The organism is Acinetobacter sp. YH12076, assembly GCF_013419525.1.
Lineage (GTDB): Bacteria > Pseudomonadota > Gammaproteobacteria > Pseudomonadales > Moraxellaceae > Acinetobacter > Acinetobacter amyesii.
Genome location: NZ_VOZY01000004.1, coordinates 173,015 through 266,663 on the forward strand (window position 1 = coordinate 173,015; position 93,649 = coordinate 266,663).

At 40.8% G+C, this 93,649-nt stretch carries 88 protein-coding genes and 2 pseudogenes (1 of these 90 only partly in view); 60 read left to right on the forward strand and 30 right to left on the reverse strand.

What is annotated here, in order from left to right:
- The 5 genes and pseudogenes from FTU22_RS05295 to FTU22_RS05315 all read left to right on the forward strand — a co-directional run.
- Positions 1-1,380: the final stretch of a type VI secretion system Vgr family protein gene (locus FTU22_RS05295; RefSeq protein ID WP_180093344.1), read on the forward strand. The gene continues 1,743 nt to the left of window position 1, outside the view; only the last 1,380 of its 3,123 coding nucleotides appear in the window; its start codon lies off the left edge, out of view; it ends in the stop codon at positions 1,378-1,380.
- Between the two features lie 2 nt (positions 1,381-1,382).
- Positions 1,383-2,486 (forward strand): hypothetical protein, encoded by a 1,104-nt coding sequence (locus tag FTU22_RS05300; RefSeq protein WP_180093346.1) that lies wholly within the window; start codon positions 1,383-1,385, stop codon positions 2,484-2,486.
- Between the two features lie 12 nt (positions 2,487-2,498).
- Positions 2,499-3,281, forward strand: a complete 783-nt coding sequence (locus FTU22_RS05305) for a tetratricopeptide repeat protein (protein WP_180093348.1) — start codon at positions 2,499-2,501, stop codon at positions 3,279-3,281.
- A gap of 75 nt (positions 3,282-3,356) precedes the next feature.
- Positions 3,357-3,625, forward strand: a pseudogene (locus tag FTU22_RS05310) (transposase); the annotation flags it as partial.
- A 199-nt stretch (positions 3,626-3,824) separates the two neighbouring features.
- Positions 3,825-4,244: a hypothetical protein gene (locus FTU22_RS05315; RefSeq protein ID WP_180093350.1), complete on the forward strand. Its 420-nt coding sequence runs from the start codon at positions 3,825-3,827 to the stop codon at positions 4,242-4,244.
- Positions 4,245-4,501: 257 nt separating this feature from the next.
- On the opposite strand, the gene FTU22_RS05320 is transcribed toward FTU22_RS05315, so the two are convergent.
- The 7 genes from FTU22_RS05320 to FTU22_RS05350 form a co-directional block, all read right to left on the reverse strand.
- Positions 4,502-5,905: an efflux transporter outer membrane subunit gene (locus FTU22_RS05320; protein ID WP_180093440.1), complete on the reverse strand. Its 1,404-nt coding sequence runs from the start codon at positions 5,903-5,905 to the stop codon at positions 4,502-4,504.
- A gap of 10 nt (positions 5,906-5,915) precedes the next feature.
- A complete protein-coding gene (locus tag FTU22_RS05325) occupies positions 5,916-7,895 on the reverse strand; it encodes a MacB family efflux pump subunit (protein WP_180093352.1) in 1,980 nt (659 codons plus the stop codon).
- A 2-nt stretch (positions 7,896-7,897) separates the two neighbouring features.
- A complete protein-coding gene (locus FTU22_RS05330) occupies positions 7,898-9,250 on the reverse strand; it encodes a MacA family efflux pump subunit (RefSeq protein WP_180093354.1) in 1,353 nt (450 codons plus the stop codon).
- Positions 9,251-9,386: 136 nt separating this feature from the next.
- Positions 9,387-10,370 carry a DNA polymerase III subunit delta gene (holA, locus tag FTU22_RS05335; RefSeq protein WP_180021025.1) on the reverse strand — a complete coding sequence of 328 codons (984 nt, stop codon included), beginning with the start codon at positions 10,368-10,370 and terminating at the stop codon, positions 9,387-9,389.
- Between the two features lie 9 nt (positions 10,371-10,379).
- Positions 10,380-10,913, reverse strand: coding sequence for an LPS assembly lipoprotein LptE (lptE, locus tag FTU22_RS05340; RefSeq protein WP_078192675.1), 534 nt, complete (start codon positions 10,911-10,913; stop codon positions 10,380-10,382).
- Positions 10,914-11,114: 201 nt separating this feature from the next.
- A complete protein-coding gene (gene leuS / locus FTU22_RS05345) occupies positions 11,115-13,736 on the reverse strand; it encodes a leucine--tRNA ligase (RefSeq protein WP_180093356.1) in 2,622 nt (873 codons plus the stop codon).
- 127 nt (positions 13,737-13,863) lie between these two features.
- Positions 13,864-14,160 (reverse strand): DUF4124 domain-containing protein, encoded by a 297-nt coding sequence (locus tag FTU22_RS05350; protein ID WP_373886242.1) that lies wholly within the window; start codon positions 14,158-14,160, stop codon positions 13,864-13,866.
- A 744-nt stretch (positions 14,161-14,904) separates the two neighbouring features.
- On the opposite strand from FTU22_RS05350, the gene FTU22_RS05355 reads away from it, so the two are divergent.
- From FTU22_RS05355 to der, 23 genes are all read left to right on the forward strand, one after another.
- Positions 14,905-16,632, forward strand: coding sequence for an acetolactate synthase 3 large subunit (locus FTU22_RS05355; RefSeq protein ID WP_078192673.1), 1,728 nt, complete (start codon positions 14,905-14,907; stop codon positions 16,630-16,632).
- Complete coding sequence (ilvN, locus tag FTU22_RS05360) at positions 16,629-17,120, forward strand: acetolactate synthase small subunit (RefSeq protein ID WP_078189625.1); 492 nt, start codon at positions 16,629-16,631, stop codon at positions 17,118-17,120. Before FTU22_RS05355 ends, ilvN begins: the two co-directional genes overlap by 4 nt.
- Positions 17,121-17,229: 109 nt before the next feature.
- Positions 17,230-18,246 (forward strand): ketol-acid reductoisomerase, encoded by a 1,017-nt coding sequence (ilvC, locus tag FTU22_RS05365; protein WP_078192867.1) that lies wholly within the window; start codon positions 17,230-17,232, stop codon positions 18,244-18,246.
- A 281-nt stretch (positions 18,247-18,527) separates the two neighbouring features.
- On the forward strand, positions 18,528-18,716 hold the full coding sequence (locus tag FTU22_RS05370) for a hypothetical protein (RefSeq protein ID WP_257225891.1): 189 nt from the start codon (positions 18,528-18,530) through the stop codon (positions 18,714-18,716).
- Between the two features lie 182 nt (positions 18,717-18,898).
- On the forward strand, positions 18,899-19,150 hold the full coding sequence (locus FTU22_RS05375) for a hypothetical protein (RefSeq protein WP_180093358.1): 252 nt from the start codon (positions 18,899-18,901) through the stop codon (positions 19,148-19,150).
- Between the two features lie 321 nt (positions 19,151-19,471).
- Positions 19,472-20,296, forward strand: coding sequence for a hypothetical protein (locus FTU22_RS05380; protein ID WP_257225892.1), 825 nt, complete (start codon positions 19,472-19,474; stop codon positions 20,294-20,296).
- Positions 20,297-21,134: 838 nt separating this feature from the next.
- Positions 21,135-21,635 carry a hypothetical protein gene (locus tag FTU22_RS05385; RefSeq protein ID WP_078192670.1) on the forward strand — a complete coding sequence of 167 codons (501 nt, stop codon included), beginning with the start codon at positions 21,135-21,137 and terminating at the stop codon, positions 21,633-21,635.
- A gap of 91 nt (positions 21,636-21,726) precedes the next feature.
- Complete coding sequence (locus FTU22_RS05390; protein ID WP_180093362.1) at positions 21,727-22,455, forward strand: molecular chaperone; 729 nt, start codon at positions 21,727-21,729, stop codon at positions 22,453-22,455.
- Between the two features lie 5 nt (positions 22,456-22,460).
- Complete coding sequence (locus FTU22_RS05395; protein WP_180093364.1) at positions 22,461-24,770, forward strand: fimbria/pilus outer membrane usher protein; 2,310 nt, start codon at positions 22,461-22,463, stop codon at positions 24,768-24,770.
- A gap of 13 nt (positions 24,771-24,783) precedes the next feature.
- Positions 24,784-25,194, forward strand: a complete 411-nt coding sequence (locus FTU22_RS05400) for a hypothetical protein (RefSeq protein WP_078189619.1) — start codon at positions 24,784-24,786, stop codon at positions 25,192-25,194.
- A gap of 273 nt (positions 25,195-25,467) precedes the next feature.
- A complete protein-coding gene (locus FTU22_RS05405; RefSeq protein ID WP_180093366.1) occupies positions 25,468-25,767 on the forward strand; it encodes a sensor histidine kinase in 300 nt (99 codons plus the stop codon).
- Between the two features lie 119 nt (positions 25,768-25,886).
- The gene (locus FTU22_RS05410; RefSeq protein WP_373886243.1) at positions 25,887-27,164 is read left to right on the forward strand and encodes a glycosyltransferase family 4 protein; all 1,278 of its coding nucleotides are present in this window, start codon (positions 25,887-25,889) and stop codon (positions 27,162-27,164) included.
- A gap of 193 nt (positions 27,165-27,357) precedes the next feature.
- The gene (locus tag FTU22_RS05415) at positions 27,358-27,909 is read left to right on the forward strand and encodes a phosphatase PAP2 family protein (RefSeq protein WP_180093369.1); all 552 of its coding nucleotides are present in this window, start codon (positions 27,358-27,360) and stop codon (positions 27,907-27,909) included.
- A 121-nt stretch (positions 27,910-28,030) separates the two neighbouring features.
- Entirely contained in the window at positions 28,031-28,231 is a 201-nt protein-coding gene (iscX, locus tag FTU22_RS05420) for a Fe-S cluster assembly protein IscX (RefSeq protein WP_078189615.1), read from the forward strand.
- Positions 28,232-28,340: 109 nt separating this feature from the next.
- Positions 28,341-28,772: a nucleoside-diphosphate kinase gene (gene ndk / locus FTU22_RS05425; RefSeq protein WP_078189614.1), complete on the forward strand. Its 432-nt coding sequence runs from the start codon at positions 28,341-28,343 to the stop codon at positions 28,770-28,772.
- A 123-nt stretch (positions 28,773-28,895) separates the two neighbouring features.
- Positions 28,896-30,131, forward strand: a complete 1,236-nt coding sequence (rlmN, locus tag FTU22_RS05430; RefSeq protein WP_180093370.1) for a 23S rRNA (adenine(2503)-C(2))-methyltransferase RlmN — start codon at positions 28,896-28,898, stop codon at positions 30,129-30,131.
- A 15-nt stretch (positions 30,132-30,146) separates the two neighbouring features.
- Positions 30,147-30,950, forward strand: a complete 804-nt coding sequence (pilW, locus tag FTU22_RS05435; RefSeq protein WP_180093371.1) for a type IV pilus biogenesis/stability protein PilW — start codon at positions 30,147-30,149, stop codon at positions 30,948-30,950.
- Positions 30,941-31,735 (forward strand): RodZ domain-containing protein, encoded by a 795-nt coding sequence (locus tag FTU22_RS05440; RefSeq protein ID WP_180093372.1) that lies wholly within the window; start codon positions 30,941-30,943, stop codon positions 31,733-31,735. Before pilW ends, FTU22_RS05440 begins: the two co-directional genes overlap by 10 nt.
- Positions 31,736-31,758: 23 nt before the next feature.
- On the forward strand, positions 31,759-32,880 hold the full coding sequence (gene ispG / locus FTU22_RS05445; RefSeq protein WP_180011668.1) for a flavodoxin-dependent (E)-4-hydroxy-3-methylbut-2-enyl-diphosphate synthase: 1,122 nt from the start codon (positions 31,759-31,761) through the stop codon (positions 32,878-32,880).
- A gap of 3 nt (positions 32,881-32,883) precedes the next feature.
- A complete protein-coding gene (gene hisS, locus FTU22_RS05450; protein WP_180055934.1) occupies positions 32,884-34,179 on the forward strand; it encodes a histidine--tRNA ligase in 1,296 nt (431 codons plus the stop codon).
- Positions 34,180-34,209: 30 nt separating this feature from the next.
- Positions 34,210-34,908, forward strand: a complete 699-nt coding sequence (locus FTU22_RS05455) for a tetratricopeptide repeat protein (protein ID WP_180093374.1) — start codon at positions 34,210-34,212, stop codon at positions 34,906-34,908.
- A complete protein-coding gene (gene bamB, locus FTU22_RS05460) occupies positions 34,905-36,050 on the forward strand; it encodes an outer membrane protein assembly factor BamB (protein ID WP_078189607.1) in 1,146 nt (381 codons plus the stop codon). Before FTU22_RS05455 ends, bamB begins: the two co-directional genes overlap by 4 nt.
- A gap of 173 nt (positions 36,051-36,223) precedes the next feature.
- Positions 36,224-37,633, forward strand: a complete 1,410-nt coding sequence (gene der / locus FTU22_RS05465) for a ribosome biogenesis GTPase Der (protein ID WP_078192658.1) — start codon at positions 36,224-36,226, stop codon at positions 37,631-37,633.
- 76 nt (positions 37,634-37,709) lie between these two features.
- Here der and FTU22_RS05470 read toward each other — a convergent pair whose 3' ends face one another.
- Positions 37,710-38,279 carry a hypothetical protein gene (locus FTU22_RS05470; protein ID WP_180093376.1) on the reverse strand — a complete coding sequence of 190 codons (570 nt, stop codon included), beginning with the start codon at positions 38,277-38,279 and terminating at the stop codon, positions 37,710-37,712.
- Between the two features lie 277 nt (positions 38,280-38,556).
- On the opposite strand from FTU22_RS05470, the gene FTU22_RS05475 reads away from it, so the two are divergent.
- The gene (locus FTU22_RS05475) at positions 38,557-39,198 is read left to right on the forward strand and encodes a 4'-phosphopantetheinyl transferase superfamily protein (RefSeq protein ID WP_180093378.1); all 642 of its coding nucleotides are present in this window, start codon (positions 38,557-38,559) and stop codon (positions 39,196-39,198) included.
- A gap of 86 nt (positions 39,199-39,284) precedes the next feature.
- On the opposite strand, the gene FTU22_RS05480 is transcribed toward FTU22_RS05475, so the two are convergent.
- Together FTU22_RS05480 and FTU22_RS05485 are read right to left on the reverse strand one after the other, a co-directional pair.
- On the reverse strand, positions 39,285-39,704 hold the full coding sequence (locus FTU22_RS05480; RefSeq protein ID WP_180007221.1) for a hypothetical protein: 420 nt from the start codon (positions 39,702-39,704) through the stop codon (positions 39,285-39,287).
- 165 nt (positions 39,705-39,869) lie between these two features.
- The gene (locus tag FTU22_RS05485; RefSeq protein ID WP_180093380.1) at positions 39,870-40,646 is read right to left on the reverse strand and encodes an SDR family oxidoreductase; all 777 of its coding nucleotides are present in this window, start codon (positions 40,644-40,646) and stop codon (positions 39,870-39,872) included.
- Between the two features lie 104 nt (positions 40,647-40,750).
- Here FTU22_RS05485 and mazG point away from each other — a divergent pair, with 104 nt between their 5' ends.
- The 9 genes from mazG to yjgA all read left to right on the forward strand — a co-directional run bounded on the left by mazG (position 40,751) and on the right by yjgA (position 47,424).
- A complete protein-coding gene (mazG, locus tag FTU22_RS05490; RefSeq protein ID WP_180093382.1) occupies positions 40,751-41,545 on the forward strand; it encodes a nucleoside triphosphate pyrophosphohydrolase in 795 nt (264 codons plus the stop codon).
- Positions 41,523-41,954: a ComEA family DNA-binding protein gene (locus FTU22_RS05495; protein WP_111884737.1), complete on the forward strand. Its 432-nt coding sequence runs from the start codon at positions 41,523-41,525 to the stop codon at positions 41,952-41,954. The genes mazG and FTU22_RS05495 overlap by 23 nt, the downstream gene beginning before the upstream one ends.
- 134 nt (positions 41,955-42,088) lie before the next feature.
- Positions 42,089-43,558: a polynucleotide adenylyltransferase PcnB gene (gene pcnB, locus FTU22_RS05500; RefSeq protein ID WP_180093384.1), complete on the forward strand. Its 1,470-nt coding sequence runs from the start codon at positions 42,089-42,091 to the stop codon at positions 43,556-43,558.
- Positions 43,555-44,040 (forward strand): 2-amino-4-hydroxy-6-hydroxymethyldihydropteridine diphosphokinase, encoded by a 486-nt coding sequence (gene folK, locus FTU22_RS05505; protein WP_180050157.1) that lies wholly within the window; start codon positions 43,555-43,557, stop codon positions 44,038-44,040. The genes pcnB and folK overlap by 4 nt, the downstream gene beginning before the upstream one ends.
- Positions 44,041-44,086: 46 nt before the next feature.
- Positions 44,087-44,896, forward strand: coding sequence for a 3-methyl-2-oxobutanoate hydroxymethyltransferase (gene panB / locus FTU22_RS05510; RefSeq protein ID WP_180093387.1), 810 nt, complete (start codon positions 44,087-44,089; stop codon positions 44,894-44,896).
- Between the two features lie 3 nt (positions 44,897-44,899).
- Positions 44,900-45,748, forward strand: a complete 849-nt coding sequence (gene panC / locus FTU22_RS05515) for a pantoate--beta-alanine ligase (protein WP_180093389.1) — start codon at positions 44,900-44,902, stop codon at positions 45,746-45,748.
- 22 nt (positions 45,749-45,770) lie between these two features.
- Complete coding sequence (gene rapZ, locus FTU22_RS05520) at positions 45,771-46,622, forward strand: RNase adapter RapZ (protein WP_078189595.1); 852 nt, start codon at positions 45,771-45,773, stop codon at positions 46,620-46,622.
- Positions 46,619-46,888 (forward strand): HPr family phosphocarrier protein, encoded by a 270-nt coding sequence (locus FTU22_RS05525; RefSeq protein WP_067763492.1) that lies wholly within the window; start codon positions 46,619-46,621, stop codon positions 46,886-46,888. The genes rapZ and FTU22_RS05525 overlap by 4 nt, the downstream gene beginning before the upstream one ends.
- Positions 46,889-46,890: 2 nt before the next feature.
- Entirely contained in the window at positions 46,891-47,424 is a 534-nt protein-coding gene (gene yjgA / locus FTU22_RS05530; RefSeq protein WP_078189593.1) for a ribosome biogenesis factor YjgA, read from the forward strand.
- Positions 47,425-47,599: 175 nt separating this feature from the next.
- Here yjgA and FTU22_RS05535 read toward each other — a convergent pair whose 3' ends face one another.
- Complete coding sequence (locus FTU22_RS05535; protein ID WP_111884733.1) at positions 47,600-49,240, reverse strand: acyl-CoA synthetase; 1,641 nt, start codon at positions 49,238-49,240, stop codon at positions 47,600-47,602.
- Positions 49,241-49,775: 535 nt separating this feature from the next.
- On the opposite strand from FTU22_RS05535, the gene FTU22_RS05540 reads away from it, so the two are divergent.
- Together FTU22_RS05540 and FTU22_RS05545 are read left to right on the forward strand one after the other, a co-directional pair.
- Positions 49,776-51,056 carry a D-arabinono-1,4-lactone oxidase gene (locus tag FTU22_RS05540; RefSeq protein ID WP_180093444.1) on the forward strand — a complete coding sequence of 427 codons (1,281 nt, stop codon included), beginning with the start codon at positions 49,776-49,778 and terminating at the stop codon, positions 51,054-51,056.
- A gap of 57 nt (positions 51,057-51,113) precedes the next feature.
- Positions 51,114-52,265 carry an alanine racemase gene (locus tag FTU22_RS05545; RefSeq protein ID WP_180093391.1) on the forward strand — a complete coding sequence of 384 codons (1,152 nt, stop codon included), beginning with the start codon at positions 51,114-51,116 and terminating at the stop codon, positions 52,263-52,265.
- Positions 52,266-52,328: 63 nt separating this feature from the next.
- Here FTU22_RS05545 and FTU22_RS05550 read toward each other — a convergent pair whose 3' ends face one another.
- A complete protein-coding gene (locus FTU22_RS05550) occupies positions 52,329-53,948 on the reverse strand; it encodes a glutamate synthase-related protein (RefSeq protein ID WP_180093393.1) in 1,620 nt (539 codons plus the stop codon).
- Positions 53,949-54,267: 319 nt separating this feature from the next.
- Here FTU22_RS05550 and thrS point away from each other — a divergent pair, with 319 nt between their 5' ends.
- Together thrS and infC are read left to right on the forward strand one after the other, a co-directional pair.
- Positions 54,268-56,190, forward strand: coding sequence for a threonine--tRNA ligase (thrS, locus tag FTU22_RS05555; protein WP_078189589.1), 1,923 nt, complete (start codon positions 54,268-54,270; stop codon positions 56,188-56,190).
- 5 nt (positions 56,191-56,195) lie between these two features.
- Positions 56,196-56,744, forward strand: coding sequence for a translation initiation factor IF-3 (infC, locus tag FTU22_RS05560; RefSeq protein ID WP_180026032.1), 549 nt, complete (start codon positions 56,196-56,198; stop codon positions 56,742-56,744).
- Between the two features lie 711 nt (positions 56,745-57,455).
- Here the strand turns inward: infC and FTU22_RS05565 are convergent.
- The gene (locus FTU22_RS05565) at positions 57,456-57,917 is read right to left on the reverse strand and encodes an Hsp20 family protein (RefSeq protein WP_078192642.1); all 462 of its coding nucleotides are present in this window, start codon (positions 57,915-57,917) and stop codon (positions 57,456-57,458) included.
- 315 nt (positions 57,918-58,232) lie between these two features.
- Here FTU22_RS05565 and FTU22_RS05570 point away from each other — a divergent pair, with 315 nt between their 5' ends.
- Entirely contained in the window at positions 58,233-58,850 is a 618-nt protein-coding gene (locus FTU22_RS05570) for a glutathione S-transferase N-terminal domain-containing protein (RefSeq protein WP_180093395.1), read from the forward strand.
- Positions 58,851-58,880: 30 nt separating this feature from the next.
- On the opposite strand, the gene FTU22_RS05575 is transcribed toward FTU22_RS05570, so the two are convergent.
- Positions 58,881-59,294, reverse strand: a complete 414-nt coding sequence (locus FTU22_RS05575; RefSeq protein ID WP_180093397.1) for an energy transducer TonB — start codon at positions 59,292-59,294, stop codon at positions 58,881-58,883.
- Positions 59,295-59,475: 181 nt separating this feature from the next.
- On the opposite strand from FTU22_RS05575, the gene FTU22_RS05580 reads away from it, so the two are divergent.
- On the forward strand, positions 59,476-59,760 hold the full coding sequence (locus tag FTU22_RS05580; protein WP_078192639.1) for a hypothetical protein: 285 nt from the start codon (positions 59,476-59,478) through the stop codon (positions 59,758-59,760).
- 12 nt (positions 59,761-59,772) lie between these two features.
- Entirely contained in the window at positions 59,773-60,201 is a 429-nt protein-coding gene (locus tag FTU22_RS05585) for a YqaA family protein (protein WP_180093399.1), read from the forward strand.
- A 55-nt stretch (positions 60,202-60,256) separates the two neighbouring features.
- Here the strand turns inward: FTU22_RS05585 and FTU22_RS05590 are convergent, their stop codons facing one another.
- Positions 60,257-60,991 carry an energy transducer TonB gene (locus tag FTU22_RS05590; protein WP_180093401.1) on the reverse strand — a complete coding sequence of 245 codons (735 nt, stop codon included), beginning with the start codon at positions 60,989-60,991 and terminating at the stop codon, positions 60,257-60,259.
- 104 nt (positions 60,992-61,095) lie between these two features.
- Positions 61,096-62,349 (reverse strand): MFS transporter, encoded by a 1,254-nt coding sequence (locus FTU22_RS05595; protein ID WP_180024462.1) that lies wholly within the window; start codon positions 62,347-62,349, stop codon positions 61,096-61,098.
- Positions 62,350-62,572: 223 nt separating this feature from the next.
- Between FTU22_RS05595 and rpmI the strand changes: the two genes are divergently transcribed.
- Both rpmI and rplT read left to right on the forward strand, forming a co-directional pair.
- Positions 62,573-62,767, forward strand: a complete 195-nt coding sequence (rpmI, locus tag FTU22_RS05600) for a 50S ribosomal protein L35 (RefSeq protein ID WP_065994397.1) — start codon at positions 62,573-62,575, stop codon at positions 62,765-62,767.
- Positions 62,768-62,778: 11 nt separating this feature from the next.
- Positions 62,779-63,138 (forward strand): 50S ribosomal protein L20, encoded by a 360-nt coding sequence (gene rplT / locus FTU22_RS05605; RefSeq protein ID WP_004647525.1) that lies wholly within the window; start codon positions 62,779-62,781, stop codon positions 63,136-63,138.
- 67 nt (positions 63,139-63,205) lie between these two features.
- On the opposite strand, the gene FTU22_RS05610 is transcribed toward rplT, so the two are convergent.
- On the reverse strand, positions 63,206-64,171 hold the full coding sequence (locus tag FTU22_RS05610; RefSeq protein WP_180093403.1) for a hypothetical protein: 966 nt from the start codon (positions 64,169-64,171) through the stop codon (positions 63,206-63,208).
- Positions 64,172-64,428: 257 nt separating this feature from the next.
- Between FTU22_RS05610 and FTU22_RS05615 the strand changes: the two are divergent.
- The 3 genes and pseudogenes from FTU22_RS05615 to FTU22_RS05625 all read left to right on the forward strand — a co-directional run bounded on the left by FTU22_RS05615 (position 64,429) and on the right by FTU22_RS05625 (position 65,754).
- Positions 64,429-64,809: pseudogene (locus FTU22_RS05615) on the forward strand (hypothetical protein).
- A gap of 70 nt (positions 64,810-64,879) precedes the next feature.
- Positions 64,880-65,431, forward strand: a complete 552-nt coding sequence (locus tag FTU22_RS05620; RefSeq protein ID WP_180093405.1) for an adenylate kinase — start codon at positions 64,880-64,882, stop codon at positions 65,429-65,431.
- Positions 65,432-65,541: 110 nt separating this feature from the next.
- Positions 65,542-65,754 (forward strand): hypothetical protein, encoded by a 213-nt coding sequence (locus FTU22_RS05625; RefSeq protein WP_180093407.1) that lies wholly within the window; start codon positions 65,542-65,544, stop codon positions 65,752-65,754.
- Between the two features lie 84 nt (positions 65,755-65,838).
- Here the strand turns inward: FTU22_RS05625 and FTU22_RS05630 are convergent, their stop codons facing one another.
- The gene (locus FTU22_RS05630; RefSeq protein WP_180093409.1) at positions 65,839-66,867 is read right to left on the reverse strand and encodes a hypothetical protein; all 1,029 of its coding nucleotides are present in this window, start codon (positions 66,865-66,867) and stop codon (positions 65,839-65,841) included.
- A gap of 159 nt (positions 66,868-67,026) precedes the next feature.
- On the opposite strand from FTU22_RS05630, the gene pheS reads away from it, so the two are divergent.
- The 3 genes from pheS to FTU22_RS05645 all read left to right on the forward strand — a co-directional run bounded on the left by pheS (position 67,027) and on the right by FTU22_RS05645 (position 70,812).
- Positions 67,027-68,007, forward strand: a complete 981-nt coding sequence (pheS, locus tag FTU22_RS05635; RefSeq protein WP_180024390.1) for a phenylalanine--tRNA ligase subunit alpha — start codon at positions 67,027-67,029, stop codon at positions 68,005-68,007.
- 130 nt (positions 68,008-68,137) lie between these two features.
- Positions 68,138-70,519, forward strand: a complete 2,382-nt coding sequence (gene pheT, locus FTU22_RS05640) for a phenylalanine--tRNA ligase subunit beta (protein ID WP_180093411.1) — start codon at positions 68,138-68,140, stop codon at positions 70,517-70,519.
- The gene (locus tag FTU22_RS05645; protein WP_004783565.1) at positions 70,516-70,812 is read left to right on the forward strand and encodes an integration host factor subunit alpha; all 297 of its coding nucleotides are present in this window, start codon (positions 70,516-70,518) and stop codon (positions 70,810-70,812) included. Before pheT ends, FTU22_RS05645 begins: the two co-directional genes overlap by 4 nt.
- Before the next feature lie 326 nt (positions 70,813-71,138).
- On the opposite strand, the gene FTU22_RS05650 is transcribed toward FTU22_RS05645, so the two are convergent.
- From FTU22_RS05650 to trxA, 3 genes are all read right to left on the reverse strand, one after another.
- Positions 71,139-71,399, reverse strand: coding sequence for a hypothetical protein (locus FTU22_RS05650; protein WP_180024388.1), 261 nt, complete (start codon positions 71,397-71,399; stop codon positions 71,139-71,141).
- Between the two features lie 413 nt (positions 71,400-71,812).
- On the reverse strand, positions 71,813-73,081 hold the full coding sequence (gene rho, locus FTU22_RS05655) for a transcription termination factor Rho (protein ID WP_067731074.1): 1,269 nt from the start codon (positions 73,079-73,081) through the stop codon (positions 71,813-71,815).
- Between the two features lie 323 nt (positions 73,082-73,404).
- Positions 73,405-73,731, reverse strand: a complete 327-nt coding sequence (gene trxA, locus FTU22_RS05660; RefSeq protein ID WP_078192629.1) for a thioredoxin — start codon at positions 73,729-73,731, stop codon at positions 73,405-73,407.
- Positions 73,732-73,997: 266 nt separating this feature from the next.
- Here trxA and ppx point away from each other — a divergent pair, with 266 nt between their 5' ends.
- From ppx to FTU22_RS05685, 5 genes are read left to right on the forward strand one after another with little or no spacing between them, the layout of a single operon-like run.
- Positions 73,998-75,518 (forward strand): exopolyphosphatase, encoded by a 1,521-nt coding sequence (gene ppx, locus FTU22_RS05665; protein ID WP_180090282.1) that lies wholly within the window; start codon positions 73,998-74,000, stop codon positions 75,516-75,518.
- A 33-nt stretch (positions 75,519-75,551) separates the two neighbouring features.
- The gene (locus FTU22_RS05670; protein ID WP_111884716.1) at positions 75,552-76,376 is read left to right on the forward strand and encodes an acetyl-CoA carboxylase carboxyltransferase subunit alpha; all 825 of its coding nucleotides are present in this window, start codon (positions 75,552-75,554) and stop codon (positions 76,374-76,376) included.
- Positions 76,313-77,689 (forward strand): tRNA lysidine(34) synthetase TilS, encoded by a 1,377-nt coding sequence (tilS, locus tag FTU22_RS05675; protein WP_180093412.1) that lies wholly within the window; start codon positions 76,313-76,315, stop codon positions 77,687-77,689. Before FTU22_RS05670 ends, tilS begins: the two co-directional genes overlap by 64 nt.
- Entirely contained in the window at positions 77,686-78,516 is an 831-nt protein-coding gene (proC, locus tag FTU22_RS05680; RefSeq protein ID WP_180050196.1) for a pyrroline-5-carboxylate reductase, read from the forward strand. The genes tilS and proC overlap by 4 nt, the downstream gene beginning before the upstream one ends.
- Positions 78,517-78,543: 27 nt before the next feature.
- On the forward strand, positions 78,544-79,107 hold the full coding sequence (locus FTU22_RS05685; RefSeq protein ID WP_078189567.1) for a YggT family protein: 564 nt from the start codon (positions 78,544-78,546) through the stop codon (positions 79,105-79,107).
- 161 nt (positions 79,108-79,268) lie between these two features.
- Here the strand turns inward: FTU22_RS05685 and polA are convergent, their stop codons facing one another.
- Positions 79,269-82,034, reverse strand: a complete 2,766-nt coding sequence (polA, locus tag FTU22_RS05690) for a DNA polymerase I (protein ID WP_180093414.1) — start codon at positions 82,032-82,034, stop codon at positions 79,269-79,271.
- Between the two features lie 163 nt (positions 82,035-82,197).
- Between polA and FTU22_RS05695 the strand changes: the two genes are divergently transcribed.
- A complete protein-coding gene (locus tag FTU22_RS05695; protein ID WP_180093446.1) occupies positions 82,198-84,984 on the forward strand; it encodes a DUF2339 domain-containing protein in 2,787 nt (928 codons plus the stop codon).
- A 121-nt stretch (positions 84,985-85,105) separates the two neighbouring features.
- On the opposite strand, the gene FTU22_RS05700 is transcribed toward FTU22_RS05695, so the two are convergent.
- Together FTU22_RS05700 and FTU22_RS05705 are read right to left on the reverse strand one after the other, a co-directional pair.
- Entirely contained in the window at positions 85,106-86,029 is a 924-nt protein-coding gene (locus FTU22_RS05700) for a mechanosensitive ion channel family protein (RefSeq protein WP_180007243.1), read from the reverse strand.
- A gap of 9 nt (positions 86,030-86,038) precedes the next feature.
- The gene (locus FTU22_RS05705; RefSeq protein ID WP_111884712.1) at positions 86,039-86,860 is read right to left on the reverse strand and encodes a hypothetical protein; all 822 of its coding nucleotides are present in this window, start codon (positions 86,858-86,860) and stop codon (positions 86,039-86,041) included.
- Between the two features lie 100 nt (positions 86,861-86,960).
- On the opposite strand from FTU22_RS05705, the gene gspE reads away from it, so the two are divergent.
- The gene (gspE, locus tag FTU22_RS05710) at positions 86,961-88,448 is read left to right on the forward strand and encodes a type II secretion system ATPase GspE (protein WP_180093448.1); all 1,488 of its coding nucleotides are present in this window, start codon (positions 86,961-86,963) and stop codon (positions 88,446-88,448) included.
- Positions 88,449-88,657: 209 nt separating this feature from the next.
- Here the strand turns inward: gspE and FTU22_RS05715 are convergent, their stop codons facing one another.
- The 6 genes from FTU22_RS05715 to FTU22_RS05740 all read right to left on the reverse strand — a co-directional run bounded on the left by FTU22_RS05715 (position 88,658) and on the right by FTU22_RS05740 (position 93,358).
- A complete protein-coding gene (locus tag FTU22_RS05715) occupies positions 88,658-89,161 on the reverse strand; it encodes an Imm26 family immunity protein (RefSeq protein WP_180093416.1) in 504 nt (167 codons plus the stop codon).
- Between the two features lie 164 nt (positions 89,162-89,325).
- The gene (locus FTU22_RS05720) at positions 89,326-89,751 is read right to left on the reverse strand and encodes an organic hydroperoxide resistance protein (RefSeq protein ID WP_180093418.1); all 426 of its coding nucleotides are present in this window, start codon (positions 89,749-89,751) and stop codon (positions 89,326-89,328) included.
- A gap of 95 nt (positions 89,752-89,846) precedes the next feature.
- A complete protein-coding gene (locus FTU22_RS05725; protein ID WP_180093420.1) occupies positions 89,847-90,671 on the reverse strand; it encodes a carbon-nitrogen hydrolase family protein in 825 nt (274 codons plus the stop codon).
- A 32-nt stretch (positions 90,672-90,703) separates the two neighbouring features.
- Positions 90,704-91,222: an anti-anti-sigma factor GigB gene (gigB, locus tag FTU22_RS05730; protein ID WP_078189558.1), complete on the reverse strand. Its 519-nt coding sequence runs from the start codon at positions 91,220-91,222 to the stop codon at positions 90,704-90,706.
- Positions 91,223-91,334: 112 nt separating this feature from the next.
- Positions 91,335-92,303 carry an RsbU family protein phosphatase GigA gene (gene gigA / locus FTU22_RS05735; RefSeq protein ID WP_078192616.1) on the reverse strand — a complete coding sequence of 323 codons (969 nt, stop codon included), beginning with the start codon at positions 92,301-92,303 and terminating at the stop codon, positions 91,335-91,337.
- A 98-nt stretch (positions 92,304-92,401) separates the two neighbouring features.
- Positions 92,402-93,358: a VacJ family lipoprotein gene (locus FTU22_RS05740; protein ID WP_180093422.1), complete on the reverse strand. Its 957-nt coding sequence runs from the start codon at positions 93,356-93,358 to the stop codon at positions 92,402-92,404.
- Positions 93,359-93,649 lie beyond the last annotated feature (291 nt).

The window sequence follows — 93,649 nt, forward strand, 5'->3', positions numbered from 1 at the left end:
ACCCAGCTACAAAGTAGTCATGGTGCGAGCCAACTGAACCTCGGTAAGCTCAGTCATCCAAAAGATAAAGCAGAAAGTGAAGATCGAGGCGAAGGCTTCGAACTTAGAACCGACCAATGGGGTGCAGTACGAGCAGGACAAGGTTTATTGGTTTCGACTTATAAACAAGATGGGGCCAAAGGTGAGCATTTAGATGCAAATGAAGCCAAGAGCCAAATTGAAAGTTCCTTAAAGAACTCTAAGGCTTTAAGTGAAGTTGCTAAGAATCAGCAGACAGACCCACTGGACGTTTTGGAAGGGCTTCAAGCATTTATCGAAATTTTAAGTCAAAAAGATGAGAAAAAGGCAGCAGAATTTAAGTCTGCTGTCATGGTGTTGGCTTCACCCAATTCGATTGCTTTAAGCAGTAATGAATATATCCATGTATCTGCAAATGGCCGGATCAGCCAAACTGCAGGCGAGAGTATGAACATTTCCACGCAAAAATCCTTAATTGGCCATGCCGGTAAAAAAATCAGTTTATTTGCAGCACAAGAAGGATTGAGAGCATTTGCAGGGAAGGGAAAGGTTGAGATTCAGGCGCAAGGTGATGGGGCAGACCTCATTGCACGTAAAGGCATTCAGATTATTTCAACCGAAGATACGGTATATATCACCAGCCCTAAAGAGATTAATTTAACGGCGGGTGGTTCACAGATCAAAATAAATGCTTCAGGTGTGTTTCCAACTACAGGTGGAAAATTTGAGGCGAAAGCGGGGCAGCATAAGTTTATACTTGGAAGTAAAGTGAATTATTTTTTACCTAATTTACCATTTGCAGAGACAACGTATAGTAATAAAGTCGATATAGTAAGTATATTTCCTAAACAAGATTTTGAAGCTTTAAAATTCTCAGCAGTTTATGATGATGGAAAGTTAGTAAAAGGTAATTTAGATGAATATGGACGTACTAGTCGATTAAAATCAAATAAAGCTGAGAAGGTAAAAGTTCTTATTGGAGGCGAAGAGTGGTTTTATTATGCTTCTAGATTAGGCGGAACTAAAGAAGATGAAACCTATGTGAAATTTGTAGATTTTAATGGTGATCCAATTTCAAATTTGATGTTTAGATTACTAGATGATAATTCTAATGTCTTAGCTTCTCTTAAAAGTGATGCGAATGGAGAAGCAAAATTTATCTCAAATAAAGTAAAACAACCTTGTATTGCGATTAAACGATTTAATAACTCTGAATATAAACCAATGTTTAAGATTGAAAGCAATTTTATTAGAGAGTTGGTTTTAATAAGTCCTAAAATATTAGTAGATATAGATTTATTGCCGGAAGGTGGTGATAAAGGGGATTATTTACGAAGTTATTATCAGGATCAGGAGATATAACTATGAATTATAAGGCAAGGCTAAAAATTATTTGTAGTGATAGAAATTTAGCAAAAAGTTTAACTTATTCTTTTGTAAACGAAACAACAAAAAAATCCACTCCAAATGATTCCAAATTAGATGCAAACTTTTGTACAAAAGTTTTTGAGTGTGGAAAGAATGATTTAGTCAAATTTTATTTATATAAAGATAAAAAATTAAAGTTTAAAGTAAAAGTTCAACCTACACTGAATGGTACCTATAGTGATTCGGTGTTTAGGTATCCTACATCCGTTGATACAACTAAGACACCTGGTAATAATAGAAATAGTAAAGGGAATGCTGTTTTTATCCCTTATAAGAGTCAGCAACTTTACGAAGAAGCAAAGAAAAATCAGGAAAAATCAGAGAAAAATAAAAAAGTTGTAAAAGAAAAAGTTGAGAAATCAATAGATGATACTGTTGAAGCTAGTGGTTATGTTGGTGTAATGCTTACAGGTGCTAAGGTTCTTGAAAACAAAACTTTTCATTGGGGCTTAATTCATACGAAGGGTCCACAGTTGACTATGCAACGAATGAAAGAACTTACTAATATTAAAATTTATAATAATAATTCTGAAGTTGATAAGGAAATTCAAGCTAAACAAAATTTAAAAGCGCAAAAATTTGCTCCTCTAATTGATAAAATAGATCAACACAATAGTAAAGTAGGTGTAGTTGGAGATGGTAAAGATGCTTTAGAAGTGTATGGTTTTGTTAAAGATAAAGATGCAAAAGGATTATCAAAAAAAGTTGGTGAGGTAGCCGGGGGTAAGGTCGGAGAAGCAGTGGGAGTATCGCTTGCAGGTGTTTGTCTTAGAGCTGCAATTAAAGAGATACCAAATCCAAGAAATGCTTTAGTTATAGGTGGGGCTTGTGGAATAGCATACCATTATTCAGGTAGTGAGTTAGGTGGTATGGCGGGTGAGGCTGTGGGTGAAACTGATACCATGCTACAAGTTTCTACTGGCGTAATTGAAGCTGTAGTAATAATTAATAAGCTTGAAACTGCTGCAGCAAAAAAAGAACATGATAGAGTTATTAAAGAAGATCCGGGAAGGGCAAATCATCCCTATTTAGCAGATTAAATGGTTAATTTTATGATGAAAAAATTATGTTCACTATTATTGTGTCTTGTGTTTGGTATTATATTTATTGGATGCGATAAACATTACAATACTGAGAGTAATAAGGATCAGAAAAATATCAGTCTCGTAGACTTGTATAAGGAAGGAGAGGATTACTATTTAGGGACAAATGGGAAAGAAAAAGACTATAAACATGCATTTGAAATTTTTAAAAAAGTTGCTGAGCAAGGTCACACTAAAGCTCAAGTTGATTTAGCACAAATGTATTATGATGGTGTTGGTACTAGCACGAACTATGAACAAGCATTTTTTTGGTTGGAAAAAGCAGCAAAATCCGAGGAGCCAGCGGCATTCTATAATTTAGGAGTAATGTATAAAGAAGGAAAATATGTAAAGCAGAACAATGTGCAAGCATTAAAATATTTTGAGCAATCCGCAAAAAAAGGATTTTCGGAAGCTCAATTTACTTTAGGAACGATGTATTATCAGGGTGATGGGGTAGAAGAGGATGAAAAAAAAGGGATTCAACTCTATAGGGATGCAGCTAAACAAGGTCATCAGCGTGCCAAATTTAATTTAGGTAATTATTACTTGAAACAAGAAGATATTTCTCAAGCAAAAAAAATATATGAAGAGTTAGCTAATGAGAATTATGGTATGGCTCAATATAATCTAGGATACATTTATTTAATTCATTTCAATGATGAAGAAAAAGCGAAACAATGGTTCAAACTTGCAAATTTCAATGGCGTGAAAGAAGCTAAAGTGGCACTTGACGAGTTGGCTAAAAGTTGAATTTAGTTTTAGGAATTAAAAGGCTTTGTTGCACAAAGCTATTCTTGAGGGCTTCTTCAGCAATATAATTTCCGAATGAAGAAGCCTATACCTAAAATCTACCGTACAACGAATTGGTCCATATAATATAACTGAACTCTCATTAATCGTGGGAATATTGCTATTTGGTTCGATCCCGAAATACAATGGTGTGCACAACCACAAGGTCGAAGTCAAACCTACTCCGATACAGCCATTCAATATTGGCTAATGATTAAATTCCCGTTTAGACAGCCTTGCGTATGGTTACTTCTTTTATCCTTACAGCTTTAGTGGGTGTCACAGCTCCATTCGTAGCTGTGTTAGTCGTTGGATTAATAGTTGGTTTTGTAATAGGATTTCTTATTGACGTTCTCGATAGTTATTATCTAAATTTCACTGGTGGAATAAAATATCTTTTAAATGAGATACAAGATTGTTTTGCTGTAAATATTAAAAAACTTATTGAATCAATAAGTAAGATTTCAGGTTGGATTATACTGTGGCTTTGCAATTGAGATTCTAATGAAAAAATTTGAATTAATTAATAAATCTCTTTTAGCAACCGTAGTATTCCTTCTGTTGCCATTTTGGTCTTATCTTTATTATGGTTATTTTTGGGTTCTTCTGCTAGGGAGTTTAACTATTTATGTTTTTGGGTTTTTTGGCCGTTTAAATTACAATAATAAATATTTTATTTTCCTGTATTTAATTATTTTTGTAATTTCATTATTAATGCTTGGTGCAGTATATTTAACTTTAAATAATGATTGGGTAACTATTTTAAAATATATGTTCTTATTTTTTATATTGGATACAGTATTAAGTTTAAGTAAGATTAAAAATATGCAGAAAAAATATAAAGATGATAATTTTGTTGTGGATGGTAATTTAGATGGTTATTCTGCTGATTTTGAAGAAAAAATGGAAAAGTTTGGGGGGTAGTCTTTTTTCACAAATGGCTATAGTCTCATATATGCTTTTTATTGGACCGTATTTTATAGTCATTAATTCACCATTTGAATTTTATGCTGGTGAAATGATGTCTGGCATTAAGTCAAATCTTTCGGTATATGCCATAATCTTGATGGTATTAATATTCTGGGAATTTACATTGAAAAGATTTTATTTTTTTAGTGGTCTTAATTACAAATTTGATAAAGAATGAAATAAAAAGCCCTTTCGGGCTTTTTTTATATTAATCAAGGCAACTGCTGAATCGGACTGCCACCCAACGCCTGCATCAAAGTCACATAAGCATTGTATTGACTTTGCTTGGTTTGAACCAAAGACAGTCGAGCATTACGTGTGGTCTCCTGTGCATCAAGCAAGTTTTTCAACGCAATTGCACCATTTCGATAACGTACTTCAGTCAAACGCTCAGTCTTTTCTGCAAGCTGTAAATTACGTTCTTGTAATGCAACTTGTTGGCTTAACTCAGTACGATTGGATAGTGCATTTTCCACATCGGCAAAAGCCTGATACAAGGTCTGACGATATTGAATAATGGCTTTTTCATAGTCTAAGTCACTAATCGCAAGGTCTTTCTTCATATCATTATATTGCAAGAACGGTAAACTCAAACTTGCACCCAATGCCAAAGCAGGATTTTGCAATAAATTACTCAAAGACGTACTGCTTGAACCTAGACTACCTGTCAGGCTAATCGAAGGATAGTAACTCGCTTTCGTTGCATCTTTATTTGCCAAAGCTTTACGTAATCTTAACTCGCTTGCTTGTAAATCTGGACGGCGAGACAACAACTCGGCTGGTAAACCCGCTGCAATCGTCGGTAATGCAATTCGAGGTAGGCGCTGCGGCTCTGAAATATTCAGTTGTTGCACAGGTTGATGTAATAACACAGCCAATGCAGTACGTGTTTCCACTTTTTGTTGGGTAATTTGGCTTAAGGTTGCTTTTTGACTTTGTACAGATTGTTCCGCTTGCGTTAGATCTAAACCTGACACAGCACCGGCTTTATATTGCACCTTGACCAAGTCATAGGTTTTTTGCGTACTGGCCAAATTTTGCTGCGCAATACTGTAGCGCTCATTTAAATAGCCAAGTTGCCAATATAGGTTTGCTGTTGTTGCAATCAAGCTTTGGGCCGTGGCTTGCAGGTCTTGTTCAGTCGCTAAAGCTTCCCACTTTGCTGCCTCAGTTTGGCTGGCCAAGCGACCAAATAAATCTACTTCATAACTAACGCCACCGCTGAGTGATACACCTTTTGATGAGTCATCACCTGAGTTAAGGTCAAAGTTATGTCCAGTTGAAACACTTGAACTCACGCGTGGCCCTTGTTTATTTTCAGCTAAACCTGCTTGTAGTCGAGCTTGCTGTAAATTAATACCTGCAACAGCGAGGTCTGTATTCGCAGCTAAAACTTGATTCACTAACTGGTTTAATTGAGCATCATTAAACAATGTCCACCATTGGTCAGCATACGTATCTGCATGAACTTGCTGACTCATGGCTTTCGCATTTTGAAATTGCGTCGGGATTTGTGTTGCAGGAGCTTCATACGGCGTCTTAACCACAGCGGCACAGCCGACTAAGCTACTTCCAAGAATGAAGGCACTTGCAAGTTTAGTTAAGGTCATTTGCATCATTATTTCCTTATTCGCGAGAAAGCGCATCGACAGGGTTAAGCTGTGCGGCATTACGTGCAGGAATAAAGCCAAACACAATACCAATCATACTTGAGCAGACAAATGCAGCAACGATAGACGTCGTTGAATAGGCCATTTGGAATGTTCCACCGGCAAAATGACTAATCAATTGTCCAATACCTAAAGATAATAAAACCCCAAGCACACCGCCTAAGATACACACCAACACCGCCTCAATCAGGAACTGCTGTAAAATATCACTTTGACGGGCACCCACGGCCATACGTACACCAATTTCTTGAGTACGCTCAGTCACAGAAACCAACATAATGTTCATGACCCCAATACCACCGACGATCAATGAAATCACCGCAATCGCAGACACCAATAAGGTCATTGTTGCAGTGGTTTGTTGAATGGTTTCACGGATACTATCGGAGTTTTGTGTAAAGACATCTTGCGCGCCATGACGTTGCACCAACAAGTTCAATATGGCGTTCTCAGCCGCAGCACTTGGGTATTCATCTTTTACTCGAACAATGATGCTACGTACGTTCGACTGCCCCAGCATACGACTCATGACCGTTGAATAAGGCAAATACACATTCAGGCTATCTGAGTTACCCATCATGCTTTTTTGTTCTTCGATCACGCTAATGATACGGCTCGGCACACTGCCTAATAAAATCACTTGACCCACAGGGTTGGTGCCATCTGCAAAGAAGGTATTTTTAGTATTACTATCAATCACCACATCTTGCGCTTGCTCAGTCACGCTTTCTTTATCAAAAGGTTGACCCGAAGCGAAGTTCATTCCTTTGACATAGAAGAAATCTTCACTCACGCCATTCACTGTGGTCGACGCTTCTGTATCTTTAAAACGTGCTGTGACAGATGAATTAACCGAAGGACTAACGCCATCGACATAAGGTTGCTCAGCAAGGGCTGTCGCATCGGCTGGAACCAATGTTTTTACTTGGGAGGATCTGGAATTATCACCAAAGCCTCGACCTTGATACACCGTGATGGTATTGGTACCTAAACTGCTGATATTTTCTAAAATTTGCTTTTGTGAACCATTCCCAAGAGCCACAACAGAAACCACAGAAGCGATACCAATAATGATCCCGAGCATGGTTAAAAATGTTCGCATACGGTGAGCATTCATGGCTAAAATCGCCATACGGAAGGCTTCACCTAAACGGTCAACGGCTGAGCGCCAGCTCGAGGTTTTTTTCTGTGTGTTTGGAACGAGTTGTTGTTTTTCTAAAGGTTCATCATCTGTTTCAGGTACATTGGGCTGATCTGAAATGATGTTACCATCTGAAATTTCAATAATTCTAGTCGCATTTTTTGCAACATTATGGTCGTGCGTGACCAAAATAATGGTATGACCTTTGGCATTGAGTTCGCGCAAAATCCGCATCACTTCAATACCACTATTCTTATCTAGTGCACCGGTGGGTTCATCGGCAAGAATAACATCGCCACCATTCATGAGGGCACGCGCAATCGATACACGTTGTTGCTGACCACCCGAGAGTTGGCTCGGACGGTTTTGGGTTTTTTCACCCAGTCCAAGATCGGTTAGTAGTTGCTTGGCACGTGCATTGCGTTCGGTTGCATCTGCACCCGCATAGATTGCGGGAACTTCAACGTTACCTGCAGCATTCAAATCACCGAGTAAGTGATAGCGCTGGAAAATAAAGCCAAAATATTCACGGCGTAACTGTGCCAGTTCATCTGGTTCAAGTTCACGAGTTTCACGCCCTTTGACTTTGTAGCTGCCATTGGTTGGCTTATCTAAACACCCCAAAATGTTCATGAGGGTAGATTTACCAGAACCGGACTGACCTACAATAGCCACCAGTTCACCTGGGTAAATCTCAAGATTCACCCCTTTTAGAATTTGGACTGTGCTTTCACCGGCAGGGAATTCACGCGTCAGATTCTTGACCTCGAGTAGAGGTGTTTGATGTTGACTCATGATTACATTCTCATTGGGCCGCCAGCACCACCACGGTTGCTGCGTTTCGCTGAATCATTTGAAGTATCTGAACCGTCGGCTATCACGACTTTGTCACCTTGTTTTAAGCCACGGATCACTTGTGCGGTCACACGGTTATTTAAACCGAGTAATACCTGTTGTGGTTGAGCTGAACCATCGGCTTGTAGTACACGAACCATCGCAACGCTGGCTTTACCTTGTTTGACCAATGCTTTTTCAGCTTCAGTCAGTTCTAAACGTTTAGGACGGTTTGGATTGTCTTTGTTCGATCTAGCTTCTGCGCTGGCTTTTTTATCAGCAGATTCACCATTTGCAGATGCATTATTACGGCTACGTTGTGGACGGTTCGAGGTTTGAACGGCTGCAGCAGGTACAGTCAAGACATTCTTGGCTTCATCTAAAATGATATACACCTGAGCAGTCATATCAATACGCAATTTACCGTCTTCATTTGGGACATCAAATAACGCATTGTAGTAAACCGCAGTACTTGAAGACGAAGAGGTGTTGTTGTTACTTTCGGTGTTAATTGAGTTTGGCGCAGGCTCAACTTGGCGCAGGGTAGCATAGTGTTTTGTTTCACTGTCGCCCAAGGTTGTAAAATAAACGTTTTGACCTTCTTGGACTTTCATCACATCGGCTTCAGAAATTTCAGCTTTAATGGTCATGGTGTCGAGTTTTGCCAATTTCACAATGGTTGGCGCACTTTGGTTGGCATTTACGGTTTGGCCTTCTTCAGTCACAATCGCCACAATGGTTCCATCCATAGGTGCAACAATTTGTGTATAGCCTAAGTCTTCTTTTGCAGTCGCTAAAGTTAAACGTGATTGTTCGATTTGTGCATTAATGGCTGCAATATCAGCTTGCGCAGTTTTATAACTTGCTAGCGCAGATTCAAGTTCTGCACGACTAGTCGCGTCTTGAGCGTACATTGCTTGTTGACGATTATATTCAGCTTGGACTTTTGCAAGATTTGCTTGTTTAACTGCCAATTGCGCTTGTTGGTTTTTGATGCTGGCTTCTGCAGTTTTTAAATCATTTTCCTGACGTACCGAGTCAATACGGGCAATCAGCTGACCTTGTTTCACTTCATCACCGAGTTGCACATACATCTTTTTCACCTGACCAGAAACCTGCGCTCCAACACTCACCATTTTGGTTGCTTCAAGTACACCTGTTGCAAGTACAGAGTTTTCAATGTCACCACGACTCACTTCAGCAGTAATATATTGCGGCTGAGTTTCTTTAGGTTTTAGGAAATGCCATGCAGTGACAACGATTGCCAAAGCAACGATGATGGCTACGATCAATTTTGCTGGTTTTATTTTTGGCATGATTGGCAGTTAAAAGTTTATAAAGATGATTGAATTATAAGATTTAAATACGGATAAATTGTGAACTTTTTGAACAAACAGTAATGATAATTATTCTTTTATACTGGAATGCAAGTTATTACAGCCTTTTATTAGACTAGAAGAGTCTGCGCCCACACAAGCTGGCAATAGCTTGTTGTACCAAGTGCTCAGGATTTTCATGACCTAAACCTTTTATTGACGCGTCTAAACGAAGTAATAGGGCAGGCCAAGTCAAAAAATCGTTCGCATTTAAACGGCGTAACGCTTGTTGATACAGCCCGACTTTGGTTTTCCAAATACCGATTTGCAAGGCATTTTGTGGCTGCTCAAACAGTTGCATCAGCAAACGCATTTCCTTACTGATACTCCATAAAATCAGCGACATCGGCTCGCCTGAAGCGATTAAGTATTGAAAGATTTTTATCGACTGTGCCAAATTGCCTTGCAGCATTGCATCATTTAAATCGTAAGTGGTGTAGCGTGACTGATCTTGTAAGCAAGAGTACAGATGATCAATCTGAATCATCTCTGCTTCAGGAAAAGTATCTGCGACACGCATTAAACTATTTTTTGCAGCCAGTAAGTTGTGCTCATGATGCTGTTCTAGCCATTGCCAAGCATCATTGGCGAGTTTAATGCCGAGCTTTTGTGCTTCAACGGCCAAAATTTGCTGACGATCTTTAGGGTAGTTTGCAGTCAGTGCAACATTGACTCCATTGGCATCAATGGTTTGGAAAAAACTGGTCTTTAAACTCGCACTGTCTTGCTTCGGCATGACCACGAGCAGCAAGTTACTTTCATTTTGCTGCAAATAGCTTTTTAACAATTTTAGTCCATTGGCATCGGGTTTAATGCTGCCATGTGCCTCAATTGCCAGTTGACTGGAAAATAATGACAAGCTATTTAAAGCATTAAAGACATGTTTCCAATCAGCAGCAGAGCTAATATCATACCGTTGACGCTCGACTTCTCGAGTGTTCCAACTCTTACGAAATGCATCCAGGAGATTTTGTTCAAGTAAAGGCTCTTGACCATGCAGCACCCAGGCACCTTGCGCTTCATCTACACGTTTTAATGCCTGAAGATAGTCAAGTTTCATAAATCAAAATTACTCAGCTTTGGTCGGTGCAGTTAGTGGGTTTGCTTTTGGTAAGCGGTTTGATGAAATTTGGCGCACGATCTGTTGTGCAATGTCATCAATAATCACTTGTTTTAAATATTTTTCTTCTTGGTCATCAGTGTTCACGGTTGCTACGTCGTATTGGTAGCTACGTGTTGCCATCAATGTACGGGGTTCTGTCACAGGGTTACCTTGAGCATCTTCAATTTGGAACGTCACATTCAAGCGCAGTAAAGTTTCAACCAATTTACCATTGAGTTCTAAACGTCGTGGAGTGTAATCCAACACATGTAAGACATAGGCATTTTGATTATTGCTCAATTGCACGCCTGCAGAACCTAAATAAATCGCTAACTTTTCATGTAAGTCATCCGTATCTTCAGGAAGTGCCAATCGCATATTGGAATAGGCTACAGGTACAGCAGCAGGGTTGGTGCCTTTTAAATGAAAACCACAACCGACCATGCCTGCGCTCAGGCCCATAGTTAATACAATTGCAGCAACACGTTGAACCAAGTGCATAAAGTGTCCTCTGTTTCCCGAAGGGATAATGTTGAAATCCTGTGTGGATTGTAAAGTCAAAGCCCGTTGACTCGCAACGGGCTTTGTTTGGGAATTGTTTTTTAATCCCTCCCGACCTCCCTTTAAAAAAGGGAGGAGATCCGATTTTTTGTTGGGAGCGGGAAGTCCCCCTTTTATAAAGGGGGATTTAGGGGGATTAAATTAAACCACCAAGTTCACTAATTTATTCGGCACCACAATTTCTTTCTTGGTTGGACCAGTCAAGAATTGCTGAACTTCAGGTAATGCTTTTGCTTGTGCCAAAATGTCATCTTTAGAGGCATCGACAGACACTTCTAATTTGCCACGAAGTTTACCGTTCACTTGCACTACAATCGTTTGTGTATTGCGAGTCAGCGCAGATTCATCTACCGCAGGGAAGCGTGCTGATGTTAATTCGATACCAAACTCAGCCAATAAGGTTTGGCTTAAATGTGGTGCAAACGGAGCAAGTAAAGTTAGAAGGGTAATGATTGATTCACGTGCAACAGCGGCATCGTTATCATCTTTTACTTCAAACTTATTGTTTGCGTTTAGAAGTTCCATCATCGCTGCAATAGCAGTGTTGAAGGCATGACGACGTGCAATGTCATCACCCACTTTTTGAATGGTTTCGTGTGTTTTACGACGTAAGTCTTGTGCAGCGGTAGAAAGTGTCGCTTTGTCGATGTTTACAGCAGAGTTGCCTTGTTCAAGGAAACCTGTTGCTAGGCGCCATACACGTTTTAAGAAACGGTTTGCACCTTCAACACCAGCGTCAGACCATTCTAGTGATTGATCTGGTGGTGCAGCGAACATCATGAATACACGTGCAGTATCTGCACCGTATTGGTCAATAATGGCTTGCGGGTCGATACCGTTATTTTTCGATTTCGACATTTTTTCTTGACCGCCAACCACGACGTCTTGACCATCACCTTGATATTTCGCAGAAATGATACGACCTTTTTCATCACGTTCTAAATCGATGTCAGCAGGGTTAAACCAAGTTTTCTTACCTGACTCTGATTCACGGTAGTAAGTATCCGCAAGCACCATACCTTGAGTTAAAAGGTTAGTGAATGGTTCGTTACCTTGTACCACACCTTCATCACGCATCAATTTGTGGAAGAAGCGTGCATAAAGTAAATGTAGAATCGCGTGTTCAACACCACCGATGTATTGGTTCACAGGAAGCCAAGTTTGACCCGCTTCAGGTTTCACCATACCGTCAGTGAAATCTGGAGATGCATAGCGTGCATAGTACCAAGAAGATTCTACGAAAGTATCTAAAGTGTCTGTTTCACGACGAGCATCGCCACCACAGCATGGGCAAGTGGTTTCATAGAACTCAGGCATTTTGTTGAGTGGATTGCCTGAACCGTCTGGAACCACGTCCGTTGGCAATACAACTGGAAGTTGTTCTTCAGGTACTGGAACCTGACCACATTTTTCACAGTTGATCATAGGAATTGGACAACCCCAATAACGCTGACGAGAAACACCCCAGTCACGTAAACGGAATTGAACTTTTACATTTGCAAGCTTTTGAGGCTCAAGTTTTGCAAGGAATGCATCGAATGCGCCTTGGAAATCTAAACCGTCAAATTCGCCTGAATTCACCAGTTTGCCTTCTTTAGAACCGTACCATTCTTGCCAAGTGGTTGCGTCAAAGTCTGCATCGTCTGCACCTTTGGCATCAATCACTTGCTTGATGGTTAAGCCATATTTGTTGGCAAATTCGAAGTCACGTTCATCGTGTGAAGGCACTGCCATCACCGCACCTGAACCGTAAGACATCAAGACGTAGTTTGCGATCCAAACCGGAACTTCTTCACCTGTAACTGGGTGCTTCACAGAAAGACCAGTTGCCATGCCTTTCTTTTCAGCAGTCGCAAGATCAGCTTCTGCAACAGAACCCATACGGCACTCTTCGATAAATGCAGCAAGCTCAGGATTGCTTTCCGCAGCTTTAAGTGCCATCGGATGTTCTGCTGCAACCGCAACATAAGTCACACCCATGAGTGTGTCAGCACGAGTGGTAAATACAGTTAAACCATCTGCATAAACGTCTGGATTCGCTGAAGGGAAGGTAATTTCCATACCCTGTGAGCGACCAATCCAGTTACGTTGCATGGTTAAAACTTGCTGTGGCCAGCCGTCTTTTAATGTTTCTAAATCGTCAAGTAATTCTTGCGCATAGTCAGTGATGCGGAAGTAGTACATTGGAATATCACGTTTTTCGACCAATGCACCAGAACGCCAGCCACGACCATTTTCAACTTGTTCGTTTGCTAAAACAGTTTGGTCTACTGGGTCCCAGTTCACTGTTGAAAGCTTACGGTAAATTAAACCTTTTTTATAAAGCTGTACGAATAACCATTGTTCCCAGCGGTAGTATTCAGGTGTGCAAGTTGCAAATTCACGATCCCAATCTACAGAAAGACCTAACTTTTTAAGCTGATTACGCATGTAATCAATGTTTTCAAAAGTCCATTTTGCAGGAGCGACTTGATGTGCAATTGCCGCGTTTTCAGCAGGCAAACCGAAAGCATCCCAACCCATGGGTTGTAGCACAGTTTCACCTTGTAAACGGTGGAAACGGCTGATCACATCACCAATGGTGTAGTTACGCACATGACCCATATGCAGTTTGCCACTTGGATAAGGGAACATAGAGAGGATATAACGACGTGGTCCTTCTACTTGGTCGGCAACTTTAAAGGCTTTGCGATTTTCCCAGTCTTGTTGGACTGTAGGTTCAATCGCACTGGCTTGATATTCAGGGTCAATGTGAGTAGTCATAAACGTAAATAGAAATAACGGTTAAAAAGTTTGTGCTACAGCATAGCGCAAAATACGCCTAGAGTGAATTTTGCGATGCTGTGTAGATGTAAATAATTTAAGTCAAAATTGAAGGCTTTGGCGTAAATTATTGTGGTGCGGAGGCTACGGCTTGACCTTGGCGGAGCGCTGCATTGGCTTCGCGTTGTTGTTCCGCTAGTTGCTCATTTTGTTCATTCGGCTGTTCGGCTTCACGTGAAACCTCTTCTTGGTTTTTTGCTGGAGTTGATTGCGTAGTCGTTGTTGCACCATAGGTATTCACTTTACCTTTACGCTGCGCATTTTTTGGCGGTGGCGTGGTGGTGTAATGCGTTGAACCTTTTGCATCCACCCACTTGTAATATTCTTTCGCTGAAAGGTCCAAACTGGTCAGGCAAAATGCCATGCTAGATAAAATACAGGCAGTGCGAGCAATCGTCGTCTTCATCATAAATTCAGTCCCATAGTTAGAGTGATCATGCAAAATTATGCTGAAAATTTTGCGCTTTTTTGACAGTAGAATCTATGCATTTTTTAGCACAAAGGATAAAAGGGACATCGTGTGGGATGAATAACTTTGTGAATGATGAATTGGGGGATTTATAAGCAATAAAAATATTGAATTCTTATCATTTAACCTATGCAGCAACTTCAATGTAAGGCAATTGAATTAAAAACATACATCCATTCATTTAATTTATTTATTAGATTTATAAAAGTATTTTATTAAATACATGCTAACTGGTTATAAATAAACAAACTACAAAGAATACGAAGAAAGAGAGGGTGCTTAAAAAACACACGGTCTGTAAGTAATCAGAAAAAAGCCGATTTTTAAACTTGACTTTAATGGTTGAAACTACAAAAATGCTGTCTTTAGTTTTATATGCCTTAGATCGATCACCCTTCGAATGAGTGCATTTTAGCAATGGACTTCTTCTCTAGCCGAGACGTTGAACAAAGCCAACAAAATATGTTTATCCCAACATGTTTTAGACCCCATATTGCTCAAACAGCAAGCAGGTCAGATTTTTTTCTTATTGCTATGAAAACTATGAAATTTGTGTGCTATAACAGAGCACACAGTTAATGAATTAACCACGACAAATGCCCTCCATTTGTGCGTGAAAAAAGATTAGGGTGAATCACGTTGGAACTTTTATCTGGTGGTGAAATGCTTGTTCGCGCTTTAGCGGACGAAGGCGTTGAACATGTTTTTGGATACCCAGGCGGCGCAGTACTGCATATTTATGATGCGCTATTTCAACAAGAAAAAATCAATCATTACCTAGTGCGCCACGAGCAAGCTGCTGGTCATATGGCTGATGCTTACTCACGTGTCACAGGTAAAACAGGTGTCGTATTGGTGACATCTGGTCCTGGTGCAACAAATACCGTAACTCCAATTGCAACTGCCTATATGGACTCAATCCCAATGGTGATTTTGTCAGGTCAGGTTGCAAGCCATCTTATCGGTGAGGATGCGTTCCAAGAAACGGATATGGTCGGTATTTCGCGCCCAATCGTAAAACACAGCTTCCAAGTACGTCATGCAAGCGAAATCCCTTCGATTATTAAGAAGGCATTTTATATCGCTTCAAGTGGCCGTCCGGGTCCTGTTGTTGTTGATATTCCAAAGGATGCGACGAATCCTGCAGAGAAATTTGCTTACGAATATCCTGAAAAAGTGAAAATGCGTTCGTATCAACCGCCGCATCGTGGTCACTCAGGTCAAATTCGTAAAGCAATTGATGAATTGATTCATGCTAAACGCCCAATTATTTATTCAGGCGGTGGTGTGGTTCAAGGCAACGCTTCTGCACAGTTGACAGAACTTGCACATTTATTGGGTTATCCAGTAACCAGTACCTTAATGGGTCTTGGTGCGTATCCAGGCAATGATGAACAGTTCATCGGTATGTTGGGTATGCATGGTACTTACGAAGCCAATATGACCATGCACAATGCAGATGTGATTCTGTGTGTAGGCGCGCGCTTCGATGACCGTGTAACCAATAATCCAGCGAAATTCTGTCCAAATGCAAAAGTCATTCATATTGATATTGACCCAGCAACGATTTCAAAAACAATTATGGCGCACATCCCAATTGTGGGTGCAGTAGAGCCTGTATTGACTGAAATGTTGGCGCAATTAAAACAATTGAATGTGTCTAAACCAAATCCTGAAGATATCGGGGCTTGGTGGAAACAAATCAATGAATGGCGCCAAGTTCATGGTTTGAACTATGACAAACCAACTGATGGTTCGATGAAGCCACAGCAAGTTGTTGAAGCGTTGGATAAAATTACCAATAGTCAAGCCATCATTACTTCAGACGTTGGTCAACACCAAATGTTTGGTGCGCTTTACTACAAATACACACGTCCACGTCAATGGATCAACTCAGGTGGTCTAGGAACCATGGGTGTAGGTTTGCCATATGCTATGGCAGCTAAACTTGCCTTCCCAGATCAACAAGTAGTGTGTATTACTGGCGAAGCATCGATTCAGATGTGTATCCAAGAACTATCTACATGTAAGCAATATGGCTTGAATGTAAAAATTCTATGCTTGAATAACCGTGCATTAGGTATGGTTAAGCAATGGCAAGACATGAACTACGAAGGTCGTCACTCAAGCTCGTATGTTGAGTCACTTCCAGACTTCCCTAAATTAATGGAGGCGTATGGTCATGTAGGTATTCAAATTGACCATGCAGATGAACTCGAGTCGAAGCTTGCTGAAGCGATGGCGATCAATGACAAGTGCGTGTTTATTAACGTGATGGTTGACCGTTCAGAGCATGTATATCCAATGTTGGTTGCTGGCCAGTCAATGAAAGATATGTGGTTAGGCAAAGGAGAGCGCACACAATGAGACATATTATCTCTGTACTTGTAGAAAACGAAGCAGGTGCGCTTTCACGTTTGGTAGGTTTATTCTCTCAGCGTGGTTATAACATTGAGACATTAAACGTAGCGCCAACAGAAGATCCGACGCTTTCGCGTTTGACTTTAACCACGTATGGCGATGAGCATAAAATTGAACAAATCACCAAACAACTCAACAAGCTTGTCGAAGTTGTTAAAGTTGTTGATTTGTCTGAAGGTGCTCATATTGAACGTGAATTGATGTTAATTAAAGTCAAAGCACTTGGTTCAGCGCGCGCAGAAATTAAACGTACTGCGGATATTTTCCGTGGACAAATCGTAGACGTAACACCAACGACATATACCATTCAAATCGCAGGTACAACTGAAAAGATAGATGGTTTTATTGATGCCTTAGCTGAAAATACAATTCTAGAAGTTGTACGTTCAGGTGTTTCAGGTATCGCACGTGGCGAAAAAGTTTTAACTATCTAATTTTATATTTTCACCTCACTCCTATGGGTGAGGTACTTGAAATGTGAATAATCAAACAGAATCACGTTATCAAGTTAAAGGAAACAAAAGCATTTTAGCGGAGACAGCAATGCAAATTTTTTACGATAAAGACACAGACTTATCTATCATCCAAGGCAAAAAAGTAGCAATCATTGGTTATGGTTCACAAGGCCATGCTCATGCGCTTAACCTTAAGGATTCAGGCGTTGATGTAACTGTAGGTCTACGTGCTGGTTCTACTTCTTGGAAAAAAGCTGAAAATGCTGGTCTTAAAGTTTCAGAAGTTCCTGCTGCTGTAGCTCAAGCTGACTTAGTTATGATTTTGACTCCAGATGAGTTCCAATCACAACTTTACCGTGACGTAATTGAGCCAAACATCAAGCAAGGTGCAACGCTAGCATTTGCTCATGGTTTCTCTGTTCTTTATAACCAAGTTGTTCCACGTGCTGACCTTGACGTAATCATGGTTGCTCCAAAAGCGCCAGGTCATACTGTACGTTCAGAATTCCAACGTGGTTCAGGTGTACCTGATCTTATCGCTGTTCACCAAGATGCTTCTGGTAATGCACGTAACGTTGCGCTTTCTTACGCTTCAGGTGTTGGTGGCGGCCGTACTGGTATTATCGAAACTTCATTCCGTGAAGAAACTGAAACTGACCTTTTCGGTGAGCAAGCAGTTCTTTGTGGTGGTGCTGTTGAATTGGTTAAAATGGGCTTCGAAACTCTTGTTGAAGCTGGTTATGCACCAGAAATGGCTTACTTCGAATGTCTACACGAACTTAAATTGATCGTTGACTTGATGTTCGAAGGCGGTATCGCGGACATGAACTACTCAGTATCAAACAATGCTGAATATGGCGAATACGTAACTGGTGTTGAAGTAATCAACGAACAGTCTCGTGAAGCTATGCGTAATGCGCTTAAACGTATTCAATCTGGTGAATACGCGAAGATGTTCATCCAAGAAGGTGCGTTGAACTACCCATCTATGACTGCTCGTCGTCGTCAAAACGCGGCGCATGGTATCGAAGTAACTGGTAACAAGTTACGTGCGATGATGCCTTGGATCCAAGCGAACAAAATCGTTGATAAAGAGAAAAACTAATTTCTTGAATCAATTGATTTGAATACGAAGACCCACTCATTTTGAGTGGGTTTTTTAATATCTAAAGTTGCGTGCCTTAAAAATAGAAAAGTAGTACTTTCATTCCTTACGCGTCACTCAGAACAGTGTGCTGCCTCGTTGTACTTCGTACAAAACAATGTTTTGTACTCGTTCATACTTTGGATCCAAGCGAACAAAATCGTAAGCAAAGAAAAGAATTTATTTAATTATCTTTTGAGTTTTATGATACAAGGAACCCAATATTAGCGTGGGTTAGAATAATGATTTTATATAAATATGTGAGTTTTGAAGCTGCTACAACGATTTTAAAAACAAAATCTCTAGGTTTTTCACATTTAGAAGATTTTAATGACCCATTTGAATGCACTGGTTTTGGTTTTTATGATTTGGATGTGCCGACATCGGTAGCAGTAGGGCATTCCGAAATCAGTTTTCTAGAAAGTATGTGATTTAAAGTTTGACTAGAACTGCTTTAAATCTACTCATCTGGTCACATTATGGGGATAGTTTAAAAAGGTGTTGTGATCGGAATAGACACATGCAAAGCAGGCCTTGAAGATGGTGATCAATTTATTATTCCTTCAACAAAAGGGGAGTTGAGATATTTAAAAACAGCGCGAAGCAGGCCAATGTGGAAAGTGTTGAAAAATTAATGTCGGTAGGAAATTCAAATATTTTAAATTGGGATAATGAAGAAGTTTTAATAAAGCATGGTTTGCTTTATAAAATGCCGGAATGGGCATACGAAGAGGAAGTACGTATTGTAAAAAATATTAGTGATGCTCAATTCGGGTATTATTTTTCTACAAAAACACATGCATATATCAATGACCAACTTTGGCAAAGAGTCCTATTGCAAACACGTCCAATATTTATACATTAAAATTGCCTGAAGAAGCCTTTGTTGAAGTATATGTTGGGAAAAATGCATATATTGATCTTAGAAGAAAGCAAGAGCTTGTGAAACCAGTAATTGATCATAAGAGATCAGTTTGAATTGCTGAAAGATCTATGTGTTGAATCTAATATTAGTTTGAAATGCATTTTATTAGATTTGGAAACATGGGCTTTAAAAGTGACTCCAATTTAATCTGATGATTTGAGTTGTAGATGGTTTCAAAACTCCTATATTTGTGTCAGCTGAGTTGAATTTAGGTTGTGATAGAGTAGGCATTATTCATGCTGCATGGAGTGTGTAATTGCAATGAAAATATCAAAACTCTCTCTTTTACTCGCTCTTTGTCTACCAGTGGTTAGCTTTGGACAAGATGCAGATATAACACAGCCTGAGTTAAAGCCTTTACCTGATGTTCGAATATCGATGCAGCGGATGCTTCGCTCAACTGAAGGACGCTATTTCTTAGATCTATATGCTGGTATATGGAATCCGCACGGGACTTTGACTGATCTGCAAGAGCCCAAACAAATTAACTTTAAAGGGGCTCAAAAAGCTGATTTTATAGATCTGAATTCAGTCCATGTTGGAACTGAACAAAGTGCGGCAACTGCTTATCGATTGGCAGGAACCTTGAATGCCAATACAGGCTCGTTTAAAGCTGAACTGATGGAAAAAACGGCATCACCATCTACAAGTTATCTACAGTTTGAACCTGCATTTAAAGCAGTAGATAAACCTATCCTGTTGTTTAAGTTCTATGGAGTGCAATCCGCAGATCAGCCCTATGGCAAGTCTCTAAAGCGCGTAGATGTAATTAATAAGTCAAATGGCGAGGTACTACAGTCATTACAAGGCTTTAATGCCTTTGGGAATAGTATGGGATTCTTAGATGTAAACTTTGATGGATACTATGATGTTGTACTTTCGGATACCTCTGATGGTCGAAAAATAGAAGATAAGCGATTTATTTATTGGATGTACAATCCTAAAACGAAGAATTTTCAACGTTCACCGCAATTGGAGAAAATTGCTGGATTCCCAAAATTAAAAGGAGAGTTGCAGCAGATCGACTTTGGATCAGGTCAAATCTTTCGAGTCGATCAAGGATTGCTTTATCCAGTCAGTGAGTAAATTAAATTTTTTAAAAAGCCCCCATAACTTGGGGCTTTTTTTATTTATAGAATTTTCTAAAGAAGAATCCAGGCAGTTTTAAAAGAGGTAGTCCGTATTTTGAATAAAAAAGCAAAGTAAAATGAGTGTTGAAAGAGAGGGGGGTGAATTTCTATATATGTGATAATTCACGTAATAAATGAGATTCTAAAAATTATGAAAAACAAAAAATGAAATTTAAAGAAAGAAAATATGATTTACAAAACCTTAACATTGGCAACTAAGATGTATTTCAAAACCTGCAATTTAATACTTAGGTTCATTATTTGGTGACGTTATTCTTGTATTTTGTTTCAAAAGGCATACCTGAAATTGGTGATTATACATTTAAGATTCTATTTAAAATTTGAATTTAATCGTTCTTTACTATCAATATAGTTGAATATTCACATAGTATTGGTTTGTTTGAAAATTATTTTGAACTATTTCACAAATATTTGGTGAAATATGTAACAGCCTATTTTATTTTTTTTGTTATAAAGTTTAATAAAAATAATGAGATAGATTGTACCAAAAAATAGGGATATAAAAAAAATCCCCAAAATTTGGGATAAAGAGAAAAATTAAATAAAAATATAAAAATTAAAAATATTTAATATATTACAAACACATAATTTAAATATTTGTAAAAAATAATATTACATGAATATTCGTGTGAAATTTCCATATTAGGTTCTTTTTTTCTCAACATGATTAAGAATGAATCAGCACCTAGGGAAAGTAAGATTAATTAGTTTTTCTTAATAAATATCCTTTGATGCACATACTAATAAATCTCATATGAGAATGGAGAAGTGAAATGTCTACATCTAAAATTTTAACCGCAGTACTATCTGCAACATTGTTCGTAGCACTTCCAGCAACATCTGCAATCGCTGGTGGTAAAAAAGAATCTAAACAATGTGGCGGTGCGCCGTGTGAAGGCGAAATCGACATCGAGTTACAGATTCTGAAAGCATGTGAGCTTTTGGTAGGTAAAGACATCAAACTCGTTGAAGACAGTTATACAGGTGCTAGTAGCTTTCAAGTTACAACAAACACTCCATATACACTGAATTTATCTACAATGAATGCAGGCACAAGTGCAGATACTTTTGTAAAACATGAAACGACTACTGATAAAGTAGCTACAAAAATCACGACTACAAAAGGTGGTGTGAATTATCCAATCGGCTCTACACCTGTAGCTGGTATGAGTGTTGATAACTTCACAGTATCTGTTGCTCCAAAAACTGCAATTTCAGCGACTCAACGTGCTGGTACATACAAAGATACTTTATATATCAAAGTAGCTTACTAATCCAAATTTAGGGAGTTGATTCTACACAGTTAGGGTCAACTTCTTTTTATTTTGAATTGATAATAATATTTAAATGTACTGGGGTGAGTATATGAAAAGTTTATTCAAAGTCGTTTCATTAAGTTTAATGACTTGCTTATTGAGTGCTCAAATATTTGCAGGTATTTCAATTAGCCCTGTGCAATTATATTTAACCGATAAATCTAAACAACGCAGTGCGACATTTACTTTGGAATCGAAAGGGGATGATGAGACACCACGTATTTTTGAAGCTAAAGCATTTAAATGGACTCAAAATGCTGCAGGTGAAGATATTCTTTCACCTGAATCCAATATTATTATCAATCCGAAAAATTTCATTCTAAAACCAAACTCAAAACAAATGGTTCGTGTGGGTTTTACTCAATCTGTAGAGAGTATGAATCTACAACAAGAAGAAGCATGGCGTATTATTTATACTGAGCTACCTCAAGTGACGAACTCTGAATCGAAAATTGCACTGTTATTAAGTATTAATGTGCCATTTTTTGTCGGCAAACAAGAACCAGCTTATTTAAAATTTATTGCCAAAAAAATGAATGGTCGCACCATTATTCAGGTTGAAAATTTAGCAAAATCACACATTCAAATCCAAAAACTTTATGTCATCGATAAAAGCAAGAAAACAGTCGCTGAATCTTCCGATATGAAATATTTATTGGCATTAGGTAAAAACCAATACGACATCGGGAATGTTTCTTTACAAGGCGCTAGTAATTATAAAGTCGTTGTGGAAACAGATAAAGGTGACACTCCTTTGGAGTTTAATTTAGTTGAGTAGTGGCTATGAACAGAATTACATTGCTTCTATATTGTATTTTATGTGCTAATTCTGCTCATGCAGAAGCCGTTGATATGCCTGATGATTTATTTCCAACCAGTATTTGGGTAAACGAAGTAGACCGCAAGAGCGAAGTATTATTACTGACTGAAAATAACAAGTTTTATATAGAGTGCGCAGATCTTGATAAGCTGCAAATCAAAGTAGAAATTCTGAAACGACATGCAACTAAAAATTCATTTTGTTTGGTAACGGATCAAGATATTCAGTCTGGATTTGATCCTCAATTGCAAGCCGTCAAAATTAATCTTCCATCAAAATATTTCTTTGGGCTAGAAACTGATACCTTAATCAGCCAGCCGATGCCTGCAAATTTTGGTGCATTTCTTAATTATGAAATGCATTTTGAAAATAATACTCAACATAATAATTTTGGTGTGCTACCTGAACTGGGCGTGTTTAAAGACAATTGGATTTTAAGAAATAATGCCTTTTATCGAAATAATAAAGGTGATGATTATCGTGAAGAAAAATTCGTCAGGTTAAATAGTAGTCTTGAGTTTGATTTTTCTAAAAGTGCGACCAAACTGGTTATTGGTGATACGACCTCTGCATATAGTGCATTAATTCATGGTGTGCGATTTGGTGGTTTGAGTTTTGGTACAGACTATACATCACGTCCAGATTTCGTGTATTGGAATATTCCAAGTCTAAAAGGCAGTGCGGTTTTACCTTCGACTGTTGATTTATATATTGATGGCGTAAATATTTATCAGAAAAAGATTTCACCTGGAGATTATAACTTACAAACAGGTGCCAATATTGAAAGTGCCGGTACAGCGCAAATGGTTGTACAAGATGTATTGGGGAATACCACTGTTCGAAGCTTCCCGGTATTAATTAGTAGTAAATTGCTTAAAGAAGATTTAAATGATTACAACATATCATTAGGGAAACTACGCTTCAGTTATGACGAAGAAAATAGCGATTATCGCGATTTTTTTAGTTCAGCCTATTGGCGTAGAGGTGTCACCAGTCGTACAACTTTAGGTGCAAGTGCTACCTATAGTGACAAAGTAAAAAATGCAGGACTGCTATGGACGCAAGCGGTCAATCGATGGTTTGTTTTAGACAGTATTTTTTTAGGCAGTAAAACCGATGACGACGATGGCTATTCTGCAGGTTTGGCTATCAGTCGTAATTTCGGGAAACTCAATTTTGGTGTGAGTTCACGCTATGCTACAAATGATTATCGGGCATTGGGTTATGAAGATAATCATATTTTTCCAAAATTTGAAAATATGGCGTATTTAAGTTTTGCTAATTTTCCATTTTTTCAAAATTTAAACCTGAATTATATCGAACAAACCCAGTATGAATCTAATGATCCTTTATTTGAATTAGAGGATCGCAAAATGCTCACAGTGGGTGTGAGTCGCGAAATTACACAGAATTTAATGTGTACCGCCAATTATTTTAAAGAATTTGGTGATAGCGATGACTCAGGTGCTTTTATTACATTTTCTTATAATTTTGGTGGTGGTAAACGTATTCAGGCTGATGCAGGTACCAATAAATCTGGCGGTGTACGTTTCATCCAAAATGCATTTGGTGAATATGGTGCAAATTATGCGCTCGGTGTGGATTATCGTAATGATGAAACGGTATTAAATGCCTATGGTGGTTTGTCCACTGATGTAGGTGATTTAACCTTGAGTCATCTCTATAGTGAAAATGATTCAACAACCCAGGTTGGCTACCGTGGTGCTATGGTGTGGTTGGGCGGTCAATACGCATTGACCAGTTTTGTAGATAATGCCTTTGCTTTAGTGAATGTTGGTGGTCGTGAAGATATTGATGTCATGCGATCAATGTCTCCGGTCGCAAAAACCAATAAAAAAGGCTATGCCTTTGTACACGATATCGTTCCTTATATTAATTACGATATTTCATTCGATGAAAACCAATTGCCGATCGAAAGCAAAGTTCCGAATGCTGCACATCGTTTAGTTGCGTTAAGACAGCGTGGTTATAACATTAATTTTTCAGTATTTGATACACAACAAATATTGGTCAAAATATTGGATGAACAAGGTCATCAATTTGTGGCAGGAAGTGAAGTTGCAATTGATACCCCAGAAGCGGATGTTTATCCAGTGGGTTCAGATGGCACGGTAATGTTATATGGTTTGGTTGAAGGCTACTACAAGTTGACGGTGAGGACCAGTGGTGGTCGATCTTGCCAAACAGCGTTAACAGTGCCGAAAAAGGTAGAAAACCAAACTCCTGAATTAATTACATTGCAGTGTAAATAAAGGAGTATTTCCAATGAAAAGTATTTTACTCATCTCAGCAGCGTTATTTAGTTCAATAACATTTGCAGCACCGAGTCGCTGTGAAATGGGACGAATCAGTGAAACCAATATGCGCTTGGCAAATTACTATAATAGTCAAGCGGCGAGTTCATTTAGTGTCGATTGTTCAGGTAAATACCGCATACGCTTTAATAGCCGAAATTTGCAGGATACTTCGGGCAGTAGTTTTGTGACGAATGGCCCGATTAAGCTCAAAACACGGATGACTGTTTCAGGTGCGATGGAAAATTTGTGGAATGTTTCTACCGAGCAAGGCGCTGGCAAAAATAACTATGTGATTGCAGTGCGTTTGGTGGAGCGAGTGAATGCAACGACACCTGCAGGAATCTACCGCGATACAGTCTTTGTAAATATGGTGTTTTGAGTTGCTTAGCGATCGATTTTTTTTCATGGCTAAGGTGATTATATGTTAAATGCTGAATTTATACCGTTAGATTGAAGCTTGAGGATAGATATTTAGGTGAATCTTGGGCTTCAATCTAAGTAGCTTAATTTTCTGCTATGCGTATAAAGTCAGAAATGAAGGAAATTTGATTTCAGCATATGCCTCCCCGATAACAACTTTAGGCACCGTTTTAATCAGTTATTTGATGAGCTCGATATACACGCTAAATGGTCAGTTCCTGCGAAATGGGAAGTGGATGTTACTCCATTGGAATGTCTAAGCTTACAGCGTGTAGCCGAAGAAGCATTAACCAATATTGTGAAGCATAGTCATGCGACCGTGGTGCAGATCCGAATTTATTATGAAAACTCGGCGTTGATAATGGAAGTTGAAGACAATGGCGTGGGGGGTGATGTGGATCTGGTTAATCAAGCTGGTTTAAGTGTGGGGCTTCGTAGTATGAGTGGGTGTTTAGAACGGATGAACGCAGATATGCAAATCACTTCTAATGCGGGTCAGACGATTTTAAAACTGATTAAAAATTACGGATAAATCATGATTTTGTAGATGAAATAAGATAATTTTTTTCAACAAACTGTCATCAAATAATCATCAAAATGCAAAAAACTGCTGCTTAAACTGTGGATATACATTTATAAGAAGCATGTAAGATCATGACAGAATCGGCTATCAATTTAGGGCGTATGCAGGATGAACCTGCACGCTTTCAATTCCAATTTAAGCATATGCAATCACGAATAGATGTGCAAACGGTCTCAACTTTAATCCGTCCAGGTCTAAAAATCGCCTTTGTTACAGATACGTGGGCGCCAGAAATTAATGGTGTTGCACATTCTTTATTGCAGTTGTGTAAAGGCTTGCAGCAACAAGGCAACTCAATTTTTTTAATACGTCCTGAACAGTCCGAAAGTTGTCATGATTTCAGACCTGATCAAGAGTGTCTGGTTCGAGCGCAGTCGATTCCTAAATATTCAGGTTTACAATTTGGCTGGCCGCAACTAATTAAGCTGAGTAAAGCTTTAAAAAAAGCCCAAGTCGACATTGTGCATATAGTCACTGAAGGGCCTTTGGGTTTTGCCATACTTCAATTGGCGCGTTCTTTACACATCCCTGTGTCTAGTGGTTTTCACTCGGCCTTTCATGACTTTAGTCGTTTCTTTGATTTAGCGTTTTTAATGAAGCCTGTACAACATTATTTACGATGGTTTCATAACAATACTCAACTCACCTGTGTCCCGAGCCAAGATACTGCGGATGCCTTGCATCGATTAGGTTTTAGTTGTCCATTGGTGGTGGTGGGGCGAGGTGTGGACCATAGTCGATTTTCTCCCTCACATTATCGAGCAGAACTGAGACAACAGTGGCAAGCAGATGAACATACTCGCGTGATGCTCTATGTCGGTCGGCTATCTCCTGAAAAAGAGGTAAATGTTTTAATTTCTGCCTACCGTTCGATGTTGACCATGGATGCACGAACGAAATTGGTCATTGTGGGGGATGGGCCAGATCGTGAGCGATTAATGCAACTGGCAAAATCCCTAGATGTTATTTTTATGGGAAGTTTAAGTGGTCAGGCTTTATCGGAAGCCTATGCCAGTGCGGATGTTTTTGTTTTCGCAAGTCAGGTTGAGACTTTTGGTAATGTGGTTTTGGAGGCAATGGCCAGTGGATTGCCGGTGATTGCATATAATGCCGCATGTGCCCAATTGCACGTGAGAAATCAGCAAACGGGATGGTTATGTCATTTATCTCGAACCGATGAATTTATTCGTCTTATGCAACAATTGCCGCAACGCGCCAAATTAAAAACGATGGGCATCGAAGCGGCAAAAGACGCAGCTAAAATTGGTTGGCAATATCCCGTACAACAATTTGAGCAAGCGCTATATCGCGTGGTGGATCAAGCCATGATGAGCCAATGGAGCTAGCGCTATTGGTTGTATAGAAAAGTTGAGCATCTTCAAAAATTAATATTCATCGAACTGTCATCAAAGCATCATTACATTGTCAAAAAGAGAACCTAAGCTGAGTCAAACAAAGATCTAAACTTGTAAAAATAACAACACAAATCTAGCTCAACCCCAACACAGTCAAGCTTTGACTGTAGATAGGAGATTAGCGATGAATTTAAAAAATGCAAAAACAAGAATGCTGCACCTCGATTTAAAAGGCTGTATTTATCTCAATCATTTTTCACATCAACAAGTTGTTGCTGACATATTTAAAATGGTGAGTCGACTTGGTGATGGTGTGTTTTGGTATGTCATGTTGGCGACGGTTTGGATCGTGCAGGGCATGTCTTACAGTGTACAAATCCTCTATGTGTTGCTGGGTGGTTCCGTCGGCACCACGATCTATAAACTCCTCAAAAAGAAAACTGTGCGCCCAAGACCGTACCAAGTGCATCAAGTGATTCGCTTAGGTGAACGCCCTCTAGATCATTTTAGTTTCCCATCGGGACATACTCTACATGCAGTCATGGCAACAACTGTGCTAGGCTATATTCAACCCATGCTGTTGGTCCTAATGTTGCCCTTTAGCTTATTGGTGGCATTATCTCGCATGATCTTAGGTTTGCATTACCCAAGTGATGTCGCTGTCGGTGCTGCTATAGGCGCTGGAGTGGGTGCCGCAATGATTCTCTGTGCACCTCTTTTCGGTTTGGTTTTATAGTTTGATGTGGACATCACAATTGCAAAATCTGGTAATAAAAAAATTAAAAGGGTTTATCACGTCCAATTGCTGAAATTTGTTAAAGTAAGCCATCATTCTATAGACGATGTTAGGAAGACCCATGGGTTTACGCTGGACAGATACCATTGATATCGCAATTGAGCTGTATGAAGCTCACCCTGATGTTGATCCGCAATGGATTCGCTTTACTGACCTACATGCATGGGTATGTGCATTGCCAAATTTCACTGATGACCCTGAAAAGTCGACTGAAGGTCTGCTTGAGGGAATTCAGATGGCCTGGATTGATGAGGCAAGTTAATCCCTACATCGAAAAAAGCAATTTTTTTGTATAGCAAAAGCAGAAAATAGCGCATTATTCGGTATAATGCGGCAAATTTTTCACGTCAAATTGACTTAAGGAGCCTCTCATGGCTATTGAACGTACTTTATCTATCGTTAAACCAGACGCAGTTGCTAAAAACCACATCGGCGACATCTTTGCTCGTTTCGAAAAAGCTGGTCTTCAAATCGTTGCAACTAAAATGAAACACTTGACTCAAGCTGAAGCTGAAGGCTTCTACGCTGAGCACAAAGAACGTGGTTTCTTTGGTGACCTAGTTGCATTCATGACTTCTGGTCCAGTTGTAGTTTCAGTTCTTGAAGGCGAAAACGCAGTTCTTGCTCACCGTGAAATCCTTGGCGCAACTAACCCTAAAGAAGCTGCTCCTGGTACTATCCGTGCAGACTTCGCTGTAAGCATCGACGAAAATGCTGCTCACGGTTCTGACTCTGTAGCATCTGCTGATCGTGAAGTTAACTACTTCTTCGCTCAAACTGAGATCGCTCCACGTACTCGTTAATTCGAAGTATTCAAACCAGATAAGTGGTATACTGCTTGTCTGGTTTTTTTATTCTCTGAATAATTCTTTGCTCAAATACTGAGCATCTCCTTTGATCTTTAGACATGGTTTAGGTAAATACACATGAGTACTGAAGTAGTCGCTACATCAGCTGTTTCTGATGCACAGCAACAATCTCCATCCGCTCCGACGCAGCAAAACACTGTGGAGAAAGTGAATTTACTGGGCATGTCACGTCCGCAAATGGAAAAATTCTTCGAAGATATGGGGGAGAAAAAGTTCCGTGCTGGGCAGGTGATGAAATGGATTCATCAGTTCTTCGTGACTGATTTTGCTGAAATGACCAATATTTCTGGAAAATTGCGTGAAAAACTAGAAAAGATTTGTGAAATTAAAGCGCCTGAAGTGGTGCATAAAAATTACTCAAAAGACGGTACTCGTAAATGGGTATTCCGTGTGGGTGATGGTGCAGGTTCATTGGTTGAAACTGTGCTCATTCCTGCAGAAGATAAAACCGGCGCACGTAAGACCTTGTGTATTTCATCACAAGTGGGCTGTGCTCTGGACTGTTCATTCTGTTCAACTGGTAAACAAGGCTTCCAACGTGACTTGAGTCAAGCTGAAATTATTGGACAGCTTTGGATGGCGAACTTCTCTTATATGGAAGATGTGTCAGTTGCTGATCGTGAACGTTCAGTGACCAACGTGGTGATGATGGGTATGGGGGAGCCACTGTTGAACTATGATGCCGTATTGAATTCAATGCGTATCATGCTGGATGACTTTGCGTATGGCATGTCGAAGCGCCGTGTGACTTTATCAACCTCAGGTGTGGTGCCTAAAATTGACCAATTGGCACAAGACATTGATGTAGCCTTGGCAATTTCACTCCACGCACCAAATGATGAATTACGCAACGAACTTGTTCCGATCAATAAAAAATATCCGTTGGAACAGTTGATTGCAGCGTGTCAGCGTTATATCGCCAAAGATGGTAATGAAAGTTCGCGTAAACACGTGACTATCGAATACGTGATGTTAGATGGTGTAAATGACCATCCTGAACATGCACAGCAAATGTTAAAGCTGTTGAAAAACCTCCCAAGCAAAATTAATTTAATTCCGTTTAACCCGTTCCCGCATGCGCCATACGGTCGTTCAAGCCGTAACCGTATTATTTCTTTCCAAAAAACTTTGTCTGATGCCGGTTTTGTGTGTACGATTCGTCAGACACGTGGTGATGATATCGACGCTGCGTGTGGACAACTCGTGGGGCAAGTTGCTGACCGTACTCGTCGTGCGGAGCAATGGAAAAAGAAAGTTGCGCAGCAAAATGAGATACTGCGCTCACAAGGATAATAAAGAGGCAGCCAATTGAAAAAGTTAACGTATAAGTTCACTTTCGTTTCAGCTTTATGTGCATCGGTTTTGGCATTAACAGCATGTCAAACGCCTGAGATTGGGAAAAAAGACCCCGAGAAAGCCGTAAAAATCAGAACGCAATTGGCTGTTGAACACCTGAAAGCAGGGGATTTGGACTCTGCTAAACGTGCATTAGATCAGGCTTTAGAGGTGGATTCTCGCGATTCCCAAGCCAATATGATGATGGGTGTCTTACTACAACGAGAAGGCAGTCCAGCCAACTTAGAAAAAGCAGATAGTTATTTTAAGCGTGCAATTTCATCAGACTCAAAAAATTCTCAAGCACGTAACAACTACGGTACGTATTTATATCAAGTTGAGCGCTATAATGATGCGATTGAACAGTTCAGCATCGCAGGTTCAACTTTAGGTTATGATCAACGTTTCAAAGCATTGGAAAATTTAGGTCGTATTTACCTGAAAGTGGGTGATGTGGCGAATGCTGAAAAATCATTCAAACAAGCTTTGCAGGCTAATCGTGATTCCTATGTTTCAATGTTAGAGTTGTCTGAAATCTTTTATTTGAATCAGCAGTTCCCTGCTGCCACACAAATGTATGAACAATTTGTACGTGCAGTAGGACAAAAAAATCAGGGTGCGCGTGCACTCTGGATTGGCATTCGAACAGCGCGTGCCAATGGCGACAATTTGGGTATGCAAGTACTGGTCAATCAGTTACGTGCTTTGTTCCCAGAAAGTCCTGAATACCAACGCTATTTGCAATTACAGTACAGTACTGAGGCCGTATGGAAGTAAATCCTAATTCACCGCAATCGAATGGTTCGAGCGTAGCTCCAAATGCATTAGGAAATGTACAACGCCCAGGTGAGTATTTACGTCAAGTACGTATTACGCAAAAACTGGAACTTGAAGCTGTCGCATCAGAACTCAATATTCCATTAAAAACACTGACTGCACTCGAGCAAGATGATTATAAGTCATTGCCTGAAGCGACCTTTATTAAAGGTTACTACCGCACTTATGCCAAATATTTAAAAGTTGATGCCACCAATATCATTCAACGTTTTGATGATATTTATGCCAACGATACGGGATTGTTGCCAAATCACGCGTTAAATAATTCACCGATTAAAATTATGGGTAAATTACCCGGGTCTAACCGTGACCGTAATCGTAAATGGATCAAACGTGGTCTGATTGCATTGGCGGTGTTGTTGGTCATTGGTGCGATCGTGGCGGCGATTCAGGGCATGACCTCGGGCAGCGATAATGAAGACGCTGTGACCAATGATGTCGCTTCAGAAGTTCAAGTCCTCGACATGAATGGCGGAAATGCAGCGGTCAGTGGCGATCAATTGACATTGACCTTTAGTAGCCCCACTTCAGTACATATTGTTGATTCGACGGGTAAGGTGTTGGCGACGGGTCGTCAAGCATCGACGCTCAACTTAAACGGTGAAACACCATTCCAAATTCGTTTGGATGATGCAACAGTAGTGTCATTAAGCTTAAATAATGAAAATATTTCATTGTCACCATATACCGTAAACGGCAAAGCAGATTTCCGTTTATCACGTTAAGGGACAACAGAGCAGACTGAACAATGATTGAAAATCCAATTAAGCGCCGTCCAACGCGTAAAATTAAAGTAGGTTCGGTGTATGTCGGTGGTGATGCGCCGATCAGTATCCAAAGTATGACCAATACTGAAACCTGTGATGTCGAAGCGACCGTGGCACAGATTCAGCGCTGTGTTGATGTAGGCGCAGACATCATGCGTGTGTCTGTACCAAGTATGGAAGCTGCTGAAGCTTTTGGTGAAATTCGTAAACGTGTGCAAGTGCCATTGGTTGCCGATATTCACTTTGATTATAAAATTGCTTTACGTGTTGCAGACCTTGGTGCAGATTGTTTGCGTATTAACCCGGGTAATATTGGCTCAGAAGCTAAAATTCGTGAAGTGGTAGCTGCTGCACAACATAATGACATCTCTATGCGTATTGGTGTCAATGCAGGCTCACTGGAAAAAGATATTCAAAAGAAATATGGTGAGCCTACAGGTCAGGCCTTGCTTGAATCTGCAATGCGCCATATTGATATTTTAGATCGCTTAAATTTCCATGAATTTAAAGTGTCAGTTAAAGCATCCAATGTCTTTCTGACGATGGATGCGTACCGTTTGCTTTCTGCACAAATTGATAACCCATTACACTTGGGTGTGACTGAAGCAGGTGTCTACCGCACGGGTTCAGTCAAATCTGCTATCGCTTTAGGCGGTTTGTTGATGGAAGGCATTGGTGACACCATGCGTATTTCATTGGCAGCAGAGCCTGAAGAAGAAATTAAAATTGGCTTTGATATTTTAAAATCATTGGGCTTACGTTCAAACGGCATTAACTTTATTGCATGCCCAAGTTGTTCGCGCCAAGAATTTAATGTCATCAAAGTCATGCAAACATTGGAAGAGCGTTTAGAAGATATTCGTACCCCAATGGATGTATCGGTGATTGGTTGTAAAGTAAATGGTCCGGGCGAAGCCAAAGAAGCCGATATTGGTGTAGTAGGTGCAAGTCCGCGTTCACTGGTGTATCGTAATGGCGAAAAGAGCCATTTAATTGACACAAATCAGTTGGTTGACGAAATCGAAGCGATGGTTCGTCAACGTGTTAGCGATCTTGAAGACGCTAAAGCTAAAGAGATTATTCGCACAAGTTTTTCTGAGTAGATCATGAGTTCAATCGTCGCAATCAAAGGTTTTAATGACATTCTCCCTACGCAAAGTCCTGCATGGAGACGTCTAGAACAGCATCTATCTAGCCTGATGGATGCTTATGGTTATCAGCAAATTCGCTTGCCGATTGTGGAGCAGACTCATCTGTTCAAACGTTCTATTGGTGATGCAACGGATATCGTTGAAAAAGAAATGTACACATTCTTAGACAAAGGTAATCCGCCTGAGTCTTTGACTTTGCGTCCAGAAGGAACAGCAGGGTGTGTGCGTGCAATGCTTGAACATAACTTACTTCGTGGTGCTACACCGCGTGTATGGTATGTTGGCCCAATGTTCCGCTATGAAAAACCACAAAAAGGTCGCTACCGTCAGTTCCATCAATTTGGCGTAGAAACTTTTGGTGTTGCAACACCAGATCAAGATGCAGAATTGATTTTAATGACTGCACGTTTGTGGAAACGCATGGGCGTTGCAGATAAAGTTCAATTAGAACTCAATACTTTAGGTGAGTCTGATGAACGTGCAGCTTATCGTGCAGCATTGGTTGAATTTTTAGAGTCACATAAAAATGACTTAGATGAAGATTCACAGCGTCGTCTAACTACGAATCCACTGCGTATTTTGGATTCTAAAGATGCAAAAACACAAAGCATTTTGGAAAATGCGCCAAAACTTCACGACTTTATGGGTGAAGAAACGTTGGCTCACTTTGCTCAATTGCAGCAGTATTTGACTGATGCTGGTGTTGGTTTTGTGATCAATCAAAAATTGGTTCGTGGTCTCGACTATTACAACAAAACGGTCTTTGAATGGACAACTACACACTTAGGTTCTCAAGGAACGGTATGTGCTGGTGGTCGTTATGACGGTTTAGTCGGTCAGCTTAAAGGTAAAGTAGACCAGTCGGTGCCTGCTGTTGGTTTTGCAATGGGTATGGAGCGTTTGCTTCTTCTACTTGAACAAGTGGAAGACAATACTCCTGTACGTGACTGTGAGCTATTCTTAGTTTCAGATCCTGCAACTCAAGGTAAGGCATTGGTCCTTGCTGAACAAATTCGTGATCAACTTGAAGCGGCGGGTAGCAACATTCGCTTAAAAGTTGGTTCACAAGGTTCAATGAAATCGCAAATGAAAAAAGCCGACCAATCGGGCGCTTTATTTGCTGTGATTTACGGTGAACGTGAGCAAGCAGCTGGGCAAGTGCTGGTAAAAGAGCTAGCCATTGCAGAACAACACGAAGTGAATGTGGCAGACTTTGTTGCCTTCATTATCGAAAAAATTTCTTCAAAATAATCCCTATAACATAAGGAAAAAGGTAATTTCATGAGCGCATTGAGTGAAGAAGAACAACTTGATAATTTAAAATCGTTTGCTAAAAAATATGGCTCTGCCATTGTTAGCGGCATTTTAATTGCGTTGATTGCCTTTTTCGGATGGGAATACTGGCAGAAGAAAACTTTGGCTGAATCACAAATGCAAACAGCCAAAGTCCAGCAGTTAATGGATGATGCTCAGTCGGCGACGGGTGACGCTTTTACACAACTTTCTGCGACTGCAGATAAAATTGTAAAAGAAGCACCAGATTCGCCACAAGCCATTCAAACTCAGTTGCTTATGGCAAAATTGGCGTATGATAAAGCGGATTATGCCAACGCTGAAAAAGCTTTGAAAAAAGTTGAAAATTCAAAAGTTGACGATGCGGGCTTAGTTCAATTGGTGAAATTACGTTTAGCGTATGCACAATTGGCACAAAAGAAATTTGATGAAGCATTAAAAACTTTAGAAGCGGTTAAAGAACCTGCTTTTCAAGCGACTGCAGATGAAGCCCGTGGCGATGTCTATGTTGCAAAAAATGATATCGAAAATGCAAAGAAAGTTTATCAAAGTGCATGGGATGCTTTGATTGAGCGACAAGAAGAACGTCAAATTTTACAAATTAAACTCGAAAGTGTAGGCGTTTTAGTTGATGATCCTGAAATTGAACGTCCGATTATAGATACACAAGTGGAAGCAACTGAATGAATAGAAAATACAAAATTACCTGTGCGCTGACAGTTTTAACACTTGCTTTGGCTGGTTGTGCAAATAAAGGAAAAGTAGAAAAAGTAAAACCAAATCCTTTACCAAAATTGGAACAGGCAAAAACTTTAGCACCTGTATTTTCAAACAGTGTGGCTTCAACTGAAGAAGCAGATCCACTGCGTTTACGTATGGATGCAGATAACGGCGTTGTTTTTAGCGTAAATCCTAACGGTGAAGTTCAAGCCTACAAAGGCAAAGAGCGTTTATGGCAGAAGAAAATCTCTAAACAAGGTTTGACTGCAGGTGTAGAAGCTGCTGACGGTATTGTGGTTGTCGGTAATGCAAAAGGTCAATTATTTGCATTAGATCAGGCAACAGGTGAACAAAAGTGGACTGCGCAATTAACCGGCGCGTTACTTTCACCGTCGTTGATTCAAGCAGGTCGCGTTATTTCAGTTACCAATGATGGTACGGTATACGCAAACGATGTGGCAACGGGCCAACAAACTTGGACCTATAACTTGCCAAATGTGCAGTTTAGTTTACGTGGTATGGCAGCACCGGTATCACTCGATGCGCGTCATGTTCTCATCGCTTCTTCAAATGCCTATATCTATGTGATTGATGCATTGAGCGGTATTCCGAAAATGCAGCGTCGTGTTGCAGTGTCAGACGGTCGTTCAGATGTACAACGTCTCATTGATATTGACGGTGAACCGACTGTAGCAGGTCAATTTTTAATTACCACCAGTTACCAAGGCCAAGTGACAGCGCTTGATCTTGCCTCACAACAAGTGATCTGGAGCAATGATGCGAGCAGCATTCAGCGTCCTGAAGTTGCGGGCAATGGTGTCTTTGTGACACAAACTGATGGTAAAATTGTGGCTTATGAAATTACCACTGGTCAAACATTGTGGGAAAATGACCAATTGCTTAATCGTAATTTGAGTAACCCAGTGATGTTAGGTCAAGACCTTGTGGTTGGTGATCTGGATGGTGTACTTCACTTAATCAACCCAGCGACAGGTGAGTTGGTTGGTCGTTCTAAAACCAGTGGTGAAGTACGTTCACTACGTGTAATTGACAATCAATTATATGTGTCGACACGTAAGGGTGCATTAAGCATTTGGCAGAACCGTTAATTTTTCTGCGGCTTATGTTAAAATAAGCCAAACCGTATTTTTAACGCGGGGGATTGAATCATCAATGCCCCGTGTTTTTATTTATTTTAGGCATTTATCCTATTTCCATTCTTCCTAAGCTTTCTGATGTTCAGACCAGACCAAACTGGCTGATCTGGAATAAAGGTTAATCTATGAAACCCGTAATTGCGCTCATTGGTCGTCCGAACGTCGGAAAATCAACGTTGTTTAACCAGATAACCAAGAGCCGTGATGCTCTCGTTGCTGACTTTGCCGGTCTGACTCGTGACCGTAAGTATGGTGACGCGACTTATCAAAATAAATCCTTCATCGTCGTTGATACTGGGGGTATTGGCGAAACTGAAGGTGGTATCGACTCGTACATGGCAGAACAGTCAAAAACTGCCATTAATGAAGCAGATATTATTGTCTTCGTGGTCGATGCGCGCGCAGGCCTATTGGCATCTGATGAGCAAATTGCACGTGACTTACGTACGCTAGGTAAAAAAGTTTATCTTGTTGCCAACAAAGTTGATGGTGTTCATGCCGAAGCAGCTTTAGTTGAATTCTTCAAATTGGGTATGGGTGAACCACTTCAAGTGGCTGCCAGCCATGGTCGTGGTGTTCAGCAAATGCTTGAAGAAGTGTTAGCTGAAGTGCCTGAAGATGAAAGTGAAGAACAACACGATAAAGACACAGGCTTACGTTTAGCGATTATTGGTCGTCCAAACGTGGGTAAATCGACTTTAGTGAACCGTTTGTTGGGTGAAGACCGTGTGGTTGCATTTGACCAGCCGGGTACTACACGTGACTCAATTTATATTCCATTTGAACGTGACGGTCGTAAATACACATTAATCGATACTGCGGGTGTACGTCGTAAAGGTAAAGTGGACGAAATGATCGAGAAATTCTCGATTGTGAAAACTTTACAAGCGATGAAAGATGCGCATGTTGTGGTTATTGTTGTCGATGCACGTGAAGGGATCGTTGAGCAAGACTTGCATTTGATCGGTTATGCGCTTGAAGCAGGCCGTGCGATGGTGATTGCCATCAACAAATGGGACAACATGTCTGACTATGACCGTAAACAGTGTAAATTAGATGTTGAACGTCGTTTTGACTTTATTCCATGGGCAAAAATTCACTTAATTTCTGCACTTCACGGTACAGGTGTTGGTGATCTTTATCCATCGATCCACCGTGCTTATGATTCTTCGCATTTGAAAGTATCACCTGCGAAAATCACTCAGATCTTGAATGATGCAACTGATGCGCACCAACCACCAATGGTTCAAGGTCGTCGTATCAAAATGCGTTATGCGCATATTGGCGGACAAAATCCACCGACGATTGTGATTCATGGTAACAAAGTCGATAAAACGCCAAATGACTATCGTCGTTACCTAGAAAACGTGTTCCGTAAAGTTTATAAACTTGAAGGTACGCCAGTCAAAATTGAATTTAAAACCTCTGATAACCCATTTGAAGGTCGTAAGTCGCAAATCGATGAGCGTACGGCGGCACGTAAACGTCGTTATGTTCAGAAGTTCAAAAAGGCGGAAAAGAAATTCAAACGCTAAGTTTAGATGAACAAAAAAAGCCTGCAGATATGCAGGCTTTTTTATTTCACTTTATTTATCTAAAAAGATGTAGAAATTAGTTTTTACACTTTTTAGCTTGGCGGTAAATATCAATATTATCCAGATTAGCTTGAGCAATTTCCATGGCTTGCTGTGCGCTGCTGCTATCCTGTTGTGTATTTTTATTGCCAGAAAAAGCTGTCGCAAATTGTCCCATACGCGCGGCTGTTTCAGATTGACCTGAAAATGCGGATAGCGCGTTGCCAGCAAGACCAGCCCATTTTGACACTTGATTATTTTGCTGTGCAGACGCTTGGCTTAATGCCAGTTGCGATGCTTCCAATGTACGTTCGAAAGTCTTACGCTCAACGCTTAGATCGGTGCAATCCAAGCTTTTTAAATAACTGGTGCTATAAACACTATTGTTGGTTTGGTTAGCTTGATTGAAATTTGAGGCATAGCCACGGTCTGCTTGAGCTACAGCATTGGCAGCTTCTTGACGGCTTTGATTCATACGCGCTTCAGCTTGGTCCATAATCGCGCCATTTTTGGCACCCATTACTGCAACGGCTGCATCCAATAATCCTGCTTGAGCGAAACATGGTAGGACGCAAAGTGAACTGATTAAGGTGATTTTTCTTAGCATCTGGTTTACCCCGAGTTTTAAATTAAAGTTATAAGAATCTAGAGTATTTTATCTAATTAAAGATGTATTTGAAATATTTATTATACTTAAGTATTTGAATATATTTACAATATTAAGTATTTCTTAAGTGGTTTGAAATATTTTTAAACTGAGTTTTAAAATCTCGACGAGTCAAAGGACCGATGCGCTCATCTGTATTGTGGTGTATTTTGTGTCGGAGAGTCGCATAAAATATAGCGTCATGGACGTAGTGTAAAAGATATTGGATCAATAACTTATGGCGAAAATTCAGCTTGAATATAGTGCAATTACTGACTTCTTTGTGGAGCCGCATGGCTTGAGTCGTCAAGAGGTAATTGCCGTGCGTAAACAAGCCATTTACCAATATCGAAATCAATTACTCGGGCAGCGGCTAAATAGGTCAGTTGAAAATTCAGATTTTTCAAAGTCTGCGTTTGGTAAGCCTTTTCTTCCGGATTTGCCACATTTTCATTTTAATCATAGTCATAGCCAGCAGCATTATGTATTGGCCAGCAGTGAAAAAATCGCCAATATTGGTGTGGATATTGAGGATTTAAATCGAAAAGTTCGTTTTGATGCGATGGCTCAACATAGCTTTCATCCCGAAGAATTGCTCAATTGGGAGAACTTTGAGCATGATCCTGATTTTTGGTTTAAAGTTTGGACCACCAAAGAGGCGGTACTTAAAGCATCAGGTTTAGGGATTCGAGTGAACCTGAATGAACTGAATACACAGTGTCATCCTGAGCAGAATGGTGGGATGTGTAGTCATCCCGCAATTGGCACTTTTGCTTATCAGAATATTCAACTGCCGCATGTCATGTTGACGGTGGCATGGCAAAGTGAACAATCTTGCCGAGGCTTTCATTTGCCGAAAATTGAGTTGAATGTCTTATAAATCGGTATGACATATAAATCACCATGAAAAAAGCCCTGTTCTGGCTGAACAGGGCTTTTTTTAAATCAATCTAAACTGGCTTTAGATTAGATTTTGCATTTTTTAGAACCTTGGTAGATACCAATGTTGTCGATGTTTGCTTGAGCAGCAGATTTGTTTGCTTGTTGAAGTTCAAGGTTGCCTGCTTCTGAAGTATCTTGCTCACCAGCCAAGCTGTTTGCAATGTTGCCTGCACGAGCGGCTTTTTCAGAATTACCACCGAAAGCAGCAAGAGCGCCACCCGCTAAACCAGCAAATTTGCTCAATGATTTGCCTGGCGCTTGAGCAGATGCTTGGATGTTTGCAATGTTTTTGTCAGCAGCTTCTAAAGAGCGCTTAGCATTCGCTTTTTCAACAGCAAGAGTTGCACAATCCATCGCTTTTAATTCTGAAGATGCGAATTGAGTTGTAGCAAAAGCAGAAATTGAAATAGAAGTAACAGTTGCAAGAACAAGTAATTTTTTCATGAAATAATTCACTTTTATTGTTAGAAAATAAACGCCCGAAAGTAATGGGCGGGTGAATATTATTCAAAAAAAAGAATTTTGTCCTGTTAAAATGTGACAATTGTGTAACTTTGTGTAATTTGCGTACAAATATGATTGCATAATTAAATGATTAGTAACACGTTGCTATTTGGGTTTTTGTGCAATCCAAATATTACTTAAGCGGTTGACAAATTGCGGGCTAAACTTCGATAAATTAAATAAAAATTTAGCTTTCACCCCCACAGGTGTATGTGTGGCCATTAAGACCGTATCCTTTTTTTGTACCAAGGTATAAATTTGCTGAGCGACATCGCTCGGTTGTAGATTGATGCCCATTTTCTTAATACTTTGTGCATCCATATCTTGCACCATCGCGGTTTGAACAAATAAAGGCATCACATCTAAAACACGAATATTGTATTTTTGCCATTCAATATCCAAACTTTCAGTGAACCCACGTACAGCAAATTTAGATGTGGCATAGCTGGCTAAATCCGCTTGTCCATAAATTGCTGAAGCCGACGAGAGGTTAATCACACGAGCAAAATGACTTTGTTTTAAATAGGGAAATGCCGCATAGCAACCGTTTATCACCCCTTTGACATTGATATCAATCGTTCGGTGGTGTGCAGACAGTTCCGTATGTTCAAAGCTGCCTGAATACAGAATTCCGGCATTATTGACTAAGATATTCAGCTGACCTGCCCAAGCAACAAATTCAGCTAAAGCGCTTTGCCATTGCTCTGGTTGTGTCACATCTAAAAGCCCAGCTTTGGCATGGCTACCGAGTTCAGCAGCTAATGAGGTGACTTGAGGTTGGTTAATGTCGTAGAGCCCAACTTTATAGCCTTGTTGTATGAACAGTCGTGCAATTGCTGCGCCAATCCCTTGTCCTGCACCGCTAATAAAAATACTTTGCATGTTATGCTTCCCTGAATTGAGTTGCTCATTCCCTGAGTGAATTTTGAGCATATCAAATTCTGTAATCGAAACAATGTACTGATGAGTAAATAGCTGGAGTTCACATGGAACAATTATTAGCAGTGATGAAAGAATTACGTGAAAAATGTCCATGGGATCAAAAGCAAACCCCAGAAAGTCTGACTCGTTATGCCATCGAAGAGGCCTATGAAGTAGAGGCGGCAGTTCGTTCAGGTCAGAGTGATGATGTACGAGATGAACTGGGAGATTTATTACTACAAGTGGTTTTTCAGTCGCAGATGTATAGCGAACAAGGCGCGTTTAATTTTCAAGATGTGGTGCAAGCCATTACAGATAAATTAATTCGCCGTCATCCCCATGTGTTTCAGGCAGAGCAGTTTTCTGCACTCAATGCGGATGATGTGGCAATACTATGGAAACAGATTAAACAACAAGAAAAAGCAGGGAAATCAGCATCTAGATTAGATGAGGTTAAACATGCATCTGCATTAAACCAAGCAGATGAAATCCAAAAAAATGTGGCGAAAATTGGCTTTGATTTTCCAGATATTGAAGGGGCTTATGGCAAACTTGAGGAAGAGCTAGGGGAGTTAAAAGAGGCCTTGGCAGGCAAAAAATCCGACGAAATATTTGATGAATTTGGTGATTGCTTATTTTCTCTGGTGAATGTTGGACGTAAGATTGGCATCTCAAGTGAGATGGCACTTTTAAGTACCATTCATAAATTTAGAAGCCGCTTTGCTTATATTGAAGCACAGGCCACATTACAACAAAAACATGTAGAAGACTTGTCCTTAACTGAGATGGATCAGTTGTGGGAACAGGCAAAACAACAATTAAAACAACAGGCTGAATATGTACCACATCCTAAAGAATAAATACTCTACACAATTACTTGTCTTGGTCTTGGGTTTAATGGCAGATTTAACTTTTGCTCAAAGCCCTTCGGGCTACGCGGAATGGAAAGCCATGCAGCAAGCTCAAGATCAGCAATTAAAAAAGCAATCTGAGGCCTCGAAGTCTAAAGCGACAACTGCACCGAGCAATACCAACTATTATTTGTCACGACCCAGCACTCAGCAAAATAGCCGATCAGATCAAGTACGCTTAAATACAGCCTCAGTTGATGAACTGCAAACATTACATGGGATTGGTCAGAAAAAAGCAGAAGCCATTGTGCAATATCGTAAAAGTAATGGCTTATTTAAAAGCATTGATGATATTCAACAGGTTAAGGGAATCGGTCCTGCGCTGTTTGCTAAAAATAAAGCAAAATTGGCACTTTAAGTGAAGTGTACAAAAAAGAATTAGGTTAAGCTCAGCTTGAGCATCGAGATAATCAAATTGCCCTTTGATTGTGTTAGAGATATCATTAGCGACATCTTAAGAATTTTACGTTCAGACGTAGGAGACAGCGTCTTTTGCAAACTTTGCGCGCGTCCAAATGTGGTTTATCAACCGCACAATTACCTTCTTCCATTTTAGATGTGATTGATGCCTTAACTAAGGCAGGCTATGAAGCTTATATCGTGGGTGGCAGCGTCCGCGACCTAATGTTGGGTCATGCACCTAAAGATTTTGATGCCGTAACTAATGCGACACCAGCTCAGGTGAAAGAAGTCTTCGGGCGACGTTGCCGAATTATTGGTCGTCGTTTTGAGCTGGCGCATGTCTACTCAGGACGTGAACTGATCGAAGTTGCGACCTTCCGTGCGCCGCCTAAAAAAGCCGTGACTTCTGCTGCGGGCATGATTTTACGTGATAATAATTGGGGTACGATTGAGCAAGACTTTGCACGTCGTGACTTCTCGATCAATGCAATGTATTACCAACCACGCAAAGGCGAAGTGCTAGATTTTTGTCATGCAGTAGATGACATAAAACATAAAATGTTGCGTTTATTGGGTGATCCACAACTACGTTTTGAAGAAGATCCTGTGCGGATGCTTCGGACTTTACGTTTTGCAGCCAAATTAAACTTTAATATTGATCAAAAAATTCTGGATGTCTTTACTCCAGAACTTACTCAATTGCTGCGTGATGTGTCTCCACATCGTTTATACGATGAGTCACAAAAGCTTTTTACCATGGGGCATCTCAATCGCGTCTTACCGATGCTGATCGATTTTGGTATTTGGTATCAATTATTTGCAGATATCAAACCAGTCGTAACGCCATTTATTGAGTTGGCTGCAAAAAATACCGATCAACGTATTTCGATTGGGAAAACCATTAACCCTGCATTTTTCTATGCCGTGTTATTGTGGATTCCGTTCCAAGAACGTTGTACGTTCTATTTAAATAAAGGTGTTGTTCCTGCTGAAGCGCGTGCTCAAGCGGGCTTGGATGTATTGAAGCGTCAGGCTACACGAACCATTATTCCACGCTTTGCCGAAACATTTATTCGTGAAGTTTGGGAAATGCAAACCCGTTTACTAAGTCCAAAGCCACAGCAAATTGAAGCACTTTCAGGTCATGCACGTTTCCGTGCAGGCTTTGACTTTCTGCTGCTGCGTGAAAAATCGGGCGATACAACCACGCAAGGCATGGGGCAGTGGTGGGATGCTTATCAGCAGATGAGCACTGACGAAAAAGAACGAGCAATTAGCCAATACAATCGTCAACGTGCCAAGAGTCATCGTAAAGCGGCGCATGAAGATGTGGAAGCCAAAACTTCTACTCATCAGCAAGTTGAAATTGAACCGCTGGTGAATGAACCAGAAAGCAGAAGTCGCCGTCAACGTAAGCCTAAATCACATGCCAATAGTCTAGAGACAGTGTCAATCGTTGCAGCGTCAGCCAGTGGTGAAATTGGTGCAGATCATCCGATTTTAAAACGTAAACGTGTGAAACGAGATTTGACTCAGGTTATTTTTGGGCCAACACAATGACGCTGACATATATTGGTTTAGGCAGTAATTTAGGTGATTCTCTACAGATCCTTAGTGAAGCGGTGCATAAACTTGCAACACTCGGTACAGTGAAAGTCTCAAAACTGTATCAAAGCCCGCCAATGGGGCCACAAGATCAGCCGAATTATTTAAATGCAGCGGTTGCATTAGAAACGGATCTAGCACCTTTGGCCTTGTTGGATGAATTGCAACGCTTTGAACAAGAGTCGGGGCGTGTACGCCTACGTCATTGGGGGGAGCGTACACTGGATTTAGATTTACTGATTTATGGTGAACAGCACATTCAAAATGAACGTTTGACGGTGCCTCATGTTGGTGTTTTAGAACGTGATTTTGTGTTGAAACCTTTGTTGGATTTAGATGAGAATCTACAGATTAAAGGACAGCCATTAAAAGATTTACCTATTTTGAATAATCCAAATTTAACTGTATTGGATGCAGGAAACTGGGCCCATCTTTAATTTTTGTATGACCACTTGAGAAAGCCGTCATCTGAGGAATATTGAAATGATTAGTCTAAGTGACTTGAAAAAATTTAAAGCGGAAGGTCGCAAATTCTCCTGCCTGACTTGCTATGATGCGAGCATGGCAAAAGCAATGGAAGTTGCTGAAGTCGATAGCATTTTGATTGGGGATTCATTGGGGATGACCATTCAAGGGAATGACTCGACTTTACCTGTCACTGTTGAAGATATGGTATATCACACTGCAGCAGTGCGTCGTGGCAATAAACATGCGTTTATTTTGACTGATTTGCCATTTATGACCTATGCCACTTTGAATGACGCTTTAGTGAATTCAAAGATCGTGATGCAAGCAGGCGCACAGATGGTCAAATTGGAAGGTGGCGCATGGTTGTCAGAAACAGTTGAAGTATTGACCCGTAATGGTATTCCAGTGTGTGTGCATTTAGGGTTAACTCCGCAATCGGTTCATGTGTTTGGCGGTTATAAAGTGCAAGCACGTACACGCGAAACCGCGGATCAACTCATTTCAGATTGTAAAGCTGTGGTTGATGCAGGTGCAGCAATTTTACTTTTGGAATGTGTTCCTGCCCAAGTGGGTAAAGAAATTAGTGAATTATTCCCAAATACACCTGTGATTGGGATCGGTGCCGGTGCAGAAACGGATGCTCAAGTCTTGGTTCAACAAGATATGTTGGGACTGACGTTTAGTCACGTGGCGAAATTTGTTCGCAACTTTATGAAAGAGCAAGCAGGGGAAACAGCAATTGTGGATGCGTTTAAGGCGTATCATGCTGCCGTACTTGATGGTAGTTTCCCTGCCAAAGAACATACATTCCAAATTGAGCTGTAAGACATGAAAACTGAAACAACGATTCAAGGTTTAAGTGCATCGCTAAATCCAGCACGTGCTGCGCGCAAAATCATTGGTTTTGTACCAACGATGGGGAACTTGCATGAAGGTCACCTCAATTTAGTTCGTGAAGCACGTAAACTGTGTGATGTCGTGGTGGTGAGTATTTTCGTTAACCCAATTCAGTTTGGTCCAAATGAAGACTTTGACAACTATCCACGTACTTTGGAACAAGATCAGCACTTATTGGCTGAAGTGGGTTGTGACATCGTGTTTGCACCGACTGTTGAACAAATGTATGGCAACAAACCGCGCTTAACCAATATTAGCGTGGGCGGCATTACCAATGATTTGTGTGGCGAACAGCGTCCGGGTCATTTTGACGGTGTTGCTGTTGTTGTGACAAAACTCTTTAATATTGTTCAACCGAATTTTGCATTCTTTGGGCAAAAAGATTACCAGCAACTTGCAGTGATTCGTCAGTTTGTACGTGACTTAAATATTCCACTAGAAGTGATTGGTGTGCCGATTACGCGTGCTGAAGATGGTTTGGCATTGAGCTCACGCAATGGTTATTTAAGTGCGGAAAATCGTGCGATTGCACCAACGATTTACCAAAGCTTGAAAACGGCTGAGGCAGAATTACATGCTGGAACTCGACTGGCAGATGTGTTAGCGAATATTAAAGCAACATTGACAGCAGCGGGTTTTGTTGTGGACTATGTTGAAGCACGTACACCTGAATTACAGAAAATTGAAGAATTTGATCAAGACGTGGTGTTGTTTATTGCGGCTAAATTAGGCGCAACACGTCTTATTGATAATATGCAGGTTAAATATACTGCAGTTTAAAACGGCTATGGGGTAGCAAGCGATGAAGCGCATTTTAATTGTTACAGGACAATCTGGATCTGGAAAGTCATCTGCATTACAGATACTTGAGGATTTGGGCTATTACTGTATCGATAATTTGCCATTGGCCTTACTCCCCGAAATTGTTGAAAAACTCGATTCAGAAAATAATCTTGAACAATTGGCACTGGGTGTGGATGTCCGCAGTACACGTGCAGATTTACAAGAGTTCGATTTGGTTTTTCAACAGCTACAACGCCATGGCTCAGTCGATATTATTTATTTGACCACGCGTGATCAGGAATTGATTGCGCGATTCAGTTCATCTCGACGTCCCCATCCGTTGGCAAGTCGTTTCAAAAGTTTAAATGAGTGCATACAGGAAGAAAAATCTTTACTGTTGCCGATTCAATTACGCTCGACAGTACATATTGATACTACAGATAAGAGTGTACATGATTTAAAACATACCTTGCTGTCTAAACTTGGACAGGCAGATAATTTAATTTTGATCTTACAGTCTTTTGGCTATAAGCATGGTATTCCACTCGATGCAGATTATGTTTTTGACGTCCGTCATTTGCCCAATCCGCACTGGGATATGGAATTACGTAAGTATTCAGGATTAGATGAGCCAGTTCGTCAATTTTTACAGCAAAGTGAACAAACCAATGAAATGTTCCAAGATATTTATAATTTCTTGGATAAATGGCTGCCGGCATTTGCCGAAGGGCATCGTCATTACATGACGGTGTCGATCGGTTGTACAGGTGGGCAACACCGTTCGGTATATATCGTAGATAGACTAAAAAAAGCACTTGAGGCAAAATGGTCTATTCAGGTTCTACATAGAGAAATGAAGCACTGGTCATGATCGACACAACTGTTGACGTAATTAATAAACTGGGTTTACATGCGCGTGCATCTGGCAAGCTAATCGAAGTCACGACCAAATTTCGCTCGTCGATTCAAATTGGTAAGGGTGGAAAATTAGTAGATGCCAAAAATATTATGTCTTTGCTGATGCTTGGCGCAGGCAAGGGCACAACTTTACGCTTAGTGATTGAAGGTGCAGATGAAGAAAAAGCTTTATCTGAAATTCAAGCACTGTTTGCGGCAAAATTTTACGAGGCAGATTAAACGTGGCACGTCGACCGAACCGCTATACCGAAGAAGACTTTGAATCCTTAGAAGGACGTGCAAGTAAAACTGAGCAAAAGAAAGCTGTACAACGTATGGCTGCTTTGGGCGAGGAACTTGCAAAACTGAATCCTAAACAGATTAAAAATCTTCCTGTTGAAGAGCGTCTGATCGAAGCACTACTAGATGCACAAACAATTACTTCACATGAAGCACGACGCCGTCAGTTTCAACGTGTAGGTAAATTACTGCGTAATGAAGATGAAACCATGATTTTATCTTACTTAACCCCGCAGCAAGGTGCGAAAAAAACAGCGCAGCTTCAACGCTGGACTGAACGTATGATTGCCCAAGGTGATCCCGTCATTAAAGAGTTTATGAAAGCACATAATGCTGCTGAACATCATCCTATTCGTCAGCATATTTTGCGTATTCAACGTGATATAGCCAAAAATGTAAGCGAAGAAGAACTGACTGCGTCAAAGTTGAAATTGTTTAACTACATTCAACAAGTGGCTTTATTATCTGATAACTAATGCATGATTAGATAGCCAAGTACTTAGATAGCTCAATGATCAGAGAATTCAACATGATCTGATCATTGAAGCAAAACGTGAAGTTATAGACTTCACATCAAAAAAGCGACCTGATTAGGTCGCTTTTTTTGCTTAAATGATTGAAAAAATCATGCTTGGCTTTTGAGTTTTAACATTAACCAAATTCACCAACAGCGCGCTCTTTAGCCCATTCACGGAGAACGAACTTCTGAAGTTTACCTGTCGAGGTTTTTGGAATTTCGGTAATCACTACATCTTTAGGTACTTTGAAACGTGCAAGGTGCTGCTTACAGAATTCGATCAGTTCTTCAGGCGTTGCTTCTTTACCTGCTTTTAATTCAATAAAGGCACAAGGCACTTCTTGCCAACGAGGGTCAGGTTTTGCAACCACTGCAGCTGTCAGTACAGCAGGGTGTTGATATAGAATTTCTTCTACTTCGAGCGATGAAATGTTTTCACCCCCTGAAATGATCACATCTTTAGAGCGGTCAGTAATTTTGGCATAACCGTCAGGTTGGCAGACTGCTAAGTCGCCGGTATGGAACCAGCCACCGGCAAAGGCTTCAGCCGTTGCTTCTGGGTTTTTCAAATAACCTTTCATTACGATGTTGCCACGGAACATGATTTCACCCATGGTCTGGCCATCATGCGGAACAGGTAACATGGTCTCAGGATCAATGACTTTCATGCCATCTTGAAGCGGGTATGGCACACCTTGGCGAGAATGCAACTGTGCTTGTTCTTGAATGGAAAGATCAGACCAACCAGCTTGCGATGCGCAAAGTGCCGATGGACCATATGTTTCAGTCAAACCATAAACATGTGTGACATTGATGCCAATATTACGCATCCCTTCAATAATCGCTGCAGGTGGTGCTGCACCAGCAACCATCACTTCAACGCGATGGTCAAATTGCGCTTTTTTCTCTTCAGGCGTATTGATCATCATTGAAAGTACGATTGGCGCACCGCAGAAATAATCTACTTTGTGCTCTGCGATCAGTTTGAAAATCAGTTCAGGGTCGATTTTACGTAGACAAATATTGGTTCCGCCATTGGCTGCCATCGTCCAAGCAAAGCACCAGCCATTACAGTGGAATAGAGGAAGCGTCCACAGATACGTTGCACGTGGCGTCATGCCGCAAGCAATGATGTTACTCGCTGCATTGATATATGCGCCGCGGTGATGATACACCACGCCTTTGGGATTCCCTGTGGTACCCGAGGTATAGCTTAAACTAATCGCATCCCATTCATCTTGAGGTAAGTGCCACTCAAAGTTGGCATCGCCTTGCGCCAACCAGTCTTCAAATTCAATTTGTCCAATCGGTTGTGCTGTGCCTTCAAATTCAGCATCTGCAACATCAATGACATAAATGTCTTGATCGATCAAAGCCAAAGCTTCGGTGGCAACTTGAGCAAATTCAGGGTCAACCAACAGGACTTTGGTTTCTGCATGTTCCAGCATGAAGGCAATGGTTTTCGCATCAAGGCGTGTATTTAGCGTATTTAGTACAGCACCCGCCATCGGTACGGCAAAGTGTGCTTCAACCATAGCCGGAACGTTCGGTAATAACACAGACACGGTGTCATTTTTGCCAATGCCTAATTGTTGCAACTGATGTGCAAATTGACGACAGCGGTTATACGTTTGGCGCCATGAAATATGACGATTGCCATGGATAATGGCATCCTGATCAGGATAAATATAAGCTGCACGCTCTAAATAACGTAGAGGCGAAAGTGCCACAAAATTTGCCGGGGTCCGTGGCAATTCATCGTATGCGCTAACCATCGTGGTACTCCAAGTCCATGTCTATTTGTTTTAAATCTGACTTAACAATAATTCAGTCCGTAGCTTCTCTGCATTTATGCTTTAGTCGAGTATTTACACTAAATTTTTAAGTGATTGAAATTTAAAATAATAAAAACAATAAGGTGACGAAAATGAACCCTGTGGTTCTCAAAATTGATTTTTTAGCATAAATAATTTAGTTGAAAAATATACAGGGTTTGTTGGTTTTTTATACTAATTTGGCAGATATTTCCGTGTGTGATCTTTTTTATTGATTCGGTTTGAATGATGCTTAACGAATAATGTAGAGCGCCTTGAATAGTCTTTGTGGGGATATAAACGAATGATATTTTCTTTAATTGATCGTGGCTTATTTGCTGTTTTTTAACAATAAACTTAAATTTGAGAAGATGCGAAACTTCGTATAATCTAAGTAAAAAATCAAGAGGGCTTGTGCATTAACATTGCAAAAGCGGAAATCAAAAATAAAACAATACAGCTAAATACAATAAAAAGTATGGCGACAAGGATGAATATGACAATTCAACACGACATTGCATGGGAAAATTGGTCAGGTGTTCAGAAGTCGATCCCGAAGTCATTTATACAACCGCAAAATCTTGAGCAATTAATGGATGTGGTGCAATCCCATCCTAAGATTCGTATGGTCGGTGCAGGGCACTCATTTAGCCCTTTGGTAAAAACCACAGATACCTTAGTAAGTTTAGATCATCTCAAAGGCATTCTAGATATCGATATAGAACGCTGCCAAAGTACCGTCCAAGCTGGTACACGATTATTTGATTTGGGGGAGAAGCTCGCGTCTTTTGATCAGGCACTGATTAATCAAGGTGATATTGATCGTCAAAGTTTGGCTGGAGCTATTTCAACAGGAACACATGGTACCGGACTCGAATTACCATGTTTATCGGCATTGGTTAAGGGTTTCGAATTATTAACCGCGCAGGGTGAATTACTACAATGCAGTGCTGAGCAGAATAGCGAAATTTTCCAAGCAGGGCGTGTTTCACTCGGGAGTTTAGGCGTGCTGACGCATGTGCAGCTGCAAAATCGGCCGATGTATAAACTCATAGAACAAACGCGATTATGTCCGCTGAAAGAAGTCATGCAGAATATGCAGCAATGGCAATATGAACATCGACATATTGAGTTCTGGGCATTTAGTCATGCCGATCAGGTTATTTTAAAAACCTTAGATGAGACGGAAGATAACCTTCAACCGCGGAAAGAACAGTGGTTAGATGACGACGTATTACTCAAATTTTGTGCAGAATTGACGCGATTCTTTCCACCACTGAATCCATGGCTACAAAAATTATTAGGTGTTTTTGTCAAACCTTCGATGAGCGTAGACTGGTCAAGTCGAATTTTTCCTTCTGCTCGAAATACCAAATTTAATGAGATGGAATACCAGATTCCGCTGCAACACGGGATGAATTGTTTAGAAGAAATTTTGCATACCCTTCGACGACATAAGGTTCCGATGTTTTTTCCGCTAGAATATCGACTTGTACGTGGGGATGATATTTGGCTCAGTCCGTTTTATCAGCAAGATTCGGCCTCAATTTCGGTGCATCAGTTCTATAAGCAAGATTATCAAGTCATCTTTAAGCTCGTGGAGCCGATTTTTTTAAAATATGGCGGGCGTCCGCATTGGGGGAAATTGCATAGCCTAAATGCGCGGCAGCTTCAAAATGTGTACCCCAAGTGGCAAGATTTTTTGAATATTCGACAAGAATTAGATCCTCAGCAAAAGTGGCTCAGTCCCGAGCTACAGCAGTTACTGATTGATTAAGCATCGTGGAAAGTTAAACATTGAAGACCAATTGAACGATATGAAAAAGGGGATGGCATGGATGCATATTTTCAACAGTTGAATACGCTGCTAAAGCAAAACGGGACGGGGATGCCGCAGTTAATCGTGGATGTTGACGCATTAAATCACAACTTGGTGATCACTCAGCAGCAGATACCACACAATCTGCATCCGCGCTTGGTAGTGAAATCCTTGGCGTGTATGGCATTGCTTCAACACTGTGCTACACAGCTCAAGACAGAGCGTTTCATGCTATTTCATTTTGTACATCTGAAAACACTTTTCGAGTCGATGCCGCAAGCCGATGTGTTGTTTGGAAAACCGATGCCGATTCAGGCCTTGCAACATGCAGACAAGGCAGTTTTGCAGACAACGCAATCGCAAGTGCAATGGCTAATTGATAGTGAACAGCGTTTAGCTCAATACCTCAAATTTGCTGAGCAGCATCAACTGTGTCTACGCATCAATATTGAAATTGATGTGGGGCTACACCGTGGAGGCCTGAAAACGATCAATGAGCTAAAGGCTGTTTTGGATGTAATCGTTCAACATCCCCAACATTTAAAATTTTCAGGATTGATGGGCTATGACGCACATGTGGCGAAGATTCCACGGCTGATCCAATCTGCTGAACAGACTTATCAACAGTCCCAGCAAAGTTATCAACAATTCAAAGCTTATGTACAACAGCGCTACCCAACCTTATGTGATGAACACACCAGTTGGAATGGTGGTGGTAGTCCTAGTTTTAGTTTTCATTGTCAGCAGAGTGTCTGTAACGAAGTCTCGTTTGGCTCGATGTTATTAAAACCTGCAGATTTTGAACTGAAAAATTTACAAGCTTTCCAAAGTGCCTTGTGGATCGCCACGCCTGTGTTAAAAGTGTTGCCACGGACTGAATTACCACAGTTAGAATGGCTCAGTCGTTGGGCAAAATATCAGGCTGTATTTATTTATGGAGGCTATTGGCGAGGGGACTATGTTTATCCTCAAGGCAGTCAGCCCCATGCGTTATATGGTCGCAGTAGTAATCAGGAGCTTGTGCAAATTCCACAGACAAGCAGCATAGATGTAGATGATTATATTTTTTTACGCCCTACCCAGAGTGAAATGATCATCCCTCAATTTGCACAGCTTTGGTTGTACCAAGCTGATCAATTCATGGCCTTTGAGACCTTCAGAGAATAAAAAAGAGCCCGTATGGACTCTTTTTAGGTTCAATTGTTTTGAAAAAAGCTCATGATTTGAAGCTTACTCAAATCCACTGTAGTGAATACCCGTGAGGTTCGACATTTCTTTTTTCCATGTGGTCAGGTCATCTTTGCAGAATTGATTCAGATGATGATGTCCGCAGGCACGAGCCATGACTTGCATCAGTTCAACGGATGCATTTAGAAAATTCGCCAGTTGTTGTGCCGATTTGTCTATTTCTAAACGACGACGTAAATGATCTTGTTGTGTGGCAATGCCGACAGAACAATCATTGGTCTGACAGGCACGCATAGCTAAACAGCCAATGGCTTGCATGGCAGAGTTTGAAATCGCGATGGCATCTGCACCTAAAGCTAGTGCCTTAATAAAGTCAGCGGGTACACGAAGTCCACCTGTGATCACTAAACTAATATCTGACCGTCCTAAACGGTCTAAATGACGACGTGCTCGTGCAAGTGCAGGAATGGTCGGTACAGAGATATTGTCACGGAATAAGGTTGGGGCTGCACCTGTTCCACCGCCACGTCCATCTAAAATAATATAGTCCACGCCAATCGCGAGGGCTGCATCAATATCACGTTCAATATGCTGTGCAGAGAGTTTATAGCCGATCGGGATGCCGCCGGTTTCTGCTCGGACATATTCTGCAAATTCACGATATTGTGAAAGATGAGTCCAATCACGGAAGGTCGCAGGAGAAATAGCTGCGGTGCCTTCTGGTAATTTGCGCACTTCTGCAATTTTTCCAACCACTTTATGGCCTGGCAGATGTCCTCCAGTACCTGTTTTTGCAGCTTGACCGCCTTTAAAATGAAAGGCTTGACACTTTTTGACTTTTTCGATGTCATAGCCAAAACGACCTGATGCGAGTTCATAAAAATAACGGGAGTTAGCCGCTTGTTCCTCTGCAAGCATTCCGCCTTCACCTGAGCAAATGCCTGTACCTGCAAGTTCAGCACCTGTTGCAAGGGCAACTTTGGCTTCTTGAGATAACGCACCAAAACTCATATCTGACACAAACAGGGGGATTTTAAGTTTTAAGGGTTTTTTAGCATTTGGGCCAATTACCACTTCGGTCGCTACGGGTGCATCATCTAATAATGGAATTTTCCACAGTTGTGCGGTGATCAGTTGAATGTCCTCCCATTTCGGGAGTTGATTGAAAGGCACGCCCATGGCAGCTGTCGGGCCATGATGTCCAAAGTTTTTCAAGCCATTTCGCGCGAGTTCTAAAATAAATTTATTGTGCGGTTCTTCAGGTGCGGGTGCCGAATCCGCATATAAACCTTGGTATTGATCGCGTTTATACTGCTGTGGATTGCGTTTTTCCCAAGCTGTAATTTCTTCTAAATCTACAAAAACCTGATCGCCTTCCACCCATGCTTTAAACTTTTGCAAATTTTTATTCAGATAACGTGGGTTGATACCAGTTTTATAAATATAGTGCGAGCCATGCAGCCCACAGACGATTTTATCCCCTTGAATATGGGTATCAGCCATGAGGGCGCCGCGATGCTGACAGCGACCATACATGACCACGACTTTTTCTACATCATCATCTTCGAGCCGTAAGACCACAAGATCGACATTGGCTGCAAGGGCATAAGCGGGTTGGAGCGGTTTTAAACTAGACCAAGATATAAGTGAATGTGCTTGCATGATACCTGCCTACATAAAGATTTCAGTGGGTATAGGTGTTCGAAATTCGGAATAATTTTATGAATTAGAACGTGATTATTATGTTGACAGCATAAAGCGTATTTCGGCTGAAATCTGCTTGAATTATCAGGAGTCTTGTAAAAGGCAGCAGAAAAATCAACTTCCATGGGATTAGAGGTTTATTAAAGTTGGCAGGGCGTGTAAAATTTAGGTCGAATTTTATTTATCCACCGTTTTTATCTTTTGAGGGTCTCCCTCGATCATAATCTCGCGGTGACATGCTCCATTGTACGGGGCATCACTCCTTAAGGATTTTTATATGCCAATTATCACTTTGCCAAATGGCGATCAAAAAGAATTTGATCATGCCGTGTCTGTGATGGAAGTTGCTCAAAGCATCGGTCCTGGTCTAGCAAAAAATACAGTTGCGGGTCGTGTAAACGATCGTTTAGTTGATGCGTCTGATTTAATTACAGAAGATGCTAGCCTACAAATTATCACGCCTAAAGATGAAGATGGTATTCACATCATTCGTCACTCTTGTGCGCACTTGGTGGGTCATGCAGTTAAGCAATTGTTCCCAGAAGCAAAGATGGTCATTGGTCCTGTCATTGAAGAAGGTTTCTACTATGACATCTGGATGCCACGTCCGTTTACTTTAGATGACATGGCAGCAATCGAAGAGCGCATGAAAAAGCTCATCGACCAAGACTATGATGTCATCAAAAAAATGACTCCACGTGATGAAGTGATCAAAGAGTTCACTGCACGCGGCGAAGAATACAAATTGCGTCTGATCGAAGACATGCCTGAAGAAACTGAAATGGGCTTGTACTACCATCAAGACTACTTGGACATGTGCCGTGGTCCGCACGTTCCAAATACTAAATTCTTAAAATCGTTCAAGTTGACTAAAATCTCTGGTGCTTACTGGCGCGGTGATGCGAAAAACGAACAGTTACAACGTATTTACGGTACAGCTTGGGCGGACAAAAAGCAGCTAGCTGCCTACATCAAACGTATTGAAGAAGCTGAAAAACGCGATCACCGTAAAATTGGTAAAGCGTTAGACTTGTTCCATATGCAAGAAGAAGCGCCGGGTATGGTGTTCTGGCATCCAAACGGCTGGACGATTTACCAAGTGCTTGAACAATACATGCGTAAAGTTCAACAAGCCAACGGTTACCAAGAAATCCGTACACCGCAAGTGGTTGATTTCACACTTTGGGAAAAATCAGGTCACGCAGCAAACTATGCTGAAAACATGTTTACGACTCACTCAGAGAACCGTAACTATGCTGTAAAACCAATGAACTGCCCATGTCACGTGCAAGTCTTCAACCAAGGTTTGAAATCTTACCGTGATCTTCCAATTCGTTTGGCTGAGTTTGGTTCATGTCACCGTAACGAACCATCGGGTTCATTACACGGCATTATGCGTGTACGTGGCTTTACACAAGATGATGCGCATATCTTCTGTACCAAAGAACAAATCGGTACTGAAGTTGCAGACTTTATTAAACTGACATTAGATGTTTATAAAGACTTCGGCTTTGAAGAAGTACAAATGAAGTTGTCGACACGTCCAGAAAAACGTGTGGGTGATGACAAACTTTGGGATATGGCAGAAAAATCTTTGGCAGACGCTTTAGATGCTGCAGGCCTAGAATGGGAACTTCAACCGGGTGAAGGCGCATTCTACGGTCCGAAAATTGAATTCTCATTGAAAGACTGCTTAGGTCGTGTATGGCAGTGCGGTACAATTCAATGTGACTTTAACTTACCAGAACGTCTTGACGCATCTTATGTGACTGAAGATAACGACCGTGATCAGCCTGTAATGTTGCACCGCGCAATACTTGGCAGTTTCGAGCGTTTTATTGGTATACTTATTGAACACTATGCTGGTTTCATGCCACCTTGGTTGTCTCCAATTCAAGCATGTGTGATGAACATTACCGATTCACAAGCTGAAGCATGTGAGTCAGTCGTCGCTAAACTTAAAGAAAGCGGTATCCGCGCGATTTCAGACTTGAGAAATGAGAAAATCGGCTTTAAGATTCGTGAACGTACTTTAGAGCGTATTCCTTACTTATTGGTTCTTGGAGACCGTGAAGTTGAGGAAGGTACTGTAAACGTCCGTACTCGCTCTGGAAAAAATTTGGGTACTATGTCAATTGATGCATTCGTTGACCTAGTAAAAGCAGCCGTAGCCGAACGCGGCCGGTACATTGTGGAGTAAAAGCGATTAAACAGCCTGACCGTAATCAACAGGGCGGAAAATCAAACCGTCCTGCCTTGAATGATGAAATTCGTGCAAAAGAAGTCCGTCTAGTAGACGAAAATGGCGAGCAAAAAGGGATTGTATCTCTTGCTGACGCTTTGCGTGCTGCAGAAGCAGTAGATCTTGACCTTGTTGAGATTGTTGCTAATGCTGAGCCACCAGTCTGCAAAATCATGGATTTCAACAAGCATTTGTTTGATCTAAAACAAAAGCAAAAAGAAGCGAAGAAAAAACAACATCAAGTACAGGTGAAAGAAATCAAGCTACGCCCTGGTACTGATGTTGGTGACTACAACGTTAAACTACGTGCCATTATCAAGTTCCTTGAAGAAGGCAATAAGGTAAAAATCACGCTTCGTTTCCGTGGTCGTGAGATGGCTCACCAACAACTTGGTTTGGCTCAATTACAAAAAATTGAAGCTGACGTAGTTGAATACGGTGTTGTTGAACAAACCCCGAAAATGGAAGGCCGTCAAATGGGTATGCTACTTGGTCCTAAAAAGAAAAAGTAAGTATCCATAAAAAAAGCACTGCATTTGCAGTGCTTTTTTTTTGTCTAGATGTCGGGTTTTAAATTCCAATGTTGCTGAAGGGCAGCAAGAATGTCTGCTGAGTGGTGATTAGAAAATAGTGCGAAATTAATCAGCGCAAATTTATGCCTTAGGGTACTAAATAGGCTCTTTTGAATAAAGACAAATTCAATTGTGCAGTAACGGTTATTAAATCGTTGTTTCGAATCTAGTGTATCGAAATGCTTTAACTTGCGCTTGATGTAGGTATAAAGTGAGCAAAGCTTTTTATTGAGCTAACTATGTGAGATCTATTTACATAAAACAGGCCGTGAAATAGGGGTTTTCAGTACCCTCCAATAGATTTTCATCTTGGTAATATTAGGTCGTATATTCCATGTCATAAAAGCAATCAGAACAAAGTACATTTCATATAAATAGATAGTAATACAGAGTAGGATTATTTTTTGCAAGATACGCCAAAATTTAAAAAGAGTAGATGAACAGCTTGTAAGCCAGACCCACCAAGGATTCATTAAAAACACCTATGGGTAAGATTAAGTTGAGAATAGATAAAAAACGAAACATATAAATTGGAATCGAGACACTATATTCTTGAGATGGCATGATTTTTTATTCTTGTTTGTCATGTTTTGAATCTAACTAATTTTCTTAATATAAAAAAGACCCCGAAGGGTCTTTTTTTATGAGGGTTTACTCAGCGATATTTTCTTGGACAGGACTTTCTATCAATGCCTTTTTGCCAATTGGAATTTGGCGTGGTAATTTTTCTTCAGGAATAATACGCTGTAAGTCCACTGTCAATAAACCATTTTCATATAGGGCTTGTTGCACTTCTATATGTTCATCTAAGCGTAAAGACAGTTTAAATGTACGACGAGCAATGCCTTTATGCAGGAATTCCACAGTTGTATCTTGCGCTTCAGTTGGTTTACCTGAAATGCTTAGCACTTGATTTTCTAAGTTTAGCGAAAGTTCATCTTCTGTAAAACCTGCGGTTGCCACCACAATGCGATAGCTATTTTCAGCCGTTTTTTCAATATTGTATGGCGGGTAATTTGGAGTGTCGCTTTGCATGGCATAATCAAATAAATCGTTGAAACGATCAAAACCAATGCTACGACGGAAAAGTGGGTTAAGATTTAAACTACTCATAATTAGAACTCTCTTTAATAAGCAAAGTTGTAACAATAAGAAATGTTCAGTGATGCTTGGCATCCACTGTTCACTAACAAGATCGTTTGATCCTTGTACATGTATCAATATCGGTCTGTGCTGATTTTTTTCAAGGGATTTTTATAAAAAAATTATATTTTTTGAATTTTTGTACCTTAAGTGATTTTAAAAGCAAAGTGATAATTCACATTTTAACGTTACTTTTCAGAAAAACTGACAAGCTTTCACTGGATTAAACATGTTATACATAAAGCAAAATGAGATTGCCTTACTGAAAATTAAAAAGGAATATAGATGATTGATCTCTACTATTGGGGTACACCCAATGGACATAAAATTACCATCGCTTTAGAAGAAATGGGTTTGGAATACCAAATTTTTCCGATTAATATCTTGGAAAATGATCAATTTCAGCCAGACTTTTTGAGAATTTCTCCGAACAATAAAATCCCTGCAATCGTGGATCAGAATGGCCCACGAGGAGAGTCGATTTCAGTTTTTGAGTCTGGTGCGATTCTGCAATATCTTGGACGTAAAACAGGTTTGTTTTATCCAGAAGATGAGTTTGAGCGCGTTGAAGTTGAACAATGGTTGATGTGGCAAATGGGTGGTTTTGGGCCCATGTTAGGACAAAATCATCATTTTAGTCGTTTTGCACCTGAACGTATTCCGTATGCAACTGAACGTTATGTAAATGAGTCTAAACGCTTATATAAAGTTTTGAACCATCAGTTGATTGGTCAAAAATTTGTGGCTGGAGAGTATTCGATTGCAGATATGGCTATTCTGCCTTGGGCACTGCGTCATGAATGGCAGCAAATTCAGCTGGAAGATTATCCATACGTGAAAGACTATATCGATCGACTGACGGCCCGTCCAGCGGTACAAAAAGCCTTAACAATACAGGTTTAAAAAAAGAGCATGGAAACATGCTCTTTTTTTTTATGAAATGAATAGAAGCTTTTTCCACCAAGGTCTTTGGTTTTCTTTCAGGGTCTTGAGTGAGAAGGGCTGTAGGGCAACAAAGGGGTAAGCTACACCATTTTCGATATAAGGTTTGAACTTGGCACGTAAAAGTGACTGTTCAACCCGCTTATCAATGTGTGTTAGTCCAGAGCTTTTGATTAATTCAGCTTTTTGAACTTCGCCAGTGGCTAAAACATATAGTTTGAAACTGAGGTCACGATTTTGATTGCCCAGATCGTCATTGTTGAAGTTAAAGATAGGTCGCTTTTGCCAAATCATTTGATCTAGTGTAATCACGTGTTGTTTGGCAACTTCAGAAGGACTTTGTGCATATAAAGCGGTCAAAATTTGTAATAACACAATAAAACTTAAGCAAAGAATTTTTTTCATAAAGTGAGTTAAAATTATTCAATATTTGCGTGGCAGATTAGAAGTCTCATGTATAAAAGTAAAGTGCGGAAAGACTCACCTTAAGATTTTAGATGGGACGGAAGAAAATTCTAAGGCTGTGTTAGAATGCGGCGCTGCCGAAAAGAACGCGTTGTTGACGGCTTAGTTGGACGATTTTGCGATGAAAGACTTTTTCTTAAATTTTACCCGTATTGTTGAAAATAACCCAAGAATCTATTGGAGTATTATTTTTGGTATTGCAGGCTGCTTAGTGCTATTTGTCGCTGAAATTGTGCATGTTCAAAATATTCTTGCAGATTTACATACCAAAGATCAAAACTTGATGCGAGCTGCGATTGAACCGATTTCTTCACAATATAAATGGTCGAGAATCGTTGTAATTGTTGCAGCAGTGCTTTGGTCAAATTTTGAATATTTGAAGTCGAAGAAAAAATTAGGTCTCTAAGCATTCGTTTCGATGTGGTCGTTTTTAGTTTTATTCTTCGCGGCATTTGGGGCTGCGACCTTACTTCCTTTACAGTCCGAAGCCGTATTGCTCGGCTTGTTGAGCTATAGTCAACATAATCCATGGCTGCTGATTGTGGTGGCCAGTATTGGTAATATTCTCGGTTCTTGTGTGAATTGGTGGCTCGGTTTAAAAGTAGAACATTATAAAAATAAAACATGGTTTCCCGTGTCAGAGCTGAAAATGCAGCAGGCACAGGGTATTTATCACAAATATGGTTATTGGTCTTTGCTACTGAGTTGGCTGCCGATTATTGGAGACCCTATTACTTTAATTGCGGGTTTAATGAAAGAAAACTTCTGGCGCTTTGTGTTCATGGTGACCGTAGCGAAAACCGGGCGTTATCTCTGTATTTATCTTATATTTTTAGGTTTCTTCTGAGATAAAACAGGGCATTGAAACATTCAATCCCTGTTTGAAATGTTGAATCTATTACTTATTTACAGCCATTTACTTGAAACTGAATTTCATCTTTAAAGTTCGACTTTTTGTAGACCCATAGGGTGCTTGCAGTACGTTTAACCGAGATCTGACTATTTCTCAATGCTTCAACGACTTTCTGATCGAGTGCATAAATGCCAGAGCCTTGCTTGATCTTGACCTTTTTTACTTGTCCGTGTTTATCCACTTTAAAGTTAAATTTGACTTTACGATCATGCTGTTTCAACTCATGACTAGTGAGATCTAATTTTGGTTGAGATACATATTGGAATGGCGTTTTCTTATCTGCACTTTGTGCATTCCAAACTTTTGAATCAAAGTTGAAATCACATTCAGGTGTATTGCCTTTAACTCTCAAATTAAACGCTTGATAGCCAATAATGGCTTTGGCTTCACCATTTTCTAAATGTGGTTTGACTTTAGCTTTTTTGACAGCAGAAATTAAGATTCGGTCGAGTTGATCGACACCTGTACTTTCTTCAACACTTGCATCGGTAATTGTACCTTTTGCATTCGCTGTGACACGAATAATGGCTGCGCGATCACGTTGCTTGAGGTCTTCATTGGCATATACTGGTTTTGGGAAAACCGACCAATTTAAACGCGTGGTTAAATGCGCAGGAGCAACTTCAATATTCTGTGCCGGAAGTTGATGGGTTTTGGTTGAAGCACTAAACGCTGTAGAAAATGGAGCGCAGGCCAAAAGGGTTAAGCACAGATATTGTTTCATAAGTCTATTCTAAGATCACAAAGTGAGTGATGAATGCGTCGATATTGCTGCGCAGTATTTCCTGTATTGGAAATACTGGCAAGGTTTAAATGGAAAATATGCCATTATTTTTTTGACTGATGGGTAATGTCGATCCCAAACAAGTCACGGGTTTTTGCCCAACTGATTGCAACTACAGCCATGGTCATACAGCCACCAAAGATTGTCGCCATGATCGTGCCCATATATTTTGCAGCCAATCCAGATTCAAATGCACCGAGTTCATTACTACTGGAGACAAACATGCCATTGACCGCGGCAACACGCCCACGCATATTTTCCGGCGGATAGAGCTGTAAAATAGTTTGGCGAACCACCACAGAGATGCTGTCACATGCACCAGTCATTGCCAGTGCAAAGAGTGATAGCCAAAGATTGCTTGAAAATGCGAATAAAATGGTAAATACACCAAAACCCGCTACAGCCAATAACATATTGCGCCATGCATGATGAGTTGGAGGGAATTTGGTCAATGCAATCATGGTGATCAGGGCGCCAATAGACGGTGCTGCCCGTAAGTAGCCTAAACCTTCAGGCCCCACTTTTAAAATATCTTCGGCAAAAATCGGTAAGAGGGCAATCACGCCACCAAAAAGCACAGAAACTAAATCGAGTGAAATCGCCCAAAGGACAATTTTGGTTTTCCAGATAAAACGAAAACCTTCACTTAAACTATCTTTTAAATTGTCAGATTCAATTTTAGGGAAACTGCGTTTACTGAGCAGATTAATGAGGACGAAGCAGACCGTTAGTAGTGCTGCAACACTGAGCAAACTGGTTTCACGGCCTAAAAATGCCAACATAAAACCGCCAAGCATTGGCCCAATAATCACCCCACTTTGCCAACCAATCGTTGTCCATGTTGCACCATTGGCATAGAGCTCCCGCGGGATTAAAAAAGGTTTAAGCGACGTTGCCGAGGGATTATAGAAACCACGGATCGTTCCAAGCCCAAAAATGACCGCATAAATACCCCAAGACAGTTGGGTGACATCAATTTGGCCGAGACCATATTGGTGAAATAACCCCCAAAGAATCAGTGGCATCGGTACAGAAAAAAACAGACAAATTTTCATAATGGTCTGTTTATTGAAACGATCTGCAAAGTATCCTCCCCACAAAGAGAGAGCAATAAAAGGAATTGCTTCGGCTAAACCAATTAAGCCTAGTGTTAGCGGGTCTTTAGTGATTTGATACAGTGAGTAAGCAACAATAATTTCTTGAATCAAAATGGCTAAGGTCAGACAAAATTGATTAAGCGTAACAATCGAGAAATCCCGATAACGTAGGGCTGCAAAAGCATCCTGTGCAGGTTTCATAATGGACATTAATAGTTGGCGTGCTGACATTATATAAGCCTTATTGGACATCGCTTATAAAATCATCGGAAAATCTATATCAGAAAATTAATTAAGTTCGATATTAGGTAGAAAGATTCGCTTTTGTTTTGAGCAAAGATGCTTTAGAATACTCGCTCCCTTACCTGCAGGGCGTCTTTGCAATGGTGCAGACGTGCCGAACAGGTGTTCAAAAGAGGTTCTTATGCCTAAGATGAAAACTCGCCGTGGTGCAGCTAAACGCTTCAAGCCAACTGCAAACGGTTTTAAACGTCACCAAGCGTTCAAACGACACATTTTGACCAAAAAATCTGCTAAGCGTATCCGTCAATTACGCGGCTGTGTAATGGTTCACGTAAGTGACGTTGCTTCAGTTCGCCGTATGTGCCCATACATCTAAGGAGATTATAAATGGCTCGTGTTAAACGTGGTGTACAGGCTCATCGCCGTCATAAAAAAATTCTTGCTCGTGCTAAAGGTTACTACGGCGCTCGTTCACGCGTATATCGCGTAGCGTTCCAAGCAGTAATCAAAGCAGGTCAATATGCTTACCGTGACCGTCGTCAAAAGAAACGTCAATTCCGTGCTCTATGGATTGCGCGTATCAATGCTGGTGCTCGTCAAAATGGTTTGTCGTACAGCCGTATGATCGCTGGCTTGAAAAAAGCTCAAGTGATTATCGACCGTCGCGTACTTGCTGACATCGCTATGCATGACGCAGTTGCGTTTGCTGCTTTAGCTTCTAAAGCTAAAGATGCATTAGCTGCATAAGTCTTTATGACTTAAAAAAAGACCGCTTTTAGCGGTCTTTTTTTATGGACGAAGTTGATTAGACATCTTATTTTTTCGACCATATGGCTAAAAACACAATGATGCCAATTGTGATTGCGGCAAATTTTATAAACTCAAACTGTTTAAAAAGTAAATAAAAGCCATAAAGTAAAGCGAATAGCATGGCAAAAATTAAAACTAAAGAAAAAAATACAACCCATGGTTTTTCAGGCTCTTTATCTGTTGAAGTGTTGGTGGCGGAAAGTGCTTGATCAGATGTTGACTTGAAATAATTAACTTTGGGGTATTTTTTCTGTAGTTTTTTGAGTAAAGCTTTCTCTTCATCATTGACTAAATTTTCGCGGTTGAAATGATTGGCTGTATAGCACGTGACATCTACATGGTGTTCTGACAGTTTGTACTCATAATCCAATAGTTGTGCATATTCTTCGGTTGTAAATAAATGGATCGGTGAGCTTTCGTTTTTTACATGTTTTAAATTTTGGATAGCAGCTTCGATTGAATTGAGCATTTCAAGCAGACTTAATCCAACTTGAGGTGAGGCTTGAGGATTCTCCAAAAGAGGGAGTGAGTCATCCAGAAGGCCATAATAATACAAATTATGGATTAGTTTAAATTGAGGCTGAATGTGGGTAGAAAACGGATGTTCAAATAAATCCAGTTGAATGCTATTTACTAAACTGCTCCAACTCGATTTTTTATCAAAGCAAAAGCATTTGTTCCGCTGTTGTTGATTGAGCTCAATTAATGTAAACAGCCCGAATGCGTCATGAAATTGTGTGGAACTTGCACCCCAAAACTCCCGAGGATCACCAATAGGGCTGATATCTAAAATTTTCGTTTCAGATTGGATTTGAACCAGTGCAAAGGCTTGATTTAAATTGTTGTGGAAAACAGCAAGAGAGTAGTTGGTTTTTACAAAGTCAAAATGAGGATGTTGATTAAGTTTTGCATGCTCAAAAAGAAGATCAAATGGATAAAGTGAGCATTTTCTAATCCGCTTTTCAGCCATATACATGATCAAATGATCAACTGAGTCATGTAGTAATGCATTGGTTTTAAAATCGCGAATCAAGAAAATGTCGCAAGCTTGGCCGCACCATGGGTGCAAAATCTCGTCATAGTAAATTTTCTGGTTAAAAAAGCGTTGAGCGTTATATTGCAAACCAAGAATAAATTGCTCGTAATGATCTATCATAATGAAGCATTTTTTTATTTTTCAATTGTAAGCTATCTTAGCTTTAATTTGACTTAAAAGGTAACTGCTTGATGCGCAAACAGTATCACTTCCGCTAAGTAGGCGATGATACGTGTGTTTGGGATGTACATCATTTATTAAAACTCAGTCAAAATTTCAAGGTTCAGCAGATTCCTGTAAGTGACATTTAAGAGTTGAACGAAGCATATTGGTTTCCAAAATCTGCACCGACCACACGGCAAATTATTGAACATCTGCAATTGGTAAATGCTACGGACTTAAGTTATCCCATTATTTTATGTGCCAGTGGTCGAGTGATGGATGGTATGCATCGAGTCGCGAAAGCATGCATTGCTAATCAGTCAGATATATTAGCCGTTCAATTTGAACAAACCCCAAAGCCTGACTTTATCAATATCGATGCAGATCTTTTGGATTATCGTGAAGAATAAAAGTTAACCTACAGATCCAATGCTGCTATCTTGAAGTAGATTCACCAGACTCAAGTAGATCATCATGACAATGAAAAGAATAAATGTAGTCGGTACATCGGCCACTGGAAAATCAACCTTTTCCAGAGCTTTGGCGGACAAATTAGGACTAAATTATATAGAACTGGATAATCTATTTTGGCTAGATGATTGGCAGGAGTGTCCTGACGAAATCTTTTTTGCACGTATCGGAGCTGAAATTGCTAAAGCGAAAAATGGTTATGTTATTGATGGCAACTATACTCGAACGATTCCGGTGAAATGGTCTGAAATAGATACGGTGATATGGTTAGACCTTCCGTTTCCAGTCAATTTATACCGCTCTGTAAGGCGCGCATTTTCTCGGGCTAAGTCCAAACAAGATCTTTGGCCAGATTCAAATAATCAGGAAACTTTGTGGCGGATGTTTGGTCGAGATTCCATTGTCTGGTGGATGATTAAGACCCATAAAAAGAATCGTGAAAAATATCTACAGATGATGAATGCACCTGAATATCAACATATTCAATGGATTCGTTTAAAGTCTGCAAATGCAGTTGATGCATTTTTAGAACAATTGGACTCTTATGTTTTTGATGTTTAAGTTTTGATGTTTTATCAATAAAAAGTGCAGTTAAGTTACAGAAATAATCTTTATACCGCGCTTTGCGCCATGCCTAATGTATGGATAGAAAAGAACAAAAGGAAAATAAAATGTTGGCTGAAATAGTTGGTATGGGTCAAGGTAGCATTACTGTAGAGCTCGAAATGATTCCCCGCAAAGGTGAGGCGGTCAAAATCATGTATGGTGCAGACGCAGAGCTTGAGGGGGAAGTAGTCTCTGTCAGTCATTATATTAATCAACATGCCGATCAGCATCGCGTTCGATTAGAAATTCGTCCATTTAATTATTTAACGACCCCATAATTTTGAAATCTTTCATACAGAAGTATGTTTATAAAAAAGCCCTTCTATGAGAAGGGCTTTTTAGTGTTGATCATATTTATACAGTTAAAGTCCGAAGTAATAAGCCAATAAGCAAATCACTACCGTAATAATAATTAAGGTAATCACTCCTCCTGCACCGGGTTTATGAGGCGAGTTAGCCGGGTGTGCATGCTGAGGATTTGATTTTCTATCCTCAGTTTTAAATCCATCCAGAGGAGAGCTTTCAACCACAGGAGTTAAACGTGCAGTTTTATAGTGATTGGCGACTTTTACGATAAATTTAGCCGTTAAATCTTCAGTTTTTTGAGCAAAATGGCGCAAATTTAACTGTTCTTCAGGTGTATAGATGCTGCCATCTGCATGATAGGGATGCTGAATTTTAGACTGAATGTGGCGGTTTAATGCATCTAAGCGATGCAAGCTGTCATGTGCAAAATCCGCTTGTGCATCTGTTGGCAAGAGTGCAAGTTTTGTAGATTCATTCGATTCGCTGCTCGGATCAGGCTGCGTACCATAATAAGGTGTGCCTAACACCTCCGGCTCAATAAAACCTTCCGCAGGTTTTTGTAAAAATAATTCTGCTTCAGTGAAGTTATGAATATCATCCCATTTTGGTAACTGCATATCTGCTTCGATGCGTTTAATGAGTTTATGGTTCAGCTCATAGCGCCAAAAGGTTTCTCGACGAATTTGCAGTTGTTGGGATGCCGGTGCTTCATAGTCATTTTCTGCGTTATACCACTCGGCAAGTTCTTTACCAAAAATCCATGCCTGCTTTTTATTTTTTTCGTGGCTTACAATAAAATGGGCAAAGGGAAGAAGTTCAACGTTAGCATTCGGATTTTGTTCATCATTCAGCAAGCTGGAGCTATGTAAACTTAAGCGTTGTACCCCGTGTTTTTTTAAGCCTTCTAGCCAAATTTGGAAATGTTGAGCCAATAAATGCTGTGATAGCAAATCACGAAAATGGAAACTGTGCTGATCAAAAATGTGGTGATTCAACCAACGTTGAAAACTCAAACCTTGGTTGAGAAATTCATTGCCATAAGTGACGAGTGTGAGCTGTTGTTTCCAGATTGGATCGAGTGCCATAAAGATTGGATCCCATTGATATTGTGTTTATCTTATACTTTTTTTAAAACTTGATGCTAATGCAATTTTAACTTGTGAATGCGCTTCATCATAACGGCTAAAAACTGTTAGAATAAGGGGTTTATATTATTTTTTTAAATTGTTGCTTTGAGAGTTACTATGTCACTGGAAGCCCTGACCACTGAAGCGCTCGCTGCGATTGCAGCAGCAGAGGACCTTGCTACACTCGACCAAGTGCGAGTGCAATTTACAGGGAAGAAAAGCCAGCTCGCGGAACAATCGAAGTCGCTCGGTAAAATGGACCCAGAAGAACGTAAAGTTTTTGGTGCTCAAATTCATGCCGTTCGTGAATCGATTACTGGCGCACTGACTGCTCGTCAAGCTGAATTACAAAAAGCTGCATTAGAACAAAAGCTTGCTAGCGAAACGATTGATATTACTTTACCCGGCCGTGGTCAAACGGTGGGTAGTATTCACCCTGTGACTCAAGTTCAAGAACGTATTTGCCAATTCTTTACCAAAGCTGGCTTTACTGTTGCGACTGGTCCAGAAGTTGAAGATGATTATCACAACTTTGAAGCATTGAACATTCCGGGTCATCATCCTGCACGTGCGATGCACGACACTTTCTATTTTGATGCGAATCATTTACTTCGTACGCATACCTCAGGCGTGCAAATTCGTACGATGGAAACTCAGCAGCCTCCAATCCGTATTGTGTGTCCTGGTCGTGTTTATCGCTGTGACTCAGATCAAACGCATTCGCCAATGTTCCATCAAATCGAAGGTTTGTATGTGGCTGAAAACACCAGCTTTGCAGAACTTAAAGGTTTGTTGGTGAACTTGTTAAATGAGTTCTTTGAAAAAGATTTGAAAGTACGTTTCCGTCCATCTTATTTCCCATTCACAGAGCCAAGTGCAGAAGTGGATATCATGGATGAACGTGGTAAATGGTTGGAAGTTTTGGGCTGCGGTATGGTGCATCCAAACGTTTTACAAGCCGCTGGCATTGACCCAGAAAAATACAAAGGCTTTGCCTTTGGTTTAGGTGTAGAACGTTTTGCAATGTTGCGTTATGGCATTAATGACCTACGTATGTTCTACCAAAATGATGTGCGTTTCTTACGCCAATTTGCTTAAACAGTTTTATACCTCTCCCTAACCTCTCCTAAAAGGAGAGGGGGTGTCCATCATGACTTAGGGTTCGTCCTCTTTCTTTAAAGGGGCGCTAGAGGGGATTAGAAATTTAGAATTAATAGGTTTTTATACAATGAAAATTAGCGAAAATTGGTTGCGTACATGGGTTAACCCAGCCATTGATAGCGATACACTTTCTGACCAACTGACCATGTTAGGTTTAGAAGTTGATGATTTATCTCCTGCTGCAAAACCATTTACTGGTGTAGTAGTCGGTGAAGTTTTAACAGTGGTTCAACATCCCGATGCTGACCGTTTACGTGTCACTACTGTAAACATCGGTTCAGGCGAGCCGTTACAAATCGTTTGTGGTGCTCCAAACGTGCGTGTAGGCATGAAAGCTCCTGTAGCAACCATTGGTGCAGTACTTCCGGGCGATTTCAAAATCAAAAAAGGCAAGCTTCGTGGTGTTGAATCGCAAGGCATGCTGTGCGGTGCGTCTGAAATTGATCTTGAAGACAAAATCGACGGTCTATTAGAGCTTCCAGCAGATGCACCTGTTGGTGTAAATGTGCGTGAATATTTAGATCTTGATGACAATGTGATTGATATCAGCATCACGCCAAACCGTGGAGACTGTTTCAGTATTCGTGGTATTGCACGTGAAATTGGTGTGATTAATCAACTCCCTGTGACTGCCCCTGAAATTAAAGAAGTTGCTGCAACAATTACTGATGAGAAGAAAGTTGTTGTTGAAACTGATGGTTGCCCACGTTACTTAGGTCGAGTGATCAAAAACGTCAATACCAAAGCACCAACTCCTGAGTGGATGGAGCGTGCATTGGCTCGTGCGGGCATCCGTCAGCACAGTATTTTGGTCGATATTACCAACTACGTTTTAATGGAATTGGGTCAACCTTTACATGCATTCGATGGCGGTAAAGTTGAAGGGGCAATTCGTGTACGCCAAGCAACAGCAGCAGAAAAATTAACGTTGTTGAATGAACAAGAAGTTGAATTATCTGAAAACGTGATGGTGATTGCGGATGATCAAAAAGCTTTGGCGATTGCAGGAATCATGGGTGGCCTAAGTTCAGCGGTTTCTGATGATACCACTGAAATTTTCCTTGAGTCGGCGTTCTTTGATCAACTCTATATCGCAGGTCGTGCACGTAGTTTTGGTTTGCATACTGATGCATCTCAGCGTTATGAACGCGGTGTAGACTTTGAATTGCCGATGACGGCAATGCACCGTGCTTCTCAGCTTATCGCTGATTTAGCTGGCGGCGAATTTGGTCCAATTACTGTTGCTGAAAAAGTAGAGTTATTACCAAAACGTGAAGCCATTGAACTAAATCAAGCACAAGTTGATCAACTGCTTGGTTATAAAGTTGAATCTGCATTTATTACCGATGCTTTAACGCGTTTGGGTTGCAATGTCACTGTGAAAGCAGAAGGTGAGTGGACAGTTGTACCGCCATCACACCGTTTTGACATGGCGATTTACCAAGACCTCATCGAAGAAGTGGCACGTATTCACGGTTACGACAATATTCAAATTAGCTTGCCGGTGATTGATGTCAAACTGGCGAAATACCAAGACCAATTTGAATTGGTTCAGTTACGTCAAACTGCAGTGGCTTTGGGTTATCAAGAAGCAATTAGCTTTAGCTTTGCTGATGCGAAACTTGAGAAACAATTGAATCCACAGGTTCAACCACTAGCGCTTGCAAACCCGATTTCTAGTGATCTTGCAGTGATGCGTTCAACCTTATTATCAAGTTTGATCCCATGTGTGCAATACAACGTGAACCGTCAGCAAAATCGTGTTCGTTTCTATGAGCTTGGTCTACGTTTTGATTATCAAGGTGCGAACAGCATTCATGATCTCAAACAGATCCCAACATTTGCACTGGTTGCAACAGGTTCACGTACGACTGAATCTTGGCATGGTAAAGCACAGCCTATGGATTTCTTTGACTTTAAAGGCGATGTAGAGGAGATTTTAAATTCTGCACATTTAAATGTTGAATATGTACGTTCAGAGCGTACGTGGTTACATCCAGGTCAATCTGCTGAAATCTTAGTCAATGGTCAATCAATTGGTTACTTTGGTCGTTTACACCCATCTTTAGAAGATGAGTTGGATTTGGCGACTACTTGGGTCGCTGAATTAGATCAATCGGCTGTTTTGCAAACTTATGTATCTAATTTTACAGAATTATCACGTTTTCCGTCGGTTCGACGTGATATTGCGCTTTTAATTAGTGATAAGATTAATGTTAGTGAAATTCAGCAACTTATCGAAAAAACCGGCGGTGAGCTTTTAGACGCAGTTTGGTTATTCGATGTGTACACTGGTCAAGGTGTCGAAGAAGGCAAGCGCTCATTGGCATTTGCAATTCAATGGCAACATCCAACACGTACATTAGAAGATGCTGAAATCAAAACCGGTATGGATAACATACTTCAGGTGTTGGAAAACACTTACCAGGCGACATTGAGGGCTTCATGACAGCATTAACAAAAGCAGAAATGGCTGATCATTTAAGTGAGCTCACGAGTTTAAACCGTCGTGAAGCAAAACAAATGGTCGAGTTATTCTTCGATGAGATTAGCCAAGCGCTAATCTCTGGGGAACAAGTTAAACTCTCAGGTTTCGGTAACTTCGAGTTGCGTGATAAACGTCAACGCCCAGGCCGTAACCCGAAAACGGGTGAAGAAATTCCGATTTCTGCCCGTCGTGTAGTGACCTTCCGTGCGGGACAAAAATTCCGTCAACGTGTTGGAAATGAGCAGATCAATTGATCTGCTTTTTTTTCCTTTGATTTAGGAGGTGCAGTGCTCATCATCTATCGCACAATTCATGTTGAAGAATATTTGTTTTAAAGTGAGACGATATACTTGAGTTGAGTTGAGTTGAGTTGAGTTGAGTTGAGTTGAGTTGAGTTGAGTTGAGTTGTCGTAGAGATTGATTGTGGCTTTCTTTGAGCTAAATTGTCAGTTTTTATTTTTCAATAAGCATGGGCTTAGTATTTTGAATTTTAGCTATTATTATTAACTAGGGTCTAAAGTTTGAGGCGATAAAAAAGAGAGCCAAAGGGCTCTCTTTTTGTACTGAATAATCGGTTAGATTATTGAGCAGCAGCTTGAGAAGCAGCAGCAGTAGCTTCAGAAGCAGCAGCAGTAGCTTCAGAAGCAGCAGCAGTAGCTTCAGAAGCAGCAACAGTTGCAGCAGAAGCTTCAACAGCAGCAGCGTCAGACGCAGCAACTACTTCAGAAGCAGCAGCTTCAGAAGCAGCAGCAGGAGCAGCTTCTTCAGTTTTTTTAGCACAACCAACGAAAGCTAAAGTAGTAGCAACTGCAGCAGCAATAGCGATTTTTTTGAATAACATGGCATCACTCTCTAAAATATGAGATTAAAAAATAACCTGCGTTAGTCTGTTGTGTGCTTTTTATTATGCCTAATTTGAATAGGTATTAAAAATGCATAGAGCAGTCTAACTGGTCTGCGTGTATGCTATCACTGAGTATTTTGAAATGCTACTAGTGACTTTGAAAAAACCGTTAAAAATAGGTGAAAAACGGCCATTTTTTAACAGAAAATAACAATTAAGAGAAAGTTTTATATTGGCGAAATAGCAAATAAACTACTAAAAAGAATAGGGTTTTTTAAAATATATTTTTTATAATCATAAACTTGAAAATAAATTTACATGGAGATCTATCAAATGTTTCTTTGTGTAACTAAAGTCAACCAAATAAAAAGGCCATCGTTATAGATGGCCTTTTCAGTCAAACATTCAACTTAGTTGGATGCTTTACGTTTCATTTGATCGAAGAAATCATCATTGGTTTTGGTTTCTTTCATGCGATCAAGCAAGAATTCCATCGCTGCAAGTTCGTCTTGTGTATGAAGCAATTTACGTAAAATCCAAACTTTACGGAGGTTATCTTCAGACATTAGGCGCTCTTCACGACGTGTACCTGATTTTTTGATGTTCATCGCAGGGAACACACGTTTTTCAGCAATACGACGGTCTAGGGTAATTTCTTGGTTACCTGTACCTTTGAATTCTTCGTAGATCACTTCATCCATCTTACTGCCAGTTTCAATCAACGCAGTTGAGATAATTGTCAGTGACCCACCTTCTTCGATATTACGTGCTGCACCGAAGAAACGTTTTGGACGTTCTAAAGCATGGGCATCCACACCACCAGTAAGAACTTTACCAGATGAAGGGATTACAGTGTTGTAAGCACGTGCTAAACGAGTAATTGAGTCAAGCAAAATCACTACATCTTTTTTGTGTTCAACAAGACGTTTCGCTTTTTCAATCACCATCTCTGCAACTTGTACGTGACGAGCTGGTGATTCATCGAATGTTGAAGCAACTACTTCACCACGAACAGTACGTTCCATTTCTGTTACTTCTTCAGGACGTTCGTCAATCAGAAGGACAATCAAGAAACATTCAGGATTGTTACGAACAATCGACTGTGCGATGTTTTGTAACAACATGGTTTTACCCGCTTTTGGCGGTGCAACGATAATTGAACGTTGACCTTTACCAATCGGAGCAACCAAGTCAACCACACGCGCAGTTAAGTCTTCTGTTGTACCATTACCTAATTCCATTACCAATTGTTCGGTTGGAAATAAAGGTGTTAAGTTTTCGAAAAGAATCTTATTACGTGAGTTTTCTGGTGTGTCGTAGTTAATTTGATTAACTTTTAATAATGCAAAGTAACGTTCGCCTTCTTTAGGTGGACGAATCGTACCTGTAATAGTGTCACCAGTACGAAGGTTGAAGCGACGGATTTGTGATGGGCTCACATAGATATCGTCAGGGCCGGCTAGGTAAGAACCCGCTGCAGAGCGTAAGAAACCAAAGCCGTCCGACAGAATTTCTAGAACGCCATCACCAAAAATCTCTTCGCCGTTCATTGCGTGGCGCTTTAAGATGGCAAAAATAATATCTTGCTTACGGTTACGAGCCATTCCTTCGAGGCCCATAAACTCGGCAATCTTGATGAGTTCGCCAATCGGTTTTTTCTTGAGTTCGGTTAAGTTCATAGGTGGTCAGATAGAATCTAAAATTCTGAGGTACAGGTTGGAAAAGGGAGCAACAAATGTGCCGCGATCATGCAAGAAACGATAGCAATTGGTTTGCACAAAACAATTCAGAGATCTGATTCGTTATTTGAAGAGAGATGTGAAAAACAATTCTGTTGCCGAGCGGCATTTTATGTGTTGTGTTGTAAGAAAATGACAGGATTTGAGATCCTTAATTTCTTGAGTAAACAATATAAGAGAGAACACAGCATTTGTCAATTTATCAACCAAAAAAATACGCTGTGTAAAACAGCGTATTTTCGAGTGTTTTTATCGAAAAAATATTAGATGTTTTCTTCGATGAAAGCTGTCAATTTAGATTTTGGTGCTGCACCGACTTGGGTTGCTACAACTTCGCCGTTTTTAAACATTAATAATGCAGGAATGTTACGGATGTTGTAGTTTACAGCTGTTTGTTCGCAAGAAGTTACGTCTACTTTAACGATTTTAACTTTGCCTTCAAACTCAGTTGAAAGTACTTCAAGTACAGGTGCAATGGCTTTACAAGGAGCACACCAACCTGCCCAGAAATCTACAAGTACAGGAGTATCAGACTCTAGTACATCGGCTTGGAAGTTTTCATCAGTTGTATTTACGATATTGCCAGACATGGATTTTGCTCCGGAATTAATTTTTAAGTTGACTCTATGTTTATAAGTATTACATAGCCAACTATAACAATGTAGGGGGTTATGTAAATTTTCGACCTGAATGGCGAGTTTGTCTAATGGATGATCACGATGCCGATGATCGTGTATGACTATCATTGCTTCAGATAAAAAATCGATAAGTTCCGCCCGAACTACTCATAAATGGCTTTTAAATTGCATGTATGTGAATTAATCTAAGCACAATTCTGAACAGGTTTTTTTGAATAATGTCTGATTTTTTGATTGATGAAGAATTACTTGCTGCTATCGATATGGGATCGAACAGCTTCCACTTGGCTATCGCACGCGTAGACCATGGTGAAGTGAAAAAAGTTGCATCAATGTCAGAAAAAGTACAGCTTGCCGCAGGTCTAGACGAAAATAAAAATTTGACTGAAGCCGCACAGCAACGAGGATTAGCCTGCCTAGCACGTTTTGTGGGGCGTTTAAATCCTGTACAAGCCAACCGTTTACGTATTGTGGCGACTAATGCCTTGCGTCAAGCAAAAAATGGTCATGAATTTATTCAAAAAGCCGCTGAAATTTTACCAAAACCAATTGAAATCATTGCTGGTCGTGAAGAAGCCCGTCTCATTTATTTAGGGGTTTCCCATACTATGGCAAATAGTGGTCGCCGCCTTGTGATTGATATCGGTGGGGGCTCAACAGAGTTGATTATTGGTGAAGAGTTTGAACCGATTCATACAGAATCTGTGCAAATGGGCTGTGTCGCTTTTACCAAAGCGTTTTTTGCTGATGGTGAAATTAATCTGAAAAGTTTTGATAAAGCGGTAAATGCTGCTCGCAAGGAAATCGCAGGCATTGCCAACACTTATAAAGCTGCTGGCTGGGATACTGTTGTCGGTTCAAGTGGCACGATCAAAGCGTGTCGTCAGATTTGTGTCAATATGGGCTGGAGCAACGATCAGGAAGAACTGACACGTGACGGTTTATTTAAACTCAAAGATAAATTGCTTAAATATAAGCATGTCAATGAAATGGAATTTGATGGTCTAAAAGAAGACCGTCGAGCAGTTTTGCCAGCCGGCATTGCCATTTTGTATGCCGTCTTTGATGTGCTGAATATCGATAAATTGGTTTATTCTGATGGCGCGTTACGTGAAGGCGTGATGTACGACCTATTGGGACGTTTCCAACATGAAGATGTTCGTGACCGTTCTGTACATGCGTTGATGGGTCGCTACAACGCAGATATGAAACAAGCTGAACGTGTGGTAAATACCGCTCAACAACTGTTTAATGGTGTGGCGACCGCACTGAATTTGACCAGTGATGACAGTGATTTACTGCGTCGTGCAGCGTATTTGCATGAAATTGGCTTAGCGATCAGTCATAGTGGATACCATCGTCATGGTGCTTATTTACTGCAACATTCGGATATTCCGGGTTTCTCACAAATTGATCAAAATCATTTGTCGCATTTAGTGGCGCATCATCGTCGTAAGTTACGCAGTGATGCACGTGTTGATGTGATGAAAGTCGGTGGTAACAAACTTGTTTACTTATGTCTATTGCTTCGTTTAGCAGTTTTATTAAATCATAGTCGCAGCGATGAGATGCTTCCTGCCATTGAATTAAGCGTGGACAATGCGCAACAATGGCAACTTAGTGTTTCTGGTGATGCCAAACAGTGGCCTTTGTTGGTTGCAGACTTGCATGATGAGCAACTGCAATTTAAGCATTGGGATATTGAACTGAATATCCAGTCGGAACAATTTATCAATTAACAGACCAGTTAAGTTAGGGATAATGATCGACCTATGAAAAATAAAGCAGCTCAATCTAAAGCCTGGACTACGGTTCAGATCGCACGTCATCCTGAACGTCCGCAGTTTTTGGATTATGTTGGCGAAATTTTTACAGAGTTCGATGCTTTGCACGGTGACCGCCTATTTGGTGATGACGGTGCGATGATTGGTGGTTTGGCTCGTTTAGATGGTCAGCCTGTGATGATCGTAGGTCAGCACCGTGGTCGTAGTACACGTGAAAAATTACAGCATAATTTTGGTATGAGTAACCCAGAAGGTTATCGTAAAGCGCAGCGTTTATTGGATATGGCCGAGCGTTTTAATCTGCCCGTCTTTACCTTTATTGATACCATGGGTGCGTACCCAGGTGTGGGTGCAGAAGAACGTGGTCAGGCTGAAGCGATTGCAACCAGCTTAGCTCAGCTTTCTTCACTCAAAGTGCCTGTAGTAGCAACGGTATTGGGTGAAGGAGGTTCGGGTGGTGCGCTCGGTATTGGCGTAGCTGACCGTGTGATTATGCTATCTCACAGTATTTATTCAGTAATTTCACCTGAAGGCTGTGCATCTATTTTGTGGAAAACTGCAGAAAAAGCAGAACAAGCAAGTGAAGCATTGGCATTGACGGCAGATAAATTGCAGAAGATGGGCATTGTAGAATACGTGGTGGACGAAGCGGAAGGCGCACATTTAAACCCTGAAAAAGTCATGCAGGATTTGAAAGTGGTCTTGAAGCAAGCTCTAGAAGAACTGCAACCAATGGATGCAAACGAACGATGCGAAGCGCGTTACCAGCGTTTAATGAAGTTTGGCAGCGACAATTTAGGGCTGATTGCTTAAGTCAAATTCAGGCGCTGCCTGAACAAAGCCGATTTTTAATAGGATGTAGTGGTGGCATGGACTCCATGTTGCTGCTGCATCTTATGTCGTTTTTGTGCCCTGAAAAAATACGGGTGATTTATATTGATCACCAATTACAAGATTGTAGTCATGCTTGGGGCGAATTTGTACGTGCTCAATGTAAAGCGCTGAATTTGCCATTCATCATACAAAAAGTTCAGGTTGCGCAAGGTAACCTTGAAAATCAAGCACGCTCGGCCCGCTATCAAGCCTTTGCCCAACATTTACAAGCAGATGAAATATTGGTACTCGCACATCATCAGCAAGATCAGGCGGAGACATTGATGTTGCGGCTACTTTCAGGTGCTGGTGTCCATGGCCTTGCTGCGATGAAAAAAATCGATGCGCGTGAAGATTTTATTTTATGGCGTCCGCTATTAGATCTTTCACGTGAGCAAATTTGCCAATGGGCAGCACAGCTGCATGTGCAAAATATTCAAGATCTCACCAATTTTGATACCGACTATGACCGCGCGTGGAGTCGTGAAATTTTGTGGCCGTTACTCAGCGATCGATTTCCTAAAATGCAGCAAGCTCTGAGTCGAACCAGTTACTTGATGCAAGATGCCGATGAAATTTTAAACGAGGTATTACAACAAGATTTAGCAGTCTGCGGCTCATCGCAAGCGTTATCTTTGGTGGCTCTACAACAGCTCAGTCTGGCACGTCAGCGTCAGTTGTTATCGCACTGGATGAAAGGTGAGGGACAATATCGTCCTAGTTTTAAAATGGTACAGCGATTATTTTCAGAAGTGATTGGCTCACGCGAAGACTCGCAAGCGGCATTGCACTGGAATGGATTTTATTATCTGCGCTTTCAACAGCAACTTCATCGGATTGCCAAAGCGGATTATCTTCAAACTGAACCCATTCAAGAGGTTGAGGTTGTAACTTGTGTTGCAGGTCAGTGCCTCAAGTTGCTTGCAGGACATTTTGTGATTCAACCCTCAGAGGTTGGCTTATCACCAGAATTATTGGGGCAGCAACTGCAGATTCGCCCACGCCTTGGCGGAGAAAAAATTCATTTATATGGTCGTGTCGGAAGTTGGCCTTTGAAAAAAGCCATTCAGCAGGCGCAAATTTTTCCATGGCGACGTCATACTATTCAAATATTAAGCCGAGATAATGTTATGCTAGGCGTCTTTACGCCTCAGGGCTTTTGGTTGGCGCAGTCTGAATTTTGTACTCAAGCTGGCTGGCAACCGACATTATCTCTTAACGCTAAATCTGCAATATCGGATCTTCAATCATGAGCGCAATTCTAAATTGTAATATCAGTTTCATTGGTGGCGGCAACATGGCACAGGCTTTAATTGGTGGCCTAATTGCACGTGGTGTCCCGACTACACGTATTACAGTTTCAGATCCCGTAGAAAAAGTACGTGAGCTTTTGGCTGAAAAAGATTTGCATGTGACCGATGATAATGTTGCAGCAATTCGAGAAGCTGACATTGTTCTTTTTGCCGTTAAACCTCAGGTGTTGGCAAAAGTTTTGGCACCATTACAAGGGTTGCTAGAAGGGAAGTTAGTGATTTCAATTGTTGCAGGTGCAGAAATTGCAACGATTTCAAAACTATTAGGCACAGAGCGTATTGTTCGTGTCATGCCAAACACACCGGCTTTAGTTCAAACCGGTGCGCATGGTTTGTATGCAGGTGAAGCGGTTTCGGCTGAAGATCGTGATCTTGCAAGTCAAGTTTTGGCTTCAACGGGTTTAACACTTTGGGTAAACTCAGAAGCTCAGATTGATGCAGTTACAGCTGTTTCTGGCTCAGGTCCTGCATACTTTTTCTATATGATGGAAAGTATGATCCGTGCAGGTAAAAATATGGGCTTGGATGAAAAAGTAGCTACAGCATTAACCTTGCAAACTGCATTAGGTGCCGCACAAATGGCAATTACCAGTGCCAATAGTCCTGCGGAGTTACGTAAAAATGTAACCTCTCCAAACGGTACAACACAAGCCGCGATTGAAGTATTTGATCGTGCTCAAATTTCACAAAATATTCAGGCTGCTTTAGCCGCAGCGCAAAAGCGTAGCCAAGAGTTGGCACAAGAGTTAAGCGAAAGCACCAAATAATTCGATTTGATTTAGGAAAGTTCAAGTATGGGCTCTGCTCAAATTTTTGGAATCATTATTAACGTTGCAATTTTGCTCGTATTTTTCCGTTTTTTAATGCAGCTTGCTGCCGTGAGTCCATATAACCCTGTGGTTTTGGCAACAGCAAAAGCAACAAAAATTGTCGATATCTTTAGCCGAATTTTCCCAACTTTGGCCAAAGGTCGAGTGAATACTGCAGCTTTGGTGTTGGTGGTGATTCTGTATTTGTTAAAAATGTTTGGTTTGATGTATTTGTCTGGCGTGGCAGTGAATAGTCCATTCCATCTGATCATTATGACCTTTGTGACCATGATTCAGGATTTAATCCGTTTCTGTCGTTACTTAATTTTTGCATCGATTATTTTGAGTTGGGTCGTGATGTTTAGTCAGTCACGTTCGCCTTATATTGAAGTGGTTCAAGAGCTGGCAGAACCGCTACTTGCGCCATTCCGTCGTATTCTTCCAAATATGGGGATGATTGACTTGTCACCAATTTTTGCGATTTTGGCATTGTTGGTTGCGGAAACCATTATGAAGCAAGTCGCAATTGCATTATTGACTGGTCTTTAATCTGAGCTAAGACGAGTTAAATTAAAAAGGACGCCGAGGCGTCCTTTTTTGTGGATTTAATATGAGGTGTAAAATAAGATATTTTTACTAACTAAGAAACATCTCACCTCTATCCCAACCTTCCTCCTAGAAGGAGAAAGGTGTGAATGAACGTGAATGAATTAGTGTGCTTCATCCCAGTTATTGCCTTGACCCACTTCCACAATCAGTGGAACGGAAATTTTCAACACAGATTGCATCACTTCAGTCAGTTGGGCAGACAGTTCATCGGCAATTGCAGCATCAACTTCAAACACCAATTCATCGTGTACTTGCAGTAACATTTTGGCTTGATCTTTCGGTAAGATTTTATCGACTGCAATCATGGCTAGTTTAATGATATCCGCCGCAGAACCTTGTAGCGGCGCATTAATCGCTGCACGTTCAGCGCCTTGTTTCACCATTTTGTTGCTCGCCATAATGTCTGGTGTATACAGACGACGACCTAAAATGGTTTCCACAAAACCTTGTTCACGTGCAACTTGGCGAGTACGTTCCATATATTCCAAAACACCAGGGTAACGTTGGAAGTATTTACCAATATAGTTACGCGACTCTTCACGAGTGAAACCTAATTGACGGGTCAAACCAAATTCAGACATGCCATAGAGCAGACCGAAGTTCACCGCTTTTGCTTGACGACGTTGGTTGCTGGTCACTTCGTCGAGTGGAATACCCAAAACTTCTGCGGCAGTACGTTTATGTACATCTTGCCCATGATTGAAGGCATCGACCAATGCATGATCTTGCGAGAAATGCGCCATTAAACGTAATTCGATTTGCGAATAATCGGCTGCCAATAAAATGCGACCTTCAGGTGCAATAAAGGCTTTACGGATTTGACGTCCAATATCTTCACGGACAGGAATGTTTTGCAAGTTTGGATCTGTGGATGACAAACGACCTGTAGCCGTTAACGCTTGGTGGTAACTGGTATGCACACGATGTGTGTCATTATTCACTTGCTTTAACAAACCGTCGGTATAGGTGCTTTTCAGTTTAGAGAGACCACGATATTCCAAAATTAAATCAGTAATCGGATGATCGATTTTTTCTAACACACTTTCACTGGTGCTGTACTGACCAGTAGAGGTCTTTTTGCCACCTTTTAAACCTAATTTATCAAACAGAATTTCACCCACTTGTTTTGGCGAGCTGACATTGAAGCTTTGACCCGCAAGATCGGTAATTTCGGTTTCTAAATTTTGAATGGTATTGGCAAATTCCACACCAAGTTGGTCGAGGAAGTTCATATCTAGCTCAATGCCGTTTTCTTCCATAGAGGTTAGAACACGGGCAACCGGCATTTCAATATTGTGCAAAATATTGATCAGTTCCGGATGGGCTTGTAACTTCTTATCGAGTACTTCATACAGACGATAGGTCACATGGGCATCTTCTGCAGCATAATGGGCTGCCGTTTCAAGCTCAATTTGGTTAAAGGTTTTTTGTTTTGCACCTTTGCCCGCCACTTGTTCGAACGTCGTTGTGAGATGACTTAAATACAAACGCGCAACATCATCCATTCCATGACGAGTTGCCACAGAGTTAAGGACATAAGAGGCCAACATGGTATCGAAATACCAACCTGCCAAATGAATGCCATGATTTTCTAAGACATGTGCGTCATATTTGAGATGATGACCAATTTTTTGTACGTCATTATCTTCAAGTAAAGGTTTGAGTTGATTCAGGATCGTGTCACGATCAAGTTGTTGCGGCGCACCTTCATAATCATGCGCAAGCGGCACGTAATAGGCATCATGTGCATCTAAAGCCACCGAGAAACCCACAATCTGTGCCACGCGGTAGTCGAGGCTAGTGGTTTCAGTATCAAAGGCAAAACGCTTTTCAGTACTTAGACGTTTAAATAACCCATCCCAATCTTCTTGAGTCAATACCGTGTGATAACGTGCTTCACCAAGTAAGTCATCAACACTGGTTTTGTCCGCTTGATCTTCCACTTCAGGTGCATTGGCTACAGTCGCCGTGGTGTTAATGGCTTTGGCTACTTGTTTGTAGGTTGCACCATTGGGGTTGTTCGGATGATCTAAAGACTGCAGTTGGTTACGAAATTCTAGTTCCGTATATAAATCACGAAGTGCTGGAATATTTGGATCGGCAAGTTTCAGATCTTCGTATTTAAGGCCCATGTCGAGGTCACAAACGATGCTCGCCAGTTGGTGGTCAAGAGCAATCCCTTCTACATTATCTTTAATGTTTTGACCGACTTTACCTTTAATGCTGTCGACATTTTCTAAAATGCCGCCAATCGATCCGTACTCGGTTAAAAGTTTCGCTGCTGTTTTTGCGCCAACACCGGGTACACCACGGATGCCGTCAGAGGCATCGCCCATCAGCGTGAGGTAGTCAATGATTTGATTCGGCCACACCCCAAATTTTTCAAAAACGCCTTGAACGTCCATCGGTTTGTCTTTGAAGCTATCTTCTAAAGTGACACGCTCAGTAACGAGCTGTGCCATGTCTTTGTCACCAGTGGAGATCAAAACTTGATGACCGGCTGCTTCAGCGCGTTTGGCTAAAGTTCCGATAATGTCATCGGCTTCAGCGCCTGGCAACATATGTAGTGGAATCCCTAGAGCACGAATTAACGCATGAAGATATGGAATTTGTTGTGATAATTCTTCCGGCATCGCAGGACGGTCACCTTTATAGATCGGGGACAATTCATGACGGAAGGTTGGTTCAGGTGTATCGAAAATAACGGCCATGTGCGTCGGTTGGATACGACGCATTAATTTTTGGATGGCAGAAATGGCACCTCGGATTGCATTGGTATGCAAACCGGTTGAAGTGGTTAATGGTGGCAGTGCATGGTAAGCACGAAATAAAAAGTATGAGCCATCGACCAAGACAAATGGTGGCATTGATAATTTCCTAATCCTAAAAACGGTTTTATTGTACGTGATTTTTTGCCCGCACGCAGAGTCTAGATTGTATATGTAACTTACCGAATCACTGATGAATAGTTTTAATCCATCGGTCAGGCTCATGTATCATCAAAACATTCAGGAAAATGACGAAGCAGGTATGCTGAAACAGAATAATGAAATCAAGATGATTTGGTTGATGACGCTGATCATGGTGGGGATCGGGGCATGGTACTTAGATGTCCGTATCCTGAGTTATATCAGCGGCATTGGTTTTATGCTCAGTGTGATGAATTATGTCGATGATTTACAGCACGGCGCTGATGCACTGAGTTCATCAAAACAACCATTTCAAGTGACATCAAAGGTTCCGTTATATATTGCATCGTTATTAACGGTCGTTGGACTGTTAACAGAATTGGGTTATTTGGTTGCGATCGGGATTAGCCTGTGGGTCTATTTTTTTCTGCGTTGGCTGAAACGATTAGAACGTCAGCTGCATCTATTGCAAGGACAGGTGCTTCATTCGCAATCCAGCCAAACGGCTACTTCAATATCAGCGTCGACAATAGACCGTCCTGAAAATTTTGATTCTGACAATACACCATCTGTACATCCCGCGACGGCAGTTGGTACAGCTAGATATCAGGCATCATTCAATTCAATGCCTTCTAATACACCATCCAAGTCTGCGCCAAATCTATCTAGTCAAATTCAGCAATGGCTTTTCCAAGGCAATCCCGTGTTAAAAGTGGCGGTATTGGTCTTGGTGATTGGCGTGGTGCTATTACTCAGATTTGCCACAGAGCATTGGCAACTAAGCTTGGCCATGAAACTGCTGATCGTAAGCTTGATCAGTGCTGGTATTGTGGGATTGGGTTTTTTGCTGCAAACCAAAAACCGCAGTTTTGCCTTAGCGCTAGAAGGTCTAGGTCTTGCAGCGCTGTTTTTGACTTTATTTTTTGCCTATTACAATGCCGTCATTCCGGGCTTTGGCATAGCTTGTCTACTATATGCTGCACTTATGGCATTGACGATTTGGCTCAGTCTGAAACAGCAGTCGGTAGAACTGGCAATCATGGCAATGCTGATCGCCTATCTTGCGCCATTTACCTTGCCTGTTCGTGATGCAACTGCAACGGAATTTATTGCCTATTATCTTGTAATTAATCTGGCTGTTGCAGTCATGAGTACTTTAAGACCGTGGAAATATCTGAATCAAATCGCATTTTTGATGACGGTGATTATGGGTGGTGGATATGCTTTTTACCACGGATACACCACCGAACGTCAGATGATGAGCGTGTTGGTTTTAGCTCACGCTGCGATTTTTATTTGGCTCGGTTTTCGTTTTAGCCAGTTATTGGCGAAACAGGATCTTGCGCATTTTCAGCTTAAACCTGCCTTGGATATTGCACTGATATTTGCTTCGCCAGTGCTTGCTTATCTGGCATTGTATTTGATGTATTTTGAGGAAACCGTATGGCAGGCGGGGTATAGCTTGCTATTCGCAGCGCTTTTTGCCGCACTGTATAGCATCAGTAAACGTAGTGCTGTGATCCCACTGATTGCACAAAGTTATTTGAGTTTGACCTTAATTTTCTTGGCATTGATTCCACCGATAGTATTGAAAGAGCAGTGGAGTGTGGTCGGTTGGGCAGTTGAAGGTGCGTTGATATTTATATATGCCTTATACAAGCAGTCCAATATCAGCCGTTATTTAGGCATGGCGCTCTTGGTGATGGCGGGTTGTTCAAGTCTGTATTATTTGGTTCAACTGCCACATTTCCCTGCACAGATGTATTGGGGCGTATGTTTGAGCTATTTGGCGGCCATTATCGTGACGCACGCGGTTCCTGCATTTCATAAACAGCTTTCAAGTTCGAGTATTGCCTTTCAATGTGTGCAAATGCTCTCAGCAACTACTATGTTCACCATGTTGCTCTTAGATTGGCTGCAGAGTAGTCATCAATTGGCCTTGAGTTTATTGATTGTCAGTGTGGCCTATCTGTTGGTGAATGAAGGCTTGTTAAAACGAAAAGCTTCGTGGAGTTGGTTCATCATTAAGTGGACCGGTCTAGTGCCTGTTTATGTGATGGGGCTGTACCAAGTTATTTCAGTGAGTGAGAACGGTCAGTTACTTTGGCATTCAACGATGGAGCAGATGTATTTTGCATTCGCTGGGCTGAGCTTGGCGCTGCTTTGGCTACGACCATTACTCGGTGTACGTGAAGAAAAAGAATGGGTCAGTCTCGGAATTTTGAGCAGCTTGGCGTGGACCAGTCTGACGCTGATACCCAGTATGCCGTATATCAGTGTGGTAATTTTGCCGCTGATATTTTGTGCATGGTGTTATTGGCAAGCGCAGCAACCGGCCTGGAAAATGTTTTGGCAAGCGCGTAGCAGTTTGTTTTTGGCTTTAAGTTGGATCATCAGTTCGCAATTATTTAGTCAGCAGGCCTTTGTGGGATATATCTTGCCGATACTGAATCCTTTTGATGCAGTGAGTTTGCTGTTGTTAGCGGCTTTTTTATGGATGTTGAATCAACAGTTAAAAGCTGGTTTAGATCGTAGCTTGGCTGCCGTGTTGAGTGTCCTTGGGCTACTTTGGTTAAGTAGCTATGTCGTGCTTCGTGCCTTACATAGGTATCTGGATACGCCTTATAACAGTTTAGACATTTGGAGCGATGCGACCGTTCAACTGAGTTTTACTGTGCTGTGGGTGTTATTGGCTTTGGTGAGTATGCGCTTTGCCACTCAGCGCCAATTACGTTCAGTTTGGCTGCTCGGCGGCAGTATTTTGGTCTTGGTCACTTTGAAATTGGTTTTGCTGGATTTATCTCATGTCGGCACACTCATGCGAGTGATTTCATTTATGGCGGCAGGTTTTGCCATGCTTTTGATTGCCTATATTGCACCCATGCCGAATGACAAGATTGAACCATGATGAAATTCTTAAAGGTACGAGATCACTAAGCTATACAGGTCGATGGCTATAAAAGTACATGATAAAAAAACCCTGCACATTTGAAGATATGCAGGGCCTTTCATATCAAGTCGATAGACCATTATTTGAGTTGAGGCTCTCGTTGAATCTCTTGTGCATTGGCATATTGATCGACGTTAGCATCGCTTGCTTGTGTAGAAAGTGGGTGGTCAACAAAACCCATTTTCGGGACAGGGATTTCAATTTTATTTTCGACAAAGGCATTTCGAATCCGTTCTTGCATCTCATCGCGGACTTTTAGGAAATTCTCTCTTTGACACCAAATAGCAAAAAGCAATTCAATGGATGACTCTCGAAAGGCAGTGACGGTCACGGCAGGTTTAGGATCGGCCAAGACCAATGGATATTTACTGACGGCATCTAATAGAACTTCGCGAACTTTGATGATGTCTTCATGAAAGTTAATCGCAAGGGTAATTGGAATGCGCCGTATTGGAAACTTAGACAAGTTATGCACAGGTGCCCGAATCAGTTGTTCATTCGGCAAACGGACATAGACATTGTCCTGCGTGAGTAATTTGACCGACAGTAAATCAATCGAGATTACTTCACCTTCAATGGTATGCCCACGAATCAGTGTCAATTGAATGGTATCACCAACCTCAAAAGACCCTTCACCGATCAAGAACATCCCGCTGATCAGGTTGGATGCGGACGTTTGCGAGGCAAAACCCAGTGCGACCGTTAAAATACCCGCTGCACCCAAGAACACGCTGAGTTTAAAGCCGGCTTCTTTTAAACTTGCCATCACAAAGATTAAAAAGATGAAATAGAAAATCCCGCGACGCCAAACCAACTGCTGATGAGCATTGAAACGCATACCCACAGTACGAATAAAGGTATTCGAGATAAAACGTGCAATCAGAAAGCCGATGACTGCCAGTAAAACAGCCACCAATAATTCTGTCAGCCGATCGGTATTGAGATTGGCGACCATTCCTTTTAGGCTGCTGGTAATTTCTGTCGAAATATTTAAATCTGCCATGGCTCACCGTTAGAAAAATGAATCAAACATATTGAACAGCACATTGGCTGACTCGCGTGGCGGATGTAGATAAACCACGTCACCTGCTTGTGGCGGTGTACGGTTTTCAATTTTGACCCGCGGCGGTTTGTCATGACCTTCATGCACGACCCGAATTTGTGAAGTCCATAAACGTCCCGTACTTTCACTATAAAATAATGGCAAAGCCGGTACAGGGACATTCATACGGTCAAAACGAATCTGTTGATTACTCACGTTATGAAACTCAATAGGGGTTACTGCACGAAAAGCACGAGGTTTGAGTTGTTTAAGTTCTGTACGACCATCAACTGCTGTGGCATAGCAAATTTCACCCATTCGATGATTCGGACCAAACCAGGTATCTTTTGGTAGAATAACAGGTATGTCAAACAAGGGTTCTCTAAGACCTTCGACAAAACCAGCAATCCAAAGCGGTGTGCTGATATATAGCGTTCCGCGCTGTCCGGCTGGAATATAAATCGGATCGACCGGTTTAATCACCACAGACCGATCTGCCAAACGTGGCATGATTTGAATTTTGTCATGCGTCTGGCGGAACATATAGCGTTCCATTTTAATGGGTTGTGGAAAACCAAATTCAGGGTCTTGAATCGGATGCCATTGCTGCTCATAGTCAAACTGAAAGGTCGGGCGATGATATTCCATACGCCACTCTTGCATGCCGCGCGTCACACGAAACAATAAAGACCCAAACTGCCAACTGCGCGGGTGATTCAGTTCAAATTGATATTCCCCCCACCATTTACGTTTTGGGGATTCCTTTTCAGTCAAATCATTTTCTAATGGCAATGCGTATATCCCTTGTCCTGATAAATCCTAAAAACAGACTTCACGCTGTCAGATGCTTAGAGTACACTCAAAACAACTTTTTTCATCATTATAATGCGTGATGCAAGTACTTAAACAATTACAAATACCATATAGTTTTGCCAAACGTCATGGCGTATTGCTTCGATATGAGGGTGATCAAGCTTTTATTGTACGTCGTGACAGCACGCCACTGTTGGCTTTACAGGAAGCACGTCGCTATTTAGGACATCCTGCACAATATCAATTATGTAGTGAGCAAGAGTTTAATCAATTACTCAGTGCAAGCTTTGCCGGAGATACCGGTGAGTCGCAACAAGTGGCAGCGGGTCTGGAAGATCATCCTGATTTACTTAGCCTTGCGGACTCTGTGCCAGAAGCTGAAGATCTGATGGATCAGGAAGATGATGCACCCATTGTACGGTTAATCAATGCCTTATTGTCGGAAGCAATCCGTGTTGGTGCTTCAGATATTCATATCGAATCTTTTGAAAAAAAGCTGTCTGTCCGCTTACGTGTCGATGGTCAGTTACGTGAAATTGTGCAGCCACGTCGTGAACTTGCGCCATTGTTGGTGTCACGGATCAAAGTCATGGCCAAACTCGATATTGCGGAAAAGCGAATTCCGCAAGATGGTCGTATTTCACTGCGTTTGGCGGGCCGTGAAGTCGATGTTCGTGTATCAACCTTACCGTCTTCCTATGGTGAACGTGTGGTGATGCGTTTACTCGATAAACAAGCTGGGCGTTTAAACATGACCCATTTAGGCTTGATGCAGCATGACTATGATCGACTGAAACAACTGGTGCATCGTCCGCATGGCATTATTTTGGTCACTGGGCCGACCGGTTCGGGTAAAACCACAACCTTATATGCGGCATTGTCTGATTTAAATGATGGCTCAAAAAATATTTTGACCGCTGAAGATCCAATTGAATATCAACTGGAAGGGATCGGGCAGACGCAGGTCAATACCAAAGTGGATATGACCTTTGCTCGTGCATTAAAAGCCATGCTCCGCCAAGATCCAGATGTGGTGATGGTCGGGGAGATTCGTGATTTAGAAACTGCTGAAATTGCAGTACAAGCGTCATTAACAGGCCACTTGGTACTTTCAACGCTGCATACCAATACAGCGATTGGTGCCGTGACCCGTCTTAAAGACATGGGGATTGAACCCTTTCTACTTTCAAGCTCATTGATCGGTGTGGTGGCGCAGCGTTTGGTTCGAACCTTGTGCCGTCACTGTGCGACTTGGCATGATGCCGATGATTTTGAAAAAGGCTTATTTAGGCATCTCGATGCATCGGCTGAGTTAAAATTGCCACAACCTAAAGGCTGTGAACAATGCTCGCATACTGGATTTACAGGGCGTACAGCAATTTATGAAATCGTTCCAATTGATGAGCAAACACGTCGTCTGATTCATGGAAATGCTGCTGAGTTTGAGTTAGAAAATCATGTACGTGCAAATGCGGGTTCAATTCGTGATGATGGATTGCGTAAAGTTTTGGCAGGTAAAACCACGATAGAAGAGGTTTTACGTGTAACCAATGAAGCAGCAGAGTGATGAGAGAAATATTCATTTTTTTCATCACTAATAGCTGAGAGTGCTGTTTACTTTGCCTCATTAAAATCGTGGAACATTGATTAAGCAAAAAAAAGCCCAATCGGGATGTTAGGCTTTTTTTTTGCTTAAGTTGTATTAGCTCACATTTAACCTGACAATCTTAAGCAAATATCAGCTCAAGTTTGAGCCGGCACACTATGCAACAAAGCCTATTCAAATTCAGGATATACGAAATTATATTTTCCTGTTTTCAAGCGTTCCACTATTGCATAAGGATTTATAACTACACCTATTTCTGCCTTTTGGTTTTCGCCTATTAAACTTCCGACATCTATAAAATCCTTATTAATATGCCACACATACCAATTATTAGATATTCTGATTATTTCCTCACCTGGTCCTGCACCATAATCATTGGTATCTCTAAACAATATTTTAGTGATATCACCTACTTCGGCTGAATTACCAACTTTCTCCCATAGTTTCATTTTGATACCAGATTTAGTAACGCAATGTGAATAAAACTCTACTTCACCATTCACAATATCCGATATATTCGGCGTGATATCATGTGAATAAACTTTCTTAAATGCTCTGATAACATCACTATTTAATTGAGTTGAATCAAAGGCAATAAGTTGGAAGTATTTTTTTCTTCTATTATCTAATTTAACAGAAAACACATCGCCAATTTTTGTGATTACTCTAACCATTATTTAATCCTGTATTTTTTCCAATATTTTGTGGAAAAAATTTAATCATATCCCATTTAGCATACATCTCTTATGTGAAATTGGACTTAGCGTGCAATCATCAAAAAGGCTGATATGCAAATACATATCAGCCTTTTTATTTTTTGAACATTCAGCGATAAAAATTAAACAATCACATTCAGCGTCACATCAATATTGCCACGTGTCGCATTTGAATATGGGCAAACAATATGTGCAGCATCAACCAGTTTTTGCGCCTCACTTTGCTCTAGACCTTCCAAATGAATATTTAAAGTCACTTGAATGCCAAAACCTGTTGGAATAGGACCGATACCGACATCACCTTCCACATACACATCAGGTGTGATGTTTAAATGATCACGGTTAGCCACAAATTTCATTGCACCTAAAAAACAGGCTGAATAACCAGCGGCGAAGAGTTGTTCAGGATTCGTACCATTACCTGTACCCCCCATAATTTTCGGCACCGCCAATTGAACATCTAAATGACCATCGGACGTCGTTGCACGACCATCACGACCACCAGTGGCTTTTGCATGGGCTGTATAAACTGCTTTTTCTAAAGTCATTTTTCTAATCCCTCAGATGATGGTTCAAAATCATATCGTGGGGGATTTTGTTTAAATAATATTCAGTTTTTTTGTAATTTTATACAGAGTGAAAATCAATATTGAACCAAAACACGGTGCTGCATCAGTGGCATTGATGCGCGAATCTGTTGCTGCTCGTCTAAGTCAAAAGGAACTGTGAGTAGTTGAGCGCCTTCTTCTGCGGTGATTGCTAAAATTTGACCACGGCTGTTGCTTGCTCCAGCATGACCCCAAGTTTGACGCTTTTCACCATGCCAGCCTTGTTGTGCGGCACCTAATACAGCACATTGACTATCCATGGCACGAGCTTGCAGTAACAACTGCCAGTGCATTTCACCCGTGGTATAAGTAAAAGCTGCAGGCGCCGTTAAAATGTTTGCACCTTGGCTACGAAGTTTCAAAGCCAGTTCAGGAAAGCGCAAGTCGTAGCACACCATCAGGCCAATATTGCCAAAAGGTGTTGTTGCAACTACGGTTTCAGTACCAGGTTCAAAGAATTTTGATTCTTGATAGCCACCGACAGCGTCACCAACTTGCACATCAAATAAATGAATTTTGTCATAACGTGCTTCGGTACGTTCAGGGCTGATACACAGGCTAACAGTACGGACACGGCCATCTTGAATGATTGAGCCATCTGGACGATAAGGGCATGGGAGTGTGCCCGCAACAATCCAAAGTTGATAACGATGTGCGAGTTGTTCTAGTCGCTGCTGAATACTTTCAAATTGCGCCGCGGTTTCGCGTTGTTTACCTGCGGCAAAGCAGACAAAATTTTCGGGAAATACAATGAGACTCGCACCTTGAGCCTGACTTTGTTGCATCAATGATTCGATCACTTTGAAGTTATCTTCAATGTCATTTTGAGAATTCATTTGAGCAATGGAAAGTAAAGTCATGCGAAGAGGGTCTCTGCTGTGATTAACCTAAATTAGACATTTTGCTGCTTGGGTTGCTCTAGATTGTCCTGCTCTTTTTGCAGTTGTTTGACCAAAGGCTCAAACATATTTTGGTTGCTATCATTTAGTTTCATCAGCGTTTTGTGTGCATCTAAAACCGTATTCAGCATATTGCTATGGGTAATGTGTTCTTCCATAAGTGCGCGAGTGCATACACTTGGATCACCACAATAATTCAAAATAACAAACACTTGACCTAAACCCATGCTATTGGCAAGCGTTGTGATATCAGAGTTTGTAGACAACATTACCGCTTGGATATGGTGAACTTGTTTGAGCTTCAAACCCAGTTTCGCCAAAATGCCAAGAACAGTACTATCGATAAATGTCGTTTGGGTTAAATCAACGATTGCACCGACGACATTTTGTTGCTGTTCAATTTTGTTTAATAACTTGTCTAGACTAATACAAGATTGGGCACGCACTTCGCCAATAAGCTTAAAAATATGCGTTCCGTTCAAGCTTGCATATTCAACATGACCTGTTGACATATAAATGCCATTTGCAGAGAAGGATAGTAAATTATCCCATAGGGGCACAGCTTACTCAAGTAGCCGAGTATGATCAGAAAGTCGTATTCGGTTTAAGTAATTGATTTCGTGATTAATTGATTCGACGTAAACTTAGGATGGCAATATCGTCAGCAACATGGTCTGGTGCTTGAAATGATTGATTTTGCAAGTGATAAACCAATTGACCTAGCTGTTCATTCAATCCACCGTCAAAAGGTTCAAGTGCGCCATCCGAGCAAATTACAAAGCGCGAATAACGATTTAAGGTAAATTCAAACTCTTCCACTTCTAGGTCTTCAGTTAAGCCGAGTGGGAAGCTACTGGTGTTTAAAATTCTTGCGGGAAGACCAGGTTCAAATAAAATGGCCGGCGGATAATGCCCTGCACTAGACCATTTCAAGACATGCGTATCGAGATTGAGTATCCCCGCAATCATGGTAATGTGCTTTTCAATATTTTCTTGAACCAACATACCATTGAGTTTTTTGATCAACTCTCTTGGGGTTTTTGAACGACCGTGGAAAGCAGCCATCCATGAGGTTAGTAAACTACTCGTCACCCCATGACCAGATACATCTGCAAGATAAAACATGATTTCTTTATCGCTGATTTTCCAGTAATCGTACCAATCACCGGATAAATAGGCTGAAGGCTGGAAGAATGTTTCAATTTTATAGTTGTGGAGTTCAATCGGGTTGGGCAGTAAACGTTTTTGCAAATCTGCAGCAGAAGGGAGATCACGGCTGTCTTGATTGCGTTTGTATTGCGCATCAATTTTAGTGAGTGCCACCTGAAGGTTGGTTGGAATATGGTCCCACACCCATCCTGCTAAAGCGCCTTGTTGCCACGCTTGAGCCAATGCAGCGCCCTCATGCTCAAAAGCGAGCACAATGGTAGGAAGTGTCCATTGGTGATTTAAAAAGTCGGCAACATCAGCAATTGCAATGATTGTTGGATCATACAAGTCTAGATCTTCAATGTTAATCATTTGTACGCTAGGAAGCGCATCAAGTACCTGATCTAAATATGGAATATCACGAGTAGGTTGAATGAAATACATAAAGAATTAGATGAATCCTTCGATAGACAATAAGTGTACTATAGCAAGCTAATGATGGCTGGAGGGAAAAACCACACCAGCCAATTGAAAAATTTTATTTATTCAGTTGTTACCGTGTCGGTATCATCTGAACTGCTGTCATCAATGAAATCGGTAGAATCATCAGATGAAACGTCTACTGAATTATCTTCAGATTCATCAATATCGTCATCTTCTTCATCAATAAATAAGTTTTCTTCAGCAATACCTTTTTTCTCAGAAATTGAATAATTCAGGCGTTGTAAATAGATGTCGCGAATTTGAGCATATTTATCGCCTTGCAATACACCTTCAATATCCAGTAATTGAGCGCGAGTATCAATTCCACGTAAAGTTTGCTCAGACCAATACGCCACATCATGACCATCAAGCATATATTTCTGTGGACGTCCTTGACTATCTACAGCTAGACCGACGGTTTGGCGCAATGTGCTGGGACCAAGCACTGGTAAAACAATATAAGGACCAGAAGGAATACCGTAATAACCTAAAGTCGCGCCAAAGTTTTCATCTTCGGTTTCTAGACCTAGACGGCTTGCAGGGTCAGCAAAGCCTAAAGTTGTCAGTGTATTAACAGTAAAACGCCCCAGACTTTTTGCGGCACGTGTCGGTCGACCTTGGATGAGTTGGTTAAATGCATTCCAAGGTTCGCCCAAATTTTTACGGAATAAACGATAAGATTCACGAATATCCTTAGGAGTTTTTGCTACATATTGCACAGCAGCAGGGCGGGCAATATGGACGTCTAAATAATCATTAAATGCGTAAACTTTCCGGTTGATCGGTTGGAAAGGGTCTTTATCTTCTTCTGATTGTGCTGCATTGGCATTAACAGATAATTTTTTTGCAACTTCAGATGACTTAACCATCGCAGCATGCGCAAATTGTTGTGTTTTTGATTTATTGGCAGCTTCTGAGTCTTGAGCAATAGGTGCTGAAGCCTCGTCATTTGCAATTACAGGAGTTGTTACGACAAGTGACAATAATCCTGCATATAAAAAAGAAGTTTGGCGCATATATAGTCCTGACGCTTTTAGCGCGGCAAAATGTTTGCCGTATAATAAGTAAAAACGTTCAAATAATCCTGATTTATTACTATTAAACCAAATTTGATCAAAATATGAATAAAAAAATGTAATTTGAGTGAAAATTGTGCGCTCAAAATAATTATTTAAAAAAAGGTGTTGCGTTGGATCAGAAATGCTGTAGAATGCACATCCATCGGCGGTGATGAAGATTAAAACTTCTGATAAAACAATGACTTGGTTGAATTGATTAAGTTGGGTTTTAGAAAGGAAGTTTAAAAA

Bases quoted from the DNA above. Each gene is read 5' to 3' on its own strand.
- FTU22_RS05300 (WP_180093346.1), top strand. From the start codon at position 1,383: ATGAATTATAAGGCAAGGCTAAAAATTATTTGTAGTGATAGAAATTTA.
- FTU22_RS05305 (WP_180093348.1), top strand. From the start codon at position 2,499: ATGATGAAAAAATTATGTTCACTATTATTGTGTCTTGTGTTTGGTATT.
- FTU22_RS05315 (WP_180093350.1), top strand. From the start codon at position 3,825: ATGAAAAAATTTGAATTAATTAATAAATCTCTTTTAGCAACCGTAGTA.
- FTU22_RS05320 (WP_180093440.1), bottom strand. From the start codon at position 5,905: ATGCAAATGACCTTAACTAAACTTGCAAGTGCCTTCATTCTTGGAAGT.
- FTU22_RS05325 (WP_180093352.1), bottom strand. From the start codon at position 7,895: ATGAGTCAACATCAAACACCTCTACTCGAGGTCAAGAATCTGACGCGT.
- FTU22_RS05330 (WP_180093354.1), bottom strand. From the start codon at position 9,250: ATGCCAAAAATAAAACCAGCAAAATTGATCGTAGCCATCATCGTTGCT.
- holA (WP_180021025.1), bottom strand. From the start codon at position 10,370: ATGAAACTTGACTATCTTCAGGCATTAAAACGTGTAGATGAAGCGCAA.
- lptE (WP_078192675.1), bottom strand. From the start codon at position 10,913: ATGCACTTGGTTCAACGTGTTGCTGCAATTGTATTAACTATGGGCCTG.
- leuS (WP_180093356.1), bottom strand. From the start codon at position 13,736: ATGACTACTCACATTGACCCTGAATATCAAGCCAGTGCGATTGAACCT.
- FTU22_RS05350 (WP_373886242.1), bottom strand. From the start codon at position 14,160: ATGGCATTTTGCCTGACCAGTTTGGACCTTTCAGCGAAAGAATATTAC.
- ilvN (WP_078189625.1), top strand. From the start codon at position 16,629: ATGAGACATATTATCTCTGTACTTGTAGAAAACGAAGCAGGTGCGCTT.
- ilvC (WP_078192867.1), top strand. From the start codon at position 17,230: ATGCAAATTTTTTACGATAAAGACACAGACTTATCTATCATCCAAGGC.
- FTU22_RS05370 (WP_257225891.1), top strand. From the start codon at position 18,528: ATGATTTTATATAAATATGTGAGTTTTGAAGCTGCTACAACGATTTTA.
- FTU22_RS05380 (WP_257225892.1), top strand. From the start codon at position 19,472: ATGAAAATATCAAAACTCTCTCTTTTACTCGCTCTTTGTCTACCAGTG.
- FTU22_RS05385 (WP_078192670.1), top strand. From the start codon at position 21,135: ATGTCTACATCTAAAATTTTAACCGCAGTACTATCTGCAACATTGTTC.
- FTU22_RS05390 (WP_180093362.1), top strand. From the start codon at position 21,727: ATGAAAAGTTTATTCAAAGTCGTTTCATTAAGTTTAATGACTTGCTTA.
- FTU22_RS05395 (WP_180093364.1), top strand. From the start codon at position 22,461: ATGAACAGAATTACATTGCTTCTATATTGTATTTTATGTGCTAATTCT.
- FTU22_RS05400 (WP_078189619.1), top strand. From the start codon at position 24,784: ATGAAAAGTATTTTACTCATCTCAGCAGCGTTATTTAGTTCAATAACA.
- FTU22_RS05415 (WP_180093369.1), top strand. From the start codon at position 27,358: ATGAATTTAAAAAATGCAAAAACAAGAATGCTGCACCTCGATTTAAAA.
- iscX (WP_078189615.1), top strand. From the start codon at position 28,031: ATGGGTTTACGCTGGACAGATACCATTGATATCGCAATTGAGCTGTAT.
- ndk (WP_078189614.1), top strand. From the start codon at position 28,341: ATGGCTATTGAACGTACTTTATCTATCGTTAAACCAGACGCAGTTGCT.
- rlmN (WP_180093370.1), top strand. From the start codon at position 28,896: ATGAGTACTGAAGTAGTCGCTACATCAGCTGTTTCTGATGCACAGCAA.
- FTU22_RS05440 (WP_180093372.1), top strand. From the start codon at position 30,941: ATGGAAGTAAATCCTAATTCACCGCAATCGAATGGTTCGAGCGTAGCT.
- ispG (WP_180011668.1), top strand. From the start codon at position 31,759: ATGATTGAAAATCCAATTAAGCGCCGTCCAACGCGTAAAATTAAAGTA.
- hisS (WP_180055934.1), top strand. From the start codon at position 32,884: ATGAGTTCAATCGTCGCAATCAAAGGTTTTAATGACATTCTCCCTACG.
- FTU22_RS05455 (WP_180093374.1), top strand. From the start codon at position 34,210: ATGAGCGCATTGAGTGAAGAAGAACAACTTGATAATTTAAAATCGTTT.
- bamB (WP_078189607.1), top strand. From the start codon at position 34,905: ATGAATAGAAAATACAAAATTACCTGTGCGCTGACAGTTTTAACACTT.
- der (WP_078192658.1), top strand. From the start codon at position 36,224: ATGAAACCCGTAATTGCGCTCATTGGTCGTCCGAACGTCGGAAAATCA.
- FTU22_RS05470 (WP_180093376.1), bottom strand. From the start codon at position 38,279: ATGCTAAGAAAAATCACCTTAATCAGTTCACTTTGCGTCCTACCATGT.
- FTU22_RS05475 (WP_180093378.1), top strand. From the start codon at position 38,557: ATGGCGAAAATTCAGCTTGAATATAGTGCAATTACTGACTTCTTTGTG.
- FTU22_RS05480 (WP_180007221.1), bottom strand. From the start codon at position 39,704: ATGAAAAAATTACTTGTTCTTGCAACTGTTACTTCTATTTCAATTTCT.
- FTU22_RS05485 (WP_180093380.1), bottom strand. From the start codon at position 40,646: ATGCAAAGTATTTTTATTAGCGGTGCAGGACAAGGGATTGGCGCAGCA.
- mazG (WP_180093382.1), top strand. From the start codon at position 40,751: ATGGAACAATTATTAGCAGTGATGAAAGAATTACGTGAAAAATGTCCA.
- FTU22_RS05495 (WP_111884737.1), top strand. From the start codon at position 41,523: ATGTACCACATCCTAAAGAATAAATACTCTACACAATTACTTGTCTTG.
- folK (WP_180050157.1), top strand. From the start codon at position 43,555: ATGACGCTGACATATATTGGTTTAGGCAGTAATTTAGGTGATTCTCTA.
- panB (WP_180093387.1), top strand. From the start codon at position 44,087: ATGATTAGTCTAAGTGACTTGAAAAAATTTAAAGCGGAAGGTCGCAAA.
- panC (WP_180093389.1), top strand. From the start codon at position 44,900: ATGAAAACTGAAACAACGATTCAAGGTTTAAGTGCATCGCTAAATCCA.
- rapZ (WP_078189595.1), top strand. From the start codon at position 45,771: ATGAAGCGCATTTTAATTGTTACAGGACAATCTGGATCTGGAAAGTCA.
- FTU22_RS05525 (WP_067763492.1), top strand. From the start codon at position 46,619: ATGATCGACACAACTGTTGACGTAATTAATAAACTGGGTTTACATGCG.
- FTU22_RS05535 (WP_111884733.1), bottom strand. From the start codon at position 49,240: ATGGTTAGCGCATACGATGAATTGCCACGGACCCCGGCAAATTTTGTG.
- FTU22_RS05540 (WP_180093444.1), top strand. From the start codon at position 49,776: ATGACAATTCAACACGACATTGCATGGGAAAATTGGTCAGGTGTTCAG.
- FTU22_RS05545 (WP_180093391.1), top strand. From the start codon at position 51,114: ATGGATGCATATTTTCAACAGTTGAATACGCTGCTAAAGCAAAACGGG.
- FTU22_RS05550 (WP_180093393.1), bottom strand. From the start codon at position 53,948: ATGCAAGCACATTCACTTATATCTTGGTCTAGTTTAAAACCGCTCCAA.
- thrS (WP_078189589.1), top strand. From the start codon at position 54,268: ATGCCAATTATCACTTTGCCAAATGGCGATCAAAAAGAATTTGATCAT.
- FTU22_RS05565 (WP_078192642.1), bottom strand. From the start codon at position 57,917: ATGAGTAGTTTAAATCTTAACCCACTTTTCCGTCGTAGCATTGGTTTT.
- FTU22_RS05570 (WP_180093395.1), top strand. From the start codon at position 58,233: ATGATTGATCTCTACTATTGGGGTACACCCAATGGACATAAAATTACC.
- FTU22_RS05575 (WP_180093397.1), bottom strand. From the start codon at position 59,294: ATGAAAAAAATTCTTTGCTTAAGTTTTATTGTGTTATTACAAATTTTG.
- FTU22_RS05580 (WP_078192639.1), top strand. From the start codon at position 59,476: ATGAAAGACTTTTTCTTAAATTTTACCCGTATTGTTGAAAATAACCCA.
- FTU22_RS05585 (WP_180093399.1), top strand. From the start codon at position 59,773: ATGTGGTCGTTTTTAGTTTTATTCTTCGCGGCATTTGGGGCTGCGACC.
- FTU22_RS05590 (WP_180093401.1), bottom strand. From the start codon at position 60,991: ATGAAACAATATCTGTGCTTAACCCTTTTGGCCTGCGCTCCATTTTCT.
- FTU22_RS05595 (WP_180024462.1), bottom strand. From the start codon at position 62,349: ATGAAACCTGCACAGGATGCTTTTGCAGCCCTACGTTATCGGGATTTC.
- rpmI (WP_065994397.1), top strand. From the start codon at position 62,573: ATGCCTAAGATGAAAACTCGCCGTGGTGCAGCTAAACGCTTCAAGCCA.
- rplT (WP_004647525.1), top strand. From the start codon at position 62,779: ATGGCTCGTGTTAAACGTGGTGTACAGGCTCATCGCCGTCATAAAAAA.
- FTU22_RS05610 (WP_180093403.1), bottom strand. From the start codon at position 64,171: ATGGCTGAAAAGCGGATTAGAAAATGCTCACTTTATCCATTTGATCTT.
- FTU22_RS05620 (WP_180093405.1), top strand. From the start codon at position 64,880: ATGAAAAGAATAAATGTAGTCGGTACATCGGCCACTGGAAAATCAACC.
- FTU22_RS05625 (WP_180093407.1), top strand. From the start codon at position 65,542: ATGTTGGCTGAAATAGTTGGTATGGGTCAAGGTAGCATTACTGTAGAG.
- FTU22_RS05630 (WP_180093409.1), bottom strand. From the start codon at position 66,867: ATGGCACTCGATCCAATCTGGAAACAACAGCTCACACTCGTCACTTAT.
- pheS (WP_180024390.1), top strand. From the start codon at position 67,027: ATGTCACTGGAAGCCCTGACCACTGAAGCGCTCGCTGCGATTGCAGCA.
- pheT (WP_180093411.1), top strand. From the start codon at position 68,138: ATGAAAATTAGCGAAAATTGGTTGCGTACATGGGTTAACCCAGCCATT.
- FTU22_RS05645 (WP_004783565.1), top strand. From the start codon at position 70,516: ATGACAGCATTAACAAAAGCAGAAATGGCTGATCATTTAAGTGAGCTC.
- FTU22_RS05650 (WP_180024388.1), bottom strand. From the start codon at position 71,399: ATGTTATTCAAAAAAATCGCTATTGCTGCTGCAGTTGCTACTACTTTA.
- rho (WP_067731074.1), bottom strand. From the start codon at position 73,081: ATGAACTTAACCGAACTCAAGAAAAAACCGATTGGCGAACTCATCAAG.
- trxA (WP_078192629.1), bottom strand. From the start codon at position 73,731: ATGTCTGGCAATATCGTAAATACAACTGATGAAAACTTCCAAGCCGAT.
- ppx (WP_180090282.1), top strand. From the start codon at position 73,998: ATGTCTGATTTTTTGATTGATGAAGAATTACTTGCTGCTATCGATATG.
- FTU22_RS05670 (WP_111884716.1), top strand. From the start codon at position 75,552: ATGAAAAATAAAGCAGCTCAATCTAAAGCCTGGACTACGGTTCAGATC.
- tilS (WP_180093412.1), top strand. From the start codon at position 76,313: ATGCGAAGCGCGTTACCAGCGTTTAATGAAGTTTGGCAGCGACAATTT.
- proC (WP_180050196.1), top strand. From the start codon at position 77,686: ATGAGCGCAATTCTAAATTGTAATATCAGTTTCATTGGTGGCGGCAAC.
- FTU22_RS05685 (WP_078189567.1), top strand. From the start codon at position 78,544: ATGGGCTCTGCTCAAATTTTTGGAATCATTATTAACGTTGCAATTTTG.
- polA (WP_180093414.1), bottom strand. From the start codon at position 82,034: ATGCCACCATTTGTCTTGGTCGATGGCTCATACTTTTTATTTCGTGCT.
- FTU22_RS05695 (WP_180093446.1), top strand. From the start codon at position 82,198: ATGCTGAAACAGAATAATGAAATCAAGATGATTTGGTTGATGACGCTG.
- FTU22_RS05700 (WP_180007243.1), bottom strand. From the start codon at position 86,029: ATGGCAGATTTAAATATTTCGACAGAAATTACCAGCAGCCTAAAAGGA.
- gspE (WP_180093448.1), top strand. From the start codon at position 86,961: ATGCAAGTACTTAAACAATTACAAATACCATATAGTTTTGCCAAACGT.
- FTU22_RS05715 (WP_180093416.1), bottom strand. From the start codon at position 89,161: ATGGTTAGAGTAATCACAAAAATTGGCGATGTGTTTTCTGTTAAATTA.
- FTU22_RS05720 (WP_180093418.1), bottom strand. From the start codon at position 89,751: ATGACTTTAGAAAAAGCAGTTTATACAGCCCATGCAAAAGCCACTGGT.
- FTU22_RS05725 (WP_180093420.1), bottom strand. From the start codon at position 90,671: ATGACTTTACTTTCCATTGCTCAAATGAATTCTCAAAATGACATTGAA.
- gigB (WP_078189558.1), bottom strand. From the start codon at position 91,222: ATGTCAACAGGTCATGTTGAATATGCAAGCTTGAACGGAACGCATATT.
- gigA (WP_078192616.1), bottom strand. From the start codon at position 92,303: ATGTATTTCATTCAACCTACTCGTGATATTCCATATTTAGATCAGGTA.
- FTU22_RS05740 (WP_180093422.1), bottom strand. From the start codon at position 93,358: ATGCGCCAAACTTCTTTTTTATATGCAGGATTATTGTCACTTGTCGTA.